Source organism: Reichenbachiella agarivorans (assembly GCF_025502585.1).
Lineage (GTDB): Bacteria > Bacteroidota > Bacteroidia > Cytophagales > Cyclobacteriaceae > Reichenbachiella > Reichenbachiella agarivorans.
Window position 1 is genome coordinate 1,825,172 of the sequence record NZ_CP106679.1, and the last position, 115,343, is coordinate 1,940,514.

The following is a 115,343-nucleotide window of genomic DNA, read 5'->3' on the forward strand; positions in this document are numbered from 1 at the left end:
TTCATAGATAGGGTAGTAGGCTTGCTTGACTTTGAAATACAACTCATTTTTAGCATCCAAAAAGGTTTGGTATCGCGCTTCTGCCATCTTCGCAGCGGCATCTTCTCTGGCGGGCAGTGTCCCAAACCATGGGAACATCTGCGTCAAGGAAATCTTGGCGCGCTGTGGCCCCAACCGTGTCTCGATCGGACTGATGAAATAACCAAAGGATAGCGTAGGATCTGGCAAAGCATGGGCTTGCGAAACCCGTTGCATCGCTGCCTCGAACTCTACATAGCTGGATTTCAAACCCGGATTATTTTCCGCAGCAGTTTGTAGATAATCGTCCAGAGATTGAGCTGTCAGACTATTCGTTATCCAGAGTAAACTTGTAGTAAGGAGGAATATTTTCCTGAGCATTGTTTTCAATTTTATAATTCTATTGGGAGATGGATTTTTGGTAACTCCTCCCCCTATCCCCCTCCAAAGGGGGAAATCTACACTTATGAGCCAAAGTAGTGTATTGTTTACACTGTTCTTCCTGAATAAAATCACGTTAGGTTTCAGTGTTTTAAAATTCTCCATGATTGTTGATTTTATGCTGCTTTAGTTTTCTTTCCTCTCTCCAGCTGTATAGCACGGGTGTAATAAAATAAGTGATCGCCGCGACCAGCATCCCACCAAATGCAGGGATCGCCATCGGGATCATGATGTCCGAGCCCCGCCCCGTGGACGTCAATACGGGCAACAAGGCAATAATCGTTGTAGCAGAGGTCATGATGGCGGGTTTAATTCGTCGGTGACCTGCTTCTCTTATAGCCACTCTGATCGCTGAAATACTGGATGGTTTGTGTTGCGTCATGCTGTAGTCGAGATAGGTTCCGATCAGCACGCCATCATCCGTGGCGATTCCGAATAAGGCGATGAACCCGACCCAAACAGCCACACTCAGGTTGATGGTATGAATCTGAAACAGATCACGCATGTTGGTTCCCATGAGGGAAAAATCCAAAAACCAGGTTTGTCCATACAACCACAGCATCAAAAATGCCCCACTAAACGCCATCGCAATCCCGGTGAAAATCATCAGAGAAGTCGAGATGGATTTGAATTGGAAATAGAGAATCAAGAAAATGATTGCTAAGACTAAAGGAACGATGATGGCGAGCCGCTTTTCTGCGCGAATCTGATTTTCATAGCTACCAGAGAACTTGTAGCTCACACCTGCAGGTACGATCAGCTCCTTTCGATCTATTTTGTTTTGGATGAAACGCTGTGCTTCCTCCACCACATCTACTTCGGCATAGCCTTGTTTCTTATCTAGCAGGACATAACCTAGCAGAAAAGTGTTTTCGCTTTTGATCATTTGCGGACCTTGGACGTACTCGATATCCACGAGTTCACCCATGGGGACTTGCACGCCCGTCGGTGTGGGAACGTAAATTTCTGCCAAGGCACTCGGGTCATCTCTGAGTTCACGAGGATAGCGTACCCGGATTGGGAATCGCTCACGTCCCTCCACCGTGGAACTGATTTGCATCCCGCCAATCGCCGTCTCTATCGTCTGTTGTACATCCTCTACGCTGAGGCCGTACCTGGCAATGGCTTGTCTGTCGATGTTGAGATGAATGTAGGGTTTGCCCACGATCCGATCCGCAAAGACCGCTTCGGATTTCACCGAAGGCACTTCTTTGAGGATGGCTTCCAATTGCAGACCGAACGCCTCGATGGTTTTCAAATCAGGACCGAAAACCTTGATCCCCATGGGTGCACGCATGCCAGTCTGCAACATCACCAAACGCGTCTCGATGGGTTGCAACTTGGGTGCGGAGGTCACTCCAGGGATTTTTGCTACAGCAATGATTTCTTGCCAGATATCATCGGGTGATTGGATGTGCGCCCGCCAATTGCGGAAATAGTCTCCATCTGCATCAGGAATCAGGTGCGAAGTGATCACATCAAAATTGAGAGGAAAATCCACCGATTCGACTGCTTGCATCCTGTCATCCAAGTGAATGGTGTCTTGATCCATCACCAACCAAGTTTTGTCTCTGGCCAGCACCCATCGCCTGATATTTTTGCTCTGCTGTTGGATCGCGGTGAGCAGGTAATCACCCTGATCATCGACGAGATATCTTTCTCGGTGACCCGATTCGCTGACTCGGTATTCTGATCGGTAATTGATCACAGTTTCGTACATGGAGATTGGCGCGGGATCGAGTGCCGTTTCTGCTCTCCCCATTTTCCCTACTGCCAGTTCTACTTCTGGGATGTTGGCAAGCAGCATGTCTAGTTGCTGCACCACTCTTTTGTTTTGGGTCATTCCTGCATGAGGCATAGATGTCGGCATCAGCAGAAAGCTCCCTTCGTCCAGCGAAGGCATGAATTCTTTCCCGATTCCGGGAAAAGTGTGATTCATCACAGACCAAACTTTGGTGGTACGGACATTGACCCCCACAGCATCTAAGCCACGGTCGACCCACCCAAAGATGCTTGAGAAACCGATCCAAGTCATAAGTCCAAGGGAAATCAAAAGCATCGGTAGCGCGAGAAAAGTCTTTTTGTGTGCCAGACACCAGTCGAGGATGACAGAGTAGTATTTTTCTAACAAAGCAAAACCGCCCAAAATTATCACCAACAGCAGGGTCACAAAAAGGAAGTTGAAAGCCGTACTTTCACTTGCCCCAAGAGGCATCCAATATTTAGCCAGCAGCCAAGTGACCGAGAACAATGCAATCAGTACCGAGGCATTTCGAATAGCCCAAGCGCGATAACTGCTGTACTCATTGACAAACCACGCCACAGCAAATGCTACCAGCGTCATACCAGCCCATAACGAAACCCATAGCGCTACAACTAGTCCGCCAACCAGCATGATTCCATTGAGCACTTTGGCAACTGCCTTTTTGTTGATTTTCATCCCAAAAAACCATCGCGCAAGCGTGGGCAAAATGATCAGCGAAACAAACAGAGCAGCCAGCAGTGCGAAGGTCTTGGTAAAAGCCAAAGGACGAAACAACTTACCCTCCGCAGCTTCCATCGTGAAGACGGGAATAAAACTGACGATGGTCGTCGCAACAGCAGTGACGATGGCAGAACTCACCTCGGCAGAGGCTTTGTAGATTGTTTCTTTGAGAGCTTGTGTTTTGGGGGCTTCTTGGATGTGATTGATCACGTTTTCGGACAGGACGATGCCTAGATCGACCATGGTTCCAATCGCAATCGCAATCCCAGACAAAGCCACAATGTTGGCATCCACGCCAAAGTAACGCATCGCGATGAAGACCATCAGCACTGCAATCGGCAACAAACTAGAGATCAACAGAGAGGCCCGAAGGTTTAACACCATCACGATCACCACCAGTATCGTAATCAGGATTTCCAGCGACAAAGCTTCCTCCAACGTACCCAAAGTCTCCTGTATCAACTGTGTCCTGTCGTAGAATGGCACGATGGTCAACTGACTCTCTACACCATTGGCGAGGGTCTTTTTGGGTAGGCCGGGAGAGATGTCTTGGATTTTGTCCTTGACCTGGTTGATCACGGCGAGAGGATTGGAGCCATAGCGGGCGACTACCACGCCACCGACGACTTCTGCGCCGTCTTTGTCCAGTAAGCCTCGACGAGTCGCTGGGCCTAAACTCACCACACCAACATCCTGCACGCGGATAGGGACATTGTCGTTGACTGTCACGACTGCCAGCGCTATGTCTTCGACGGACTTGACATACCCCAAGCCACGGACGAGGTATTCGGCTTGGTTGATTTCTATGGTTTTAGCACCGACATCTCGGTTGGATTGGCGTACCGCAGACATGACTTGTGAGAGGGTGATGTTGTAGGCTCGGAGTGCATTGGGATTGACATCCACTTGGTATTCTTGGACAAATCCTCCAATAGAAGCGACTTCAGACACACCATCTACGGCATTTAATCCATACTTGACATAGAAGTCCTGCACCGTTCGCAGTTCGTGCAGATCCCAGCCACCCGTAGGATTGCCCTCTGGATCGCGTCCCTCCAGCGTGTACCAATATACCTGACCCAGCGCTGTGGCATCAGGCCCGAGCGAGGGTTGCACACCTTCTGGCAAAAGACCAGCCTGCAAAGAATTGAGCTTCTCCAATATCCTCGACCGAGACCAGTAAAACTCTATGTCTTCGTTGAAGATAATGTAGATGCTGGATACACCAAAGATGGAGGAGCTTCGGATGGATTTCACGCCCGGGATTCCTAGCAAGGAAGTAGTGAGCGGGTAGGTGATTTGATCCTCGATATCCTGAGGTGATCGACCTTTCCACTCCGTGAATACGATCTGTTGGTTTTCGCCAATGTCTGGAATGGCATCCACGGGCACGGGATCTTTGGGCAGAAAACCAGTGTCCCAACCAAAGGGCGCTGTAACCAGTCCCCAGCCCACCAATGCGACCAGCAGCAAGCTGGTGACCAATGGATTGTCCAAAAAGTAACGGATGATTTTGTTAAGCATGTTCTTTTCTTAATGCTATGAAATAGATGAATTACGCTGTGGTAACCTTGATTTGTGATTCGCAAATCTTAACCATGGTTTGTGACGCACAAACCAAAATACTGCTACGGTGTTCTGTGACACACAGAACACGGGGCATTATTAAAATCCTAATAGGATTAACTCAGAGGAATATCAAATAAGAAAAGACTGAAACAAGACGGGAATGTCCTGATGCAGTAGTGGGGGAGAGTAATCCGAGTATGCTACGAATTGGTCTACATCAGATAAATGAAAATCAATGAAAGTGAATGCCAATACATAGACAAAATCTAGGTTGATAGAGAAACTAGATAGTGCAAGCTTGAAGTCATCTTGCAGCTCGTAAGACAGGTAGCTGTTTTCACAGCAGTTCATGGTCTTGCTCAGTTGTGTTTGTGTGCAGACTGGAGGTAGAGTCTCCATCATGCCACAGTCCAAATGCGCCTGACCTATCGCGAGCTGAGATTGCACCACCTTGCCTCCACAGTAGTGCGTGGAGACAGCTAGTCCCATGTTGCTGAGCAGCAAGAGCATGGAGAGCGATATGGCGATGATTCTTTTCACTGCTACAAATGTACGGAAATTTGCTAATTGGGATTTATAGAATTTTGATTTGCTTTTATAGCATTGAGTGGCTGCTCAAGTCAATCACCCAACCATCATGCACTAAGACCACTCCCATTAAGTGTGTTTAGTCTGTTTCTCTGATTATTATAGAAGACCTTTGATTAGAAATCCGTAAACTTGGTAAGATTTTAGATAGTAAGCTTTCGTTGAGTACAATATCTTTACATTCTAAAGCCAGATTCAAAAGGAGAAGATGAAGGGATATATGGCGTGTTCAAATAATTATATCAAAAAAATAAGCTATGAAAAATGTTAGAATATTCGGATTGTTGTTGGTTTTTGGGCTGACGGCAGTGATGTTGACGAACTGTGATAGCGCAGTTGATGCTCTAGAATCTTGTTCTCAGGAAGAAATTTGTCCCTCAAAGGATGTAACAGCTTGTTGCGACAATAAAGAATGTGTCTATAAATACGATGGGAAAGAATATCCCGAAGATGACATAGATCAGTTGGCGGATGATCTTGGATGTGGTAGTTCATCCAATGCCAGAGTGGCAAGTACAGAAGGAGCTGAACTCATAGGTAGGTTACAAGACCTGCTGGCTGAAGCCAAAGCAGGGTTAAAATAACCTGAGTAGTCAGAAGATTATAAGATCAAGGGTATAGAGCATTGGCTTTGCACCCTTTTTTTCTGAAAGCCCTAATCTATGCTGAAGCAAAGTGTGGATCACCTTAAATGATATGGGGAGAAGGTAAATTGGTTTACATGAAAATGATGTGGAGTAGTTTTATAGTCGAGTACAAAAATCGAATTATTTTAATAGCGTACAATTTGGCAGGGTAAAAAAAGAGGAGCGTTGCTCTGAAATCATAGTAGTTAAAGAGGAGTCGGAAAGACAAAGGGGCGCTAGCCCTGACACCTTAAAAAATACCTGCCTCTGCATGGTGTTTATCCCATTAGCTTTTTCTATTTTAGATGTCAGAACTAAAGTCCCTCAATCCCTCATTAATCGCACAAATTGCTACGAAGAAGGCAGGGCTACGCCCCTTACTTCTCTTCTAAATACAATCGACCCAGAATATTCTCACTTGTTTCAACCACAGAAATGCATTTGCAGAATCTTTACTACTGTTACAGTTGAAAAATCAATTCGCCTCAGTAGGAGTCCTATGGACAAGTTCCCATAATTTTTCATGTGACCCCAACGTAGTCTCAAGTGGGGCTTACAAAGATTAGTTCAGGAAAGTCTACTCGTTCATAAAGAAGAAAGTTCTTTTGCTGAATTTCCTAAGCTCTTTTTCCAAAGACTCCCCGCGGGGGTTGATGCTGATGACTTGCCCTTCTCCATCGATGAGATAGCTCTGGGGAATACTTTTGATTCCATACATTTTAGCCACTTCACCATTCCACCCCTTCAGGTCACTCACTTGATATGGCCATGTCAGATGGTCGGTAGCGATCGCCTTTTTCCATGCCGATTCTTTATGATCCAACGAGACACTGAATACAGTGAAACCATTGCCATTTTTGAATGTTTTGTCCTTGTAGGCTTCATAGGTTTTTATGATTTCTGGATTTTCTTTTCGGCAGGGTTTGCACCAAGAGGCCCAAAAGTCAATCAAAACCACCTGACCCCTCAGAGAAGATAATTTGATCTCCACTCCCTCTGTATCTTTGAGCACAATATCAGGGACTACATCGCCTATTTGAAGGTCTTGCGCAGCGACCTTCATAGAGAATACGCTTAGTAGAATCAGCAGGTATTTTTTAATTTTATGTGCTTTCATAGTCTTTTTTGCTAATCAGTGAGATGAAGACATCATATGGTTTCTTGTCCGAATCCAGGTTATTCTACCACTCCAGTGTCAAATGTGATAAACTTGGGATGAAAGATGAGGTTCAACAGTTTTTCCTGAGTCCTCACTTTGATTTTCATGCCTGTCCGGCTCTGTCTGTTATCCAGACCATTGCCATCCTTACCATTCAGGCTATATGATTTCAAGAAGATAGAATTGCGGCTACTTTCTGATGTTACATCGTCCATATCTTCTTGTTGTTTGAGTGTTTTTTTGGATTTCCCTAATAGTATTTCCCCGAGAACTACTTGTAGATGGTATTCATAATCTTCCCCGAAGCTTTGCATCCCAAAGGCGGTAATATCGAAAGCATTACTGACCACATAGGTTTTGGGTACATAGATGGCATTTTTAAAGATAAAAATGCTGCTGTTTACCGTTTTTAACTCCAATGTGTCGAGATTATTGACACCTGGCAAAGATGAAGCCATAGCCTGCACGGGCTTATATTTATAGACAGCCCCTTTCTCCAGCGTAAGGTCTCCAGAGACTCTCATGTCAGGATAGATGATGGAGTCTCCTCTCATGACCACTCGGGTAAAAAACTCTTTGGTGGAAAGAATACCATTGATGTTTTGATAGGTCATTTCGGTCTGATCAAAATTGTCCATGTCATGGAGTAGTTTTCGGATGTCCATTTTATCGATTTGGTTTTTTATATCGATTTCCATTATATCGTTCTCTTGCCTTACCACTTTAATGGACGAGTTCATCGTACCATTAAATGCCTTGAACTTGAGTTGATCAATCGTGTACACATCCTTTTTCAGGTTAAAGAGTGTCGAGATATCTTCAACCAAAGCATTATTGTACCGGACACTGTTTACATAAACCTTGCCTTTTATTTCATAATCCAGTTCATATGAAGTGCTAGATGCTTCATCCACAGGGATTGAATCATTGACCTTCGTCGTGTCCATCCAATAACCCAACATGTCGTAATTCAAATCACCCAATCTCCAGACGCCACTGATCTCCAATTTCCCTGGTTTGTTTTTTACCAAGGTAGTGACTAGGTTTTTGATGGTAGTCTTGTCTATCTCTATTTTGACATGACTGTAAACACCGCTGAAGTGATCTATGCTGATCAACTCTGGTGCTATATTGATATGACCGCTCAGTTGTTGGACGTTGAGCAAGGTGTCAGGCATTTCGAGCCAGAGGTCTTGCAGGTATATATCGAAGAGACTTTGGTCATAGACCAGATCCAAAATCTGCTCAGGAATGGAATCTAAATCAATGGTTCCTTTTGATTGAATGGTAGCACTGATTTTTCCTCTGATGTCCTTGACGACAGAGTCTGATATGAATGGTCTCATAGCGGCAAGATCCACGATGAGCGTATCATTCAGCTCGATCGACGGATGGTTGAGGTTACTTATCCTTGCTGTTCCTTTGAGGGAGCCTCCTGGCATTTCTATAGCCTGGAAGGTGAAGAGTGCTTCTAGCGAGTCTCTATGACTGATCGAACCGATGAGTTTCGCGGATAGCGAATTATTCATCAAATGGATGTTGTATTGAGGAACATTGATCGAAAAGCTGTCCATGCGCAATTCCTTCTGACGATAATGCAGCTGACCAGAGACGTGTTGCAAGGACAAGGTGGTATCCCAGTCCATATTTACATCCTGCAGCAGCAAGTGTGCCTGACTGGATGCCAGGACATCGTCCATATAATCCAAGGTGATGGAATCGGGCAGTACACCCGTGGTTTGAAAATCCAGCTCTGCCCTACCCGATAGGTGGCGTATCAAGCTGTCGGGTAGATAAGGTTTAGAAGTTGCCAGATTGAGGATTACATGGGATTTAAGCTTGTAGTGCAGTTGGTCAAGGTTGTAAACGCTACCAGTCAATGTGATCGTATTGCCAGCAGTTTTTAGTCTCATTTCATCTACATTGATAGCAGTCGTCATCGGGTTGTTTAAGCGGCCATTGGTGGCTGATCCATGGATGAAAATACTGGTTAATGCAGGGTATGCTTTTACTTTCACTCGTGCCTGTGAGAGGTCATAGGTACATTCGTAATGCGGCATGTTCTGATCCGATACAGGGCCCTGCACACGAGCACTGACATGTAACATCCCAGCTATGTCACCGAGTCCAAGGGCGGCAAGATACCCTGATGGCAGATACTTGCTGAGTAGAGCTAGGTCAAGCTCGGTAGCTGATAGAGAGAGGTCTGTATCTATCTGTTCAGCAAAGGTCAGTTTACCCAAGACACTTAGTGACGCACCCTCAGTTGTTAGTTTCATTTCCTCAATAGAAAGCGTATCCGTATGGTAGTGGATTTTCAATTGTAGATCTGTTCGTTCCATTTGGTACAGATTGGTTTGCGCATACTCACAGGCTGACAGACCTATGTTCCCATCTGCTGAGATAGCCAGTGCCTGGGGAGTTATTTTGAGCTCTCCATTGATTTGGTCAAGATGGAGTCGCGCCTTCGCTTTGATTTGGTCATCTTGATAATAGCAGATCAGGTTACTGATGGTGACTTGGTCAAGGCTAAGATGAAGTGGCTGTGCTACATCATCCTGATCATCAACGGTAGAATCTTGTTTCAGTAAAAAATCATAACAAGAAACACCCTTTTCATTGACTAGGTACTTAGCTACTCCACCATCTATGTCTATTTTGCGGATGTTAAAAATGTTGTCCAATAAAGGTCTGGACTCTACCGATACATACAGTTTGTTGAATCTCACCAAAGTGTCAAATGATTGAGCAGCCAATGAATCCTCCAATGATGGAGAAGAACCCAGCCAGATTCCTTCAAATTGCACAGTGGCCAGAGGAAAATCACGAATGAGTGAAAAAGAAACCTTTTCGACCCCCAAAGGTGCCTCAACGATCCTGCTGATTTCATCTATAGCCAATTTGGTTATTTTGTCCTGCATCAACCATGCCGTGACAGTCAGGACTATGAAAAGACCAAAAACCAGTATGATTGTGACCTTGATTAGGGTAAAAAGCTTTTTCATATTTGGATAGTACAGAGTGCCTCCATGTCAAATCTAAAAGTATTCTTACAGATCATTCTCATAAACGATCGAAATGCGACAAAAATGGCTGTGTCATGGTACGAGAACCTCATCATGACCGGGGGTAACTTCCCGTTTTAGGTCAAAAGAATCTTATGCTAAACCTTTTTAAAGAGCCATTGAAAAGATCTTGAGTTCAAAATGTTGGGGTTTAATTATTTGCCAATAATCTGGAGAACTTACGATTAATTTCAATTTTTTCGGAAAATGGTCGGGGATACTAAAACAAAAAAGGCTAACACATTGTTTTTTTTAATGTGTTAGCCTAGTGTGATTGTGCACGCGGAAGGATTCGAACCCTCAACCCCCAGAGCCGAAATCTGGTATTCTATCCAGTTGAACTACGCATGCATTTTTTATATCAATAGTATGGTTCAGAAACTCTCTGTCTGTACCTGATTTAAAATACTTTTCTCTAGCCAGAGCTTCTTCTCTTGACTTTATAACCTCGTAATAGACAAGATCTAACGGTCTATAACCTTTTGTGGATCTTGTCTTTCCAGCATTGTGCTGTTTAATTCTAGATACTAAGTTCTGTGTTTGACCAATATAATGCCAATCACTTTTTTTACTTCTAAGAATGTAAACAAAAAACATTCTACAAACATAGCACGCACAGGTAACAATTCGAACCCTCAATCTCCAGAGCCGAAATCTAGTATTCCCTGCCTGTCGGCAGACAGGTATCCAGTTGAACTACGCATGCATTATTAGATAATAGTACTGAGTATCTAGTACTTAGACCAAAAGTCTCAATACTAGATACTCAATACTCTTATATCAATTCTTTCACCTTGGCAGCAGCATCTTTCAATACGATCGCTGAGTAAACTTTCAAGCCTGACTCTTCGATGATTTTAGCACCTTCTTCTGCGTTGGTTCCTTGTAGTCTCACGATGATCGGGATGTTGATTTCTCCGATGTTTTTGTAAGCTTCCACGACACCATTGGCTACTCTGTCACATCTCACGATACCGCCGAAGATGTTGATCAAAATAGCTTTGACGTTTGGATCTTTCATGATGATACGGAAACCAGCTTCTACAGTCTGTGCATTGGCTGAGCCTCCTACATCTAGGAAGTTGGCAGGCTCTCCACCTGACAATTTGATGATGTCCATAGTCGCCATCGCTAGTCCAGCTCCGTTGACCATACAGCCGACGTTACCATCTAGCTTCACGTAGTTCAATCCAGACTTACCAGCTTCTACTTCGGCAGGATCTTCCTCTGACAAGTCTCTCAACTCCATCAAATCTCTGTGTCTGAATAGCGCATTGTCATCCAAATCTACTTTGGCGTCTACTGCCAAGATTTTGTTGTCAGATGTTTTCAATACGGGGTTGATCTCAAACATAGATGAATCAGTGCCTTCATATGCTTTGTACAAAGAGAAGATGAATTTCACCATTCCTTTAAATGCCTCACCTTCTAGACCCAAAGCAAAAGCTACTTTTCTAGCTTGGAAACCTTGCAATCCTACTGCTGGATTGATCCATTCTTTGATGATTTTCTCTGGTGTGTTTTCTGCCACTGTTTCGATATCCATACCACCTTCGGTAGATGCCATGATTACATTACATCCTTTGGCTCTATCTAGTAGGATACTTAGATAATATTCTTTTGGCTCAGACTCGCCTGGGTAGTACACATCCTGTGCGATCAATACCTTGTTTACTTTTTTGCCTTCTGGACCAGTTTGGTGCGTTACCAAAGTCCCGTTGAGGATAGCTTTTGCTTTGTCAGAAACTTCACCTAGGTTTTTAGCAAGCACGACACCATGTGATCCCGTTTCATTGATTGTACCTTTTCCTCTACCTCCAGCATGAATCTGTGCTTTGATGACAAACCATTCTGTGCCAGTTTGGGCGTTTAGTTCTTTCGCAGCTACTAGGGCAGCTTCAGGAGTATCTGCAACAATTCCTTCTTGAATTGTTACGCCATATCCTTTGAGGATTTCTTTTGATTGATATTCGTGAATGTTCATGTGCTATAATTTTTGTGCCCCGTAGGGATACCTTCGGCGCGAATCTAGTTCAATACGAGCTTATTTTCAAGAAAGCATTTTCTAAACTCACTTCAGAATAGAAACTATTGTCAGAATTGTGGGTTCTAAGTCTACCTTGTTCTATAAATGCTCCTATCTTTTCTTAGAAATATGTTCCGTCAAACAATTTTCTTGGTTCAAAAAAACAGTGAAGCATCGATGCTTTGTCGTTAGCTTGATTATCTTCTGTTAAATTTACATTACAGACCTATTCTATATTATTCAAATTAGAAATTGGAATACAAAAAACTGAACATACTGCTGCTAGAAGACTCTGTTGAGGATGCAGAGTTGGCAATTTATGAGTTGAACCGTGCGGGGCTGGACAATGATGCGGTCACGGTCAATAATTTGAAATCCTTTAGAGAAAATCTTTATGATTTTTTACCACATGTGGTGATCTCTGATTATCACCTGCCTAGCTGTACGGCATTGGATGCTTTTGATGTGTTGGGAGACATAGACATTCCTTTTATCATCGTGTCTCGATTGGTAGGAGAGGAAACGGCCGTAGAGGCATTGAAAAAGGGCGTGACAGACTACGTATCCAAAGACCACCTCTCCAGATTACCTCTGGTAATCGAGCGAGCACTTAACGAAGCAAAGGCACTGCGTCACCGCAAAACAGTAGAACATGAATTGATCCAAAGCAAGGAGCGTTTAGAATTGGCTTTGGAAGGAACCAATTTGGGAGTTTGGGATTTGGATTTTATGTCCAACACCATTGTCTATAACAGTCGTAGCTTGTCTATTTTGGGACTCCCTCCTGAGGAAGGAATACAGGCATTCAATTATTTTCAAGGATATGAAAATGTAGAAAGAGAAAGGCTCAAACAAGAAATGGATGAGCACGTGGCAGGTAGATCCGCGATCTTTGACCAAGAATTCTCCATTCGCAATGACGATGCAGAGACCGCTAAATGGGTTTTGGTGAGAGGTAAAGTCATACGCAGAGCACCAGATGGCACGCCATTGCGTGCGTCTGGTACACTCATGGATATCACCGAGAAAAAAGTGAACGAAGAGAAACTCAAAAAAAACCAAGCAATCCTCGAAAACGCAGAGGCAGTCGCACATATAGGTAGTTTTGAGTGGATGCCGCGTAGTGGACGCTTTATTTACTCAGACGGATTTGCTGAGATATTTGAGTTAAAAAACAAACCTGAACTGTCCGTACGAGAATTGTATAGAGATAGGATACATAGTCAAGACAGACCTTATCTCAGAGAAGTACTGTTCAACGGAAAGGGCTTTTATGACATTGAGCATCGGATCAAAACACCCAATGACGATGATGTAAGAATACTCCGCAATTCGGGCAACATTAAGTACAACAACAAAGGGAATATTGTTTCCATCATGGGAATCGTGCAGGATATCACCGAGCAGCGCGAAATCAGCAAGTCGATCTTCAATGCCCAACAATACGAAAGAAGCCGAATGGCTAGAGATATACATGATGGGATTGGACAAATGCTTGTAGCTACAAAATTTAAAATTTCTTCGCTCGAAACGGATCACAGTGAGATCATGGAAGCCAAAAAAGAAGAGATAGAAGATCTGATGGCCACTACACTAGAGGAGGTGAGACGTGTGTCGCGCAACATGTCCAATCGTCATTTAGAGGAATTTGGACTCAAAAAGACCATGGAGTATCTCGTAGAACAGATTCAGTATGTAGGGGACTTTGTAGTGACGCACTATATAGATATACCCGACGACTACAACATGGAGCTGTCAAATGCCATCTATAGAATAGCCCAAGAGGCCACCAACAATATCATCAAGTATGCCCATGCAAGTAATGTGTCAATAAAAGTGGAATCTACGAATCAAAATATTATCTTAGAAGTCACAGATGATGGAGTAGGCTTTGATACAGAAAATAATTGGAATGGCATTAAAAATATGAAAGAAAGAACATCTTTGCAGAACGGACATTTTGAGATTAGTTCGTCCGTGGGCAAGGGCACTGTAATCAAATCCTGGTTTCCACTCAATACTTAGACCGATAAACCTATGTCAAAAATCAATATCCTCGTTGTAGACGATCATTCATTAGTAAGAGAAGGAATTATTACCATGTTATCTATTTATGATGATTTTGAAATCATCGGTGATGCAGAGAGTGGTGAGCAAGCCCTTGTCAAGATTGCAGCACAAAAACCAGACGTGATGCTATTGGATATCAATATGCCCGGCATGAATGGTATAGAAACTGCCAAAAAGGTCATAGAGGATTATGACGGTATCAGGATTATCATTTTGTCGATGGAAGTAACCCAAGATCATATCTCAGAAGCCATCAAAGCGGGCGTTTCGGGATATCTCGCCAAAGACACCAAAAAAGAAGTACTAGCAGAGGCCATCCGAAAAGTAATGACAGGAGAGCAGTATTTTGGAGACAAAATATCTGAGGTAATCTTCAAAGGCTTCTACAAACAAAGTAAGGGTGAGCAAGTTGCGAAGGAAAACAAAGATCTCAGCAAGCGTGAAGTAGAGGTATTGCGTCAGATTGCATCGGGTCTGTCCAATCGTGAAATTGCAGACAAACTCTTTATTTCTATCCGTACTGTGGATGCACATAGGAATCATATCATGCAAAAATTGAGCATGAAGAGCACCGCACAGCTAGTCAAATACGCGATCAAGGAGAGAATCATAGACCTTGAATAGCCAACAAGACTACTCAAAACCATAAAATCCTAGGTAATTTTCTTAGTCAACTAATAGAAATTTATTCATCTTACTTAGTAGGGCATGATCACTATGTCCTTTGGACTAAATTTAATCACATGACATTACCTGTATTGTTTCAATAAATATTGGAATAGTTATATTTTTTCAATCAATAGTCTTCGCTAATCCGAATTTTCTAGCCATAATTCCTAATTTTTTTTTTACGTATATCCTCTATTTTTTCAGCTTCATTTTCCCTCTACTTTTGAATTGTAATTAAAACACAAAGTATTAATTACTTGACTCTCAGGTGAGATCTTGAGATCAGCTACAAAGAAAGAAAACTAGTCACAGCGGTGACTTTATAAGATACGGGATAATACAGGTGGATTAAAAGGGTTGTTACAAAGTGACAACTCTTTTTTAAACTTCTACACAAAGTCCAAAAAAACGGGATAATACAGGTGGATTAAAGGGGTTGTTACAAAGTGACAACTCCCTTTTTAAACTTCGCTGGTTGTCACAAAGATACGGGATAATACAGGTGGATTAAAAGGACTGTTACAGAGTGACAGTTCTTTTTTAAACGCTACTTCAAAAGTCCAAAAAAAAACGGGATAATACAGGTGGATTAAAGGGGTTGTTACAAAGTGACAACTCCCTTTTTAAACTTCACTGGTTGTCACAAAGACACGGGATAATACAGGTGGATTAAAAAGGGTTGTTCGATAGAATAGCCTTTTTTTTTGCTCAGACGCCAAAGTTCATTTTCGATACATATCTTTGTTGGCAAACGTATATTCCATGCTCCAAGCCAAAAATATTCATAAATCATACGGGAAGCTCGAAGTACTGAAAGGCATAGACCTCAGTGTAGAAAGGAGTGAAATCATCTCCATAGTAGGAGAGTCAGGAGCAGGTAAAAGTACCCTGCTGCAGATTTTAGGCACATTGGATACACCTGATGCTGGAGTTGTGGAGATCAACGGCAAAAACACAGTGGGACTGAAACCCAATGATTTGGCTAATTTTCGTAACCGTGAGATTGGTTTTATCTTCCAGTTTCACAATTTATTGCCAGAGTTTACCCTCAAAGAAAACATATGCATGCCAGCGTTCATTCAGGGGCGCAATGGTCGGGATTTGGATCAATATGCCGAATATTTGCTGGATCTATTAGGGATTGCTGAGCGGCGAGACCATAAGCCCGCTCAAGTATCTGGCGGTGAGCTACAACGTGCGGCAGTGGCGCGATCACTGATCAACAAGCCATCACTGATCTTTGCAGATGAGCCAAGTGGCAATTTGGATTCAAAAAATGCCGAAGAACTTCACAAACTCTTTTTCAAGCTGCAAAAGGAGTTTGCTCAGGCTTTTGTCATTGTGACACACAACCAGTCTCTTGCTGAGATGGCAGACAGGAAGATCACAATACAGGATGGAATGATTCTCAACGCCTAGAGAATGCAGCTATCCAAAGGAGTTCAATACATGATCATCGCAGCCTTTGTATTTTCGCTGATGAAAGTATGTATCAAGCAAGTTTCGCATATCCCAGCAGTCGAGGTTATCCTGTTTCGCTCAATCATCTCACTGGTGATCAGTGGTTATTTTTTGATGCGACAGAAGGTCTCCTTTTGGGGGAATAATCGCAAAGTTTTGATCCTCAGAGGAGCAACGGGAGCTCTATCGTTGGTGTTATTTTTTTCACTCTTGCAGCAGATTCCTCTTGCAGCTGCTGCCAGCATGCAGTACTTGTCTCCAGTTTTTTCTGCCATTTTAGGGGTGTATATCGTCAAAGAGAAAGTGAATTGGAAACAATATCTTTTCTTTGGTATATCATTTTTAGGGGTGCTGGTGATACAAGGTTTTGACACGAGGATTTCTATGTTACATCTAGCCATGGGGTTGGGAGCTTCCTTTTTTGCGGGCTTGGCTTACAATTGGGTGCGCTTGCTCAAAACCTCTGAACATCCATTGGTCATCATACTTTATTTCCCTTTGGTGACAATTCCCCTAGCGGGTATAGCAACATGTTTTGATTGGGTCACACCCGTTGGATGGGATTGGTTTTTTCTCCTTTTAGTAGGAATTTTTACCCAAATCGCACAATTCTATATGACCAAATCTTACCAATTAGAGGAGATTTCTAAAGTCTCAATCATCAATTACACGGGATTGCTTTATTCACTTGGTTTTGGCTTTTTTATCTTCGGAGAGACTTATGATTGGATGAGTTACACAGGGATGTTTCTGGTGATCCTCGGGGTGATTTTGAATGTAAGGTTTAAGAAGTGATTTCTTGATAAAGTATGATTGCTTGGAATTCAAGAATGGGCGAAATGTGATGATGTTAGCGTAAATTTTTAAGGAAATTGATGATTAGGTATTAACTTGAAACCTGAATTAGTAATCTCAGATTTATTCTACCTCTATGAACTACAAAAACCTCAGCCTAAGCATTTTATTATTTGTATTAATAACTCAAACAACGATAGCGCAAGACAAAAGTATCGAGCAGGCTGCCGATACACTTACTGCAGAGTCTCCAGCTATTTCAAAATTTGATGCTTTCAACAAGAAGGCGGAGGTGTTGTTTCAGTTCATACCCTTTCCTATTTATTCCTACTCACAAGAAACAGGTCAAGTGTATGGTTTGGTCAAATACAACCTGATCAATATCGTCAAGGGGGATACAGTCAGTGCAGCATCTAGCTTTAGTGCGTTGGCCTCCGCTTCGTCATTTGGTCAGATCAAGTTTGTATTGGGTAGTAGAGTATATCTCAATGAGGATAAAATTGTGATTCAGGGTGAGGCCAGTTATATCAACTTTCCTCAGTTTTTTCTAGGAATAGGCAATGATGTGACCAGAGATGGTCTGGAAGAGATCGCTACCAAGAGCTACAATGCAGTCAATTCGGCATTTATGGCTGTTACAGATTCAAAAACTATGTATGCGGGCGTAGCTCAGGAATACCGCAGCTATGTCGATGTAGAGTTGGATTCGAGTAGTTATTTGGATCAAAATAACGTACCAGGTTATGAAGGAGGAGCTATTTCAGGTTTAGGGCCAGCTTTTATTTTTGACACCAGAGACCATAAGTACAACAGTCGTACGGGAGCTTATATCGCTACCAGTTACAAATATTTCGGAGGGTATTTGGGAAGTGATTTTGATTATGGCTCTTTTGTGTTGGATATGCGAAAATTCATCAATCCTTGGATGAATCACGTCATAGGTGTGCAGGCATATACAGAACTCAATACAGGGACTGTGCCATTTTATGCACTGGCGCTATTGGGAGGGTCAGAGCGGATGAGAGGCTATTATCAAGGTGCAATTAGAGACAAAGCTATTGCAGATGTGCAGGTAGAATACCGTATGCCGATCTGGAAGATTTTTGGCATGGTTGCCTTTGCTGGAGCAGGGCGCGTAGCACCCGACTATGGAACTATGAATCTCAAAGATGTATGGGTCAGTGGTGGTGTGGGGTTGCGTATCATGGTAGACAGTAATAACCGAGCCAACTTGAGAATGGATTTTGGTTGGGGAGAACAAGATGCCAAGGCATTTGTTATCGGTTTTACTGAATCGTTTTAATCTTTATTTCATAGCTTCACGACTTGTATTGCAGTAATAGATGTTTTCGTGAAGAAAATTTTATTTTTACTATTCTTATTTGTCAATGTGAATACATCCCGAGCCCAACTTAGTTCGGCTAATTGGGACAGTGTGCATCAGTCAGTCAAACATGAGCTGACTGTGTTCAATAAAAAAGCAGAGTTGTTTTTTCAATTTATTCCATTTCCAATTTACTCTTATGCACAAGAAACGGGTCATGTCTATGGTTTGGTCAAGTACAATATGGTGGATTTGGTCGAAGGAGATAGTGTCAGTGCAGCATCTAATTTCACAGTCCTAGCTTCTCTGTCTAGTAAGGGACAGTCAAAAGTGATACTGAGTAGTAGGAGTTACTTCAAAGAGAATAAATGGATATGGAATGCAGAATCAGGATTTATAGATTTTCCTGAGCATTTGTTTGGGATAGGAAATGAAATCAATAGCGAGAAAGAAGAGACTGTCCAAACAACGACCGTCAACTTTGTGAATTCAATTTTGATGTCCAAAGATGATTATAAGCGGTTTTATATTGGTGTGTCTCAAGCTTTCAATGCATACTATTCGGTTAAGACTGATTCTGTTAGTTTTATTACTGAAAACCAAGTGCCAGGCTATCAAGGAGGAGCAATTTCGGGGCTTGGGCCTGCTTTGATTTGGGATACACGCGATCATCGCTATAACAGCATGAAGGGAACCTTTGTGGAAGTCGATTTTAAATACTTTACTTCTTTGATTGGGAGTGATTTTGAGTACGCTTCATTCAAAATTGACTTTAGAAAGTTCATTCGACCTTGGTATCAACATGTGATAGCATTTCAAGGAGTAACCTCAGCCAATATAGGAGAGGTTCCGTTTTATGCACTGAGCCAAATTGGGGGAATTAGTCGAATGCGGGGTTATTTCAAAGGAGCCATTCGAGACAAAGTGCTATTTGATAGCCAAGTGGAGTATCGCATTCCTGTTTGGAAAATATTTGGAGCGGTAGCTTTTGCAAGTGCAGGCAGAGTGGCGCCCAACTATGCTTCGATGGCACTATCTGACCTATGGTACGGCGGAGGATTGGGCTTGCGTGTACTCGTGGATAGTAAAAACAAGGCTAACCTGAGATTGGATTATGGCTGGGGACAGGGTAATTCTAGCGCCTTTATCATAGGTTTTACCGAGGCATTTTGATGCAGCAGCCCTAATTTGACTTTCTTGATGAACCCCAAAAAAAACCCTGACAATAGCCAGGGTTTCAATATCTATTCCTTTTTATTCAAAGAAAATCTTAGCCAATCTTAGAGATCAAGTCAGCTGCTCTGTTAGAATAGCCAGCCTCGTTATCATACCAAGAAGCAACTTTTACCATCTTACCATTTACCGAAGTAATACCCGCATCAAAGATAGAAGAGTGTGGGTCACCTACGATATCAGAAGATACGATTGGATCTTCAGTATATCTCAAGATACCTTTCATTGGGCCTTCAGCGGCAGCTTTCATTGCAGCGTTTACTTCAGCAACTGTCACCTCTCTAGAAAGAACTGCAACCAAGTCAGTGATAGACCCTGTTGGAGTAGGTACTCTCATTGAGTTACCGTCCAACTTGCCATTCAATTCTGGAAGAACCAAACCTACAGCCTTAGCAGCTCCAGTTGATGTTGGTACCATGTTGATGCCAGCAGCTCTTGATCTTCTCAAGTCAGCATGTGGAGCATCCTGCAGATTTTGATCCGCAGTGTAGGCGTGGATAGTTGTGATGAATCCTTGCTCTAGTCCGAAGCTATCATGCAATACTTTAGCGATTGGAGCTAGACAGTTAGTAGTACATGACGCATTTGACATGATTGTTTCTTTACCAGTCAAGATGTTGTCATTCACACCCAATACGACAGTTGGAATGTTTCCTTTTGCAGGAGCAGAAATCACCACTTTCTTAGCACCAGCTGTCAAGTGTTGGCTTGCGCCAGCTTCGTCTACGAATCTACCTGTTGACTCCAATACCACGTCGATTCCTAGGGCTTTCCAAGGTAGGTCAGCAGGAACTCGCTCGGCAGTGATGCCGATTTTCTTTCCGTTGACGATGATGCCATCTGCAGCAGCCTCGACAGTTCCGTCAAATTTGCCTTGAGTAGAATCATATTTCAACAAGTGCGCTAGTGTCTTAGTGTCCGTTAGGTCGTTGATCGCAACTACCTCTACATTTTCTTTTTTTAATAATGCTCTGAACGCTAACCTTCCGATACGCCCAAATCCGTTGATTGCAACTTTAATCATTGATCAATAATTTAGTGTTTGAATTTTTTTGCAAATCTAATACTATGAACCACATATTCAAAGATTAATACCTAAAGCATTCTTTATTGTTTTGTGATTCTAAACAGCAAACAAGCTCATCCATTGGATAGTTCAAAACAAATGGTATATTTTATTGAATTGAATGAAATGTTGAAGTGTATTTGTGCGACTCGTCGCTTTGATTTGCAATGCTCGTCTATCATGGGGATTTTGTATCCAAAGGTAAAAACCTTCTTTGATATCAATATTTCTGATAGGCTTCCGATCAATTACCCATCATTCATTGCTAATATTAAACTTATATTCAACTATCAGCCTTATGAAAATGAAAAAGACATGTATGATTATTGCTACCTCGCTACTGCTGCAAGGGGTGGTTTGTGCCCAAAGTATTGTAGGCAAATGGAAAACCATCGATGACGAATCAGGGAAGCCCAAGTCAGTTGTGGAGATTTTCCAAAAGGGAGATAAATATTATGGAAAGGTGATAAAACTCTACAGAACCTCAGGCGAGGAGCAAGACCCAATTTGTGTCGAATGTAGCACCAAGGATGATCGATACAAACAAAAGGTAATCGGCATGGAGATCATCCGTGATTTGATAAAAAGCGACAATGAATATGAGGATGGGACAATCTTGGATCCCGAAAATGGAAAAATATACGATTGCAAGCTATGGGTGGAAGATGGGAAGCTTCAAGTCAGAGGCTACATTTCGTTTCTATTTAGAACCCAAACTTGGCTTCCTTACCAATGAGCGAACTCCAAACGCACTATGACTTGATGTGGAAGGAGTCTTGGGAGAACCTGAAAGAAGGGAGGCTTTTCAAAGACCCATATTTGAAATCCAAGGAAGACAAAAGAATTGGTATCACACTGAGAATTAGACCCAATCAAGAAGTCTTAGACACTATATTGGCTTTTCAACGGGAGTTGAAGAAAATAGAACCTAGTCAATATTACTATCCGATTGAGACAGTGCATTGGACTGTGCTGTCCATTATTTCATGCTCTGCAGATGTGCGAACAGATCAATTGAAAGTGCTGACTGAGTACGAATATGTCATTTCGGAAGAATTGAGAAACATAGGATCTTTTGAGATACTGCTACGAGGTTTGACCTTGTCCAAGGTTGGCCCGTTGATTCAGGGATACCCACAAAGTGCCGATTTGGATCGCTTGCGTGATGGACTGAGAGAGCGATTTAGAAAGAGTGATTTGATGCACAGCATCGATACTCGTTATGCCATTCGGACTGCTCACTCTACGGTGATGCGGTATCAGGAGGATTTGGTCGATCAGAAGGCATACATGAAATTTCTCTCCCATCACAAGAATATCGACTTTGGCACTGCGCATATCAATCAATTTGAACTGGTGATCAATGATTGGTACCACCGATCAGACAAGACAGAGATCATGCGTACATTCTCTCTATGACGTCAGCTCTTAGTTGACCATGCTCGTAATCGCCAAAGCAACAGCCAACAATGCCACTATCGTGGTAAATAGTAATAGACCCTTGAGTCGTGTGTTTTCTTTGGTGATTTGCTCGATGACAGCAGAGGTCTTTTGATTGAATTCAAATTGTTTTTCGAACAATTGTTCTATTTCTGCAGAGCTCAATGCACTTTTCTTGTTACTAAGTTTTTTTAATAAGCCGAGGGCTTCTGGTAGCAAACTGATTGCTAACTGTGTGAGATGGATGCTCATGTTCGTTGTTTGTTTTCTGTTGTGTTGTTTTCCCATTTATACCCTTTTCATATAGTCATTTTACAAAATACATATAAAACATCACCCCTACTAGACTATTGAGTTGGTGATAATGTTTTGATTTTGCTTGTTTTTTTATGATGGAGAGGTGTCAATGAGCGACTTAAAAAACTTTTTTCCATCCGTAAAACAACTGAAATTTTATAGGAGATATTACCTAATTGTAAGTTGAGAAACCTTGCAATCAGGCCAATATATTGGATTTACCTATATTTTGACATAATTTAGGTCTTACACCGATTTTACCTAGCAAGGGTTACATTTTAATCTATATCAGTATCTAAACAAAAGCTGCGGCTTTTATCCGATGAAGGATCATGAAATATTGGAACGGGTAAGCAGAGGAGACGAAGCTGCCTTGGACTATCTCTACAAGAAGTACTACAAGATGATGACACGCATCGTGTTGAACAATAGTGGTACCGAAGATGAGGCCAAGGATGTGTTTCAAGATGCTTTGCTAGTCTTTTGGCAGAAAGCGATTTCTGGCAATCTGGTATTGACTTCTAAGATCAGCACATTCATTTACAGCATATGTTTGAATTTGTGGAGGAAAGAATTGGATAGAAAAAGTCGTAACTCTGGCGAGATGGTAGAGGCGTCGGTCTTTCAAGATCACGAAAGACAAGAGAAAATTAAGATCATCAACGATTGTATTGATCAACTCGGAGAGACTTGTAGAAAAATATTAACATACCACTATTTCGACGGACTGTCGATGCAGGATATAGCCGAAAAGCTAGATTTTGCCAACACAGACACCGCCAAGACTAAGAAATATAAATGCAAAAAGAAGCTTGATATGATGATTAAAAGGAATTATACATCAAGTGATTTTTTAGATTAGTATGTCGATTAGAAGTAATTATAGCGAACAGTTGGATGCCTATTTCAGTGGAGAAATGAAGGGGGCTGATAGACTTGTCTTTGAAGGCAGAGTTGAGAGTGATCCTATGCTCAAGGCAGAGTTCGAGAATCAACACGATATCATCAGCAGTCTCAAATCACGCAGAGCACTGGAGCTCAAATCGAGACTGAATAATATTGCCGTAGAAACAACCTTGGTTGGTTCTCTCATGCAGAGTTCAATTTTCAAACCTGCGGTGTATGCAGTGACAGGATTGGCAGTCAGCATCGGTTCGTATATGTATTACAACACAGAGACAGCGACTGAGTTTCATTTGCAATCGCTAGATGCTAAGTCCCAATACTCTATCAGTAGCGGTGTGGGAGCCAACATCACTCCTGATTTGAATTTCCGCTATGTACACAAAGACATCGAAGAGCCTAAAATAGAATTGGTAATCGAGGAGGTAGAGGAGTCTTCCGAGGTGGAAGCGGTAGTTGCCAATGAAATCAACTTTGAGTTGCCAGTGGTAGATGCTGGATATCAACAGGACGAATTCGAAGGAGCAGCGGTCTCATTGGAAAGTCCCCAACGCATAGAAAAGGTGCCTTCTGTATCTAAAATTGATCGAATCAACATTCAGACCATCACCTCTCGCAAGTACAATTTCCATTACAGAATGGAAGACAATAGATTGTATCTCTATGGGAGGTTCAATGAGTCGCCTTATGAAATCATCGAGATCAATACGCCGGGAGCAAAAAAATTGTTTTTCTACTATGATGGAGATTTTTTTCAGACTAGACAAAACTGCAGCACTGGTCACACCACTTTCTAAAATAGAAAACAAGAAGCTTATTGTCGAATTGGACAGTATCAAGAGCAATAATCTCTGATCATACCTTTTCCTTCGTTGAAATGTCTTAGAATTGAAAGTAATTTCATGGAATGAAACTATTTTTGATTTCGCAAAATGGCTAAGGAAAAAAAATATCGTAAGAAAAAGCTTGGAAGCTACCCTTTCGCAAGTGTCGTGTTTAGTATCACCCTGGCACTGTTCGTCATGGGACTATTCGGTCTGCTCATCATGACTACCAAGAACTTGACTCGCTTGATTCAAGAGAATGTCGAGATGCAGGTCTTCCTTCACAAAAACCTGAGTGAAAACGAGATTGTCAAAATCACTAAAATCCTGTCGAGCAAAGACTATGTGACCAAAAAGGCAGGAATGGCTCAGATAGAACACATCACCAAGGAAGCAGCAGCCAAGGCATTCGTCAAAGAGACGGGAGAAGATTTTGTAGATTTTTTAGGAGACAATCCGCTCAGGGATGTGATTATCATCAAAGTTGATCCAGATTTTCAGGCAGCTGCCAACCTCAGTGAAATCAAAAAGGAGATAGAGTTCATACGAGGAGTCTATGAAGTTACCTATATTGAAAACCTCGTACAGAGCATCAATGCCAATGTGAAGAAAATTAGCTTTGTATTGATTGGTTTTAGTGTAATCCTATTGATCGTGGTAGTTATATTGATCAACAATACCATCAAGCTTGCTTTGTTTTCGCAGCGGTTTTTGATCCGCAGTATGCAATTGGTAGGAGCTACTTCATCATTCATCCGAAAGCCTTTCTTGTCAAGAGCCTCTATCTTTGGATTGCTCTCTGGCTTTTTAGCAGTGGGACTGTTGTGGGCACTATTACATTTTGTAGAGAGACAAGTAGAAGGAATTATGGATTTGCTGAAGCCAGAGCAGTTGTTAGTATTGGCAGGAGCTATCTTGATGGTTGGGTTACTTGTGGGTTTTATGAGTACATTTGCAGCCATTAAAAAATACATGAAAATGTCGCTTGACGAATTATATTGATATGAGCAATAACAAATTAGCGTTTTCCAAAATCAACTACATCATCATGTTGATCGGTATAGCAGTTCTAGTTCTAGGATTTTTCATCATGACTTTGGATACCGAGCCTTATGGTTTTGGGTTTTTGGGACTGACATTGGGTCCTATCGTGGTAATTCTTGGGTTTGTCATTGAGTTTGTAGCCATATTGTACAAAGCGAAGCAGGATCAATGAGCATAATTGAAGCACTGATCCTTGGAATCATACAGGGATTGACAGAGTTTTTGCCAGTCAGTAGTAGTGGACACCTGGAGTTAGGTAGCTACTTTTTGGGTGTAGAGTCTGAAAACAATCTGTTATTCTCCATTTTGGTGCATGGCGCAACGGCACTGAGTACCATCGTAATATTCAGAAAAGACATCCTCCAGATCATCCTAGGTTTATTCAAGTTCCAATGGAACGAGGAGACAATTTTTGCTTCCAAAATCGTATTGTCTATGATTCCTGTGGGATTGGTAGGCTTACTATTTGAGGATCAAGTTGAAGCTTTGTTTGGCGGCAAAATATTGCTGGTAGGCTGCATGCTTGTGGTGACAGCATTGCTTCTTTCTTTTACCTACTTCAACAAAAATCATGAGGGCGAAGTGACCTTTAAAAGTGCCTTGATTATAGGGATTGCTCAAGCCATTGCGATCTTGCCAGGTATTTCTAGGTCTGGTTCTACCATTTCTACAGCGCTCTTATTGGGTGTCAACAGAGAGAGAGCAGCTAGGTTTTCCTTTCTGATGGTGCTCCCTCCGATTATGGGGGCGATGTTGCTCAAAATCAAAGACGTAGCAGAAGCTCCTAGTTTAGCATCCGATATACCCGTTTTGAGTTTGGTGGTAGGCTTTGTTGCGGCATTTGTTGCAGGGCTGTTGGCATGTCAATGGATGATATCCATTGTGAAAAAAGGTAAGCTGATTTATTTCGCAGTGTATTGTGGGGTTATCGGTATTTTGACAGTAATAGGAAGTTTGTTATTTTGAATCAGATAAATATTTCAACATTAGATTTTGATAAGGGAGAAGTATTCCTGATTGACAAACCCTATGAATGGACTTCATTTGACGTAGTGAAGAAAATACGGGGAAAACTCAAGGTCAAAAAAGTTGGTCACGCAGGTACTTTGGATCCATTGGCAACAGGCTTACTAATCGTATGTGCGGGTAAAGCCACAAAAAAAATCAATGAGTATCAAGACATGGGAAAGAGTTACTCAGGCACATTGGTACTGGGCAAGACTACACCATCGGTTGATTTAGAAACCGCGTTTGATTCGGAGACGGACTATTCCCATGTCACGAGTGATATGGTGAAGAAAGCCGCAGATCAGCTCACAGGAGATATCATGCAAATCCCTCCTATATATAGTGCCATCAAGGTAGATGGAGAGCGTGCCTACAAAATGGCAAGACGAAAGGAAGACGCAAAATTAGATCCTCGCCCAGTATCAGTGACTAAATTTGAGGTAGATACATCTGCCTTGCCAGAGGTCAGATTTGAGATTGATTGCTCCAAAGGGACTTACATCAGGAGTCTGGTGAGGGACTTGGGAGAGGCATTGTCTTGTGGTGCGTATATGTCCTCTCTTTGCAGGACAGCGATTGGACACCATAAGCTTGACGATGCATATAATCTGGAAGAGTTTATTTCCAGTCTGCATAGAGATTAGTTTTGCAAAGAAAATTTTTTGAACCCCAATTTTAATGATCGTACTCGAAGGAATTGATCAAATTCGACATATACCCAACGCCATTGTGACGAGTGGGACCTTTGATGGTGTGCATATAGGGCATCAAAAGATTCTAAAAAGGATCGTACAAGCTGCCAAAGAAGAAAACGGGCATAGTGTAGTACTCACCTTTTGGCCTCACCCAAGATTTATTTTATTTCCAGAAGATGATACACTCAAACTCTTAAGCAATTTTGAAGAGAAGGCGGCCATCATGGACGAAGTAGGCATTGACTACATCATCAAAATTGAATTTACAGCAGAATTTTCTCAATTGAGTTCAGAGCAATTCATCCAAGAGGTGTTGGTAGATAGGTTGGGAACTAAAAAGCTGATCATCGGGTATGATCATAAGTTTGGTAAGAATAGAGAGGGCAGCTTCGAATACCTCAAGGAAAACAACAAAAGGTTCAAGTTTGAGGTGGAAGAAATTCCTCGACAGGACATTGATGATGTAGGGGTGAGTTCTACCAAGATAAGAAAGGCGCTTCTACAGGGAAATGTTGATCAAGCCAGTGAATACATGGGCAGACACTATTCCTTGATAGGTACAGTGGTTTCGGGTAAAAAAATAGGTACAGGTCTAGGATTCCCTACGGCCAATATTCAACTCAAGGCGGCCTATAAAGTGGTGCCTAAAGATGGCGTGTATGCAGTCAAGGTTCACATGAAGGAAGGGACATTTGACGCCATGCTCAATATCGGCGTAAGGCCTACAGTCGATGGCGTGAATCGTGTGATCGAAGTGCATATTTTTGATTTTGACGAAGATATTTATGGACAAGAATTGAAAATTTCTTTCATCAATTACCTTCGAGATGAAATGAAGTTTGACTCACTAGAATCGTTGAAAAATCAGTTGGGAAAGGATAAGAAAGAGAGTATAAGAATATTAAGACAACAATAAGAAGATGAGAAAATCAAAAATTACAGTTGACGTCACCCTAGATGAAAACAATGTTCCGGAAAGCATCGAATGGTCAGCAGAAGACAACGTAGATGGCGCTATACAGTTATCCAAGGCCATTTCTCTCTCTTTTTGGGATGATGAAAAAAAGGACACGCTAAACTTAGATTTATGGACCAAAGACATGAATGTAGATGCCATGAAGATGTTCTATGTTAACATGTTAGGTAGTGCATCCAATACGCTACTCAATGCAACAGGCGATGAGTTTATGTCATCCGAAATAGCCAATCTTTGTGAGAAACTCGTGGAATACTTGAATCAAAAGTAGTATGCAAGCCTACTTTTTTCGCCAAATTCATTTAAATTAAAGGTGGCTGGCGAAATCATACGAGATTTCTTGCTATTATTATCAACTGGTTGTTCCGTTCTGTTTCAAAGACCGCCAGTTAGAGAACATTAAAAACACATGATATGATAAGACTATTTACAAAGCAACTTTTGCTTGTTTTTGCGTGTGCAGTATTGTTTGGTTTTGGAGCGATGGCACAAACCAATATTTCTGGGAGCGTTAAAGACGGCAAAAGCAACGAATCCTTACTGGGTGTAAGCATCTTGGTCAAGGACAAAGTCGTTGGTACGATCTCAGATACCAATGGTAATTTCAAACTGAAAGTCAATTCAGAGCCACCTCTGACCCTCGTGTTTTCCATGGTGGGATACACCACCGTAGAGGTAGCTATCAATGAAAACAATGTCGAAGGATTGACAGTTTCTCTCGAAGAGACCGCAATCATGGGGCAGGAAGTAGTCGTATCGGCATCCAGAGTAGAAGAGTCTGTGATGCAATCTCCTGTTTCGATCGAAAAAATGGATGTTTTGACGATCAAAGAGACCGCTGCAACCAATTTTTATGATGCATTGATCAACTTCAAAGGTGTAGATATGAGTGCACAAAGTATCACTTTCAAATCTATCAACACCAGAGGCTTTGGCGCAAATGGCAACAACCGATTTGTGCAACTCATCGATGGGATTGACAATGTGGCACCAGGACTCAACTTTGCAGTAGGTAATATTGTGGGGATCAATGATCTGGATTTGGAAAGTGCAGAAATGATACCTGGAGCGGCATCAGCACTATATGGCCCGAATGCATTGAATGGCGTTTTGCTCATGAAAAGTAAAAGCCCATTTGATTACCAAGGGCTAAGTGCCTATACCAAATTGGGCGTAAATCATGTCGATGGGGAAGATGATGATCCGTCCCTTTACCAAGACTATGGTATCCGCTATGCCAAAGCCTTCAATAACAAATTTGCTGTCAAAGTAACAGCCTCCTATCTCAAAGCCAATGACTTCCGTGGTGTAGATTACAGAGATCAAAGCACTACTACCAATGGTGAAGGCTCAGGGTATGTCGTAGAGTCTGAGGGGCGCAATAGACAGAATAATAGAAATTATGATGGTGTCAATACATACGGGGATTTTGGTTTCAATTTGGGTTTAATCCCAAAATTAGACCCTGCCTATCAAGCTGTAGCTGGACAACTGCCTACTGGGCCTGATGGTGCATTTTCTCCAACAGGTTATACAGAATCTTCTTTTGTGGATAATAATACAGAGAGTTTGAAGTTAGGAGCAGCTTTGCATTATAGAATTACAGATAACCTTGAAGTGTCGGGACAATTCAATTATGGATCTGGTAGTACAGTGTACACTGCCAATGATAGATTTGTTTTAGATGGCTTCTCAATTTGGACTGCCAAGTTGGAATTGAGAAACCAGAATTTTTATGTGAGAGCCTATACGACACAAGAAAATTCAGGAGACACCTATGCTGCCAATACAATTGCTTCTTTGATCAATCAAAATAAATATGTACCAGACTACACCTTAGGATTTTTGGGAGCGAGAGGTCAGGGGGCATCTATAGATCAAGCACATGCTGCAGCAAGACAATACGCAGATGGCTTGCAGACTGCATATGCACCAGGTACGGAGCAGTGGCAAGTAGGAATGGACTCGTTGAGAAAGATTTCCATTTTTGATGGAGGAGCCAAATTCAAAGATGCATCAAGTATGAATCACTTTGAGGGCAGTTATAATTTTAGTCATTTGGTCGATTTTGTAGAGATTGTCGCTGGCGCGAATTACCGTAAGTATAATTTGGATTCTGGGGGGACTTTGTTTGCCTTAGATGATGATGGTGAAGAGCAATCATATGGTGAATATGGTGCCTATGTGCAACTCTCAAAGGCATTTTTAAACAACAGGCTAAAAGTACAAGCATCAGGGAGATATGACAAGAATGAAAATTTTGATGGACAATTCTCTCCGAGAGTATCTGTCGTAGGGACAGTGGCAAGGAATCATAATTTCCGAGGATCTTTCCAGAGAGGTTTTAGAATCCCGACTACACAAGATCAATTCATAGACCTAGATGTACAAACTAGGAGATTGATTGGAAGCAATAGCTTACTGGTGGATAGGTATAAATTCAGAACCAATACAGTTTATACGACTCAAAGTTTGGCTGATGCCAGAGCAGGGATCAGAACGGATTTGGTAAGAGCAGATAAGGTAGACGAAGATTTCACAACTGAGAAAATCAGCACGTTTGAAGTAGGATACCGAGGACTGTTTTTGCAAGACAAATTGATGATTGATGGGTACTATTACCACAGCAGTTACCAAGACTTTATTGCAGAGATTTACTTTGTGCAGGCCGTTCCGAACGGACTGCAAAATGACCCTGGATATGATCCTGATACTCAGGCTGCACAAGATGCGATCATACAAGGAACAGTGCCTACACAAGAGTATGGCTTTGATGTGAATGCTGATGGATCGATCAAAACACATGGTTGGGGACTGCAAGCCGATTATTTCTTGACGAAGGGTTATAAAGTGTCAGGAAATGTAGCATTCAACCGGTTGTTGGATGACCAGGCTTTACAAGACCAAGGGTTTAGATCTCAATATAATACACCTGAGTACACCTACAACATAGGATTGAGTAATAGAGAGGTGATTGAAAATGTAGGATTCAATGTGAAATGGAGATGGCAAGAGGCCTTCCTATGGTCATCGTCTTTTGGCAATTCAGTCGTTCCTGCATTTGGTACTCTGGATGCTCAGGTGAGTTACAAATTGTCTAGTTTGAAATCTGTAGTAAAACTCGGAGGTAGTAATGTCCTCAACAAACGATATACTACGGGCATCGGTAACCCAAGGATGGGAGCTATTTACTATGTGTCTATCACATTTGATCAATTCTTGAACTAAAATCAATAGAAAGATGAAAAGCATAAATATATATATATCCCTTTTAGCATTTTCCATCCTTGCTTTTGGTTGCGATGAGGAGGATAAGCTTATTGATGAGAGATTAGAAAATACAACTGAACCCATTGTAGTGCCTGAGACAGGTACTTCAGGAAGCCTTGATTTAAGTACCTATGTGGCTATTGGGTCTTCGATCAGTGGAGGGATGATGGATGGTGCATTGTACACCCATGCTCAAAACAATTCATTCACAGTTTTATTGGCGAAGCAATTTGCAATTGATGGAGTCGGTGGAGGAGAATTTAACGTGCCAAGTATCGAGTCTGTTAATGGGTATCTAAGTACCAATGCAGATGGCAGCATCAACGGTAAGTACATTCTTGATTTGGATTCTAATAATGATGGTGTACTTGGTGACGCTGGATTAGTAGTATCTGTGGGAGAATTGCCTAGTCCTTACACAGGTGATAAAGCTAAACTGAACAATTTTGGAGTGCCGGGGATACAAACTGCTCAAATGCTAACACCTTTGACAGGAGGACCAGCAGATGGCAATCCTGCTTACAATGCTTTGTATGCCAGATTCGCATCCAATCCAGGTACTTCTACCATACTGGGAGATGCCGTGGCGCGTAATCCTACTTTTTTCACGCTTTGGGCGGGATCAAATGATGTGTTGGGCTATGCGATTAGTGGCGGCACCAATGAAGCAATTTTGACAGACCCAGCAACTTTTGATGGTTATCTCAACGCAATTGTTAATACTTTGATTTCTGGAACCACAGCCAAGGGAGTCATCTGCAATGTGCCAAATGTATTGACTTTACCACATTTTAGAGCAGTGCCTTACAATGCCATTCCTATGACAGATCAGACAACTGTAGATGCGACCAACAGCGCATATGCTAGCTACAATGGTGGTGTGCAAGCGGCTTTGACAAATGATATCATTGACGAAGATGAAGCAACATTAAGGACAATTTCTTATGTTATAGGAGGAAATGGTATTGTCATAGAAGACCCTACTTTGACAGATGTAGCGGCGCTTTCAGGTGGTCAGATACCTATTCCAAAATACAGACAATTGAAGGATGGAGAATTGGTTCTATTGCCTGCAAGCACAGTACTGGGAACCTTGGCAGATCCTGAAAACCCTGCTTCGGTGTATGGTGTTGGAGTGCCTCTTCCGGACAAATATTCTCTGCGTACAGATGAATTGACCAAAGTAGTTACAAATTTGACAGCTATCAATACATCCATCAAGACGATTGCTGACAATCAAGAAAGAATCGTTTTGTTTGATGCATATACTTTGTTGCTCAATGCGGCACTATCAGGCGGATATTCATCGTCAGAGACTGGTGGCTTCATGCTTACACCAGATTTTACTCCCAATGGGTTTTTCTCCAACGATGGGGTTCATCCTAATCCGAGAGGACAGGCCATTCTTACCAATGAGATTATAGATCTTTTGGAGGAAGAGTTTGATGCAAGTATTCCTAAATTGGATGTGATGCAGTACAGTTCATCGCCGTTCCAACAGTAAGAAACACAAAAAACAATACTATGAAACCTCGATATTTATCGAGGTTTTTTCTTTTCCTAAGGATGTCTAGTTTTGCTGGCAATGAACGACACAAAGGATTTAGTAGAAATATTGAGGCATGTATGCGCAAAGGCTGCTATTGCAACCATAGATCATATAGGTACAGCAGACAAAGACGCAGGCGATCAGGCGGCAGTCGATGCGATGAGAAAGGCCTTTGAGGGACAGAATCTGGATGCAGTCGTACGGGTCGGCGAAGGAGAAAAGGATGAGGCTCCCATGCTCTATGTAGGCGAAAAATTAGGTAATGGAGAAGGTCTAGCAATAGATATAGCAGTGGATCCTGTAGAAGGTACACGTCTGATGGCCGAAGGGAAAGCCAATGCCATTACTGTGATTGCAGCCACAGAGCGAGATGGTTTTTGGGACGCTGGCTCGGCATATTACATGGATAAATTGGTCGTGGGAGCTGCCGCCAAAGGTGTCATTGATATCAACCTCTCTACCCAAGAAAACCTGACAGCCATCGCCAACCAACTGAGAAAGGAGGTCAAGGAAATAGGAGTCTATGTACTAGACAAACCACGTCACCAAGGGCTGATTGCTGAGATCAAAGCTTGTGGAGCCAAGGTCTATGCACATGAAGAAGGAGATGTAGTTGGGTCAATTTTAGCCTTGATGCCAGATTCTGGGATTGATGTCCTGATGGGGATAGGTGGAGCACCAGAGGCGGTGATTACTGCAGCAGCGGTCAAGGCACTGGGTGGAGAGATGCAGGGAAAGCTTGTGCCACAGAAAGACGATGAAAAAATGAACCTAGAGCGACAAGGAGTCAACTTAGCACGCGTCTATCACTTGGACGATCTTGTCCATGCAGATTGGGCAATATTTGTAGCAGCAGGAGTTACAACAGGGGCTTTGCTCAACGGCGTTCACGTATGTGAAGATGGGAGAGTCCAAGCTGAATGCATTGTCATTGGCCCAGAGCAAGGAGAGATAAATAGGAGTGTTTATCAAGTTTAGGTGAAAAGGACTTCCTTTCCTTTTCAGGATAGTTGTCACTATCTGTGGATTCCAAATTTTCACTTTGAATGAAAAAAGAATAAATGCACATACTTATCACCTTTTTTTGTCTTCCATAGTCCATCTGTTACTTTTGCAGGTGCGTAAAGGAAGCATGAGCATCTTTGAATAAGAAAAGTATGGAGCAAGTGATAGACACCCCTCGAACAAGGAAAGAATATATGGAAGAAATCCTTCGACTCAAGAAGGAGAAAAATGCTGTGTTGCTGGCTCATTATTACCAGGAGGCAGATATTCAGGATCTGGCTGATTATGTAGGAGATAGCCTAGGACTTTCGCGCAAAGCAGCTGAGACTGATGCCGATATTATCGTTTTTGCAGGCGTACATTTCATGGCAGAGACGGCAAAAATCATCAATCCGACAAAGAAGGTTATTTTGCCTGATTTGAAAGCGGGGTGTTCATTGGCAGATTCTGCACAGCCTGAGCCATTCAAGGAGTTCCTGGATGCGCACCCTGACCATGTAGTGGTGACATATATCAACTGTTCTGCCGAGATCAAAGCATTGAGTGACATCATATGTACTTCGTCCAATGCGGTAGATATTATTAATTCTATTCCCAAGAACCAAAAGGTAATATGTGCACCAGATAGGAATCTGGGAGAGTACCTGATTCATCAGACGGGCAGAGATATGGTGCTGTGGGATGGTGCCTGTATGGTACACGAGGCTTTTTCGATGGACAAAATTCTGAAACTTCACAAAGAACATCCTAAAGCAAAATTTATCGCTCACCCAGAGTCAACACAAAACATTTTGAGAATCTCAGCTTTCGTAGGTTCAACAGAAAAATTATTGAATTTTGTCCAAACAGATGACTCGGAAGAATTTATTGTAGCCACTGAGGCTGGTATTCTGCACGAAATGCAAAAACGTGTGCCTCATAAAAAATTGATTGCTGCTCCTTCTAAGGAAGACAATACTTGTGCATGTAGCGAATGCCATTACATGAAAATGAATACGTTAGAAAAACTATATGCTTGCCTCAAAAATGAATCGCCAGAGGTAGATGTCCCTGAAGAGATTCGTAAAAGGGCGCTCATTCCGTTGGAACGTATGCTGCAATTGTCCAAATAAGATTACATGCCAAAGTTCGATTATTTAGTAATAGGTTCTGGTGTAGCTGGACTTACTTACGCATTGAAGGTCGCCAAGAGATTTCCCGACAAGACCTTGGCCATGGTGACCAAGTCGCACGAAACAGAATCTAATACCAAATATGCCCAAGGTGGCATGGCTGTGGTATTGGACAAAGTATCTGATTCCTATCAGCAACATATCCAGGATACATTGGTGGCTGGTGATGGTCTGTGCGACGAAGAGGTAGTTCGTTTTGTGGTGAATGAAGCTCCCGATCGGCTAAAGGAACTTATCGATTGGGGAACCAAGTTTGACAAAGGAAAACAAGGCAAATACGATCTGGGCAAAGAAGGAGGACACTCCGCACACAGAATCGTCCATCACAAGGATATCACAGGTTTTGAAATCCAAAGAGCCTTGCTAGAGCAAGTACACGAGTGTCCTAATGTCAGTGTGTTTGCCCATCATTTTGCAGTGGATTTGATCACGGAGCATCACTTGGATGTGGAGTTGGTGGATAAATCTCGTACCTGTTTTGGTGCGTATGTTTTGGATGAAAAGACAAAAAAAATAGAGACATACAAGGCCAAAATAACCATGCTAGCTAGTGGAGGAATTGGACATGTCTATCAAAACACAACCAACCCACAGATTGCAACTGGGGATGGTATCGCGATGGCCTACCGCGCACAAGCTCATGTCAAGCATATGGAATTTGTGCAATTTCATCCCACAGCACTGTATGAATCTGAGCGAAAAGGACAAAATTTTTTGATCTCAGAGGCTGTGAGAGGCTTTGGCGCATTGCTACGGGACAAGAAGGGCGAGCCTTTCATGCAGAAGTATGACGACAGAGAGGAGTTGGCTTCTAGAGACATCGTGTCACGAGCGATTGATTTTGAGATGAAGAAAAGTGGAGACGAATATGTCTATTTGGATTGCCGACATTTAGATCTTGTGGCCTTCGAAAAACATTTCCCAAATATTTTGAATAAGTGCAAGTCAATTGGGATTGATTTGTCCAAAGACATGATCCCTGTGGTGCCAGCCGCACACTATGTTTGTGGAGGGGTAGAGGTCAATATTCATGGGCAGTCTAGGGTAAAAAACTTGTTTGTCTGTGGAGAAACATCTTGTACAGGGCTGCATGGGGCCAACAGGCTAGCATCCAATTCTTTGTTGGAGGCGCTGGTGTATGCACACCGCAGTTATTTGAAGTCTGTAGAGATTTTTGATCAAATAGATGACAACCCACCTGAGCCTCCTGCTTGGAGTGAAAAGGGAACCATGCACCCCAAAGAGTTGATCTTAATCACGCACAATAGAAAGGAAGTACAAGCTATTATGTCCAATTATGTAGGAATTATTCGCTCCACTGAGCGACTGAACCGGGCAAGCAAAAGACTGAAGTTGATCATCGAAGAAACGGAGGTGTTGTACAAGAAGACAAAGATTTCACCACAGTTGTCAGAGTTGAGAAATCTTATCACAGTTGCCAACCTGATCATCCAGCAATCTTTGAATAGAGACGAAAACAAAGGAGGGTTCTATCGGACAGATTGATCTTTAGAGGTTTACGGGTTATGTTTTTTGGTGAATCCCTTGCAGGATTGCGAAAAGAGAGGGAACTTATATGACCTTACCAAAACTTGCCTATTATGAGTGTGACCTCCATTCCTTACAAGGACATTACTATTATACAGACGGATTTATCAGGAAAATCCATTGATGAAGGGATCGATGTACTGCGAGAAGCAGTCGAGGTGATCAGTAAATATCCAGCGAACAGTGTCTTGTCGCTGATCAATGTGACAGGACTGCGTTTCAATTCTACCTATCTCAATGAAATCAAGATGGTTGGTAAAAAGAATGCTCCCTTTGTCAAGGGTACGGCGGCAGTAGGTCTGACTTCTATGACCAAACTCATTGCCAAGACCATGATTCAATTCACAGGTCGCAAAGCCGAACTGTTTGATGACGAGGAGTCCGCCAAAGAGTGGCTCTATCTAGTCAGCAAGGGTGAGAGGTAGTTGAGCTCATTTATACAAACTGACACCTAATTCCTGAGCCACAGGGGTGATGGCTTTGACCGCTCGGACGCTGTTGCCTGCCTTATCTAGTCTGGGGGAAAAGGCAGCAATGCCAAATTTGCCAGGTGCTACGGCGATTACGCCTCCACCCACACCACTTTTGCCAGGGAGCCCGACATAGTAGAGCCATAGACCCGATTCTTCATACAGGTCAGCAGTTGTCATCACAGCCAAAATGTGAGGAACGAGATGGTCGTCTACTAGTTTTTCTTTGGAGATGGGTTGATTCCGCCATTGGCGAGTGTTCCACTCATGATTGCCAGATCATGGGAATTGACATTGATGGAACATTGTTTGGTATAGAGGTCGACAGTTTCCATAGGGTCGTTATAGATTCTACCATAGGAGGCCAATAATAGTGAAATGGCTTGGTTGTGTTGATTACTGGCAGCTTCAGATTCGTAGACTTCCGTGGTGATGCTGAGAGGTCTCGCAGCAAATTGACTAAAAGAGTTGATGATTTGATTCCACTTCTCATCATAACTAGTGCCTGGTAGCAGGATAGTAGTAGCGATGACGCCAGCGTTGACACAGCTATTGGAAGGGCGGTCGTGTATGTCCTCGATCGCTACGACAGAGTTGAATGCGTGTCCTGTTGCATTGACGCCTATGCTGTCGACGATTGCTTGAGACCCCAGTTTTTGGATTGCAATGGCGAGAGTGAATACTTTGCTCATCGACTGGATGGAAAATGGATAATTTGCATCACCCACATCATATACTTTGTCATCTACTGTGCAGAGAGAGATGCTGAAAAATTCTGAAGGAACTGCCGCCGGTGCAGGTATATAATCAGCATTGGTACCTTCTTGCAAATCTTTGTATTGTGCATGAGCACCCACCGTTTAGGACTTGAATTGGTTTCCAATGAATAAGCCTAGAATAGAAAAGTCCCGTCCTAGTCAGATGGGACTTTTTTTGTCATGCATCAAGTTGATCATTGGATGAACCTTTGAGTGATTTGATTTCCACTTTTTCACTGAATTTTTATAAGTTTATCTAACCAAATCAAAACCCGATGTACGAAATCAAAGCAGATATTCAGAAAAATATTCTCATCCTGAGACTGGAAGGTTATATGTCTGATGAAGAAATCAAAGCAGGAGTAGAATTGACGATCTCTGAAGCCAAAAAGCTAAAATCTGGCTATACCGTGATCAATGACATTACTAAAATGAAGCCCGCCTCTCCTCTAGGAACCGAAGAGATCAAGAGGGCACAAGCCTTTGTCGTGTCCAATGGAGCCGCCAAAATCATAAGGATTGTAGACAATCCTATTTCCAAGATGCAGTTCAATAGGACCTCAACAGCGGCAGGTTACCACGCATTGGAGGCCAAAACCGTGGAAGATGCGCTGAAATTGGTTTAGACCTTCTTGGACAATGGTAGGAGATGCGATATTACAAAATAGCCCATTTGAGAATCCTTGGAGGGTTTTTTTAAAAAAGAAACCCTGCCTTGGTTCTAGATGCTAAAATCTAACTATTTTGAAACTTCTCTGGCGTAATCAGACACGCGACTGATGATTTTGGAAGCGACTCTGCTGGCGGCACTATTTGACAAACTGGCTTCACTGATGTACTCCACCTCTGTATCACGCAAGCGAGGTATCGCTCTCTTGTCTCCAGATTTGTAAGAAAACCATGTTCCAGCCCATTTTTCTGTATGTGACACCTCATCTACTGCAATGATTCGTCCTGTGGTAATATCTACTATTTTGTAGGTCGCCGTGACTGTAGATCTGGCAATTTTGTTGTTTTCATTCATTTTGACAGTCACTTCTTCTTTGATGTCACGAGTTTTTTCTTTGCCATCTTCCATATACTTTTCTTCTCCTACTTTGACTTTGGCAGAATAACTGCGCTCGACTGGATCCAGTCTCTCTCTTTCAAAGGTTGCTTGCGTGACTTTTCCGATCATGATGGAGTTGACACCCACCAGTTCACCCAGGTCTGCTGTCGTACCCTCTGCCATCAAACCCGAAATACTTAATTTCTGTTCCGCCAATATTCTATTCAGTGCATCTCGGTCCAGTACTTCGAAAAATTCATACACGTCACCTCGACCTGAAAAGTACGACAATATATCATAAGTGATGCTCCCTGCTACATTGTTGCCGCTGTTGGCTACATTGTCAAAATCCGAAAGACCCAAACGTGTCGTACCCAATTTTCGAGAGGTTGCATACCGATCTTTTGAATCTCGGTAATTGTCCTTGTACTCGTAGGCATAGCGAAAACTTTTGGCTGCTTGTTTACTGGATTCCAAATCTTGGTTTTGTGAGAATTCACGCCCTTTGGCATAGTGCATAGCTGCAGCTGACTCGATCGCTTCGTCCAAAGCCACCTTTGCTTCAGACAAGGCTTCATCCACATTGACGATGTTGAGTGCCATGTCAGGGTCATTCTTTTTCACAGACTTAAACTTTTCAGGATTGGTTGTATTCAGGACGGTATTGTATTTTTTGATAACCATGTAATAATTGACGATCTCTGCCTTCTGGTTGACCGTCTCATCATCGACGAATATTTGGCTATTTTGTTTTAGATCCTCGATGGCAGCTATATTGCTATTAGTGATCCAGTCATAATTGGTTCGTAGCAACTCCTGCAAGTCCGAAATAGACCCCTTTCTATTGGCGATTTTGAGCCCTGTGGAGGCGTTGATCAATCCTACACTTGGCTTGAAGCGTTCGGGCACATTGGCATCCTCAAAAGTGCTTTTCCCTGAATCAAAATTGCGTTTGGCTTCTCTTTCATAATAATTCTCACCTTCATCATTTTTTATATTGAATTGATAAAGTTGGTAGGTTTTCTGAGTGAAAGCAGAAAATGACAAGGTCGTGAGGAGTAAGGTCGAAATGAGTATTTTCATTGTTGATTATTCACTAAAAAGAATACTGATCAAATATGCTTGCTAAAATATGAATTTTAGATTGATAATCTAGCAACTGCTATGAAGTCCTTCTTTGATTCTTATTATATAGAAAAAGCCACTTGTCCCTAGACAAGTGGCTTGCAGATTTAGTAGTCTGAGTTCAATTATGAATATTCCTTCAAGGGCTTTCTTTGAGGGATTCTACATTTTTTATCAAATTTTATTATTTCTATTGTGGATCAAGAATCCTTTTCGAACACCGAACTACGGATGGTCGACTTGATGCTTTTTCTTTGTTGATCATTAACTCAATCTACCATCCCCACTTCGAACTCGGTCATTTTGCCCACTGCTACCTCATCAATGAATAGTTGTGCTTTGATTGTCTGCCCTTGACTGGCGGTGATTGGCTCTACATACTCCTGTGAGGCAAGGCTTGGTTTGCTGCCATCTAGTGTATATTTCATACCAGGTTCGTTCATTTGATTGCTCAAAGTGATCTGATAATTACCCTCAGTATTTGATTCAGACTGCATCGAAACGAAATAAATACTCTTGGCATAGTTGATGTCCAGCATATCAAAACGCGCCAATTGCTTTGGTATTCTGTTTTTGAAGTCCACCCAATCCTTGTTGGCTTCTTTTGACCAAACTACTTCTGCCAGTGCACTGACTCTTGGATAAACCTGATATTCTATTTGATCTTCAGTTGGCATGTATTCAGTCCATACATTGGCCTGCACACCCATGATGTATTTTTGCTCGTCGACACTGAGTGCATCTGGCATAGGATCGTATGCATATACATTTTCCAAAGTCAGCAATCTACCGATAACAGTGGGTTCAAATTTTGGGTCTCCCTGATGATAATCCAAGTAAAGGAAGCGATCGGGGGACATGACTACATTGTGTTGGCTCTTGGCAGCAGCGATACCACCTGACTCTCCTCTCCAAGACATCACAGCCGCATTGGGTGCCAATCCTCCCTCTAGTATTTCATCCCATCCGATAATTTGTCTGCCCTTAGAATTGACAAACTTCTCGATGCGAGTGATGAAATAGCTCTGCAATTCGTGCGCATCTTTCACGCCCAGTTCTTTCATCTTTGCTTGAATCTGAGCGGATTCTTCCCATTGTACTTTCATCGCCTCATCACCACCTATATGGATGTATTGGCTAGGGAACAATTCGATGACCTCAGCGAGAACATTCTCCAAGAATAAAAAGGTAGAATCCTCTACGTTGAAAATATCAGGAAAAATACCCCAGTTGACTTCTACCTCTGGACGCTCTCCAGACGAGCCCAATTCTGGATAAGCTGCCACTGCTGCAGTTGCATGACCTGGCAACTCTATCTCTGGAATGACCGTGATGTATCTATCCGCGGCATATGCGATGATTTCTTTGATTTGCTCTTGGGTATAGTATCCTCCATAGCGTTTGCCGTCATATACTTTGGGTTGGTTGCGAGAGGTGATGGTCAGGCTTTCTTTTCTGAATCCTCCGATCTCTGTCAACTTTGGGTATTTTTTGATTTCGATTCTCCAACCTTGATCATCGGTCAAGTGCCAGTGAAATGTATTGAGTTTGTGCATCGCCATGTTGTCAATGTATTCTTTGATGAAAGCAATCGAGCTCATGTTGCGACAGACATCCAAATGCAAGCCTCTCCATTTGAATCGAGGTTGGTCACTGATCTGTACCAATGGCAGTGTCCAAACGACATCTTGCTGGAGTTCTTGGGCATAGATAGCTGTTGGCAGCAGTTGTTTCAAGGTCTGCATTCCATAAAACAAGCCCGAACCTGAGGTCGCTCTGATGATCACTCCCTTTTCGGTGGACTCCAAGATATATGCTTCCTCACCTAGATCCGTTGGTACACCGACTGTGGTGAACAAAATCTGATTTTGGTCTGGCAATTGGTCTGTATCAAGTGTTGTCACCTGAATGTCCCAACCAGTGACGCGACTCATATCAGTTGCAAATCGATTAGCCACTTTCAGCGCCTCATCATTGTCTTTTTTCGCAAAAACAACCAACCCTTCAGATAATGAAAGTTGACCAGAGGATTTTTTCATGTCCAATGGTCTTGGGATTATGCTTATTTCTTCCTGATAATCAGTCTGCTTTTGGGGAGTACAAGACATCACCAAACTGATGAGTCCTAGGATTAATATTTGATTGCGTATTTTCATTTTATTGAATAAATAGGGTTTTGGAATGGCGGTCTAACTGACTCAATACTTGTTAGTTAGACCTTGATATAAATTTTATTTTTGTCCATGAGGTATCCCATGCACCAATTGATCAGCATGAATCCAGTGGCAAACAAGAATGAAGCATGGGCTGGAGGCAAAAAAGATGTCATGGACTGATATGCTATAGCTGCTATGCTGACATTCTTGATCTTGATCAAATGAAAAAGGGTAATCAATACACCAGAAAATGCATAGATAATCAAGGGGTTTCTACCAAATACTTCAAAAAAGTAGGTGCCTCCTTTCATTTTTTTGACTTCAATCACATAGACCAAAGCTGCCAATGCCATCATATCAATACCTGAGGTCAATAGCACAAACGAACTCGTCCATATTTTTTTATTGATTGGGAAAAACAAGTCCCACCACAGACCAATTACCACCAAGGCAACACCAGCGATCATGAGCTTGGCGATGGATTCGTAGTTGTTGCCCAACGACCGCAGCAAAGACCCTGTAAAATAGCCCAAAACCACATTGACAATCGCTGGCAAGGTACTCAACATACCTTCTGGATCGAAAGGTACTCCCTCTCCAGTATAGAGATGATTCGCTCCGATGAGCGCATGATCAATAGGATTGCCCACAAACCCCATCAAACTATAAGGGTCATCTCCTCCGCAGAAATACAAAATCGCCCAATAACCTAGGAGCAAAACCACTGAGACAATCACTACTATTTGCCGACTGGCATAATGTACCAACGTCACCGTCAATGCATAACATATGGCGATCCTTTGTAGCACTCCAGGAATCCTCGTCGTGGAAAGTGAATAAAAACTACCTGATTCAAAATCATAGAAGGGAAACCAATTGAGCAAAAATCCAATCAGGAAGATCAAGAAAGTACGTTTGAGTACTTTGCGCCAAAAAGCAGCATCCCCTTGCTCTGCAAATCTGTCCATGACAAAAGCCATGGCATTGCCGACCGCAAAAAGAAAGGAAGGAAAAACCAAATCTGTCAAGGTGAACCCATGCCAAGAAGCGTGCTGCAAGGGGCCATACTGTACACCCCACTCTCCAGGTGTATTCACCACTATCATGAGGCAAACCGTCGCACCTCTGAATACATCAAGAGCTAAGTATCTCGTCTTATTAATCATTGGCTTCATTTCCATTTCGCATCACAAACCATATTCCTGAGATGTTTCTGCGAACAAGATAAAGATACCTCTTTTAATTAAAAAGCATTTTAATATAAATTGTGTGCGCACACATTGAGCGTAATGAATTAACTATCCAGATTGCTCTTTCAAAATCTGGACTTTATATCCATGCCGTTTGACTATTTTTGGAATCCAAATGACTATATAGATGAGTGACAACAAAAATATCCGAATCAAGGATATCGCCAAGATGGCAGGAGTATCAGTGGGAACGGTTGATCGTGTCATCCACAAGCGGGGAAAGGTAGCTGAGGATATTCAGAAAAAAATCGAGAAGGTACTCAAAGAAACGGGTTACAAACCCAACCTGCTTGCTCGTACCCTTGGTTCCAACAAGGCTGTCAAAATCGCCATCCTAATCCCCGACCCAGATCAAGATGAGTATTGGGCACTGTCGCAGGCTGGAATCGACCAAAGCCTACAAGAGTGGTCTCAATACAATCTAGAGTTGTCTGCGCATCATTTTGATCTCTATGATAGCTCGTCCTTTGCCTCCATCGCCCAGTCCGTACTGGATTTGCAGCCAGATGGAGTAGTCGCTGCCCCGATATTTCATCATGAGTCATTGGATTTCTTTGGGCAGCTCAAGAAGCAGAATATCCCGTTTGTACTCTTCAACACCAACCTGACCGAACTGAACCCTTTGTCATTCATTGGTCAAGATCTGTATCAGAGTGGCAAAGTCGCGGGTGAACTGCTCAGCTACTGTATCGAACCTGATGATCAGATTGCGGTCTTGCACATCTCAGAAAGCATCGAAAACTCCGTTCACCTCAAGGCCAAGGAAAGTGGATTGCGTGATTTTGTTCAAAAAGACTACCTTGTACAAAGCCATGATCTCAACAATGTAGATGATCCTAATTTTGAAACAGAGGTAGAAAGAATTCTGCGTGAACCTGAATTAGGAGGTGTGTTCGTGTCGACATCCAAAGGCACGCACATCATCGCTTCGATCCTGGAACAATGCGACCTCAGACATATCAAACTCGTAGGCTATGATCTCCTCGCCAAAAACCTCGAACATCTACAAAGAGGAAACGTCAACTTTTTGATCAACCAAAACCCAAAACGAATGACACTGGTAGGAATCAGCCATCTGACCAACTACCTACTCTTTCACAAAGACATGCCCAGCAAAGAGCTCTTCCCTCTAGAAATTATCACGCCACAAAATGTAGATTCCTACATTCAATCTAGGATTCACTGACATTCATTTCTGCAATAATCACTACAAGTAGTGATTGTACCCAACATATTTCAGGGCTAAGTTTGCGCTTGTTATTTTTAATCAGTCTTAATAAGTGTTTAAAACTTCTGCTTTTTTCCTCTCGATTTGCCTCTTGCTGTTGGCACAAACGGTTTCTGCACAAAACGGAATCGTACATGGCGTCATCGTCGATGAAAACAGTCAGCCATTACCTGGGATTAGTATTAGACTAGGAGATACGGGTACGGGAGCTGCCACAGATATTGATGGCAACTTCATGATCCGAGGATTGCATGCAGGTACTCACACCTTCCACATTAGTGGGTTAGGCTATCAAAAGCAAAGCCTGAAACATACGCTATCTGCCAACCAAAAACTGGAAATAAAAATCCAGTTGAAAGAGGATACCAAAGAGATGGACGAAGTTGTCATTCATGGCAAGTCAGAGGCAAGAGAAATCATGGAAACGGGGTTTGCTGTCAATGTGATTGAGGCAAAAGAAGCTAGTCTAAGAAACATTCAAACAAACGAATTGTTAAACACTACGGTAGGAGTGAAGATTCGTCAAAATGGAGGCTTAGGTTCTGAAGTTAGTTATAGTCTAAATGGGTTGTCAGGAAGTTCTGTACGAATTTTTATCGATGGAATTCCTATCTCCATATATGGCAATTCATTTAACCTGAATAGCATTCCGCCTTCAATGATTAAAAATATTGAAGTGTACAAAGGGGTGGTTCCAGGTCATTTGGCTGACGATGCTTTGGGTGGAGCCATCAATATTGTACTTCACAAAGAAACCAAAACCAATTTCAACGCTTCGGTTTCTTACGGGTCGTTCAACACCCTACAGGCCAGTGCCAATGGTTTGTACCGTTTTGAAAAATCAGGACTTACGGTCAAGGCATCCGCTTTTTATAATTATTCTGACAATGATTATGAAGTTTCAGGTCGAAGTGTTGTAGTAACCGGAATAGGGGGCGTGCAAACACCTATTACAGCCAAAAGATTTAACGATGCCTATAAATCTACAGGGGGAATGGTTCAAATAGGTTATACCAATGTAAAATGGGCAGATCAATTTTTCATTGGTTTTACAGGTTCCAGTGATTACAAAGAAGTTCAACATGGTGCTTTTATGACCATTACACCTTACAAGGACAGGTTTTTGGAGTCAAATGCCATGCTAGCAAACTTAACCTACCAAAAGAAAGACCTTTTTGTGAAAGGATTGGATATAAATGTGAATGGGTTGTATGGCAAACGAAATCGTGCTGTTAACGACACGGTGGCATGGGCTTATAGCTGGAATGGGGAAAGAGCTACTGATTTTAGAGGAAATGAGTACCAATATTCATGGAGATCACAACAAGAAGGTGGACCTACCTTGGCCAAAATAGATAGAAACGTAGCGTCCATTCGAACAGGCTTGTCTTATACCATTAGTAATCACCATAAAATATTGCTAAACCATGTTTACAGCAGTATTGACAGAGAAGATAGTGATGCTTTAAGATCGGTTTTGGAGAATACATTTAGAGGAACAAGAGATTTACATAAAAACATCGTTTCTGCAACTTATGAGGTCAACGCTTTTAACGAGAAACTAAAAGCCAATGTGTTTGGGAAGTACTACCAACAAAAAACCGTAAACATAGATCCTGAAATCAATGAAGTAACCAATGAGGTAGAAGATGATATTACCAGTGTCAATACAAAAGATCAAGGTTATGGATACACGGTTTCCTATGCCATTCTTCCAAACGTTATTTTGCTGACTTCTGCAGAAAAGGCCGTCAGGTTGCCAAATGAAAGTGAAGTGTTTGGTGATGACGGTGACAATGTAGTCGCCAACCCAAGTATCAGACCCGAGCTGAGCAACAACTATAACCTAGGGTTTAGGCTTGGGACATTTACAATCAAAAAGCATGACTTTACTGTCTCTACCAATTTCTTTACAAGAAATATTAAAGACAGAATTGGTCTGCCTATTGAAACATCTTTGAATGTCAACGATGAAACCATACTTTATGAAAACCAAGGCAACGGCACATCCAAAGGAGTAGAGGCACAATTGGAGTACACATACAACAACAATCTTGGATTCAATTTCAATGTTTCCCATTTCGATTTGAAGGTGGTAAACCGAGGCGTAGAAATAGACGTGCCAAACACTCCTTTTTTTACCATGAATGGTAGTTTGCGCTACTCGTTTAAGGATCTAATTCAAAAAAACGCGAGGTTAAACCTCTTCTACACCATGTACTTTACGGATGAGTTTTCATACTTGGTACCTCAAGGATCAAATACTGTAGGAGATGATTTTTTTAAAATACCTACACAATTGGCGCAAGATTTTGGGATGAGCTATGTATTCCCAAACAACCAACTTGTAGCGAGTTTTGACATCAAAAATATATTAGATAAACCCGTATATGACAACCTGTCTGTGCAAAAACCAGGTAGGGCTTTTTATCTAAAAATAAATTACAGAATCAATAAATTTTAACTTTACTAATATACCTACATATGAAACGAAGCTTTTTGAATTATAAAACGTTGAGCTCCATTGTACTACTTACAATTGGACTAACGACAGCTTGTACTACTGACGACAATGGCTTAGATCCAGTAGAACCAACCGAATCTAGATGGATTACTGTTGCCGCAGCAAGAATGGGAGACAATCCTGGTGACGGAAATGGAGGAACATTGATTTACTCACTAAGCAGTGAAGAGGCCAAAGACCCTACGGTATCCATAGCACCTTTTGACAATGGATTTATTGTACCATCTAACAGAACAGCCAGATTGCAGTCTTCTGAAGATGGCAGCACCATGTTCAACATTAGCTATGCCGGTGATACGGGTGGACAATATTCGAAATACACTGTGGAAGGCGGACAAACTTTCACTCAAGATGGTACTGGTATCAATATAGCCCCTTATGTAGGCACAGCACCAAGATGGATTAAATTGTTTGATGGGGATCAAACAGGGGCTGCTGTATATGTAAATACAGAAAGTGTTGTTGATGACAATGGCACACCAGAAGATGTAACAGACGATATTTACCATACTGAAGCTACCATGGGTGTAGTGACGATCAATTTGCAGAATTCATGGATCACGGGTTTCGAGGAAAGCTTAATTCCTTTGAGTGAAGAAGAAGAAGCTAATGGCTACTATATCTCTAGAATTGACATGCCTACTTTGAACGCCGCTGGTGATAAACTGTATATCGGTGCACGATTGAGCAAAGTAGATCCTGCTACAGGAGAATCAGATAACGATTACGATAATTTAGGATCTAAAACAATTGTATTGGACTATCCTTCACTTTCAAATCCATCTATCATTACATCTGCTGTTGGACACGGAAACACGAATGGCTATCGTAGTATCAATTCTTTCGAATACAACGGCAGTGTCTACCAGGCCAACCAAGATGATCCGAATGGTTCATACATCTTAAAGATTGATGCAAACAATCAATATGACGATTCTTATGTATTTAATTTAGATGCTGCTTTAGGTGTAGAAGAGTCCTATGTTTTGGCATGGAGACCAGCTGCCAATGGAAAAGCCGTAGTAGCCTACCGAGATGCTAGCTCTGAAGAAGGTGTCGCAGGAGCACAAGGATTTTTTGCTTTGGTAGATTTAAATGCAAAAACAGCTCAAAAAATTGATGCTATCCCATACGAGGCAGACTTTTACTTATTCCAGTACCAAGGTTTTGTAGTGGATGGAACAGAAATTTACCTTACTCAAGCTCCTGTAGGGAAAAACGGAAACATCTACGTGGTAGATACTGAAACTGGTGATGTAACCAAAGGTGCCGAGTTAGTAAACGTTGAAGGAAGTCACTACATCGGAGTATTCTAAAATTAAATAAACAAATAAGGTCAGAACATGAATAGCGATAAGAAATCCCTTTGGAAAAAAACCAGAAAATTATTCAATGACATTCATTTGTGGTTGGGTATTGGGGCGGGTCTGATCCTATTTGTGGTGTGTCTCACGGGTACTATATATACCTTTTATCATGAGATCGAAGAGACCCTCCATGCTGATATTTACAAAGTAGATGTTCCCCTCGGGGCATCTACTTTGCCTTTAAACGAATTGATCACACAGGTAGAAAGCAGTGTAAAAGAAGGAAAAGCCACAGCTATCAGCATACCAGCTGACCTACAAGAAACTTATACTGTATCTGTACAAAAGGAAGGTGAGCGACGAGGTACCAGCTACCTAATCAATCCATACACAGGTGCTGTGATGGGCAACAGCAAAACAGCCTCTAGCGAGTTTTTCATGATCGTTTTTAGACTGCATCGCTGGCTGATGCTGGATACCGAAATCGGCCGCCCCATTGTCGGCTGGGCTACAGTCATTTTTACCCTCCTGACGATCACAGGCTTGGTCATTTGGATCCCCCAAAAAGTAAAATCATGGAAACAAGGACTAAAAATCAAATGGTCTGCCAACTGGAAACGCATCAACCATGACCTGCACAATGCTCTAGGATTTTATGCAGCGTTTATCCTACTCATCATGTCTCTTACTGGACTATATTGGTCGTTTGACTGGTACAGAGACGGGCTGTATGCCACCTTTGGTGTGGAGCGACCTCAGCGAGGGCCAAAAGGTGACGATAAAAACAAAGAAGAAAAAATCATTCAAATCAGTACGCTCAAACTTGAGGACTACCTAAATGTTGCCAATACCGAACTGAACTATGCTGGCGATACTAGAATCAGTCTACCATCCGACGATAAACCCACCATCTCCATTGCCAAATCCAAAGTCGGTTTCTTTGCCGTATCAGGCAGAGATGAACTCACGCTAGACAAAATGACGGGCGAAGTGAAGAAAAAAGAGCTTTTCGCCGACGAACCGCTCAACCACAAGATCATGCATTCTATCAGATCTATCCATACAGGTGAAATCTTCGGCACATTCTCCAAGATCATCTATTTTATCTCCTGTCTGATAGCCACTTCACTCCCAGTGACAGGTACGATTATTTGGATCAACAAACTCAAGAAAAAATCTCAACGCAAGGTCAAAAAAAGAGGTTTCAAAGAGAATAGAAAGGATGTGGCCTTCGCTGAATAAGGCAAGTATTGATAGTTCACTCAACGCTTGTATTCCAGATTGTAGGTGATATCATCTGCGATTTGGCTTTTGGCTTTTTGAAACGCCTTGGCCTGCGCATCATCGTGATTGGCTCCAATCCCTTTGATGTCAAAAAAGGAATTTTTATACACTTCTTTGCCACTTTGCTTGTCTACCAAGGATACGGTTGCATCCACATATGCCAGTGTGGCGATCTCTCCAGTCTGCCCTTTGCGAGCAGCAGCCTCTATTATTAGTTCATAATCTGCTGTAGTACCATCATTGACAAACGCGTAGTGTAGCTCTGCCAAACCACTTTTGACGGCTGGTTCGATGACTTTGATGCTCAGTGGGCTGCTGATTCCTTCTTCTTTGCTTTGGATGTACACCGTAGGTGAGTTGATGATCACCTCTGTACTCGTCTCAGGGATCGTTTGATTGGCTTTGATGTCTTGAAGGAAGGAGCTTTTTGGCGATAGTGACAGATATTTTTCTAGGTTGAGATTGATTTTGACCAGGTAGCTTTGACCCGGTACAACCATGGATTTATCTAGATTAAAGGTCGCAATACCTTTGTCAGAAGTGATGAGCGAATAGTTTTTTGATTTCCCGTCTTTTTCTAGTGCCAAGTCCAATGGAACATTGTCCATTGCCGATCCATCGAGTATGCAGCTGATGAGCAATGGACGATTTACAAATTCAGATGGTTTAATCGTGAAAGTTTTAGGTGCGGAGAGGGTCATTCTAGAAATCCTCGGAATGAAATTAAAATTCGGAGGAAGCAAGGCTAAACCTTGAGTTTGGATGATTTGTGTGGCTACAGGAAAGGTAGTTGCTGAGATGATGTCGTTGTTGGGGGCTGTGATACTTGCTGTGAAGATGGTTTCTGTAGCGTTTTGGAAAAAGCTTCCTATCAATTTTCCTTTCCCATCAGGGGAGAAAGTAAGACGATTGTCGCTAGACAAAGTGTTTTTTAGTTCGTTGTAGAGCACCACACTAAATGCGCTGGATACTTCTGAACTCCCATATCCGAATTTTGAATCAGAGATAGGAGATAAATCTCCTGTAGGGAGTGTCAGTAGCAATTCGCCATGGAGACGTGTGACGATGTCTGTCATGCTCACATTTCCTTGGGTAAACAATTCTGCTAATCTTCTGCTATTTTCTGTGGCTGTGATTTGGAGACGGTTGATGTCAGCACCATGAGGCTTGGACAGTGCGTTCAGGATTCTGACTGATTTTTGGATTCCTTCTAGGAGTTGTTTGTTGCCTATTAGCAGACGAATTTGGTCTGATTTGTTTTGGATAGATGCATAGCGCTCATTGTTTTGATTGATCTGCGTTGTGTTTTTGGAGATGATGTTGCGGTTGTACTGAGTCAATTCATCAATGGAAACATAGCCGAATACATACAGGGAGTTTTTACGCTTGTCGTAATAGTTGTCTAGTTTGAGTCCAACCAAATCCACATCCGATACTGAGGTGGATCGCTGTTTCAGGCGTTCGTCGGTTGCAGTATTTTCTACGGTGACATTGAGCTCTGTTTTGCTATTGATAGAGACCAATATGGCATCAGAGAGCTGAGATTTGATCATCTGATAGAGTTTGCTTTGTGCATCAGATTGACTCTGGTTTTTGGGGATGATCTCCGTCGCAAAAGCAGTCAAAAATGCACTTTCCTGCCATTGTGAAGCTCTGGAGATTGGATCCATCCATGCTGGTTCTTGTGCCCAAGTTTGAAAAAATAGACAGATAGAAAGAAATAAAAGCGTAATCTTTTTCATGACCAGTATTTTGCAGCTAAAATACAAAACACCATGAGCAAAGACGAACGATTCTAAAATTCAATCTCGCAATTAGTTAGATAGAGGGAACAAAAATTTTACCAAGTGTAGATAGACCAAAAAGGAGGGCGGTTTGTATCATGAGTGCGAAGTAGCCACAATAATTGATCATCTTTAGGGTACGATAAAATGATATGAGTATTAGAAGTATGCGTTCTTGGAAGCGCTTGTTTTTTCCAAGTTGGGGGTTTATATCCTTGTTAGTTTTGTGGGCTTGTGAGCGGCAGCCTTCTCTGTTGCTGATTCGGGCAGATGCTACATCGGAGACTCAGGCCTTGGGTTTTGATACAGTAGCTGTCGTGACGCAGGTCTTGCCAGAGGATTTAATTGCGGCAAGTCACTTGCTGATCGAGTCGGCTCCTGCCACTTTGGACTTCAATGAGCGCAACAGTATCGAGCGATATTTGGAAGCTGGCGGTGAGGTGACTTTTGCCTGTCAGGACACGATCTACAACTGGGGACAATTGCTGCCGTTCTTCAAATCAGGTCAGGTTGTCATTGATTGCGATGAGCAAAACCTGAGCTTACGTCTGGCTGATTTGGATTACAGTTTGATCAAAACACCTGAAAAACCCGCTCCTGATCGATTGAAACGTCAGGTGCTGGTTGCTCCCTTGCGCGAACCGATGTGTATCGCAGTGACGGAGGAGTCCATGGTGTATTGGATCGAGCGAAAGGGCACCATCAATCTCTACAATCCACGTACGGATGATTATAAGGAAATCGACAGTTTGGCTGTTTATACAGGAGAAGAAGATGGACTCTTGGGATTGGTTTTAGATCCTAATTACAAACACAACCAATGGGCCTATGTCTTTTATTCTCCTCCTGGAGACGAACCCAAACAGCATGTATCTCGCTTTCGCTTGACACCAGAGGGACTAGATCATGATTCTGAAATTGTCATCATAGAGATACCCACACAGCGTGATGAGTGCTGTCACTCAGCGGGAGATTTGGAAATTGACTTAGAGGGCAATTTGTATCTCAGTACGGGTGATGATACTTTTTCTAGGGATTCAGATGGATTTACGCCCTTGGATGAGCGTCCCGGTCGTTCGGCTTGGGATTCCCAAAAATCTTCCTCGAACACGCTTGACTTACGAGGGAAAATATTAAGAATCCATCCAGAAGCTGACGGCAGCTACACGATTCCTGATGGCAATTTGTTTGCAAAGGACGGTTCAGAGGGTCGTCCAGAAATCTACGTCATGGGTGCTCGAAATCCCTTTACGCTCGGGATGAACAAAAAGAAAAATTGGTTGTTTTGGGGAGATGTCGGGCCTGATGGCAATGTCACCAGCGAAAGAGGCCCATCCGCACATGATGAGATCAACATCGCCAAAGCACCGGGCAACTACGGCTGGCCATACTTCAATGCCGACAACAAAGCTTATGCAGACTATGATTTTGAGACGGGTGTATTGGGCCCAAAATTTGATCCACAGCATCCTGTGAATACTTCCGTGAATAATACCGGAGCGAAAGATTTGCCTCCTGCTGTGCCAGCGATGCTTTACTATACTTTTGATGAGACGGAGCAGTTTCCGAGAGTGGGCAAAGGCTCACGGTCGGTTGGTGTAGGGGATGTCTATGACTACTACGAGATGAAACGCAAGGGTTTTCAATTTCCACTTTACTATCACAACAAACTCTTTGCTTTTGATTGGGCGAGGGATTGGATCATGGTGATTTCTCTCGATGAAGAAGGCAATTTTCTGTCCATTGAGCCATTTTTGGACAAGTCCGTTTTGGCATCCCCGATCAACATGACCTTTGGTCCTGATGGCGCACTCTATGTGTTGGAGTATGGGATTGGTTACTTCACGGACAACTATGACTCGAAGTTGATTCGTCTGGATTTTACGTATGGCAACCGTGCGCCAGAGGCCAATATTGAGTTATCAGCTACTAATGGCAGTGTACCGCTAGAGGTGACTTTTTCCGCCAAGGGCAGTTTGGATCTCGACGAAACGGACGAGTTGGAATACATCTGGCTCATCGAAGGCCCTCAGGAAATTAACCTGACAGGCGCAGAAGCAAAGACCACCATTGCCGAACCAGGAGAATACGAAGTACTGCTGGTCGTCAAGGACAACCACAATGCCAGTGCAACCAGTCGTGCGACCCTCATCGCTGGCAATGCCAAACCAGAGCTTACTTTCGAGTTTGCAGACAACAGCACATTCTATTGGCCAGGACGTTCTATTCAATATCAATTATCCGTGAAGGACAAAGAAGATGGCACTTTAGAGAATGGGATTGATGAAAATGAGGTAGCTATCAGTCTGACACACTATGAAGGAAGTGACAACCGAGCACCCGCCAGTTTGGCGTTGTTGGACGGGATGAGTCAAGAAGGAATCGTGCCAGGGCTGCGGTTGATACAGTTGAGTGATTGTCGTAGCTGTCACAAAATCAACGAGAAGTCGATCGGTCCGAGCTTTCACGATGTAGCAGATCGCTACGACAAAGATTACATTGCCAAAGAAGTTCTCGCGAAGAAAATCATCGGCGGAGGTGTCGGAAATTGGGGCGATGGTGCCATGCCAGCTCATCCAGATTTCACCGTCAAGGCTGCCAAGGAGATCGTAGATTTTATCTTTTCTGTCAACGATGCCCCAGCACAAGAGGCAGAAAGAATCAAAGCCAGCGGAGCAATCCCAACGGGTACTAAGAGTAAATCAAATTATCGTTTCGAGGCGAAATATACCGATCATGGTGGGGTGAAAAACACGGCCTCTTTGACGACTATTACAGAAGTGACGTTGACCTTGCCAGTCAAACAAGCTGAGTCTGCGGATAGCTACAATGGGTTTGGCGTTGAAGGTGGTGTAGAGGATGGAGATCGTAGATACTTGCTTTCAAAGGAGGCAGTGGAGGAGGGTGAAGTAATTTATTTTGCTTTTGAAGACATTGACCTTACGCATATTCGACGGTTGGAATTGACCTACTTTTTCATGGCTAAGGATGCTGACATACCCGTGAAAGTGGAGTTGCACCGAGGCAGTGCCAATGGACAACTTCTTTCCTCCTGCGAATTAAATCCTAAGGATAAGCAAGCCTATATGAGTTTGGACTCCAAAGGATCTAGCGATATCTATTTTGTATTTTCATCCCAAGACCCTAATTTCCGAATAGGAATTGATCAAATAAAATTTCACCTCAACTAAAAGCATCAACAATGAAAAACGACAGAAGAAAGTGTCAAATCGAGCATTGGAATAGTTTCTAGTTTTGTGCAATCAATCTAAATTTCAGGGATGAGAGGTTTCTAATTATTAATTTCCAACTTATTCGATTAACCTTTTACATTTACGATTCCGTTAAACGACTATGTCTCAAACCCTACACATCAAAAATATGGTTTGTCCTCGATGCATCGCATCGGTGGGGGATATTCTGGCAGAGCTGAATATCCAAATCAGTCAACTGGAACTGGGAGAGGTCAAGACTGTTGAAGACTTATCCGAGCAGCAAAGTGAAGAACTGGCGAAGTGTTTGGCAGAACGAGGTTTTGAGCTACTACAAGACCACAAATCCAAAATGATTGCACAGATCAAAGCCATCATTATCGAAACGATTCATCTATCCAAAGAGCATCTACAAGTCAATTATTCCACTTTGCTATCCGAAAAATTGCATCATGATTATGCTTCGTTGAGTAGGCTTTTTTCTTCCGTAGAGGGCTTGACTATTGAAAAATTTGTCCTCAAACAAAAAATAGAGCGAGTCAAGGAGTTGATATTTTATGACGAAATGAATCTGTCCGAAATCGCCTATGATGTGCACTACAGCAGTGTCGCTCATCTGTCTACTCAATTCAAGAAAGAGACGGGCATGACTCCCTCACAATTCAAGAAACTTAAACAGCCCGGTCACAGTTCGCGTGAGCAAGTCGGGTCATAATTCCATAAGGCATACTCAAAATCATGTAAGGCTATTCCAGTCAAAAGGGATCAACTTTGGTTCATGAAAAAGGAATATACGGTATCAGGGATGACATGTACTGGATGTCAGTCTCACGTACAGCAGGCATTGCAAGACCTAGCTGGAGTCCAACATGTCACAGTTGATTTAGCGAATAAGAAAGCAGCTATTGAGATGGAAGATGAAGTTCCATTCCAAGAGTTGCAAGCTGCTTTGCAAGATTCAAAATACAAAATACACGAGGGAGAATACAAAGAAGAGTTGGCTCCTTTGCCTGCTATTCGCAAAAAGAAGGACAACAAAAAAGGTACATTCTACTGCCCGATGCACTGTGAGGGAGAGAAGACTTACGACCAAGCAGGTGATTGTCCTGTCTGTGGGATGGACTTGGTTGAGGAAGCAAGCAATAGCACTGCAAAAGACACGCAATACACTTGTCCGATGCATCCAGAGGTGATCAAAGACGAGCCAGGCTCATGCCCCAAGTGTGGAATGGATTTGGTGCCCAAAGACGTCGACGAATCTGCAGAGGACAAGACTTATCATAAGCTACTTAAGAAATTTTGGATCTCCTGTGTATTTACGATTCCCATCTTTTTGATTGCCATGTCGGACATGATTCCTAACAATCCAGTACTAGACTTGCTACCTATGAAGGTCTGGAACTGGATTCAATTTGGACTGTCATTGCCTGTGGTGTTTTATGCGACTTGGATGTTTTTCGAGCGGGCTTATCGCTCTATCGTTACTTGGCATCTCAACATGTTTACTTTGGTTGGGATTGGCTCTGGAGTGGCTTGGTTCTTTAGTTTGGTGGGCTTGTTGATCCCAGATGTGTTTCCAGCGCAATTCAAAACTGAGTCAGGTGCTGTGCACATGTATTTTGAGGCAGCTACCGTGATTCTGACCTTGGTACTGTTGGGACAACTGCTAGAAGCGAGAGCCCATAGCAAGACCAATTCTGCGGTGAAAGAACTACTGAAACTGGCGCCCAACAAAGCGATCATCATCAAAGATGGCGAAGAGAGAGAAATAGCTATTGATGAGATTCAGGTAGGAGACATGCTACGAGTTAAACCTGGAGACAAAATCCCTGTGGATGGCGTGATCACAGAGGGCAAAAGTACCATCGACGAATCTATGATTTCGGGTGAACCGATCCCTGTAGACAAAGCGGTAGATGACAAAGTAAGCTCTGGTACCATCAACGGCAAGGAATCATTTGTGATGAAGGCTGAAAAAGTAGGCTCAGACACCCTGCTGTCCCAAATCATCGACATGGTCAATAGTGCCAGTCGCAGCAAAGCTCCTATTCAGCAATTGGCGGATAAAATTTCGAGTTATTTTGTACCTGTGGTGATTGGAATCTCGGTATTGACTTTTATCGCCTGGATGATTTTTGGTCCTGAGCCCAGATTGGTTTATGCCTTTGTCAATGCGATTGCGGTCTTGATTATTGCCTGTCCATGTGCTTTGGGTTTGGCGACTCCCATGTCCGTGATGGTGGGTGTAGGCAAAGGCGCAGAATTGGGCGTATTGATCAAAAATGCTGAAGCACTGCAAAAAATGAATCAAATCGACACTTTGATCATTGACAAAACAGGTACGGTCACTGAGGGGAAGCCTTCAGTAGAGCAGGTGTTTGGTTCCGAATCATTTTCCGACAAGGAAATCATCCAAATCGTAGCATCCGTGAATCAGCAGAGTGAACATCCGTTGGCGGAGGCCACTGTTCGATATGCCAAAGATCAAGGAGTCAAAACTGCTGCTATCGATGGGTTTGAGTCCGTGACAGGGATGGGCGTCAAGGCTACCCTAGACGGAAAGAAAGTATGGGTGGGCAATGACAAACTGATGGAGACAGAAGCGATCGACTGCCCAGAAGCATTGCTTGCAAAAGCCACTGAGCAGCAAGCCAAAGGCAAAACAGTGCCCTTTGTGGCGGTGGATGGTCTTTTGGTGGGCTTTGTTGTGATAGCAGATGCGATCAAATCCACGAGCAAACAGGCGATTGCTGATCTGCAAGCTTTGGGGATGGAAGTGATCATGATGACGGGCGACAATCAGCACACTGCCAAAGCGGTGGCGGACGAACTGCATTTGGATGGTTATCATGCGGATTGCCTGCCGCAAGACAAACAGGACAAAGTCAAGGAACTGCAAGCAGCTGGTAAAATTGTAGCCATGGCAGGAGATGGCATCAATGACGCACCAGCACTGGCATTGGCGGATATTGGTATTGCGATGGGGACAGGTACTGACGTAGCTATACAAAGTGCAGCGATCACACTGGTCAAAGGGGATTTGCATGGAATCGTCAAAGCGAAGCACCTGAGTCAGGCAGTCATGTCCAACATCAAACAGAATTTGTTCTTCGCTTTGGGTTACAATACACTCGGTGTGCCTATTGCAGCTGGAGTTTTGTATCCTGTGTTTGGCGTTTTGTTGTCACCGATGATAGCAGCGGTTGCGATGAGTTTTAGTTCGGTGTCTGTGATCGGAAATGCCTTGAGGTTGAGAACAAAAAGGGTGGGGAAATGAAGTTTTTTTGATATAGCCAAATGCACTATCCTGACGCACCCGTCTGTTTTATGAAGCAGGAAAAAGAAATTGCAAGAAAAATTTCCAATTTAGGATCACTTTGGTGTTTTTGATTTGGAAAAACAAAAAGGAAAATTATCTTTGCACTCCATTACGAAATGGTCCGTTCGTCTAGGGGTTAGGACGCCAGGTTTTCATCCTGGTAACAGGGGTTCGATTCCCCTACGGACTACTTCAAAAAGCCACTCTGTTGAGTGGCTTTTTTGTTTTTTAGGTTCCTGAGTCGGATCAATCGTGTCATAGCTGCTGGATCGCAATTGCATTGCGGCTGCAATCTTCCTGAGACATTTGCAATGCCGATACAATCAAATTATCTTTCCTTATGGTCAACTTACATCCACAACAATCCAGTTGCGCAACGATTGTAAGCCAACCAGAGGATTATGTCTATAGTAGTGCTAGGAACTATTGTGGGGAAATGGGTGTAATGAATGTGGGTTTATTGTAATATTTACGGCATTACAAATGCCCAAAAGATTAAGTCGCAATGCAATTGCGACCTAGCGGAAAAATTGTCAAAATAACCATAGATATCAATAGATAATGAAGAAATTATTCATTCCAATTTTGTCCATTTTTATTACTTTTCAAGCCCTCTCTCAAGCTGGGGTAAATAATAGTATCAATGTTGATATTGATTTTGGAAATGGTAGTGATGCAATTAAAGCCTCTATTAAAGAAGATTTGTATAACCTAAACCTCTACGAGTATGCACATTCATTGCCAGAGCTTTACGATCTGTTCGATAATGACCAGCTAACATTTGAGGCTTGGAAAGAGCATATTGATTCATTGTCACATAGAGTTGCTATCAATCGATACGATTCGATAAAGCCTTATTATGTTGTTGATTATGTGGGTTTTATCCCATTACAGGCTAAGTTTTTTGTTCAATCTCTCGAATTAAGTGAAGATCTAAAGGAACGCTTTCCCAGCATTTATGAGACTCTCATTACTTTAACAGAATCTCTTACAAGGAACGGATACAAAAGGGATGAGTATGACTCGATTTTTGCCTATTACGGATCACAAGTTGGAGGTAACAATATTTGGTACTTTTTGCAGGTTGAAGACTGCTATTTTATCGAATATATTTTAGAGCACGAACTGCTTCCTAAGTTAACTTTAGATTATGTAATAGACGACTATGAAATTAGTAGTCATCGTAAATTGCCAATATATTTGCAAAAAAGAAAGTGGCAGAGTATTGCCCGACGTCTAAAAGAAAGTTCTAATCCCACCTGTCAGAAATATGGAGAAATCATGCTGGAAACTATTGATTATGCCCTTTTTGATAACGACAATAATTTTTATAGGAAATACGAACTTGAGGGGATGAATTGGTTTGAATTCAAAGAATTTTAAGAATGCTTTACCCCCTGGTTGTAGAGTCCGCTAAGACCTAAAATGTAGAAGGGCGTCCGCCCGTTGTTGATGTTTTGCAGGATGTGATTATCTTGTAGTTATGGGTAGAAAATATGCCCTGTCTGCCGACAGGCAGGGATACGAGATCAGCTGTTCCGCTGGGTCGCAAATGATTTGCGACTGAAACCTTAATAGGCATTTGCAATGCCAGTACAATCAAATTATCTTTCCTTATGGTCAACCGATACAAAATCAGGGATAAGGAAGGATTGTATTTTGTGACTTTCCCCCGCTGGCCCCCGCTGGCGCGAGCTTGTAGCTCGTGCATCTTCTCAAGAAAGACTGAATATCATGATATTTGTATGAAGCTATAAATCGAAGATAAAAAGTAGTTTATTTTTAGATGATGAACCCTGTTGAATCAGGTTTTGTATTAGAGCCAGAGCATTGGAAATATAGCAGTGCGATAGATTATGCAGGAGGAAAAGGGTTATTGGATATCGACTATATTTGACTGTGGCATGACCAAGGTACGAGCTGCAAGCTCGCACCAGCAGGGGGGGTAGAGCAACGAATGCACCTTAATTTTTACTACTTATGAAGATAAAAGACACGTTTGAAAGTATTTCAGAAAATCAGCTTGTTGATTTAGAAAATCAGCTTGGAAAACCATTACCTAATGACTATAAATCATTTTTATTAAAGAATAATGGAGGAAGACCTGAACCAAATTTTTTTAGGACTTTGAGTGGTGATTATGAAACAGATATTCAATTTTTCTATGGAATAACAAAAGGTATCTATAGTATTCAAGATAATTTATTTCAATTAAAATCAAGGCTTCCCAAAGGAAAAGTGGCTATAGCAAATGATAGTGGAGGGAATTATATTTTATTAGATATAAATACTAATCAAATATTCTTTTTTGATCACGAGATAGAAGAAGTTTTTTTTGTTTCAGAAAGCTTTACTGATTTTGTTAATAGCTTGTTTAATGTTGATCAAGGAGAAAGTGAGCTTGATAGAGCTATAGAATCTCAGAATATCGAGTTTTTTAAATCTATCCTTAGCTCAGGTACTGATATAAACAATATTACAAATGAGTTTGATCAGTCGGCGTTTATAGCTATTTGTTTGCGAGGTAAGTTAAAATTGGCTCGTTTTTTTGTGGAAAATGGAGTGAGTATTGGTGGAGGTCTTTTTGCTTCAAGCTCAAATGGGCATGTTAATTTAGTAGAATATTTGCTTCAAAAGGGAGCTAATCCAAATGAGAGAGATGCAACTCAGAATAATGATACAGCATTGATTCAAGCAAGTATGGGTGGGTATTTAAAAGTGGTAAAACAGCTTATATCTAAAGGGGCTGATATAAATGCTACTGATGATCATGGTCAAACAGCCTTGAATAAATCTTATTGGTCAGACAATCAAGAGTTAATAGATTATCTTGAAAAAGAGGTTTATTAACCCCTACGACCCCCATCTGGTCGTAGGTGTGCCCCATCTGAGCGTAGAATAGAAAATCACTAGGCGTAGTATTCACTACGCCTTCTTATCATTGGGAGGCAGAAAGTAGCATTTTACAAATGCGTTTTTGATCAAAGGTACTTGCATGATGAGTTATACTTAGAGCGCCGTACATTACGATTAATGCGTGGTTAGTTATACCTAGAGCACCGTACACTACGATTATTGCATGGTGACTTATACTTAGAGCACCGTACACTACGATTATTGCATGGTGACTTATACTTAGAGCATGGTTCATTACTATTATTACATGGTGAGGTAGAACCCCCAATCGTCCTCGTCTGTGACGAGGATGTCATGGTAGAGCATTTGTCTGCGATAAGAAGCACAAGTAAGAATACCTGCATTTTTCATTAACTTTCCTAGATGTCTGGAGATAGATATTTAATAGCAGATCAACAAGCCACTTACTTTCTGACATTCACGGTGGTTGATTGCCTGCCTGACGGTAGACAGGGGTTGATGTTTTTACCAGAAAGGAACATAGACTGAAAATAGCAGAAAGTCTATCCTACTGCCAATCACCCCCGCTGGCGCGAGCTTGTAGCTCGTGCATCTTCTCAAGAAAGACTGAATATCATGATATTTGTATGAAGCTATAAATCGAAGATAAAAAGTAGTTTATTTTTAGATGATGAACCCTCCACTGGTCGTAGAATAGAAAAGCACTAGGCATAGTATTCACTACGCCTTCTTATCATTGGGGGCAGAAAGTAGGGTTCTCACCTTGTCATTCTGAGGTTCCCTCCTTGTCACGCTGAGGTTCTCGAAGAGTGGACAAGCAGTACCGAAGCATCAGCACTACCTGCCTATGGTTCGAGTTTACCCGCCGAGGCGTGTACTCACCATGACAGGGGGAGACTAGAGGAAAAGGGTACAGAACTGCAGCTCCACTGAGCATAGAATAAAAATCACTAGACGTAGTATTCACTACACCTTTCTTATCATTGGGGGCAGAAAGTAGGGTTCTCACCTTGTCACGCTGAGGTTCTCTCCTTGTCACTCTGAGGTTCTCGAAGAGTAAACAAGCAGTACCGAAGCATCAGTACTACCTGCCTATGGTTCGAGTTTAACCGCCGAGGCGGTTACCTCACTATGACAGGGAGAGACTAGAGGAAGAGGGCACAGAACTGCAGCTCCACTGGTCGTAGAATAAAAATCACTAGGCGTAGTATTCACTACGCCTTCTTATCATTGGGGCAGAAAGTAGCATTTTGCAAATGCGTTTTTCATCAAAGGGACTATCTTGTGATGCAGCATCAAAACCTTAGCGACATGGGATCAGCCTATCCAATCAGAGATCAGGAAGCTGAGGATTATTATGCCCTCCACTGGTCGTAGAATAGAAAATCACTAGGCGTAGTATTCACTACGCCTTCTTATCATTGGGGGCAGAAGGTAGGGTTCTCACCTTGTGTCACTCTGAGGTTCTCTCCTTGTCACTCTGAGGTTCTCGAAGAGTAGACAAGCAGTACCGAAGCATCAGCACTACCTGCCTATGGTTCGAGTTTACTCGCCGAGGCGTGTACCTCACCATGACAGGGAGAGACTAGAGGAAGAGGGTAAACAACAACCCCACCCAGACAAAATGTCTTCCTTTTTAACTCCCATAGCAGATAGATCACGAACTAGATATGAGCACCTGAGGGTTTGCGCTGTGTCGTGCCTAGTCTCTCCTAAAAATGCCGTTTGCACGACCTGGATAGGGTTTTTGTCGTTCCTTTTTAAACACAGGTGTTTGATCGATCAAACACCTGTGTTCCGAGCTCCAAACACCTGTGTTTCGACGGCCGAACACACGTGTTTGTTTTGACGATCACTTGTGATCCTTTCATGCCCTACTTTATGAGGCTCAATATGGCTCAATTGATGGATCTAAAACTGTACTTCTTGCTTGCGTATGGACTGCAGTCTGCCAGATTGTCTGTGATCATATTCTGATCTTAGCGAAGTATTCTGGATCGATTGCATGTAGAGAGTAAGGGGCATAGCCCTGTAATCTTCGTAGCAATTTGTGAGATGAATGAATGATGGAGGGACGTTAATCCTGACATCTTTGATATTTTTAAGATCCCAGGACTAACGTCCCTTTTGTATTTCTGACGCTTTTATATCTGCGATGATTCTTCTAGTGGATGGGTCTTAGCTGACGTACGACCAGCGGGGTGGAAAATGAGAGAAGCAAAAAAGCCCACATACCAACTGAGTACGTGCGTAAGATATTTGAAGCCGTTAAGAACTAAGTCAGTCTTAAAAAATGTAGCAACCGAAACAATCATAGCCCTGATATCATAAGTACGTAAATTATCTGCAAAGGAGAGAAAGGAGATTAGAGACACCTTGAACCAGGTAATTGAGAAGTAGCCTAAAGGAGTAGAAAGAAGTAAACAACGAGAGACATTGCAGTGTGGTGATGTTTGCAGCGATGGATCACGTAGGTTCTACTCTCAAGACAAGTGACCCTATGCCAGCTCTGAGATTACTGTGAATGCGCAGGAAAGATGTAACAGGACACTGGGTAAAAGGATACATTGTTACCATCAATGTATCATACAACAGGTAATTATGGATAATTTAACTGTTCTCTTGCATGTGCATATGAAGCAAGTTTGTACAAAACAAAATTGTCAACCATATTTTACCATCCAGGTGGATTGGTTACAGGAAGGTAAAATTACAAAGCAAGATTATGAGGAAAACATATTTACTATTGGCTGTGATAGTATCACATATTTTTATGCCTTTGATGGGTTATGCGCAGGTGCTTAATCCTACGGCAGATAGTTACGTACGAGGAGGAAGTTTCTCAAGCCAAAACTTCGGTACGGACGTACTATTAGATTGTAAGCTAGGTGCTACATCTGATGAATGGACACGACATTCGTATTTGAAGTTTGATTTATCTTCGGTGACAGAACCAGTTGTTGTCAGTGCTACACTTCGTTTGAAAGTGGCTCAGGGCAGTGGAAATGTGGATATACATACTTCTCATTTTGTAACTGACGATAGTTGGACTGAGTCCAATATCAATTGGGACAACAAGCCTGCTTATTCTACAACTTTGGGATCAGTGTTGAGTCCATCCAAGGATGCGTGGATAGAAATGGATCTAACTGACATAGTCACATCAGAATATGGGGGAGATCAGGTCATTTCTATCGTGCTTACTTCTAATGGTGGGTCCGTGGCAGCATATCATTCCAATGATGCCAGTTCAGCACTGGATCATCCGCAGCTAGTGCTAGTGATGAGCAATGATCAAGTTGCACCTGCAACACCTACAGGCCTGACCGCTACTTCACAAAGTGACAGCCAAATCGACTTGGCATGGGATGACAATGCAGAAGAAGATTTGTCACACTACAATATCAGCCGTTCTACGGACAATGGTGCCAATTACACGCTATTAGTCGAAGATGTCGAGGACAATGCATACAGTGATTTGGATTTGTCACCATCCACGACCTATTATTATCAAATATCCGCTGTGGATGAATCACACAATGAATCTGTATCTAGTGCAGCGGTATCTGCCACCACAGATGTCCCTCCTGCAGTGCCAACTGCACCGTCGGGATTGGCCATTGTCAGTCAGACTGCCTATCATGCCGAGCTGTCATGGGATGACAATTCTGGTACGGAGCGGGGTTTTTCGATAGAGAGAAAAACAACGGGTGAATTTGTAGAGATTCATGTTTTGGATGAAAATGTAGCAACCTATACAGATGAGCCATTGAATCCGTCTACTACATACATCTACCGTGTACGGGCATTCAATTCGGGAGGGAATTCGGCGTACTCCAATGAAATTTCACTGACCACAGATGCTCCAGACAGTTATTATATAGATGCTGTAGCTGGCAATGATGCCAATGCTGGTACGAGTGCATCTGCTCCTTGGAAAACCTTGCAGAAGGTCAGTACTCATACGTTTAATCCTGGAGAAAAAGTATTGTTCAAAGCAGGGTCAGTCTGGAACGAAAGGTTGTCTTTGCATGGATCAGGGATCGAGGGAAGTCCTATAGTAGTAGACATGTATGGTACGGGAAACAAGCCAGTCTTCAATGGAGGAGGAGGTAGTGGTGGCAATCCTACAGTGTTGCTAGAGAATGAAGAGTATTGGGAAATCAATAACCTTGAAATTACTAATTCTGACGGAACCGCAACCTATCAGAGCGATTTGTGGGGTATTAGGGTAGATGTCACCGAGGCTGGTGAGTTCAATCATATCTATATCAGGGACTGTTATATTCACATGATCAATGGAGAGGTTCCTCTCCTCGATGCTCCCAATGAAGGCAAAGAAACAGGAGGAATCTATGTCACGGTCAGCAGTAGCTCATCCAAGCCTGCCTGGTACAGGGATCTAAAAATCCAGAACAATAGAATCGGAGGAGAAGTAGGGGGAGATTTGGTAAGTGGTCTAGGAATTGCCACAGAATCAACTCATGGTAGGATTCAACTAGGAGAAGAACGTAAATTGTTTCAGGAAGTAGTGGTAAGTGAAAATGTCGTCGGTCCCACTGGTCGCAACAACTGTGTAGTGAGAGTAAGTGAGAATGCACTTGTAGAGCACAATCTATTCAAAGATGCGGGGCAGTTTATGACAGGACACAGTGTCTACAATTTCAATACATACAATTTTGTGATCCAATACAATGAAGCATATGGCAATGTAGGTCCATCTACTGACAAGGATCGTGGAGGGTATGACGCTGATTATCAAGCTCAAAATACTTACATCCAGTACAATTATAGTCATGACAACAATTGGACATTGGGCATCATGAAAAGAGAGACAAATGAAAATGTGGTATTTAGATACAATATTGCTCAGAATGATAAAATGTCCATTTTTCGCTATGGTTTCAATACTGACAGAGGGTTGACTGATGCCCATGTGTACAACAATACTTTCTATGTTTCGGCTGATTACAATATCGAGGTGTTTGGAATTAGGACTGCACTCAATACAGAATTCTACAACAACATTTTTTACTTTGAGAATGAAGCTACATGGGGGACTAGTTCACAGGGACTTCCAATCAATTGTACTTTCGAAAACAACAGTTTTTACAACTTGGCTCCCAAGGGAAGTAACTATATAACAACAAATCCACAATTGGTTGATCCTGGCACTGGAGGGTCAGATATTGATTGGAATGATTATCCCAACATTTTATTGGGTTACAAGCTGATGGCCACATCTCCGTGTATTGATGCTGGGAAAGTCATTGAAAATAATGGTGGGCGTGATTTCTGGGGCAATACATTGTATAACGGAGCTCCAGATATAGGTGCTCATGAGTTTCAGGAAGAAAAGGTAGTACTAAATTCAGATGAGTTATCCACTCCCTTCTTGGTTTATCCCAATCCATTTACTGGCATGACCAACTTTAATCTTCCACATGATACGGAAAGCGTTGTGATTTATGACATGTTGGGTCAAGTGGTGGAAAAAATAAGCCCAGATGCAAGTAGCAAAACATTGATATGGAGTCCTACAGTAAATGCTGCGACTGGCACATTGATTTACCACATCCATCGCAAAAATGGTGAAGTAATAGTGGGCAAGTTGATTCATCTATCAGAATGAAATCCCCACAGATTTCATATAAACATAAAATGGTATCATACCTCCGACTGTTATTGATCGGAGGTATGATGTCATTCTTTATATCCTTGAGATCCTTTGCTCTTTCGGTTGATTCATATGTAGTTGAGATCAATTCAATGCGAGTCACGGATTCAGAATTCAGAATACACCTCAACCGCAACATAGCTGGCACATACAATTATTATTATCAGCAGTGGGGTGTACATCCTCATGCGGCTTTTTGGGAGACTCAGTATGGGGAGAAGACCCCCCAATCCTACATCCTAGAGAAAACCCTGTCACAGCTCGTTGATATCAAATTGAAACAGCAATTGGCTACTCAAATGGGATTAATAGTAGAGTTTACATTTGATTCATTACAAGGCTGGTGGGTGCAGGACAATAAGGACAGGAAACTAAAAAAATCACAGGGAGGAGTAGTGTATGGACCCGTAGAGAGAACTTTTGCTGATTTCTATGATTATTTTTATGACCGTCTGTTTATTAAACTACAAGAAGAGGTGAATCAAAATCTACTCTCTGCTAGTACATCACAACTGGAAGCATATTATGAATTGAACAAGGAGAGATGGTTTCAGTATAGTCCTGATGCAGAAGTAGAGTATATCGAGTTTCAATATGACGGATCATCCGACAGGGATCAAGTAGCTCATCTCGTAGAGCTAACCTATGACAAACTCTCGAAAGGAATGGAGATGAGTACGCTATTGTCAGCATTTCCTCAATACAGCTATCGTCATCAAACATACGTCAAAACGGACGATGTCTTGGGAGAAGAAGATGTGGAGGGTCAGCTTATAGCCTGGGCATTGGAGCTCGATGTTGACGAGTTGAAAATTTTTAATGGGAGATCGTCCATGTATATCATGCATTGTATAAAAAAATCACCCAAACAAACATACTCCTATGACGAGATCAAAAGAGATGTACAGTGGTATTATCAAAAGTATCGTTACCAAGAATTGTTGGACACATTGAAACAAAATGCCAAGATTAATGTCAACGATGAAGTTCTCGACAACATAGAGATTCAATAGCGGAGTAACTATCAGTCAAATATTATTGCTCCACATTTTTCTTGTTGTATTCCGAAGGAGTCATTCCATATTCTTTTTTGAAACAAGATCTAAAATAATCTGAATCATTGAATCCTACCATGTGTCGGATTTGATCAATATTTACCTTCTTCTGTGAGAGCAATTGACCTGCCTTCCTAATACGATAGGATCTAATAAACTCATTTGGGGACATGTTCATCAGTGATTTGATTTTTCGATAAAAATGCACCCTACTGATTCCGATTTCTTTGCTCAATCGATCTACGGACAGGTTGGTGTCTGAGATATTGTCATCGATGTATTTAATGGCATCTTTAATCAAATTTTCTTCATGAGATGAAATCTGCTCCGGCATCAACAATGATTTTTTCTCAAACTGTTTGCGTAGGTTTTCTCGACGTGAAATCAGCGTATCTACTCTGGTTTTAATCGTTTCCAGGCTTTTGCTTATAATCAGATACTCCTCTGCATTGAGGTCATTGTGAAAACTATCATCCATCTTTTCTTTCATAAGGAAAATGATAGGGATATTCAAGGTACGCTCGTCAGATTTTATCTTTTGACATAGTTCGAGTCCATCAATCACATCCAATTCTTCATTGATGATGATGAGTCTAGGGACAAGATCCAAGGCCACTTTCCAACCTTCCATGCCATCTGTGGCAGAATAGATATGGTAATAATCCTGCAATTGATTTCGCAAAATCTCAGTGATGCTTTCGTCTTGTTGTATGATGAGAATGTTATGATGGATTGCGACTTCATTGGTGATTTCCAACTTGTCTTTAGGATTGTAATTTTCTTTTGATACGATGGTATCCTCATATATTTTGTAGGTTTCGTCTACAATGTCTGACGCATCAAAGTGTGCGTGTCCAGTCTTCAAGGTCACGCATATTTTTGTCAATCCAGCTTGCTTTTCATTGCCTTGGATACTCTCTACGTGAACTGAGCCATGATGCTGACCAATTATTTTTTTGGAATGATCCAAACCAATACCGTCACTCATCGAAATACGGCTTCCGTTGTTTGATAGGTGATAGAATCTATCAAACATATGAGGAATATCTTCAGGTGAATATCCTTTGCCGTTGTCTTCAATGATCAAGTCAATGAGCTCATCCGACAATGAACCATTTTCGTTCACATGTTTTCTGATGTAGAGATTAAGAACACCGTTCTCATTGCTGTGTTTAAAGGCGTTTGACACAAGATTATTGATCACAAAGACAAACTTGTCAGGATCGATCCACACGGGGAATTCTTCTTCCTCTGATATAATGTTGAAATCTATGTTCTTAATTTTTGATAATTCATAAAAATCAACAGCAGTATGGTGAGCAAATGATACAAGGTCAATATGCTGCACACGTAGGATGCTGTTTCCCGTTTCTAACCTCCTCACGTCGACGATTTGATTGATTAGACTCAATATACTTTCCGCATTTCTTTTCGCAATTTTGAGTCTTTTCTTTATTGCTGGTTCTACTTTTTGCGCCAGTATATCTTCTATGGGAGATAGAATCAGTGTCAATGGGAGCTTAAATTCATGTGAGATATTGATGAAAAACTGTGACTTGAGTTGTGACAACTCTGCTTCTTTATTCTTCTCAAGCTCCTCTACCTTTAGTTTGTTTTTCATGGCTTGCCAAGACGCTGAAAAATGGTAGAACAAATACATGAGAACTAATATTACAATCGTGTAAATGAGAAAGGCAATGGTAGACTTATAAAACGGAGGGTTGACCCTTATTTCAATAGAAGTATATTGATCATCCCAGATTTGATTAGAACTACTAGCTTTTAGTTTGAGGGTGTAATTACCTGATGGTAAATAATTTAGATTCAATGTGTTTTCGTCCAGGAGTTGCCATTCGGGAGACAAGTCTTCAAGAAGGTATGAATAATAGATATGATTCTGTTGGCTATAATTAATCGCTGAAAGGAATAATTTAATGATCGTTTCATCATGATCAAACTCGATGGTTTGTAGGTACTGTACATTGCCATATTTGACCAATAGCTCGGGGTTTTTCATGATGCTTTGTTGATTGATCGTTATGTCATTTACCCATATTTTAGGAAAGACATTTTTGGAGGTGATTTTGGATGGCTGGAACTTGATCAGTCCATTTCTAGTTCCAAAATACATTTCCTTACCCTGAGCATTTAATGAAGACCGAGGGAGGAATAATGGTTCAATACCGATGTTGTTCATCGTAAAATCCATGATGTTGAATTGCAACGATTGCATGTTGTCGGATTGGTAAGTCTCTATTTTTGACATCCCTTCAAAGGTTGTCGCCCAGAGATTTTGATTTTCATCAATCTCCATTGCTTTGATCCTGTTGCTATACAAGCCTTCATCTTTAGTCAATATCCGGTACTCATTGGTAGTTGGGTCATAATAGATCAATCCTGAGTTTTCAGTGCCTAGCCATAGCCTGCCTGATTTGTCTTGTTTGATGACTCGTATGTTGTGGGATTCAAAATTTAGGCTTTGACCATTGACAGATCGGGTTAGATGAGTTTTTGAATCAAATGCCGACAATCCAGCATTTGACCCCATCCATATCGTATTGTCATCAGTAGCATAGAGCGCAAAGATGAAATTGGAGGATCTATTGAAGTGGTTGTAATACTGCGTGTATTTTTCTTCGTCAGGGTCGAACCCAAAAAGGCCACTACCATTGGTTCCAATCCAGATTTGATTGTTTGCATATACGATGTTATTAATTTCTTTGAGGCTACTGTCCAAATTGAAATCCAAGGGGTAATCTTCGATTTGATTAGTAGTTTTGTTGTATTTGATGATCCCATCGCTCGTACCTATCCATATGTTGTTTTTCCCATCATAGACCATACACCGCGCTCTGATGTCGTTTGCTTTCAGTACAGAGGTGACTTGTTCACTGTCATCTGAGTCGGGGTAAAGGGATAAATAATACAGTCCCTGATTGGTACCAAACCAAATCTTTTTGTCTTCTGTCTGTACCATCGCTGTGATCACATGGCTAGGATCGTAGTAGCTTTTTCTAGTAGCCGTTGTAGATTTATTGATCAACTCAAAGGTGCTACCATGACTCACAAACCGGTAGACCCCTCCATGATAAGTAGCGACCCAAAAATTCCCGTCTTCGGATATGAATATGTCTTTGATTGATCTATTCAATAATAGCGTTTCTGTGGATTCCGTCTTCGTATTGAACATGAATAGGCCATTGCGTGTGCCTATTAATATTTCGTCTTTTTGGTAGGGTTGAATGACCCTAATCGAATTTGAGTTGACTTTGTCTGTCAATCTGAATTTGTCCTTTGTACCAGCTTTGATATCATATTTGGTAAGACCCTTGTATTCATTCTGTGTACCTATCCAAATCACACTGTCTTCTTTGTTGAGAGACAGAGATCTAGGGTTTTCCTTCTTCGTGTTTATCAACAACTGATCGGGGTATGGGCTGTTTGAATAGACGCCACCATTATACGAGATAATAGAAAAACCAAACTGTGACAAAACAATCAGGTTGCCATCATAATAATCTATGATGTCTTTTACATCTAATTCTTGCTTGTCGTTGAAATTATAGTTCCATTGAAACCTGCTAAACTTTCTACTGGCAATAGATCCCATGTACAATCCATTGTTGGTGCAGATCCAAAGGTTGTGATTTTGATCTTCATAGATTTTTCTTACCAAGGTGTACCTTTCCTCATTGTTGTCATTTAGGAGCGGAATATGTAGGAATGAATTGTTTTCTTTCGACCAAATATTGAGCCCACGACTGGTACCAATCCATAGGTTGTTCTGACTATCGTTGAACAGGGACCATATCCAATTTGAAGTTAATGAGGTTGAGTCTTGATTTTCTGAAATGAAAGTTTCGGAGTATGAACCGTCGTATTTTATGAGCCCATATTGAGTGCCGAACCACATAAACCCATCCTTGTCCTGTGTGATCGCATATACAGGATTGTCGAGAGACTCTACATGTGCATCAATAATGGGCAAAGCCTGATCTGCCGATATTGCTGAGAAAGTATAAAAGTAAAGTATAAAAAGAAGTATTGGTAATTTGCCGTAGATATTGGAAGATAGGCGCCTACAAAGTATTCTTAGACTTATTACTAAGTTTTTTTCTTTTATAATCATGCTGCTGCTAGTATCAATAGTTTCAATAATCAATGCTTTCGAGTCAATATGAATCAACTAAAAAGTAGGTGACCTAGGAGTCTATGAAAAACATGATCTGACCAATTGGCCATTGGATCAATATCTATGTTTCATCACGTACAACTACGCCGTTTTAATATTTGGTTGGTTGGGTTTTTGATTACTTTGATAGTAAAAGAGTGCTTTAGGCATTTAGTCTTCATGAGCCTATCTTTTACCAGCTCGCTGTAATCTTAGTATTTAATTCAACTCTATTCATGGCCAATTTGTGAGAAAAACTGGTTTAGTATTTAGGAATGGTGTTGAACGAAGGAGTTAAAAATACCACGCTGTAGCGAACGGTAAGTTTATTCCTTAAAATCAAAAAAATCAATATTTGATTCTTAAAAGTTTTTTCGTCTAAGATACCAGAAATAATCAAACAAGGGGGGTTGATGTAACATCTCTCTAGTATAAATGTAACCCCAAATGGGCAGAAGTATCCTCATATGGGCAAATATGATCAATATGTCGGTTGTTGGTTTTTAGACATGGGTCTAATATAGCGTTACGAATATGTTTAATATGGTTAGTAGATATCATTCACGCCGTTCAATCATCAACGTTCGAATCGAATATCCTAACCAGGAGCAAAACCATTGATAAATGAAATTCCCCAAACGAATAATATTGACAGGAGTACTTTTAGTATCAGGCATACTATTAATCATTCATCTGTTTTTGTGAAGAATTTATTCATCAAATTGAAAACTGTATAATTATGAAAGCAAAACAATTACTTTATTCAACTATTACGCTATTGGTACTGACGATCTCGTCATGTGAAGTTGACGATTCGGCAGGTAGGATGTTTCCAGGGGATCCAGCCATCAATTCTGGAGTAGAGACTGTGGACTTTGGAGAAGTTGTAGCAGGGCAGACAGCTACTATATCTACCTATGTGATAGGCACTGGTATTGATGATGGACTGACACTCACTGTCGAAGGAGAGGGCTATCAGGTGAGTCGAGACAAATTTCGAATAGTGACAGATACCAGCTTTGTAAACATCATATTTGCTCCTGATATCGAAGCAGCCTTAGGCGCCACCAATGGGACAGTGACTCTTTCGGCAGGAGATATTACTAGTACCATTCAATTGTCATCAGTAGTACTCACCCCATCTATCATCACCGCAAGTGAAGAGGTAGTTAACATAGGGGATGTGGTGGTAGGTGCCAGTGATTCTAAGACCATTTCTGTGGAAGGTCAATTTATCCCTGGTGCAGTACAAATATCCGCTACGAGTGGATTTAGTGTCAATCCGACATCATTTGACGTAGGAAATGGAGAACATCAATTGACCGTGACCTATACAGCAGATGCTGCGGCATCAGAGGGGGCAGTTTCTGGAGAGGTGACATTTAGTTATGGTTCAGGATTGAGTTCTACTTTGCCTGTCACTGCCAATATTGTATTGACACCACCCTCAGCATTGCCTGATGGTACAGTTATTTATCAAAACGAGTTGGATTTCCCAAATAGCCCAGCTGATGATACTGAATTTGTATTGGCAGATTTGCAGGGACTATCTACTACCTTATATAGTGGTGTATCAGCGACTTATGATCTAGCGATAGGAGTAGGTGGAGCAACAGGAATGGAAGTACAGCATGCTATGTGTGTAGATGCCATCAATGGAAGTACAGCAGGCAAGAGTGATGCATGTAACACTTCGGCAACTTTGAAACAACTAGGGACTAAGGTCACTGTATCTCTGACGGGACTTCCAAAATTGGTAGCTGATTATACTGTGACTTTTTGGGCTAGACCCGCAGCAACTTCTGAGAGAGAATTGATTGTCAATTTTGGAGGGACGCTATTCACACATATTTTTAATGGAGCAAGTAGCAATTCCTATTACAAATTTGAGGTTGAGGGCTCGTCTGACAAAGACGGCAATATTGTATTCGATTTTGGAAATAATACAGACAATACATTTAGAGGAATCGACTTTGATCATATCGAAATCGTAGCTGGAGGGATCTAAGCTCAGGTTTTTGTACCAATGATATAAATATTGAGATGACTGTCTTCCTATCGGGAGGCAGTCATTTTTTTACCATGTCAAGAAAATTGAAGAGGTTCTAATACATTTTAAACACATAATAACATGAGACAGATAAAGAATATTTTCATTTTGTTCCTCACTTTAAGGGCACTTGCGGTGAGTGCTGGTGATGCTCAGGATTTGTTGCAAAACGCATCCAATCGTGTACATCAATCTTTGGATGGTACATGGCAAATCATCGTCGACCCAATGGAGACTGGTTATTATAACCATGGCTGGAAGCCTAAAAAGAATGGCTATTTTATGGACGAAAAACCAAAGAGTGTTTCGGATCGAGTCGAATATGATTTTGACACTAGCGACGAATTGTATGTACCTGGTGACTGGAACATGCAAGCTGATCGGCTCTACTACTACGAGGGTACAGTTTGGTACCGAAGAAAATTCCTAATTACAAAAGAGAGCGAAAAGAAATATCATTTGTATTTTGGAGCGGTCAATTACCGGTCAATCGTTTATTTAAATGGAGAACTTGTAGGCGAGCATATTGGAGGCTTTACTTCATTCAACTTTGATGTAACTGATTTGCTACAGGAGGGGCAAAATACCCTAATCGTAAAAGTAGACAATACCAGAGACAAGGACGGTGTACCTACGATCAACACAGATTGGTGGAACTATGGTGGAATCACACGATCAGTGCTACTGGTAGAAACACCGCAGGTTTTTGTCCAAGATTATTCTATCCAACTCAGCAAAAACAACACAGTCGAAGGCTGGGTAAAACTCAACAACAATAATGCTGGAAAGGTAGAAATAGCAATTGAGGGAATAGGAAAACAGGTAGTACAAGTCAAAGCAGGGAAGGCCTCATTCGAGTTTGACAAGTCCCCCAAGCATTGGTCCTTGGATGATCCATACCTGTATCAGGTTACCTTGAGTTGCAATGGAGAAAATATCAAAGATGAAATTGGGTTTAAGTCCATTGCCGTACAGGGTCAGGATATAATGCTCAATGGAGAGTCTGTCTTTTTGAAAGGAATCAGTATTCATGAGGAAGCACCCTTTGGGACTGGACGGGTGACCACCCGTGAGCAGTGCAAAATCTTACTGGACTGGGCCAAGGAGTTGGGGTGTAATTATATCCGACTGGCACATTATCCTCACAGTGAGACAATGGTACGCATGGCAGAAAAAATGGGGTTCTTGATTTGGTCAGAAATCCCCGTGTATTGGACGATCAATTATGACAACCCATCAACCTATAGCAATGCTGAAAATCAACTGGTAGAAATGATAACTAGAGATAAAAACAGAGTCGGGATTGGTCTCTGGTCGGTAGCCAACGAAACACCCGTCATCGATTCAAGGAATGAATTTTTGAACAAACTGATCAAAAAGACGCGTGATTTGGATCCTACGAGACTGATTTGTGCTGCATTGAATACCCAAAAGTCAAAGAATGGAAAGAACTTGATTGATGACCCATTGGGAGAATATGTGGACGTGATTGGTATCAACAGCTACTGTGGATGGTATGGCGGGACACCCGAATCATGCTCCTCATGGGAATGGGCTACCAAATTTAAGAAGCCGATGATTATGAGTGAAGTAGGTGCAGGTGCGCTACAAGGCTATCATGGTGAAGAAAATGTCAGATGGACTGAAGAATATCAATCGGCAGTATTTCATAGCAATATTGAAATGTTGAAGAATATTGACTTCCTAAGAGGAGTATCACCATGGATACTGATGGATTTTAGATCACCGAGAAGGTCTCTTAAGAACATTCAAAATGATTTTAATAGAAAAGGATTGATTTCAGAACAAGGACTTAAAAAGGAATCCTTTTTTATACTTCAGAATTATTATAATTCATTGCCAAACCAAATGAAAAATACCGCAAAATAAACCATGTTCCGTGCGGTGTAGTCGCGACCACAGTTGTTGGTTATAGAAAAGCAGGCTAACGAATGACCAGAGCAAATGAGTGTAGCTAAGTGAGAATTGGATGCTGTTACACCAATTTGGCTAACAATTGTAACGTGTACCCTGTTTTTCTGTAACTAACAATCAATTAATGTTACTTCTAGCCGGCTTAATAGCAACAATCAGTAGGCTGTTTTTGAGCAGACACGGACGATTATTACAACTTAAATATTGAAATGTGAAATGAAAATATTAAAGTTCATTTGAATTTAGTCGAGTCGAATAGAACATTGATATTGTCGGTTTGATAAACAGTCTAACGATTATTCAGGTTCATGTTTTTTTATTTTAACGTGATTTCTTACTAAAATAAATGATTATGAAAAAGCTATTACTAGTTATTAAACTTGGCTTGATATTACCCGGGCTGCTGCTGGCATTTCAGCTGCAAGCTCAACATACTGTGAGTGGGAAAGTAACAGGTCAAGAAGATGGAATGGGATTGCCGGGGGTGAGTGTATTGATCAAAGGATCAACGACTGGTACAGTTACCAACGTCGATGGAGCATTCAAAATAAGTGCAAAACCAGAAGAGGTATTGGTTTTCAGTTTTATTGGATACATCAGTCAGGAAGTTGTTGTAAGCAACAGCACTGAAATGAATGTAGCGCTGGAAATTGATGTAGAGCAGCTAGATGAAGTTGTCGTCGTAGGATATGGAACTCAAAAGAAATCCGATGTGACGGGTGCTGTAGCTACTATGTCACAGGATCGCTTGGAAATGGTACCCAATACCAACGTAGCACAAGCACTGCAGGGGTCAGTAGCTGGGGTGTCGGTGGTTACAGCATCTGGAGGTGCAGAAGGGAATGACGCCAATATCATGATTAGAGGTAGAAACTCTATCAAGGCAAGTAACACTCCATTGATCGTACTGGATGGTATGCCTTATAGTGGTAGTCTCTCAGAGATCAACCCTACTGATATTGCGTCTGTCAATGTTCTGAAAGATGCATCATCTACTGCTATCTATGGATCAAGAGGGGCCAATGGTGTCATCCTTATTACTTCTAAAAAGGGAGTTAAAGGTGCAGCCAGAATTAGCTATGCGGGATTCTATGGTATTCAGCAAATGACGAATGTCCCTGACTTATTGACTTCAGAAGAATTCTATCAGTTTAAAAAGACAAGGAAAGCATCTGCAATTACTGCCTCCGAGGAAGATTTTTACCAAGACGGCAAAACGACCGATTGGATAGATATAGCTACTCAACAAGGAAACAAGCAACAGCATACTTTGACAGTGTCTGGAGGAAGTGACAATATAAAGTATTATGTATCTGGTAGTTATCTTGATGTAGAGGGGATTGCTGTCAATGACCTGTTTAAGAGATACAGCATGCGAATCAACCTAGAAGCTAAGATTACCAATTGGCTGACGTTTGGTACCAATACACAATTGTCTTTATCAGATAGAAGTGGACAGGATGCCAGCTGGAGTGGGGCTCAAGATGGAGCATACTATATGAATCCATTGACCGAACCATATGACGCTGATGGTAATCAGTTGGTTTACCCTTGGAAAGAATCTATTTATTGGGGCAATCCATTGTCTGGCTTGCTAGAAGAGGATAGTGACAAAAATTACAAGATAGTTACAAACAACTATTTGCAAGTAGATCTGCCATTCGTGCCAGGCTTATCTTACAAGTTGAACACAGGTATCGAGTATGATCATAGATATAGACAAAACTATGCCGGTAGAGATACAAAGTCAGGATTTGAGAACAGAGGCGTATCAGATACACGTACAGATTTAGATACCAACTTTCTGATTGAAAACATTCTGAACTATAAAAAGTCATTTGGCAACCACAACTTCTTTTTGACTGCACTTTACAGTTATCAAAATGATGTTGAAAACATGGAAGGCCTTGATAGCAATGGTTTCCCCAACGACGTATTGACTACCTATCAGGGTTATTTAGCTGCGTTGAATGTACCTAAGTATGCTTACCAAGAATTTGTATTGTTGTCTACTATGTTGAGATTCAACTACAACTACAACGACAAATACTATGTGACATTTACAGGAAGAAGAGATTCTTACTCTGGTTTTGGTGCCAACACCAAGCACGGTATATTTCCTTCAGTAGCGTTGGGATGGAGCATACACAATGAGTCATTTATGTCTGCCATACCTACGATCAGCACGTTGAAACTACGAGCGAGCTACGGTATCAACGGTAACCAAGCTGTAGACCCATACAGTTCGCTATCTAGATTAAATGACCGTTCATATTTGGATGGATCCACGCAGGCAGCAGGATATTACCCGAGCAAACTAGGTACGCCAGATCTGGGTTGGGAACAATCTGCTTCTGTCAATATTGGACTTGATTTTGGCGTGTTTCGTGACAGAATACAGGGCAGCCTAGAGTTGTATGAGACACATACCACAGATCTGCTGCTGGACAGGGAGATATCACCAGTACATGGTATCACTACTGTGACACAAAACTTGGGAGAAACTAAGAATAGCGGGATAGAACTGTCATTGAATGCCAATGTGGTGACAGCCGGAGATTTTTCATGGGATGTCTCTGCCAATGGCGCATTTATGAAAAATGAAATCGTAGACCTATACGGAAACGGAGTAGATGATGTGCTAAACCAATGGTTTATAGGAGAAGCAATCAATGTAAACTATGGTTATCAATTTGACGGGGTGTACCAAGAGTCAGATTTTGAGGATCCTGCTTATGAGCCTGCTATTCCAGGTGCACAGCCAGGATGGGCTAAAATAGTTGATCAAAATGGAGATACACTTATTAGCACAGACAGCGATAGAGTGATCCAAGGACAGACAGATCCCAAGTTTATCACTGGTTTGCAGATGAATTTCCGGTACAAAAACTTCGGGTTGTCTATTTTCTCTAGAAGTGCTCACGGTATGACAAGAAATAATACACTACTCAACGATGATGTTTGGGGAGATGTAGAAAGAAATACCACAATGAAGAACTGGTGGACGCCTGAAAATCCTACCAATGAATATTGGGCAAACGATGAGAACGCTAACACAAGAGGGGTAAACATCTATGAGGATGCCAGCTTCTGGAGATTGCAGGATGTTACTTTTTCTTATGACTTGCCTAAGAGCTTGCTAGAACGAGTGAGAATCAACAATGTCAAATTGTATGTGACGGGTCGTAATTTGATCACGGTGACCAATTTTGGCGGGTTGGATCCTGAGCTGAGTAGCTCAAGAGAAATACCACTACAGAGAGAGTTTGTTTTTGGTCTTAATGTTGGATTGTAATTCAATTCCAGACCTTTTTAAAACTAAAAATACAGAACAATGAAATATCTAAAATATAGCTTAATGATCAGCCTTTTTGCAAGCCTATTCTTGGCCTGCTCAGAGGACGTATTGATAGAAACTCCTCCACATACCATCGCAGCAGACAACCTGTATGTGGATTTGGCGGGGTTTGAATATGGACTGAATGGACTTTATGCCCAATTCAGAAGAGAACGCGGAGGGGAGACTTTTGGAGGACCAAATGACCTCATGATCGACCCTGCTGTTGCGGGTGTGGACAATTGCTATGGCAACCACGACAATGGCTGGAATTTGGTAGGCAATGATTTTTCTAGAAATGTGCCTAGTGAAACACACAATAGAAATTTTTTCGAATGGATTTACCAAACTATTAATTCTGCAAATACTATCATAGATAGGGCGGAGAATCCAGATATAGAATGGTCTGATGCAGAGAAAAATGGCGTATTGGCTGAGGCTCGTTTATTCAGAGCTTGGGCATATAGACACGCCACTTATATGTGGGGAGATGTGCCTCTAGCGCTTCACGAATCTACCGGTACCAATATCAAGACTGATTGGGTGCGATCACCTATAGAAGAGGTTAGAGTTCAAATGGAAGAGGATCTATTGTTCGCTGAAGAGCACATGAGAACACCTTCCAATGATGGTAAAGTTTCTAAATATGTAGCGTCACATTACCTAGCTGAGCTCTACTTGGCCATGGGAGAGAATGAAAAAGCAAGAGACAAAGCATTGGCAGTAATGGCTGGTCCATATAGTTTGATCACCAGCAGATATGGAAAAACGGCCAATGAAGGAGGAACTCCTTTCACTGACATGTTTATCCACGGAAATTCTAACCCATCAGAAGGAAATACTGAAGCCCTATGGGTGATGCAGCACGAGGTAGATGTCAATGGTGGTGGTGACAATATCATGAGGAGATGGCACAGAAACTCAGCTGAAGGTGTAAGAGTCGATGGTACTTCAGGAGCTATTAAGGTGGATATCGAAAATGGAGGAAGAGGTTTAGGTCGAGTAGGCCCTACTAGGTATGCACTGGAGCTATATGGCCCTACCGATGATCGGGGTGGTTATTATGCCTGGAGAAGCTATGAAATACTGAATAATCCTAATGTGATTCCAGTAGGCACCAACCCAGATACAGGCGAGGCTTGGGCGCTAGGTGATACCGTAAAATTTGATTGGCAAGGCCAAAATGAAAAAACTGAAAATGCTTACTGGCCGAGTACACGCAAGTGGGATTATGCCAATCCACTAGATACTGCTGGCTCAAGAAGCTACAACGATCAGGTGTATTTGAGGTTGGCTGAAACCAAGTTAATATTAGCAGAAGCACAATTTTTATTAGGTGATGCACCTGCAGCAGCAGCCACTATCAATGAACTGAGAAATCGTGCCAATGCTACGCCTATTACAGCTGGAGATGTCTCTCTTGATTTCATATTGGATGAGCGTTCTAGGGAGCTTTATTCAGAGGAGCACCGTCGCTACACCCTTGTCCGAATGGACAAGTGGATGGACAGAACAATCCAATACAATCTCGTAGGAGGCCCGACTGTAACGGAAAAGGATAAATTATTACCGATTCCACAATCAGTGATTGACGCCAATTTGACCCTGCCTATGGCACAAAATCCAGGGTACTCAGGCGCTGAATAATATCAACCACAACAACAAGAGCTTCCCACCAAGTGTGGTGGTGAAGCTCTTTTTTCTACTGCTCTACCCACTCTGTTTCGAATCTTCATTCTCATCAAACTCTACAAAATGAAAAAGAGTCTTTTTGCAATTTTAATCACCTTACTTTCTGGGTGTTCTGGCATCACTGATAAAAAAACAGATATACAACAGCCTTATATCTATGTAGATGCTAAAGTCAAGGTCTATCATGCTGATGGTACGCGCAGCTACAAAGAGTACCAGCCTTTCGAGACACGTACTGTGCAATTACTTAAGGATTACAAAACGCCACATGAAAAACCTGCCCTAAGCAAATATGGAGGTGTTTTGACAGGAAAAACTGAAGCCACAGGCTTCTATTATGTAAAAAGGATGGATGATCGGTGGTGGGGAGTAGATCCACTAGGTTACCGTCATTTTAGTATTGCACTCAATGGGGTGAAAAGAAATAGGTCAGAGCGCAATAAGAAGGCCCTGGTCGAAAAATTTGGTACTCATGAAAATTGGCTCAAAGAAACGATCGCTTTGTTGCAGAACAATGGATTCAACGGTACTGGCTCGTGGTCTGACCATGAAGCCATAGTCGAACTAAACAAAACTTTGGATCAACCTATCGCTTACACGATCAATTGGGATTTTATGGGTGGATATGGTTCAAAACGAGGAGGGACCCATCAGCAATCAGGTCATAGAGGATACCCTAACAATGCCATTTTTGTGTTTGATCCAGAGTTTGAATCATTTTGTGATGAGCATGCCCAAAAATTGGAAAAATTCAAAGATGACCCCAATTTATACGGTCATTTTTCTGACAATGAAATGCCTTTCAAATTCACGGCCATTGACAACTACCTCGCTCTACCAGAGACAGATTATGGCTACCTCGCGGCACGTGCTTGGTTGGACGACATGGGGATCACTCAAGAGCAAATAACAGACGAACACCGTCATTTATTTATGTCCTATGTCGCAGACAAGTATTTCTCGATAGTATCTAAGGCTATCAAAAAATATGATCCCAACCATCTGTATATCGGTTCGAGATTCTATAGTAGAGAAAAGGACAATAAGATGTTTATGGAAACAGTAGGGAAGTACTTGGATGCTATCTCAATTAATTATTATAATTATTGGACTCCTGATTCTACGCAAATGTCCAATTGGGCCAAATGGTCTGGGAGACCCTTTATCGTGACGGAATACTATACCAAAGGCGAGGACTCGGGGATGGGAAACAAGAGTGGTGCGGGTTGGATAGTTCGCACACAAGAAGATAGAGGGCTTTTTTATCAAAACTTTAATTTGGCTCTTTTGGAATCCAAAAATTGCGTCGGGTGGCATTATTTCAAATATCAGGACAATGATCCCGAAGACAAAACCGTGGATCCTTCGAATGTGGATGCCAATAAGGGTGTCGTAACTAGTGAATATAAGGTATGGGAACCCATGCTAAAAAAGATGAATGAATTGAATCAACAGGTGTACCCTGTGATAGAATATTTTGATCATCAACAATCGAATATTTAAGGCTGAGTTTAATCTATTACTCACTCGATTATTGATTGGTCGAGATATTCAATCTCAAGAAATAACAGGCTGCAATATTGCAGCCTGTTTTGTAAACACCTCATTATAAAAAACATACACCTATGAACAAAATATGCACTATGCTATTGTTGTCAGCTGTGGCGAGTAGCTGCATGCCGACGAGCCAAACAAATGAGGTGGTTTCACCTAATGTACTTTTTATATCCATAGATGATCTCAACGATTGGGAGGGATCAATGATGGGACACACGCAGGCCATCACACCCAACATGGATAGACTTTTTGAAAGCGGGGTGTTGTTTACCAACGCGCACTGCTCGCAAGCGGTCTGCACCGCTTCTCGAAACTCAGTCCTCAGTGGTATCCATCCTTCGTCTTCAGGCTGGTACACCAATGGAGCTGCCATGAAAAAGAACTATGATGAGGTGATGGCTGATCACAAAATGTTGCCAGAGTACTTCAAAGATCAAGGCTACCATACCTATGCCACAGGGAAAGTCTTTCACAATGGAGAGTCCGACTTTTCTGATAGGACGGGGGATTTCTGGACGGAATATGCTCCGCGTTTTTGGAATGATATGGATGAAAAAATAGAGAAGACAGGCTATGGCTATCGTGGCAAAATGTTCTTCCCTTTTCCAAAAGATGGAGGTCAGATGGTGCAGCTGTATGGCGAGGATACAATCAATAATTTCTATAGACAAAACAACCGATTTTATTCTTTGGCAGGTGGGCCATTGAGCGATGATGAAATACCTGAGAATGGCATGTACGATGAACAAATAGCTGACTGGGCCATTGAAAAAATCAGCAAAAAACAAGATAAGCCATTTTTTATGGCAGTAGGATTCATTCGACCACATGTGCCCTATACTGCACCTCAAAAATACTTTGACTTATATAACATCGACTCGGTACATGTCCCAGTCGTACCAGACAATGAATTTGAAGACATTCCTATCATGGGAAAAGCTATCGCCTATGGATATACACCACGAGGAGGCTGGGGTGATGTGTCTCAAAGACAGGAAATATTGCCAGAATTGGTACATGCTTATTTGGCATGTGTTTCATTTGTCGATGACCAGGTGGGGAGAGTACTCGAAGCATTGGAAAATAGCCCTAATGCAGATAATACAATCATAGTACTGTGGTCTGATCACGGTCAGCATTTGGGTGAAAAGCGCCATTTTAGAAAGCAAGCACTTTGGGAAGAGGCTACTAGAGTTCCTCTGTTTTTTCGTGTGCCTGGCAATCAACATGTGGGTCATCAAAGCAAACAGGTAGTGAGCTTGCTAGATATCTATCCGACTTTGGCCGAACTGTGTGGATTACCAGTACCTAAAAAACTAGAGGGAGAAAGCTTGGTTTCGTTGTTAGACAACCCAAAGCTGAATAAAGACAAGCCTGTTTTGACTACTTGGCTGTATAAAAATCATGCAGTGAGAAGTAATGATTGGCGATACATCTTGTACCGAGATGGAGGTGAGGAGCTGTATCATCATGGGACAGACCCTGGTGAGCACACCAATCTAGCTTTTGATCCTCAGTATGCGCAGGTAATCGCTGAGCATAAGAAATGGCTCCCAGCCCACGATGCGTTGCCCGCTGGTGAAACAGAATGGAAGGGGGATAATTTGGATAGGTTAGTAGAAGAATGGACAGTCAATGATACCATGCCTGATTGGTTGAAGTAATGACGTATTAGGTCAGTTTTGTTCATAAAAAAGGGGTACTCACATGCTGAGTACCCCTTTTTTTATAATTATTTTATCTTACTAGTAACTTGCTGTAATTCACAGTTTGTCCAGATGTTACATGAACAATGTAGGTTGAGTTTCTTTGTAGATGATGCATATCCAATTCAATGGTGCTTTGGTTTTGAATAGTCGTTTTGTACATCATCTGACCTGTTAGATCACTGATCATTATTTCAACTTGATTCACATCGGTGTAGCCTTTTAGATCAATGGTCAATACCCCATGACTGAGTGGGTTGGGGTAGATATTTAGTTGATTTGCATGAGCGACTACTTCGTCAACTGCTACTTTGAACAGACGAGCGGATGGATTGTCATATTCAAAAGCACCTATGTCAGTATAGCTGTCAGACAAAGTATTGCCCCAAAAATCAAAGCCACCATTTCCCGTGATATTTGCCCCTGCATTGATCGCTGGCGAGCCTGACTGTAATTGATACCCATCCAAGGTACCGAAACCAAAGCCACCTGTGCCAGGATTGACAAACAAAGGATTTGCGGTGATCTTATTGGCATCTGTAGGCTCTGTGCTGTCATGGTTACCATAGAAAATATTGTGATCGAAGAAATTGTTGGTACTTAGTTCAAAATCATAAACAGAGTTGGATCCTTCTATATAGAATATGTTGTTGCTATAGAAAGTACTGTCCGAATAGCCGCCCCAGTTTTTGTGCCACAGCACTTCCATGCCGTCTAAGTCTTCCCCTACATAGAATACATTGTTGTAAACGTGAGAGTTTGTAGGCGTACCTGATACTCTGATCATGTGATGCCCATCGTTTTCGAAGACGTTGTATCGCACGATGGTGCCGACATTAAAATTTCGAGCAGATTCTCCTCTGGATGTAATCAAAAGACTGCCGTAATCATTGTCATGACTGTAGTTGTATTGGATGATGGTGTTTTTACAGTAGTAATCACTATCAAATCCACTTGCGTCAGCATCACCTTCATTGTACACCGTGTGGCTTGCTTCGTTGTATTGCCACAGGGCATTGTCGCAATTGAACGGGTAGGAAGCATTGCCAGTCGTGTATAGTCCGCACATGTAGAAGGTATTGTATTCTACGAGTGGGCCATCAGCGACACGCAGCACCATGCCATTGCCGCCCGTTCTTTCAAAGCGGTTGTTTCGTACTTCGATGTTGTAGCTAGGATACCAATCATTGGTAGATCCATCCAACGTAGTTTGTCCAAAGCTGGTGAACTGATCTCGTGTATCCCATCTCGAATCGGTGAATACACCACAGTTGGATACATCATGAATGTAGCAGTTTTCAATCTTGACACCATCAAAATTGGTCGGAACTGGCGTGCCATCGGTTCCTCTAATGAGGTAGGCAATTCCGCCGTTTGTTCTGGTGTCGAGTTTTCCATTTACTTCACTCACCTCTATGTTGCTAATGTTGATATCATGCAGGGTGCCAGCGTTGTTGCCTGTGATGGCAATGGCATTTTTCAACAGAGGGGATTCACCTTCGTGTGCTGCATAGTTTTTTACATGCACATTGGTGATTTCCCAATATTCCTGATTGTAAAGGATAAGAGAAGCTGAAGACGAAAATCCTGATAGTATCGCACCCTGAGCATCTATAATAGGCAGCGGGCCTACACCGTAGCTGGTCAGTACAATCGGGTTGCCAGACGTACCTGATCCCTTAGGGTAGAAAGGTTCGAACCAAGTATTGCCTGCTTTGAGCAGAATGGTGTCGTTGGCAGCAAAAGTAGTGGCATTCACATTCGTGAATGTTTTCCATGCTGTAGCTTCTGTCAACCCATCGTTCGCATCATTTCCATTGATGCCATCTACGAAATAACCCGTGATCCCCGAAGGATCTGCTGTGGTAGTGAACGTTTCGATAACCAACTCTGGCCTGTTAGTAGCTGCATCGTTGCTGTTGAAGTTGACGATCTTGTTGGTTGCACTTGCATCCCATAAGCTGACAGACACCACACCGTCACCTGAGATTTGCGATTGCACGTAGGCAGTTACGTCAAATTCGTAGTAGACATTTTCCGTGGATAGGGCCTCAGATGTAATGCTGCTTCCGTCAGAAGGTGCGCTATTCCACGTCACGGTATGCTCTGACCAAGCGTCGCTCAATTCGAAAGCAGTGATGGTCGTAGCGCTGACACTATTGGCATAGACTCGAACTGTGGCCTGACTGACTGTAGTCAAACCTTGGTTGCTCAAGTCGAATTTTAGGAAACTCTTACGGAAAAAATTAGCTGTGCTACCTTGTTTTACTTCAAGGTTTGAATCGCTCCCATAATTGGTATCTGCATTGGTACCACCTTTTACGAAGGCATCTTCTGAAACATCATAGGTATAGGTGATGGGCGTACCAAGCGTAGTTTCGTTGGCTTCATTCGAGTAGGACGAGCCTCCCACATTATACGCCGAGACGCGGTAGGTATAATAGGTAAGACTAGACAATCCAGCATCGCTATACGAAGTGCTATTGGCTCCTAAACTGGCGATTTCGGCAAATGCTCCTGCACCAGCTTTTCTCTCTACCTTATAGCCTGTTTCGTTGTCTGCGTTGTCTGACCAGCTCAAATCAATGGCACTAGAAGAAGCTACTGTTGCCGTCAGTGATGTGGGGTCAACAGGAGGTGAACAGTAGACAATCAATTTGGGGGCATTGGCACCTTCTTTACTACTAAACTCAACAGTAGTATTGCTCGCAGAAGCATCATAAAATGCAAAACTGATGGTGGAGCCCAAATTGTCCTGAATGTAGGCAGAGACGTCCCAGTCATAGTACTGATTGGTAGATCCGATTACTGTAGTGGCGATGGCTGTGCCTAGTGCGGGTGCATTATCCCACGTAACTGTTGATTCATCCCAAGAATTGGAAGTTTTGTACACTACAATAGGTACTGATCCAGAAGAGTTGGTATATAGCCTGACCACAGCGCTATCTGCAGTCGTCAAACTACTTAAATCAAATTTTACATACGATTTTCTGTAGTAGTTGGCAATTGAGCCTTGTTTGATTTCTAAAATAGATGCCGAACCGTAGTTGGTACTTGAATTGGCTCCTCCTTTGACATACGCATCGTCTATGGCAGTCAGAGAGACAGGATTTGAAATGTCTAATACAGCTCTTGTCATAAGATTGGCTGTACTCATGTAGGTAGTTGGTTCTGTTGCATATCCAGGTCGGATGACTAGAAATATCAAAGCAATTAGAACCTTTGCTTGAAAAATTGGTTTCATTTTGTATAAGTTTTAAATAGTAATTTATTTATGCTGTTGTGTGAATAAGACTGAATAATCCGGATTAGATTTTAAGTCTCTGCTGTAAGGTTTTTGATCAAGGTGTTGCATATATCGTAGCACCTTATGGGAGAGTAAAGAATGGTATGTGGAGAACGAGTCGTTCTCCACATACCAGATAGCTAATTCTGATGAGTTAGATTAGCGCACAATCAGTTTTGATATGGTTGTAGCCTTTTGCGTTTTGATTCCAATCACGTATAACCCCTTGGTCAACCACAGGTTTGTATCAATTTTGATCAAACCGATATTTTGTGTTTGATTTTGATAGATTACTTTGCCTTGCATATCAGTGATGGAGATATCTATTTTTGAGCCATCATGGTTGGGTAAATCTATATAGAGAATACCATCATGAATAGGGTTGGGATAGATGTTGATTTCTTGGGTGCCAGGTTCTACCTCCAGAAGGATGTCATTGATCTCATCATCATCTTCTTCATCATCATCATTTTCCTCATCTTCGTCATCGCCAGGTATGATAACAAGCTGTGGATGGTTTCCGAGAGCATCTTTACTGGTAAAGGTGATGTGAGAGTTGTCTGCTGATGGATCGTAGAATCCAAAACTGACCATGCTTCCTGCATTGTCATGAACATATGAAGTAACATCCCATTCGTAGTATTGCTTGATGTTGCCGATCTGTTGGGTAGATATCTCATTACCCAATGCTGGTGCATTGTTCCACGTTATGGTTGTTTCATCCCAGTTATTATCAGTTTCGTAGAGCGTAACTGGAGCGGCCTTGGTAGTGGTGGTGTGTACTTTTAGAATGGCGCTAGACACACTGGTGAAATCTCTCACGTCAAAGGTAAGGAAGGTTTTTCGATAAAAATCTGGATTTCCTCCTTGCTTGACATCCAGATCAGCTTCTAATCCAAAATTGGTATCAGCGTATTCTCCACCTCGAATATACGCATCATGTGAGGGGACGAGTGCCGATTCGTCTGTGAACCCAACTACTATACTGTATGTATTGGTAGAATTGGTGTCTTCGGAGACCACCACCACTGTGGTTGTTCGCGCTTGTTCATCTCCACTGAGATCAGTTGGAGGAGTAATAGTGACTGTCGAAGCTGAATTCATAGGGAAAGCTTCTACCGTGATAGTCTCTACTGGGTTGATGAATATACTGTAGTTTTTGAGACCGGGAGAAAAGCTCGTAATAGACTGGCCATTGAGCTTGATGTTGTCGAGTTCTGCACTCGCTTCGAGCTCTGCTACGTAACTGTCTACGTCAAAATCATCTCCAGTTTCTGCAACCCAGTCCTTTAGTTTTTGGCGCATATCTGCTATGTCCGTTTGGTATGCAGGATCATCTGTGACTGGAGTGAGCTCGCCTGGATCGGTAGTGAGATCGTAGAGCTGCTCTCTGTTTACCCCTTTGTCGAATAGCATATATTTGAATTCGTTGGTTACGACCATTCGGCCGTTGAACTTTCCACCTGTACTGCCTGTGTAGACACTTTGTACATTTTCAGAAACCACATAGTCCCTCGGAGTAATGGTGCCAGTAGGGGTCGTCAAAGCAGCTGGTGATAGGTCTATGCCATGGAGCGATGCAGGGATGTCGATGCCTGCAAACTGGAGAATCGTAGGGTACAGATCCAAACCACTGGACACCAATGTAGTATTGTCAATTACACCAGCCTGTGTTTTTCCTTTCCATGAGATGATGAAAGGGACATTGACTGATTCTTCATAGAATGACTTTTTTTGATTCCATTTGTGAGCAGCACGCCCGTCACCATGATCAGAGGTATAGATGATCACTGTATTTTCTAGCAAGCCTCTACTATCCAGATCATCGACTAAGTCTTCTATTCGCTTGTCAACTTTTTCAAGGAGGCGGTCATACCCATACAAATATTGTCTCCACTCTGTATCTGTCCAAGTTTTAGTTGGATGGGAGCTGTAATGTTGGTCATCGGGATCTTGATCTCTTCTAGAGTAGTGTCCTTCGGCTTCATTGAGTGGGATCTCATAGTTAAAAGGTAGCGGAGGGCATGAAGCCAGATCCATGGCTTCATCTACTTCGCCATCGTGATACTTGTCATTGCCTCCCGAGATATTACGTGCCAGTTCGCAGGCATCATGGGGGTTGTTGTATGACGTAATCATAAAGAATGGTGAGCTACGTGGTTGATCCAAGAAGGCTTTGCTCTCTTTGTATATGGTACTGTCATAGTAGTTTTCGTAGTAGGAGTCAAATCCATGCCAATCTTCGATTTCATCTAGTTTGGTGGTGCCTACGTGCCATTTGCCAAAGTAGCCAGTATCATACCCAGCATCTTTTAGCGTTTTGCCTACAGAAGTGGCAACAGTTACATCATCGAGTTTGTGTGGCATTACACCTGTGATCATGGACTTGCGTGAAAATGTACATACCGGATAGGTGACATAACTTTTCGTAAAGAGGGTACCTTCGGCGGCAAGTTTGTCTATCCCTGGAGTGGAAATATGATTGTATCCACGCTGGGTCATGATTTTTCCAGTGTGCTGATCCGTGATGATTACGATGATATTGGGTAGTGGGTCTTGGGCTCTACTCTGTCGGTAGACAAAGCACAGCAGAAATAATAAAAGACTTGTTTTTAAGAATACTTTCATAATGTTAAATATTTATTTGTTAATCAGTTGATTATCTCAGTTATATGGATGTGGAGGACGTTTTGTCCTCCACATTTTTATCAAACCAATATTGAAGAATTTATTATTGCACGATTAGTTTAGATCTTGTTGCGAAATCACTGCTTGTGACAGTTACTACATACATTCCCTTGGTCAGCCATGTGTTCGTGTTGAGCTGTAGGCTGCCTTGGTTTTGTGTCTGGTTTTGATAGATCATTTTGCCCTGCAAATCAGTAATGGCAATGTCAACCATGCCACTAGATAGTGGCATGTCAATTGTCAAGACGCTTTTGTTCAATGGATTAGGATAGATGGATACTGTATGCAGATTTGTATCACCGATGGTTGTGACTACCCCTTCACCTTCACCTTCGCTATCATTATCTTCTTCGTCGACGCTAGGCACAATTATCAGCTCTGGAGTGTTATTCTCAGCTTCTTTGCTGTTGAACTCGATGGTTTCGTTGCTCGCGTCCAAGTCCCAAAAACCAATCGAAACGATTCGGTCTCCTGCCAATTGCGCTGCTACATAGTCGGTAACATCCAATTCGTAGTATGTTTCCTCTGCATCTAGTGCGATATGAGTAATGTAGGACCCATCTGATGGCGCATTGTTCCAGGTAACCATAGACTCTGTCCAAGTATCGTCCATTTCATAGGCTGTCAAGTTCATAGGCCCTGCTTTGATAGCATATAACCTAAGAGAAGCAGATGTTATATCGTTGAGGTCTTCACCACTCAAATCAAATTTGACTAAGACCTTGCGATAAAAATCTTCATTGGCGCCCTGCTTTAATTGCAGATCAGCATCAGCACCGTAGTTGATATCAGCATTTACACCTCCTCTGATGTAGGTATCTTCGGTAGGATTGAAAGAAAGCCTAACAATGACTGCTAGTGTAGTGACAGTTAGCTCGTTGGAGTAGTCAGAGCTTCCAGTACTATTGTAAGCCACTATTCTGTAAGTATAAGTGGTTTCGCTGCTTAGGCCTGAATCCGTGTAAGCAGAGGCATCAGCAGGCAGGTCGGCGATTTCAGTGAACTCTCCTTCACCTTCTTTTCTTTCTACTTTATAACCTATTTCATTGCTGGCATGATCTATCCAGGCCAATTCTATTTCATTGTCTATGACAATAGGTGCACTGAGTGTGCTAGGAGCTATTGGCGCAGACATCATAGTAACTGCACTACTAGTGTTGGAATAGTTGGAGCTTCCAGTACTGTTGTACGCTATTACTCTGTAGGTATAGGTAGTTTCGCTGGTAAGCCCCGAATCCGTGTATGCAGATGCATCAGCAGGCACATTGGCGATTTCAGTGAACTCTCCTTCACCTTCTTTTCTTTCTATTTTGTAGCCGTTTTCATCACTTGCGTTGTCTGTCCAAGTCAGTGCAATTTCAGTGTCACTTGCTACTACAGCACTGAGTGTTGTGGGGGCTACAGGCACTGAAGCACCACTGGTCAATGTAGTGGCAGCAATCTCATGTGAGTAGTTGGAATTACCAATCATATTGTAGGCGATGACTCGGTAAGTGTACGCTGTGCTACTGGTCAGCGATAGGTCACTGTACTGGGTTGTATTGGGATCTAAATCAGCTAGTTCTACAAATGATCCACTTCCTTCTTTTCTTTCTATTTTGTAACCCAACTCGTTGTTGGTATTGTCATTCCAACTCAATTGTATCTCAGTATCAGATGCTACGTGTGCGCTGAGTGCTGTAGGGTCAGCGGGTACTAATGGATCACCAGGAATAAGGATTAGTTCTGGATGAAATTCTGCAGCTTCTTTGCTATTGACTCCCATAGTTGCGTTCGAGGCAGCTAGATCCCAAAATCCAATCGAAATCAAACTGTCTAGACCTAATTGATCCATAACATAATCGGTAACGTCTACTTCGTAGTACACAAATCTGCCAGCGAGTGAAATTACGTTGATGAGATCACCTTCTGCTGGTCCGTTGTTCCAGGTGACGGTCGTCTCGTCCCAATTGTCTTGAGTACCATAGAACGAAAGATCCATAGATGCTGAATTGAGCACATATAACCTCAAAGTGGCCTTTTCTATATTGTTGCCTAAGTCTTCTCCGGTCAAATCAAATTTTACTAAGCCCTTGCGAAAAAAGTCTACATTGCCTCCTTGCTTTATTTCTATGAGATCTTCAGTACCATAGTTTACATCACTGTTGCCACCATGAATGTATGCGTCATCAGTAGGCGCATAAGTGAAGCTAATCACAGTTTCCAAAGTACTAGCTGTTACCTCGCTTGAGTAGCTAGAGTTGCCAGTCGCATTGTAAGCGATTATTCTGTACGTATAGGTAGTTTCACTCGGTAGACCAGTGTCATGGTAGTGAGACACATTGGCTCCTAGGTCTGCAATCTCTACAAATGCACCCGCACCTTCTTTTCTTTCTACTTTGTAGCCAGTTTCGTGGGTTGCATTGTCTGTCCAGCTCAGCTGGATGGCCTCATCCGAAGTAGCATAGGCACTCAATTGACTTGGGTCTGCAGGTACAGCTGCTGTAGTAGTGACCAATTCCAGCTGTGGTGCATTGACTCCTTCTTTACTACTCAATTTGAGTGTAATGCCATCTTCGGCAGGTAGATATATCACAAGACTGATTTCACCACCAACTTTACTTTTTGCATACTCTGAAATATTCCAGGAATAATAGGCATTGGCTTCACCTACTTGGGTAGTCGTGATGGCTTCACCTACAACTGGCGCAGTATTCCAGGTGATGGTGTTTTCGTTCCAGCTGTTGTCAGTGACATATGCAGTGACGGGCAGTGATTTGGTGGAGTTGGTGTATAACTTGACCGCCGCATGCTCTATTGCAGCTACGCTAGTCAAATCGAATTTTAAGTAAACTTTTCTCAGATTGCTTGTGACACTTGGAGTGTTTTTTACTTCCATTTCTGCTTCTGCTCCATAATTGGTGTCGGCATTGTTTCCAGCTCTTACATGGGCATCCATCGTAGCGACCACTGTCTGATTGGGTACTGGGGTTTCGTACAGTCGAGCGATACCGAGGGCATCTTCTCCCTCTCCAGCATAGACTATATATACTTTGCCATCCGTGTCCTCGAATATATCCGGATCGCGCAATTGGTTTACATCTTCTGGCGCATCCGAAGTTTCGGAGTTGAGTTTTTCGTGCTCTCCCCCTTCCCATCCAGGATTTGATACCATGATTTCGAAGGGAGGATATGAAGTGTCCCATGTGGTCCAGTCACCTGCACTCATGTCTACGGTCGACATTTGTACTCGTTCATTGATCTCTCCTCTTCGGGTGTAAAAAACTTGTAGTTCATCACCTACTACTCTCACTCCTGTGTGTCTTACGCGCAGTACATCTGAACCTAATCCATCAATATTTAGAATATCATCCTGAAAAGGGTGATCAGATCGTTTGTCCCAAAGACTATTGGTATAATCCCAGCCATCTGGAGCAGTCCAAGGGTCAGCCGGATCCAGTGCTTGGTAAAACTTAGCACCATTGTCTAGGGCATACATTTCTCCCCCATACTCAAATACTCTGAAATATGAGCTACCTAGGAATACTGGCTGTATGTTGTCATAAAACTCCAAACCATAGGGGGAGTAAGAGACATAGGTCACTTGGTCGTTTAGTTCTACTCCATTTACAAACGTGGAGGAACCAGTGTGGAAATACATGATGATGCGCTGGTTGACATCATCTACATGCACATCTGGTGAGGCCAAGTGATTGTCTTCGATGGAGATACCATTGTCTAGATTGATGAATTTGCCTCCATGATCTAGTACCCCTCGGTCTCCTACTGGTACCCCTATCCCTGTCTGGTACAAGTGGTATGGGCCCTCGATATTAGCAGCCCAGGCCATACGAATATAGTCGTCAGAGTGATGCGCAAAATAGACATAGTATTGGGCGCTCGGGTGTGCACGATTGGCAGGGTCTATCCAGTCCGGTACATGGATAATAGATGGGCCATTGATGTTTTCACCCTCAGTGGCGGCACCTAGATCAGCAAACATCTGCTGTGTGATGATAGGTTGGTTGCTGTTCAACCTGACGACCTCATACGGGGAGCCAGATTGAGACATTGCAAAAGTGAATGATGCCATTAGCATCACAATCATAGTAATTGTTTTCATGTTCATGCGTTTTAGAGTTTGTAATTATTGTGTTTTCATGGTCTTTGTCTATAAAGTACCTTCGTGTTGCTATCCGCTTTCGGAAAAACATATTTCATTGAATAAGAGGTGTTTAGTGCCTGAAATGGCAGCTTGATTCGATGTGTTTGTTATGATTTTCATTTCCATATTTGTATGTTAATAAGAGATAGTCTAACAGAAAGTAGGCTCATGTTGTATATATGCCACACTGTCGATACAAGGTGCAGTTACATGTATCAATATGACCTGAGGGATGTTACTTCTAATCAATTCAAATCGATCAAATTTTAATGTGCAGCCAACTTTATATGTGTTTGGCGTATGTGCCACCACATATAATCCTGTGCTCAACCATGCCTTGTTTTCACAAAAGGGTTTTGATTGGAGACATGATATTGATAGATCAATTGTCGTTGTATTATGTGGTGGAATTATCGATTCAACATTGAAGGTGAAATGACGGAGGTTATGAATTTTGCTGTGAGCGTATGCGGTGATAGTCTATCTGTAACATGGCCTGAGATTATTCATATTCTAGATAGAAAGGAAGTAATTCTAAGTCATGTGAAGATGCTGGTAAACGACCAACCGAGATTCTTAAACACTGCCACTTACTCTCGTAGCGTCTAGTTCATAATCACCCATAAAGTCTTTTGGATATTATAATTGTAACATGAGCACGGTATAAGTGTTACTTCATTTTGTTCTATGCAACTTGGCACGGGTGAGCTTGCAACTTATCTATGGGATTTCTATTAGGAGAATGTGAGATATTTATGCCACAAAAGAATGTTGTCCAATAGAAACAGATTCTAAATTTAACTGGGTCAACAAAAGTAGATGTAGGGAATCAAATATGATGAAGACGAAATTACAAATAGCAATAATACCCATGCTTTTGATGGGTTTTGGTTGGGCAAATGTTCATTCACAGGCTAAGTATACAGCCATACGCCAAGAGGCTAGTCAGCCCCTAATCACACAGCAGATGTTTGCCGAAGTAGGTGTGGAAGGAGAAGGGGAAAATATCAATGGCCCAAGTGTGATCAGAGTTCCTGATTGGATTCGAAAGAAGGATCGTGTCAACCCTAAGGCACAATACTATATGTATTTTGCACATCATGCGGGAGATTATATTCGTATGGCATGGGCTGCTAATATCGAGGGGCCATGGCATTTGTATCAAATCGGAGATCAGGTAGCGATGGGGGATCGTGGTGTTTTAGATTTGGGTGATACGGTTATCAGTCTAAACAATGGTGTGGTGATTCCCAACAATCATTTGGCCTCTCCAGATGTGCATGTAGATGATGTCAACCAGCGCATCATCATGTATTTTCATAGTGGTGCCTCTACCTACGTCAATGGTACCAGAGTGAAAAAACAGCTCACTTATGTCTCTTACTCCCCCTATGGTTTGGAGTTTTATGACAACATCCAACCAGTGTTTTTTGGGCCATCTTATTTTAGAGTATTTTCATACAAAGACAAAATATATGCTCTTGATAACGGAGCTACTCCTTATCGTGCCTTGGATGCAGATGATCCATGGACAGCCCCAGATGGGTTTGATTATACGAACAACTTGTGGGAGAAACATCCAGACAATCCATTTCAATTAGACATTTCAGAGCAAGAAGGAAAATCCTTCAACGAATTGAGAATCCGTCATACTGCTGTAAGATTGGTAGGAGATGAATTGCATGTGTTCTATTCTAGGCGTGGTGAAATGCAGGAAAGAATACTCATGTCTACCATTGACTTGGGTGTAGGTGATTGGACTCAATGGGATGCGTCATACCCTCCCGTGGAGATTTTAGCGCCGAGTCCAGGCTGGGAGGGCGGTGACTTGGAACAAGTCCGTTCAAAAACCAGCTCCGCGCCAGAAAATGTCAATCAGCTCCGTGATCCTTATGTGTTCGAGGATCGAGACGGATCACTCTACCTGTTTTACTCGGGTAGAGGAGAGGATGCCATAGGTATGGTTGAGATGAAATACACGGAATGAGGTTTTGATGTTCGGTGAATTGAGATTTAAACGATTTAAAAGAAGAAAATGAAAAATACAGTTGTAGGCTTATGGGTGTTGTGTTCGATTTTAGCCAATGACGTTTGCTTAGCGCAAAAACAACAGCCTCAGAAAAATGTTTTGTTTATATCCATAGATGACCTCAATGATTGGGAAGGGGCAATGGGGGGCAACTCTCTAGCCATCACACCCAATATGGATAAGTTATTTGCATCAGGAGTCTTGTTTGCCAACGCACACGCTTCTCAGGCCGTCTGTACTGCTTCGCGCAATTCTCTTTTGAGTGGGATACACCCATCTTCATCTGGCTGGTATAGTGGGACTGCTGATATGAGAAAAACGTATGATCAAGTGATGAAAAATCATACCATGTTGCCTCAATATTTTAGAGAAAACGGATATAAAACGCTAGCCGCTGGTAAGGTCTTTCACAATGGGGTTAGTGATTACAAAGATAAAACTGATCTGTTTTGGGATGTGATAGCTCCAGGATACCACGTGCCCCAAGAATTGAAAGAAAGAGGGGATGGCTATGGCGGATCACATTTTTATCCTTTTCCTAAAGAAGGGAGTCAAATCCTAAACCATTATGGAGAAGAATATAGAGACGGACATTCATTGTGCTATGGCAAACTGGAGCCCGAAGATATTCCTGGCGGTAAGATGTTTGATGAGCAAATCGCTGAATGGGCAGTAGGACAATTGGAAAAAGATCATGAAAAACCATTCTTTATGGCGGTAGGTTTTGTCAGACCTCATGTACCCTTTACAGCGCCCAAAAAGTATTTTGATTTATATGATTTCGATGACATTAGCTTGCCGGAGATGCCCGAAGACGAGATGTTCGATATTCCCAATCTAGGCAAATCTATGGCCTATGGTACAATCAAAACGGGAGATCATTATGCAGTAGTCAACCTTAGCGATACTTATTGGAAGGAATTAATTTATGGTTATCTGGCCTGTGTTTCATTTGTGGATGATCAGGTAGGAAAGGTGATCGAAGCATTGGACAACAGTAAATATGCAGACAATACAATCGTCGTATTGTGGTCAGATCACGGACAGCACCTCGGAGAGAAAAAGACTTGGAGAAAACAAGATCTGTGGGAAGAGGCTACCAGAGTGCCTTTGTTTTTCAAGGTGCCTGGAATGACCCAGCCTGGGCAAAAAAGCTTACAAGCTGTGAGCCTGCTAGATATATACCCTACCCTGGTAGAGTTGTGCGAAACCCCGACTGTACCTCAGCTCGAAGGCGAAAGTTTGGTCCCCATGCTACTCGATGTAGCTACTGAAAGAGAACAACCTGTGTTGACTACATGGAGGTACAAAAATCACGCAGTAAGAAGCAATGACTGGCGCTACATCCGATACAGAGACGGATCAGAAGAACTCTATGATCATAAAAATGACCCCAGAGAGCACACCAATCTGGCATCAGATCCTCGCTATGCAGAGGTCATCGCTGCGCACAAAAAATGGCTCCCAAAAAATGACGCATTACCTGCAGGAGAGACACAGTGGAAGCCTGACGCCTTGGACAAAAGAGTAGAAGAGTGGTTGTCCAATGACGCCATCCCAGATTGGTTGGAATAACCGCATGAAAACAACCAGGTTGTTACATCTGTCATGTTTATCTGTTACTCATTAGGGTTATATGCAACATGCTTCAGGTGAAAATGCAACTTGCCAGAGGCTCATATATGGCTGGTAATAGCGAGAATTGTTAGGAAGTATAAAATGAATGAAGGATCAAAATGATATTAATAAATAAATGTGAACGTATTAAGCGCATGATGACCCTATGGTTTTTCGTGCTTCTATCTGTGCCATCTGTGCTATTGTTGACTAGTTTGTCATCTCAAGTAGTAGAGGAAAGAGAGGCAGCCACTTACTACATCGACAACACCTCTGGCAATGATGCCAATAGTGGATTAGCCACAAATGCAGCGTGGCAAAACCTATCAAAAATTAATCAATTACAACTCCAACCTGGAGATTCAGTTCTATTCAAGAGAGGAAACAAATGGGCAGGTACACTCAGACCACAGGGCAGCGGTGCATTGAGTGCTCCTATCGTAATCGGTGCCTATGGTGAAGGAGAAATGCCCATCATCGATGGCGAAGGCAAAATGGCAGCAGATGACTTTATGTCGGCTGGTTTAGTACTTTACAATCAGGAATATTTCGAGATCCGAGATTTAGAAATTAGAAATTTTGAATCTGGAAATCCAGAAAAACTTTCTAAAAAGGCAGGGATTTTGGTTTTGGCTAAGGACATCGGTACGCTGCATGGTTTCAAGTTTGAGAACCTGAAGATTGCAGAGGTAAATGGCTCTTTGAAAACAAGAGAAAATGGAGGAGTATTCTTTAGTGTGATCGCAGATGATGATCCTGAAAAGAGAGTTCCGACCAATTTTGACGGCATCCATATGACTGGTTGCTATATCTACAACGTAGACAGAGGGGGTTTTCTGAATCAGTCGTTTTGGAAAAACCGAGATCTCGACTCCCGTTTTGGAGAAATCACAGAGAATGGCAAAGAGGACAACTGGTTCCCAACGCTCAATTTGCTGATAGAAAACTGCAAGTTTGAGAACATAGGAGGCAATGGCTTGGTCACACGTGTGGTTGCAGCTCCTGTGGTACAAAACAATTTATTCATAAGAAACAGTACCAAGACAACAGGCAATGCTTCCTATCCATACAACTGTGATGATGCCCTATGGCAGTACAATGAAGCCTGCTACACTGTGTACAACGAAGGCGATGTAGACGCGAGCGGTTTTGATAGCGATTATTTATGCAAAAACACCATCATCCAGTACAACTACAGCCATCACAATGACTGGGGAGGTTTATTGGTCTGTTCGTGGGGGCAGGTCGACAATGCATTCAATGATGGTACCATTGTGAAGAACAATGTTTTTCAGGATGAGAAGCACCACATGATTCGTTTTTCGGGCAACATCACCAATACACAGATATCTGACAATCTATTCGTGACCACTGCTGACATCAATGATGTCATGTTTTGGTACAAGGAGTGGGGGCAAATATGGCCAGACAAGACTGTGGTGACGAACAATATTTTCTACAACGAAGGCACCAAACAACTCTTGAAATTGGGAGAGACTACCAATAATTCTATCCAAGGCAATGTACTAGTCGGAAGTGCTTTCGACGATTCTACTCAGTTTGAATCTTTGGGAAAGAAGAAAGAGAAAAGTGAACTAAAATCATCTGTACAGCAAATCAGAGCAATAGGGGAGAGAAGGGATATCCAAACCTCTCAAGCATTTGAGGTTATCAAAATCATGTGGCCTGAGCAGGCAGAAATGAACCAGTAGAACTTTATGTCTAAATATTTAATCCTTTGGTTGTTGAGTTTTGGGCATGTAGTAGCTCAGGCAAATGAGCTGTGGTACACTCAGGGTAATTTTAAACCAGAGATTCGCATCGAATTTACCATCACAAATAGTCTGGATTTTGATCGAGACAACTGCCCTGTTACCATTACCAGGGAGCAGTTTCCGATGATTGATCTGCATGAAATGTGGGTAACTGTAGTAGATCCAGACATGCCTCCGTTCGATGGACCCTCTGAAGACTTGTTGAGACTGCAGGGTGGTCATCAACTACGTGCTGAGACCAATGGACATGCCATCTATCATCAAATGGATGATCTAGACAAAGATGGGATTTGGGACGAATTATTCTTTCAGGTAGACATCCCTGCAAACTCCAAAAAGCGCATTTTTATTTATTTAGGTGAAAATATTCGTGGATGGAACAAGCACTATACTCATGCCAACATAGGAAACTATTGCAGACATCAGATGCCATTTTGGGAGAGCGAAAATATAGGCTGGAAAATCTGGTTTGCCAACAGCATAGATGTGTACGCCAAAAGAAAACCAGTATTGATGTCCAATCAGTTGTATATGGAAAACCTAGATGGTTATGCTGTATCGGCACATAATCATGATTGGGGTTCGGACATCCAAAGTGTCGCCAATTCGTTCGGAGGAGGAGCCAACTGCCTGTTTGAATTCCCAGATCATCCAGACTCTGTGTCTATGCCTCGCTATACACCGACTAAACTCGCGACAGTTGCCAAGTCATACTGGAACGCTGGTCAGGTCAGTGATACCAGGTATGCATACGAAGTAGTCGTCAACGGTCCCATTCGATCCATCATTAAGATAAAGGCTTTTAACTGGGATACGGGAAACGGTTTTTATGAATATGAACAATCCTACACGGTATATGCCAAGCAGAGCTATTGTACTTCGACAATCGTGTACAATACTTTGTTGCCACATGCTACTGAAGTCAAAATGGGATATGGGTTTAGAAAGAAAAAGGAAGAAGAGCTTTTTGTGCAAAAAGGAGGTATGGTGCTATCTGGAGGACCAGAGACGATCAAAGACCCAGAGAATATTGATGACAGAAAGGAGTACAAAGTTGATTTTGTAGGTACAGGACTCATCGTGAGAGACGAGTACAAGCCTGAGTACCAATATGTAGAGGATTATAAGGGCAATCATACTTTCAGGATTAAGAATTCTATCAACAATTCATTTGAATTGTTGTTGGCTTCTGCATGGAGCGAAGGAGTGGTGTACAACAATGCAGTAGATTTTGTGAAATACATGGAAAAGACAAAATTGGAATACAACAATCCACTGCATGTCAGATTTGATCAAGTCAACGAAAAGTGAAATAGGAATAAATATGAAATACACAACAGATACATTGATAAAGAGCTCTGAACAAGAGTGGGAAGAGGTCGGACCTGGCATCAGGCGCAAAATTACTGGATACAATGATGACCTTATGATGGTATTGGTTCAGTTTGAGGAAGGAGGGATAGGAGAGGCTCACAGCCACGTGCATAGTCAATCGACTTATGTGGCGAGTGGTGTATTTGAGGTGACTATAGATGGAAAAATGAAATTGCTACAGCAGGGGGATTGTTTTCTTGCACCTCCTAATCAGGTACATGGCGTTGTGTGTAAAGCTGCTGGCTTATTGATCGATGTGTTCAACCCAATTCGTGAAGATTTTCTTTAAAGTATAAAATAAGTGAATATGAAAGTATTAAGATTATTATTGATAGTAGCAGTCTTGGCCAATGTAGGCACAGTCCAAGCACAAGATGTTCAGCCTGAGGAAGTAAAGCAGGTAATGAAAAAAGTAGCCGATTGGCAAATCGCACACTTTAGAGACACCTTTAGTGGGCGCAAAAATCCCCACCATCCACTTGACTGGACTAATGGCGCCTTTTATGTAGGATTGACCAAATGGGCTGGCATGGCTGATGACGATAGGTATTACAACTGGCTCAAGAATATTGGTACTGAGTACGAATGGGAGCTTTTTAAACGCATATACCACGCTGATGATCATATTGTAGGTCAGATGTACATTGATTTGTATCGCAAATACAATGATGAGAATATGATTAAACCTACAATCGATCAATTTGATTTTATCATGTACCACCCAGCTCAGACCAAGTTTGAATGGAAGAGTCCTTTTCATCAAAGTAGATGGAATTGGTGCGACGCATTGTTTATGTCTCCACCTGTATGGGCAAAAATTTACAATATCACAGGAGAACAGAAGTATTTAGATTTTATGATGACGGAATTCAAAGCATCAACCGACTTCCTGTTTGACAAAAATGAGAGCTTGTACTATCGTGATGAGAGATACATGTCCAAAGTAGACAACGGGACAAAGGTATTTTGGAGCCGAGGCAATGGATGGGTATTTGCTGGTCTTGTCAATGTCATGAATGAACTCAACCCAGAGAGCAAGGAATACAAATATTTTCTGAAAATCTATAAAGCAATGGCCGAACGCCTACTTCAACTCCAAACCCCACAAGGACACTGGGCCATGAGTCTTTTGGGTCAGGAATTTTACCCAACACCAGAAACAAGTGGATCTTCATTTTACATATATGGTTTTGCATGGGGTATAAACAATGGAATCCTTGATAAATCTACTTATGGTCCAGCCGTAGAAAAAGGATGGAATGCTATGGTGGGATATGTCACTGACGAGGGCATGCTAGGATACGTGCAGCCAATAGGTGCCGCGCCAGGAAATGCCTCACCAGATAAAACCGAAGTATATGGTGCAGGTGCTTTCTTGAGTGCAGGAGCTGAAGTGTTCAAATTGTACGGAGGCAAAGTAGAGTAAGAATAATAACAGGTTATGAATAATCGAACAGGTGTACAGAGATGTATGCTTGTTTTAAGAGGAGAATTTTACGATCTCCTTATCTACAATGAAACATAGTGGTTAGTTGTGGGGTGGTTGGGTTTTCGAACTCAACCACACTTATTCGATCCGAGCATACCCTATTTCAAAAATATTATACACATGAAAAATTACCCAGTAGTAATAATTGCCGCTTTCTATTTGGTGGGATGTTCACCTACCGCTTTGGTCAAAAAGATCACTGTGTCAAACAACCAACCTTTTGATAGGTCTGGTGAAGTAATCTCTTTACCAGTTTCGTCCCTGAATGTACCAGCTGATCAAGCCTTGAGCGACTATGGTATAGCCAATCAAAATGATGAATTAGAACTCATTCAATATGTGGACGAAGACATGGATGGAATAGTTGATCTCGTACTGTTCCAACCTTTAGTCCCTGCTCAGTCATCAGTGGACTATGCTTTTAGAAAACTAAAAACAGATGAGTCACTACCGACCAGCGAAAACGAGTGTTATTCAAGGTTTGTGCCTGAGCGCACGGATGACTATGCCTGGGAAAATGACAAGGTTGCTTTCCGGACTTATGGACCGACAGCACAGCAAATGGTAGAGGACAGCGTGAAAGGAGGAACATTGACCAGCGGCATAGATTGCTGGCTCAAAAAAGTAGAATACCCAGTTATCAACAAATGGTATAAAAAGTACACCGAAAAGACAGGAACCTATCACCGAGATACTGGCGAGGGCTTGGACAACTTTCACGTAGGCGTCAGTCGGGGCTGTGGAGGTATCGCCATCAAGAATGGAGACGAGTACAAAACGTCAAAAAATTTCATCTCTTACCAAACAATCAGCACGGGACCATTGTCCACCGCATTTGTGCTGGATTATGCTCCTTGGGAAATAGGGGAGAATAAAATGGTCAAAACTTCCAAACTTATCTCGTTGGACAAAGGCAGCAACCTCAGTAGAGTAGAGGTAAGTATAGAAGGTAGTGACGTACTCAGTGCAGGACTTACACTACACGAAAACGATGGAGAAGTAAAAGTAGATTCTGTGGGAGGCTGGTTGACCTACTGGCAACCACATGGCAAGGGGAGTCACTTGGCTACCGCCATTGTAGCAAGTCCAGGGACATTTTTGGGTTATGACAAAGTAGAAACTGAGGTCAAGGATCTGAGTAATGTTTACGCACAGCTGGCAGTAAAGGAAGGCAAGGCGACTTATTATACTGGGTTTTACTGGGAAAAGAGCAATCAATTCGAAAATGTAGATCAATGGTATGAATACTTGAGTCAATATGCACAACAGTTGGCCAATCCATTGACTGTATCGATCAATTGAAGTAAACAAATAGTGGTAGAGAAGGCTACTGCTTTTGAGAAAATAATCAAATACGCAACAACAGAAAGAGTTGAGCATCAAGACCTGTATGGTTTTGATGCCATCTTTTAATACCTCTATGACCAATACTGTGCTAAAAATAAGATATCATCATGCTACCGAGAATCCGAAGGTTTAGAAATGTAACACTCTTGTTATTTGCTTCTACGGCATTAATCTCCACCAATGGTATCAATCCAAAAGCAGATCAAGGGTATCCATTGTATGACAATGAACAAGAGTGGAAAGCCAATTTTCCTAAAAAAATTGATTACTGCGAGCAATTACCTAGTCCCGATAGTCTCTACATATTCTTGATGGCAGGTCAATCCAATATGGCAGGTAGAGGTTTTGTGGAGCCTGAGGATACCATCCCAAACAAAAGGATATTGACCATAGATCAATCCATGAATTGGATTTATGCCAAAGAGCCGTTGCATTTTTATGAGCCCAAAATGACAGGTTTGGACTGTGGACTTTCCTTTGCTAGGGCATTGCTCGACTCTCTACCAGAGGGTATTTCTGTAGCGATGATTCCTTGTGCTGTAGGAGGAAGCTCTATCGAAAAATGGCTGTACAACCGAAATCACAGAGGGGTAGACTTGCTTGAGAATTATAAAAGTAAGGTAGCCTTTGCTCAAAAATATGGAAGGGTAAAAGGAATCCTCTGGCATCAAGGAGAAAGCAATGCCAAGATAGATCAAATACCTGCCTATGGACAGAAATTGGACTCATTAATAGCAATATTCAGAGCAACCGTTGCTAACGATACCTTGCCTGTTTTTGTGGGGGAGCTGGGCCAATATACTCAGCCAGTAGATAAACAACAACGGTGGGATGCTCTCAATGAGACTATTCGTGAGGTGGCTAATGGTGATTCAAATATCTACATAGTAGAGACTCAAGGATTGACACACAAAGGAGACTACACACATTTGGATTCTGAATCACTGCGAGAACTCGGCATACGATATGCGCAACGCTACCTTGGGATGAATGAGTCTCTCCAGTAATGGATACAACCCAATGTTGTAGTTGGTATCAAATGCCGATTCTCCCATCTGAGCGTGGAATAAAAAATCACTAGTTATGGTATTTACTGCGCCTTCTTATCATTAGGGAGCAGGAAGCAACATTTAGTAAATGCCGTATTGATCAAAGACAGTAACCCCTTGTCGTACCATTAGCTAAGATCCAAAATGCAGAAGGGTGTCCGCCCGTTGTTGACATTTTACAGAGTGCATGGATCTTGTATTGTTTAGATCAGGGTCACTGTATTGCGCAAGAAAACTTCTTTGCTATTGCCCAAAAGATTAAGTCGCAATGCAATTGCGATCCAGCAGCTATGACACGATTGATCCGACTCAGGGGTAGCAGAATCAGTAACACTAGAAAACAAAAAAGCCACCCCCGCTGGCGCAAGCTTGTAGCTTGTGCTTACGTTCCACAAATCACCTGCTGCCTTTTAATCCAGTTACTTATCTTTAGGAGATGAGTAGGAAATACAAGTTTCAAAACACCCTGTTGAATCAGGTTTTGTATTAGAGCCAGAGCATTGGAAATATAGTAGTGCTATAGATTATGCAGGAGGAAAAGGGTTATTGGATATCGACTATATTTGACTGTGGCATGACCAAGGTACGAGCTGCAAGCTCGCACCAGCAGGGGGATATTAAGGTCAAGAATCTTTTTGAAAAGTTTGACGAAGATGTTGTAAAGGCTGGTTTCGATGCTGAGACGGATGTTTTAGAAAAGTTCTTAAAAAGTGATGATACTTGGTTTAATACTATATTTAATAGCTCGTTTTGAAAGAAATAAGTACAATATCGACAGTTTTTGGTATAATACCAACCAGAGAAAATCTTGTGGCATTTGCTTCAGATGAGGAAAGCGGCTTACGACATGAAGCTTTTTTTGTAAATGTCAAAGACTTTTATACAGCTAAATCCTCAGACGAATGTGTAATATTTCAAACTAGCGAATCGGGAGCAGTTTCTTTATTAACTTCAGATTTGCAAACCATGAAATTTGAAGGTGATTATAGTATTTTAAAAGCTTTCAAGTTCATAAATGGTTTTATAATAATAGATAGAAAAAGTAAGTCTTATAATTATATTGAACCTCAAGTAGCATCCAGTACAGATCTTGGTTTTTACTTTAAAAAGTCCGGGAATTTGGATGAGAGATACTTATTTAAAAGGCTGGGCGATGAAATCACATTATTCTCGTTATCGAAGAAAGAAGAAATAAGAATCTTTAACATTCCAAGAGATTTTGGCATTGATGCAAGTCCTGCAGAAGGTGTTTTTCATCTAGAGCCAACAATTTATATTCCCCTTTCCAATGGTCAACTCCTAGCCTTCGATATCTCTACAGACGAATTAAAATGGAAGCAAGAGCGTGTAGGCAGGACTGCTATTTTTGAAGACAAGATTTACTGTATAGCGGATTACACCATTAAGGAACTGGATGCAAACACAGGAGAGATTCTGAGACAGGAAAGCATGCAGGGTTTAATAGACACTTACGGCTTTAGACCCACTGGAGCACACAAAGTTTATGACGAATACATTTTCATAATGACTTCCGGCAAACCGGGAATGGTTGCTATTTATGATAGGAGAACCTTGAAGTTCCAGGAAATGCTCAAACTAGATGAGATGATTCCTTTAGGAACAGACCACCTTCACTGGCATAATGGTAAACTTTATATTCTAGATTTTGGGAAGACCCTCCATGTTTATGAATGAGATTCCTCCTCCACTGGTCGTAGAATAGAAATCACTAGGCGTAGTATTCACTACGTCTTCTTATCATTGGGGCAGAAGGTAGGGTTCTCACCTTGTCACTCTGAGGTTCTCGAAGAGTGGACAAGCCGTGCCGAAGCATCAGCACTACCTGCCTATGGTTCGAGTTTACCCGCCGAGGCGTGTACCTCACCATGACAGGGAGAGACTAGAGGAAAAGGGTACAGAACAGCAGCTCCACTGGTCGTAGAATAGAAAATCACTAGGTGTAGTATTCACTACGCCTTCTCATCATTGAGAGGCAGGAAGCAACATTTAGTAAATGCCGTATTGATCAAAGACAGTAACCCCTTGTCGTACCATTAGCTAAGATACAAAATGCAGAAAGGTGTCCGCCCGTTGTTGACATTTTACAGAGTGCATGGATCTTGTATTGTTTAGATCAGGGTCACTGTATTGCGCAAGAAAACTTCTTTGCTATTGCCCAAAAGATTAAGTCGCAATGCAATTGCGATCCAGCAGCTATGACACGATTGATCCGACTCAGGGGTAGCAGAATCAGTAACACTAGAAAACAAAAAAGCCACCCCCGCTGGCGCAAGCTTGTAGCTTGTGCTGTACATTCCACAAATCATCTGCTGCCTTTTAATCCAGTTACTTATCTTTAGGAGATGAGTAGGAAATACAAGTTTCAAAACGCCCTGTTGAATCAGGTTTTGTATTAGAGCCAGAGCATTGGAAATATAGTAGTGCGATAGATTATGCAGGAGGAAAAGGGCTACTAGAGATAGACTATATTTGACTGTGGCATGACCAAGGTACGAGCTGCAAGCTCGCACCAGCGGGGGGTGCTATGGATGTTTGAGCGAGCTGGAAAGAAAAATATAAGGAATGGAGCTTTTCAGTTGTGGCAACAACACAATCATCCAGTAGAATTATCCACCAATGAAATAATAGATCAGCGGTTGGACTATGTGCACAACAATCCAGTAGAGGCAGGGTTTGTATATAAGCCAGAAGACTGGGTATGGAGTAGTGCCAGACAGTATGCAGGTGAAATCGGCGAACTAGATATCAGTTATGTGTAATCGAGCGGACGCTCTTCCGATAGATAGGGTATGGTGGACGAGAGGGTTTATACTAGACACAATAAACATTCGAACGAGAATAGTTAAAATCTGTAACATCTCGTTGACCAAATCAAACGTATACACGATTTTCTCTTTTACTAAGAAAATTTATTTCTATAACTCAAAGCAGAAATATACTAATCCAATTAAATATTATAGAACCTTAAAAGGGTAAAACAAATGCGAAAATTATCACTCTTTATTGCAACAAGTTTAGACGGATACATAGCAAAACCAAATGATGACCTCAGCTTCTTAAAATTAGTAGAAAAAGAAGGTGAAGATTATGGGTATGCAAAATTCACAGACACAATAGATACCTTAATTATCGGTAGGAAAACATATGATTATGTAGTCCGCGAAATCGGATCATCTCACTATGACAATGGAGAAAGAGATGTGTATATAATAACAAGAACTAAAAAACCAAATGCTGGTAAGACAAAGTTCTTCACAGGAAATTTATCTGAGTTGGTGCTTCAACTAAAAAGCGAAAGCGGAAAAAATATCTATTGTGATGGAGGTGCAGAAATCGTCAACGAATTATTGAAGAATGATTTGATTGATGAAATGATTATTTCAATTATCCCGATATTATTGGGTAATGGTACAAGACTTTTTAAAGATGGAAGGCCTGAACAAATGCTTGAATTTGTTACTTCGAAAACATTTGATACAGGATTGGTACAATTACAATACAAACGAAAAAGTTAAACAGCACATCCTGCCCCACTCGGGGTAGGATGCTCAAAAGCAATGACTAGGCGAGGTTTGTAACTTCACCTAGTCACTGAGCATAGAGTAAAAAATCACTAGGCGTAGTATTCACTACGCCTTCTTATCATTGAGAGGCAGGAAGCAACATTTAGTAAATGCGGTATTGATCAAAGACAGTAACCCCTTGTCGTACCATTAGCTAAGATCCAAAATGTAGAAGGGTGTCCGCCCGTTGTTGACATTTTACAGAGTGCATGGATCTTGTGTTGTTTAGATCAGGGTCACTGTATTGCGCAAGAAAACTTCTTTGCTATTGCCCAAAAGATTAAGTCGCAATGCAATTGCGATCCAGCAGCTATGACACGATTGATCCGACTCAGGGGTAGCAGAATCAGTAACACTAGAAAACAAAAAAGCCACTCTATTGAGTGGCTTTTTGAAGTAGTCCGTAGGGGAATCGAACCCCTGTTACCAGGATGAAAACCTGGCGTCCTAACCCCTAGACGAACGGACCATTTCGTAATGGAGTGCAAAGATAATTTTCCTTTTTTCTTTTCCAAATATTGACCTCTTCTTTTTTTAATTTCTCTGGAAAATATTTTCTAAAATCATTACGTCGGTGATATTTTTTGATCCAAATCCAATTATGTTTATAGCATGGAAAACACACGTTTGAAATTTCTGGCGTCACTGAAATCATATCTCAATGAGTTGTTTGATCTCAAGCAAGACTCTGAAAGAGAGAGTACCACTGTTTCGGAGATTCGCAAGGGAATCGTCTTTAGAGGAGCCAATCTCTGGATTTTGATATTTGCCATTCTGATCGCTTCTATTGGGTTGAATGTCAACTCCACAGCGGTCATCATTGGTGCCATGTTGATCTCTCCACTCATGGGGCCTATTATGGGGATTGGTTTGGGAGCTGGAATCAATGATTTCGAGCTAATCAAACGAGCGTTTATGAACCTCAGCGTGGCAGTGCTGATCAGTGTGTCTACTTCTGCCTTGTATTTTGCCATTACGCCGCTGCACGAGGCACAGTCCGAATTGCTCGCACGTACGACACCTACACTTTGGGATGTGTTGATTGCCTTGTTTGGTGGACTGGCAGGTATCATTGCTGGCTCTCGCAAAGAGAAATCCAATGCGATCCCAGGTGTGGCTATCGCCACGGCACTCATGCCTCCCTTGTGCACTGCAGGATATGGTTTGGCCAATGGCAACTGGTACTATTTTATTGGGGCTTTTTATTTGTTCTTTATCAATTCGGTTTTTATCAGTGTGTCTACTTTTTTGATCGTTCGTTTTCTCAAGTTTAGAAAGAACCAGTTTGAGTCTCCTGCGATCGAAAAGCGAGTGAAAACCTCCATTTTGGTATTTGTGATTGTGACCATTATTCCTAGTGTGTACTTGGCGTACAATGTGGTGAGAGGGACGATTTTTGAACAGAATGCGAAGAATTTTATCAGCAGTAGTTTTAACATGGAGCAGACTCAGGTGATCAGTCAGAGGTATTTTCTCGATCAGGACAAGGAAGTGATCGAGGTGACCCTCTATGGTAAACCTCTCGATCAAACTGCCATCCAATACATCCGTGAAAAAATGCCGCTGCACGGACTGCACAATGGAGACCTCCGAATCAAACAAGGCTATCAGGAGGATCTGCAAGAAAAGACCATGAAAGAATTTGAAAAAATGGGTGAAAACCTCAAATTCAAAATCATAGAGGATATGTATGCCAAAAGTGAGGAGGTAATCAAGACGAAAGATGAGAGGATTGCCTTCTTAGAAAACCAAGTAGCCAAAATGCACCTGCATACTTATCCGATTCAGGACATCGAAAAAGAGTTGTCGGTACAATATCCCGCATTGAAATCACTCGCTTTGGGTGAGTTGATCAATCACAACATGGATACGATCTGTTACGCTTTTGTAGACTACAAAACCAAACTCTATCGATCAGACCGACAGAAAATAGAGAAATGGTTGCAAGTGCGAACCAAAGCTGATAGCCTCATCGTGGTGATACAATAGAGTCAGATAGTGTCTGTTTGAATATGTACAGGGTGAATTCTCCCATGATTTTCTATTCCCCTCAGATTTGCCCTACCAAAATATGGATGGAACCGCTTTTTTGAGATAGGTTTGAATCATGAAATTGATAGAAGTCATCTCTGCTGCCCAAAAGAAAGAATTTGTTCAAATGCCTGTCCGGTTGTACCGAGATGAAAAGCATTGGATTCGTCCGTTGGACAAGGACGTCAATTGGGTTTTTGATCCAGAGTTGAACAAAACCTACAACCACGGGACTTGTGTGAGGTGGTTGCTGGTCGATGGTGCCGAGACAATCGGCCGAATAGCGGCTTTTGTCAATGAAAAAACAGCAAGCAAAGACAATGATCAACCAACAGGGGGGCTAGGTTTTTTTGAGTGTATCAATGACCAAAGGGCAGCCAATTTGCTTTTTGACCGAGCCAAAGACTGGTTAATAGAGCAGGGCATGGAAGCCATGGATGGCCCTATCAATTTCGGCGATCGTGACAAATGGTGGGGGCTCCTTGTAGATGGGTTTGACATTGATCCCAATTACCAGTGCAATTATCACTTTCCCTATTACCAGACTCTCTTCGAAAACTATGGGTTCGAAGTTTACTTCAAGCAATTTACCTTCATTCGCTCTACCTTCGATCCTTTCCATCCCAGAATCCAACACAAGGCGGAAGTATTGAACCAAGATCCTAATTACACCTTTGAGCACATGAAACTCAAGCAGCTGGATAAATATGCAGAGGACTTTAGGTTGGTGTATAATCAGGCTTGGGCACATCATGATGGCGTGGTAGAAATGACCAAAGAGCAGTCCACTGCTATCATGAAGCAGATGAAACCGATTTTGGATGAAAAGATTATTTGGTTTGCATATTACAAAGGAGAGCCGGTGGCATTTTATGTCAATTTGCCTGAAGTGAATCAGATTTTTAAGCACGTCAATGGCAAATTGGATTTGATTGGCAAGTTGAAGTTCGTCTGGCACAAATGGAGAAAGACGAATAAGAAAATGCTAGGCTTGGTTTTTGGAGTGGTGCCAGCGCATCAAGGCAAGGGACTAGACGGTGCACTCGTGATGGCCACAGCCCAAATGGTACAACAAGACTACAAGCGATACCCTATTCTAGAGATGAATTGGATCGGGGACTTTAACAGAAAGATGATTTTGGTTGTCAAACAAATAGGTGGAGAAATAGGCAAAACTCATCATACATACAGGTATCTTTTTGACAGGAACAAACCTTTTCAGCGCATGCCTATCAAGTGATTTTGTTTCATTTGTAATAAGATGACCATTTTTGCGACTAACCACCCGAACCCAAAAATTGAATGAAGTCGGATTTCCAATTTTTCTTGAATGAACATCATCGGATCATCGCCAAAGTCTGTAGGATTTATACAGATACGGCTGAGGATTTCAATGATTATTATCAGGAATGTGTGATTCAACTTTGGCGCTCATTCGATACGTTCAGAGGAGCTTCCAAGCTGTCTACATGGGTTTATCGGGTTTGTTTGAATGTGTGTTTGTCTCAGCTCAGGAGCAAAAAGAAGAACCTGACAGTGGCACGGGAAAATCTACCCGATACCATTGATGATAATGATGGGATAGAAGAGGAACAGTTGACGATGCTATATACGGCCATCAAGGCTCTCAAAGAGTCCGATCGAGCAATCATACTGTTGTATTTGGAAGAGCGTAGTTACAAAGAAATGGCAGATATCTTGGGTATCACCGTGACCAATGTGGGAGCAAAGGTCAACCGTGTGAAAATCCAATTAAAGAAAATTATAGATGGAAGAACTGGATATTAAGCAGATTTGGAAGCAGGGAGGAAAGGAGCAATCTTTTAGCTATTCGGATGAGGCAATCGAACGGATTGTCCGTCAGCAGCCGCAAAACATCGTTTCTCGTTTTGTGAGTGTACTCAGAAAGGAACGCTGGGCCAATTTGATCGTACTGTCTGCTCTGGCTATTTATTTATTGCTTGCTTCTTATTGGGGCTTTGCTGCACTGGTGATTTTGATGGATGCAGCTTTCTTTTTCTATTATTATTTTTTGATTCAAAAACTGGACAGAGAATTTATTGACAACAATGTGGTCCAATATCTCAAGGATGTCCATCAGAGCATCTGTAGATTCAATCGGCATTTCAAGATCACCTTAGTTGTCATTGGTGCTGCTTCTGTAGGCTTCTGGTTTTACCTTGGCTATGGTAAGTATGACGATGTTTCCATCATGATGGAGCAAATATCCTGGGCACGCTGGAGTATGGCACTGGTGGTCACGTTGGGGTGCATCGTACTGGCTTTTTATATGTTTGGTCAGATGTATGGCAAAAAGGCCAAAATGATCAAAAGTATGGTTGAATCCCTCGACCAAGAAGAAACAGACAGCTAAGCTGTCTGTAAATCATTGGCTATTTTTAAGATTTCATTGTAAGAGATGCCCATGTGCGAGTTGTCATAGATGGCTTTGCCATCGGACAAGATCAGTACCTGAGGTGACTGGTGCTCCACGCCGAGATCAGCAGCGATTTGATTAGAAACCTCACGGTAGGCAATCAAATCCAAATAATAGGGCTTTAGGGGATTGATTTCGTCTTGGTTCCAAGACCTCTCTAGTCGGTTGAGTGCCATGCTGCTGATGCTGCACCTGGTACTGTGTTTGAAAATCATCACGGGATGATCTGTTGACTCTGCGATGATGGCTTTAAGTTGGTTGGTGGTTGATAATGTTTCCCAATTCATAATTAATTATTCCAAATGTCTTTTTCGTCTTTGTCAAACTTTGCTTTGTTGACTTTTTCCTTAACTGCTTTGGGCTGGGTTTGGTTCCCGTACATTCTTACCCAAGCGACATTTACTTTTCTTTTGGTGTCTCTGACGGTACGGTTGTCATCATATTTGGCAGAGAGGTAGCTGGCACTTGGATGCATGTCTTTCTTTTTGCTCATCTTTTTGGTTTTGACCAAGAAGGTGGAGCTCTGATAACTAGGGGAGTTTTTTAGCGTCTTGTTGCTAGTGTATCGTTTGTATTGCTTGATGCTTTTGTTGTGTCCAGCAAAATCATGAGGTTCCAGAGTAGTAGCCTTTACCTTTGGTCCCACAAAAGTTCTTTCTTTGCCTAGGTCGTACTTGGATTTGTCTATCGCTAGGTTGATGGTAGGGAGGAATCCTTTTCGTTGGTTGCTGGCTGGGAATTTTACATAGGATGGAGGTGTAGAGTATCGGGGTCTTGTAACGACGACTTTGTTGTGGTTGTTCCATCTGGTGTATCTCGGAGAGATCTTTTTGTGACCATAGTCACCCGCATGTTCTTGTGTGTAGCGTGGAGCAATATTCCATTTTTTGCTGTACTCTCCTGCCTTGTCCTGGGTGAAACGAGGATTGACTTTCACTCCCACACCAGACAAGCCTGCATTTGCTTGAGAGAATCGTGGGTTGATATTCCATTTTTTGCTGTACTCTCCTGCCTTGTCCTGGGTGAAACGAGGGTTAACTTTCACTCCCACACCAGACAAGCCTGCATTTGCTTGAGAGAATCGTGGGTTGATATTCCATTTTTTGCTGTACTCTCCTGCTTTGTCCTGGGTGAAACGAGGGTTGACTTTCACTCCTACACCAGACAGACCTGCATTGTTTTGTGAGAAGCGGGGAGATACATTGTGCTTCTGTCCTGCATATCCAGCGTTGCTTTTGGAGAATCTTGGATTGACTTTCACCCCCTTGCCAGATTGTCCAGCATTATTTTGTGAGAAGCGTGGAGAAACATTGTATTTCTGACCAGCATATCCTGCATTGTTCTGCGAAAATCGAGGGTTAACTTTTACTCCATTGCCGGATTGTCCAGCGTTGTGTTGCGAGAAACGTGGAGAAACATTGTGTTTTCTTCCTGATTGTCCCGCGTTATTTTGGGAGAATCTGGGGCTTACTTTTATTCCATGTCCCGATTGTCCTGCATTGTCACGACTAAATCTGGGGCTTACACTGTGTTTTTTACTGAACTGTCCAGCATTGTCTTGAGAGTAGCGGGGAGATACAGTGAATCGCTTGCCTGATTGTCCTGCATTTTCTTGGCTATACCGTGGTCTGGCTGCATATTTTGATTGTGCTTTTGGACTTTTGCTATATCGGATGTCAGATTTTCTTAGGGATTTGCTAGAGCCAGCTACTGATTGGCTGTAGCGAGGGCTTCTAGCACGTTCTACTGATGGCTTTCCTTGTCCCTTGGATTTTTTTACGTTTTTGTTATTTGGGAAAAATCCTTTTCTCTCTCTTTGGGCAGTTTTGAGCTTGTTTCGGTCTTGAAGTAATTGGGCATAACTCTCCTGCGTTGATAGCAATATGACTATCAATCCCATGATTATAAAGAGGAAATTCCGTTTGTTCATTTATTCTAACACACCCTGATAACAGAACGGAAAGTTAGTAAATAAATTTAACCGAGGCAGTGAAAAGTACGAAACCAGTCGATCATTTCGGCCTTTTGTCGGTTGATCGTCAACCTATTGGGTGTGAGGTTTTATAAGAACCCGTCTGTGTTGTTGCTTGAAGTGTGGTGATGTTACACGTGTTTTCGGTATCAATTTATCACTAATAGGCTTGTAGTTCCTTCAAACGTTGCTTGAATCGTTCTTTGGGCAGGAAGTTGTCTTCTAGCGTTTTTGCGAAAGGTACTGGGGTGTCCAAGCTTGCCACCCGCATCACAGGAGCATCTAGGTATTGGAAACAATGCTCGCTGATCCAAGCGGCGATTTCTGCTCCTATCCCTCCAGTCAGGCTGTCTTCATGGAGTATGATGACTTTGTTGGTTTTTTTGACAGACGCTTCAACAGTCTCTTTATCCCAGGGGAGCAGTGTCCGCAGATCTATCAATTCTGCATCGAGGGAGCCCAATTCTTGGATGGCTTCTATCGCCCAATGTACGCCCATGCCATAGGTGATGATGGTCAGGTCGTCACCTTTATGTACATACTTGGCCTTGCCAACCTCGATGGTGTAATAATCCTGAGGCACGTTTTGACTCTGTGACCTGTAAAGTGCCTTGTGCTCAAAATACAAATAGGGATTCGGGTCTTCAATGGCCGAATTGAGGAGCCCTTTGGC

The 115,343-nt window shown here is 42.1% G+C and carries 76 protein-coding genes, 3 tRNA genes and 2 pseudogenes (2 of these 81 running past the window's edge); 58 read left to right on the plus strand and 23 right to left on the minus strand.

The features are described 5' to 3' along the window. The 3 genes from N6H18_RS07685 to N6H18_RS07695 form a co-directional block, all read right to left on the minus strand. Positions 1–399: the start of a TolC family protein gene (locus N6H18_RS07685; RefSeq protein WP_262311254.1), read on the minus strand. It extends 837 nt beyond the left edge of the window; only the first 399 of its 1,236 coding nucleotides appear in the window; its start codon is at positions 397–399; the stop codon falls past the left edge of the window. A 151-nt stretch (positions 400–550) separates the two neighbouring features. After that, entirely contained in the window at positions 551–4,468 is a 3,918-nt protein-coding gene (locus N6H18_RS07690) for an efflux RND transporter permease subunit (RefSeq protein ID WP_262311255.1), read from the minus strand. Between the two features lie 174 nt (positions 4,469–4,642). Next, positions 4,643–5,053, minus strand: coding sequence for an HYC_CC_PP family protein (locus N6H18_RS07695; RefSeq protein ID WP_262311256.1), 411 nt, complete (start codon positions 5,051–5,053; stop codon positions 4,643–4,645). 305 nt (positions 5,054–5,358) lie between these two features. On the opposite strand from N6H18_RS07695, the gene N6H18_RS07700 reads away from it, so the two are divergent. Next, the gene (locus N6H18_RS07700; RefSeq protein WP_262311257.1) at positions 5,359–5,685 is read left to right on the plus strand and encodes a hypothetical protein; all 327 of its coding nucleotides are present in this window, start codon (positions 5,359–5,361) and stop codon (positions 5,683–5,685) included. Between the two features lie 619 nt (positions 5,686–6,304). Here N6H18_RS07700 and N6H18_RS07705 read toward each other — a convergent pair. The 5 genes and pseudogenes from N6H18_RS07705 to sucC form a co-directional block, all read right to left on the minus strand. Further along, positions 6,305–6,844: a peroxiredoxin family protein gene (locus tag N6H18_RS07705; protein WP_262311258.1), complete on the minus strand. Its 540-nt coding sequence runs from the start codon at positions 6,842–6,844 to the stop codon at positions 6,305–6,307. A 59-nt stretch (positions 6,845–6,903) separates the two neighbouring features. After that, positions 6,904–9,891, minus strand: a complete 2,988-nt coding sequence (locus N6H18_RS07710; RefSeq protein WP_262311259.1) for an AsmA-like C-terminal region-containing protein — start codon at positions 9,889–9,891, stop codon at positions 6,904–6,906. 337 nt (positions 9,892–10,228) lie between these two features. After that, a tRNA-Arg gene (locus N6H18_RS07715) sits at positions 10,229–10,302 on the minus strand. Between the two features lie 51 nt (positions 10,303–10,353). Beyond that, a pseudogene (locus N6H18_RS18740) lies at positions 10,354–10,548 on the minus strand (GIY-YIG nuclease family protein); the annotation flags it as partial. 178 nt (positions 10,549–10,726) lie between these two features. Beyond that, complete coding sequence (gene sucC, locus N6H18_RS07725; RefSeq protein WP_262311260.1) at positions 10,727–11,935, minus strand: ADP-forming succinate--CoA ligase subunit beta; 1,209 nt, start codon at positions 11,933–11,935, stop codon at positions 10,727–10,729. 294 nt (positions 11,936–12,229) lie between these two features. Here sucC and N6H18_RS07730 point away from each other — a divergent pair, with 294 nt between their 5' ends. The 6 genes from N6H18_RS07730 (at position 12,230) to N6H18_RS07755 (ending at position 19,469) form a co-directional block, all read left to right on the plus strand. After that, the gene (locus N6H18_RS07730; protein ID WP_262311261.1) at positions 12,230–14,002 is read left to right on the plus strand and encodes a hybrid sensor histidine kinase/response regulator; all 1,773 of its coding nucleotides are present in this window, start codon (positions 12,230–12,232) and stop codon (positions 14,000–14,002) included. A 12-nt stretch (positions 14,003–14,014) separates the two neighbouring features. Continuing rightward, a complete protein-coding gene (locus N6H18_RS07735; protein WP_262311262.1) occupies positions 14,015–14,671 on the plus strand; it encodes a response regulator in 657 nt (218 codons plus the stop codon). A gap of 807 nt (positions 14,672–15,478) precedes the next feature. Beyond that, positions 15,479–16,135 carry an ABC transporter ATP-binding protein gene (locus tag N6H18_RS07740; RefSeq protein ID WP_262311594.1) on the plus strand — a complete coding sequence of 219 codons (657 nt, stop codon included), beginning with the start codon at positions 15,479–15,481 and terminating at the stop codon, positions 16,133–16,135. Positions 16,136–16,138: 3 nt separating this feature from the next. Next, a complete protein-coding gene (locus N6H18_RS07745) occupies positions 16,139–16,972 on the plus strand; it encodes a DMT family transporter (protein WP_262311263.1) in 834 nt (277 codons plus the stop codon). A 136-nt stretch (positions 16,973–17,108) separates the two neighbouring features. Continuing rightward, positions 17,109–18,275, plus strand: coding sequence for an outer membrane protein assembly factor (locus tag N6H18_RS07750; protein ID WP_262311264.1), 1,167 nt, complete (start codon positions 17,109–17,111; stop codon positions 18,273–18,275). An 87-nt stretch (positions 18,276–18,362) separates the two neighbouring features. Then, the gene (locus tag N6H18_RS07755; RefSeq protein ID WP_262311265.1) at positions 18,363–19,469 is read left to right on the plus strand and encodes an outer membrane protein assembly factor; all 1,107 of its coding nucleotides are present in this window, start codon (positions 18,363–18,365) and stop codon (positions 19,467–19,469) included. A 97-nt stretch (positions 19,470–19,566) separates the two neighbouring features. Here the strand turns inward: N6H18_RS07755 and gap are convergent, their stop codons facing one another. Then, entirely contained in the window at positions 19,567–20,553 is a 987-nt protein-coding gene (gene gap, locus N6H18_RS07760) for a type I glyceraldehyde-3-phosphate dehydrogenase (RefSeq protein ID WP_262311266.1), read from the minus strand. Between the two features lie 346 nt (positions 20,554–20,899). Here gap and N6H18_RS07765 point away from each other — a divergent pair, with 346 nt between their 5' ends. Together N6H18_RS07765 and N6H18_RS07770 are read left to right on the plus strand one after the other, a co-directional pair. Next, positions 20,900–21,331 carry a DUF2147 domain-containing protein gene (locus N6H18_RS07765; RefSeq protein WP_262311267.1) on the plus strand — a complete coding sequence of 144 codons (432 nt, stop codon included), beginning with the start codon at positions 20,900–20,902 and terminating at the stop codon, positions 21,329–21,331. Then, positions 21,328–22,014 (plus strand): mutarotase, encoded by a 687-nt coding sequence (locus N6H18_RS07770; protein WP_262311268.1) that lies wholly within the window; start codon positions 21,328–21,330, stop codon positions 22,012–22,014. Before N6H18_RS07765 ends, N6H18_RS07770 begins: the two co-directional genes overlap by 4 nt. A 9-nt stretch (positions 22,015–22,023) precedes the next feature. Here the strand turns inward: N6H18_RS07770 and N6H18_RS07775 are convergent, their stop codons facing one another. Continuing rightward, positions 22,024–22,323, minus strand: coding sequence for a hypothetical protein (locus tag N6H18_RS07775; protein ID WP_262311269.1), 300 nt, complete (start codon positions 22,321–22,323; stop codon positions 22,024–22,026). Positions 22,324–22,654: 331 nt separating this feature from the next. Between N6H18_RS07775 and N6H18_RS07780 the strand changes: the two genes are divergently transcribed. From N6H18_RS07780 to N6H18_RS07845, 14 genes are all read left to right on the plus strand, one after another. After that, a complete protein-coding gene (locus tag N6H18_RS07780) occupies positions 22,655–23,194 on the plus strand; it encodes an RNA polymerase sigma factor (protein WP_262311270.1) in 540 nt (179 codons plus the stop codon). Position 23,195: 1 nt separating this feature from the next. Beyond that, complete coding sequence (locus N6H18_RS07785) at positions 23,196–24,032, plus strand: hypothetical protein (RefSeq protein WP_262311271.1); 837 nt, start codon at positions 23,196–23,198, stop codon at positions 24,030–24,032. A gap of 135 nt (positions 24,033–24,167) precedes the next feature. Then, positions 24,168–25,061, plus strand: coding sequence for a cell division protein FtsX (locus N6H18_RS07790; RefSeq protein ID WP_262311272.1), 894 nt, complete (start codon positions 24,168–24,170; stop codon positions 25,059–25,061). Between the two features lies 1 nt (position 25,062). After that, complete coding sequence (locus tag N6H18_RS07795; protein ID WP_262311273.1) at positions 25,063–25,275, plus strand: DUF3098 domain-containing protein; 213 nt, start codon at positions 25,063–25,065, stop codon at positions 25,273–25,275. Further along, positions 25,272–26,069, plus strand: coding sequence for an undecaprenyl-diphosphate phosphatase (locus tag N6H18_RS07800; protein ID WP_262311274.1), 798 nt, complete (start codon positions 25,272–25,274; stop codon positions 26,067–26,069). Before N6H18_RS07795 ends, N6H18_RS07800 begins: the two co-directional genes overlap by 4 nt. Continuing rightward, complete coding sequence (gene truB, locus N6H18_RS07805; protein ID WP_262311595.1) at positions 26,063–26,755, plus strand: tRNA pseudouridine(55) synthase TruB; 693 nt, start codon at positions 26,063–26,065, stop codon at positions 26,753–26,755. Before N6H18_RS07800 ends, truB begins: the two co-directional genes overlap by 7 nt. 34 nt (positions 26,756–26,789) lie before the next feature. Next, complete coding sequence (locus N6H18_RS07810) at positions 26,790–27,722, plus strand: bifunctional riboflavin kinase/FAD synthetase (protein ID WP_262311275.1); 933 nt, start codon at positions 26,790–26,792, stop codon at positions 27,720–27,722. A gap of 4 nt (positions 27,723–27,726) precedes the next feature. After that, positions 27,727–28,053 carry a gliding motility protein GldC gene (gldC, locus tag N6H18_RS07815; protein WP_262311276.1) on the plus strand — a complete coding sequence of 109 codons (327 nt, stop codon included), beginning with the start codon at positions 27,727–27,729 and terminating at the stop codon, positions 28,051–28,053. A gap of 143 nt (positions 28,054–28,196) precedes the next feature. Further along, entirely contained in the window at positions 28,197–31,010 is a 2,814-nt protein-coding gene (locus N6H18_RS07820) for a TonB-dependent receptor (protein ID WP_262311277.1), read from the plus strand. Positions 31,011–31,023: 13 nt separating this feature from the next. Continuing rightward, positions 31,024–32,556 carry an SGNH/GDSL hydrolase family protein gene (locus N6H18_RS07825; RefSeq protein ID WP_262311278.1) on the plus strand — a complete coding sequence of 511 codons (1,533 nt, stop codon included), beginning with the start codon at positions 31,024–31,026 and terminating at the stop codon, positions 32,554–32,556. 81 nt (positions 32,557–32,637) lie between these two features. After that, a complete protein-coding gene (glpX, locus tag N6H18_RS07830; protein ID WP_262311279.1) occupies positions 32,638–33,579 on the plus strand; it encodes a class II fructose-bisphosphatase in 942 nt (313 codons plus the stop codon). Positions 33,580–33,758: 179 nt separating this feature from the next. Continuing rightward, complete coding sequence (gene nadA / locus N6H18_RS07835; RefSeq protein ID WP_262311280.1) at positions 33,759–34,718, plus strand: quinolinate synthase NadA; 960 nt, start codon at positions 33,759–33,761, stop codon at positions 34,716–34,718. Positions 34,719–34,724: 6 nt separating this feature from the next. After that, entirely contained in the window at positions 34,725–36,284 is a 1,560-nt protein-coding gene (gene nadB, locus N6H18_RS07840) for an L-aspartate oxidase (RefSeq protein ID WP_262311281.1), read from the plus strand. A 95-nt stretch (positions 36,285–36,379) separates the two neighbouring features. Continuing rightward, complete coding sequence (locus N6H18_RS07845) at positions 36,380–36,751, plus strand: hypothetical protein (protein WP_262311282.1); 372 nt, start codon at positions 36,380–36,382, stop codon at positions 36,749–36,751. A gap of 6 nt (positions 36,752–36,757) precedes the next feature. On the opposite strand, the pseudogene glsA reads toward N6H18_RS07845, so the two are convergent. Beyond that, positions 36,758–37,653 (minus strand): annotated as a pseudogene (gene glsA, locus N6H18_RS07855) (glutaminase A). A gap of 176 nt (positions 37,654–37,829) precedes the next feature. On the opposite strand from glsA, the gene N6H18_RS07860 reads away from it, so the two are divergent. Beyond that, entirely contained in the window at positions 37,830–38,180 is a 351-nt protein-coding gene (locus N6H18_RS07860; RefSeq protein WP_262311285.1) for a hypothetical protein, read from the plus strand. 113 nt (positions 38,181–38,293) lie between these two features. Here the strand turns inward: N6H18_RS07860 and N6H18_RS07865 are convergent, their stop codons facing one another. The 3 genes from N6H18_RS07865 to N6H18_RS07875 all read right to left on the minus strand — a co-directional run bounded on the left by N6H18_RS07865 (position 38,294) and on the right by N6H18_RS07875 (position 43,049). Further along, entirely contained in the window at positions 38,294–39,685 is a 1,392-nt protein-coding gene (locus N6H18_RS07865) for a CsgG/HfaB family protein (protein WP_262311286.1), read from the minus strand. A 311-nt stretch (positions 39,686–39,996) separates the two neighbouring features. Beyond that, entirely contained in the window at positions 39,997–41,883 is a 1,887-nt protein-coding gene (locus N6H18_RS07870; RefSeq protein ID WP_262311287.1) for a beta-N-acetylhexosaminidase, read from the minus strand. A 56-nt stretch (positions 41,884–41,939) separates the two neighbouring features. Continuing rightward, positions 41,940–43,049: an acyltransferase family protein gene (locus tag N6H18_RS07875; RefSeq protein ID WP_262311288.1), complete on the minus strand. Its 1,110-nt coding sequence runs from the start codon at positions 43,047–43,049 to the stop codon at positions 41,940–41,942. 211 nt (positions 43,050–43,260) lie between these two features. Between N6H18_RS07875 and N6H18_RS07880 the strand changes: the two genes are divergently transcribed. The 4 genes from N6H18_RS07880 (at position 43,261) to N6H18_RS07895 (ending at position 49,434) form a co-directional block, all read left to right on the plus strand. Next, on the plus strand, positions 43,261–44,319 hold the full coding sequence (locus N6H18_RS07880; protein ID WP_262311289.1) for a LacI family DNA-binding transcriptional regulator: 1,059 nt from the start codon (positions 43,261–43,263) through the stop codon (positions 44,317–44,319). A gap of 94 nt (positions 44,320–44,413) precedes the next feature. Further along, a complete protein-coding gene (locus tag N6H18_RS07885; RefSeq protein WP_262311290.1) occupies positions 44,414–46,825 on the plus strand; it encodes a TonB-dependent receptor in 2,412 nt (803 codons plus the stop codon). Positions 46,826–46,845: 20 nt separating this feature from the next. Then, positions 46,846–48,201: a hypothetical protein gene (locus N6H18_RS07890; RefSeq protein ID WP_262311291.1), complete on the plus strand. Its 1,356-nt coding sequence runs from the start codon at positions 46,846–46,848 to the stop codon at positions 48,199–48,201. Between the two features lie 27 nt (positions 48,202–48,228). Then, complete coding sequence (locus N6H18_RS07895) at positions 48,229–49,434, plus strand: PepSY-associated TM helix domain-containing protein (protein ID WP_262311292.1); 1,206 nt, start codon at positions 48,229–48,231, stop codon at positions 49,432–49,434. Between the two features lie 20 nt (positions 49,435–49,454). On the opposite strand, the gene N6H18_RS07900 is transcribed toward N6H18_RS07895, so the two are convergent. Beyond that, on the minus strand, positions 49,455–51,218 hold the full coding sequence (locus N6H18_RS07900; protein WP_262311293.1) for a hypothetical protein: 1,764 nt from the start codon (positions 51,216–51,218) through the stop codon (positions 49,455–49,457). Positions 51,219–51,412: 194 nt separating this feature from the next. Between N6H18_RS07900 and N6H18_RS07905 the strand changes: the two genes are divergently transcribed. The 8 genes from N6H18_RS07905 (at position 51,413) to N6H18_RS07940 (ending at position 67,358) form a co-directional block, all read left to right on the plus strand. Then, positions 51,413–54,451 carry a PQQ-dependent sugar dehydrogenase gene (locus tag N6H18_RS07905; RefSeq protein WP_262311294.1) on the plus strand — a complete coding sequence of 1,013 codons (3,039 nt, stop codon included), beginning with the start codon at positions 51,413–51,415 and terminating at the stop codon, positions 54,449–54,451. A gap of 163 nt (positions 54,452–54,614) precedes the next feature. After that, entirely contained in the window at positions 54,615–55,187 is a 573-nt protein-coding gene (locus N6H18_RS07910) for a helix-turn-helix domain-containing protein (RefSeq protein WP_262311295.1), read from the plus strand. 63 nt (positions 55,188–55,250) lie between these two features. Beyond that, positions 55,251–57,749: a heavy metal translocating P-type ATPase gene (locus tag N6H18_RS07915; RefSeq protein WP_262311296.1), complete on the plus strand. Its 2,499-nt coding sequence runs from the start codon at positions 55,251–55,253 to the stop codon at positions 57,747–57,749. Between the two features lie 160 nt (positions 57,750–57,909). Then, positions 57,910–57,981, plus strand: a tRNA-Glu gene (locus tag N6H18_RS07920). A gap of 371 nt (positions 57,982–58,352) precedes the next feature. Next, the gene (locus tag N6H18_RS07925; RefSeq protein ID WP_262311297.1) at positions 58,353–59,174 is read left to right on the plus strand and encodes a hypothetical protein; all 822 of its coding nucleotides are present in this window, start codon (positions 58,353–58,355) and stop codon (positions 59,172–59,174) included. A 597-nt stretch (positions 59,175–59,771) separates the two neighbouring features. Further along, positions 59,772–60,641, plus strand: a complete 870-nt coding sequence (locus N6H18_RS07930; RefSeq protein WP_262311298.1) for an ankyrin repeat domain-containing protein — start codon at positions 59,772–59,774, stop codon at positions 60,639–60,641. 2,752 nt (positions 60,642–63,393) lie between these two features. Then, the gene (locus N6H18_RS07935) at positions 63,394–66,300 is read left to right on the plus strand and encodes a CBM96 family carbohydrate-binding protein (protein WP_262311299.1); all 2,907 of its coding nucleotides are present in this window, start codon (positions 63,394–63,396) and stop codon (positions 66,298–66,300) included. A gap of 29 nt (positions 66,301–66,329) precedes the next feature. Then, entirely contained in the window at positions 66,330–67,358 is a 1,029-nt protein-coding gene (locus N6H18_RS07940; RefSeq protein ID WP_262311300.1) for a peptidylprolyl isomerase, read from the plus strand. A 22-nt stretch (positions 67,359–67,380) separates the two neighbouring features. On the opposite strand, the gene N6H18_RS07945 is transcribed toward N6H18_RS07940, so the two are convergent. Next, the gene (locus N6H18_RS07945; RefSeq protein WP_262311301.1) at positions 67,381–71,529 is read right to left on the minus strand and encodes a two-component regulator propeller domain-containing protein; all 4,149 of its coding nucleotides are present in this window, start codon (positions 71,527–71,529) and stop codon (positions 67,381–67,383) included. A gap of 781 nt (positions 71,530–72,310) precedes the next feature. Between N6H18_RS07945 and N6H18_RS07950 the strand changes: the two genes are divergently transcribed. The 6 genes from N6H18_RS07950 to N6H18_RS07975 all read left to right on the plus strand — a co-directional run bounded on the left by N6H18_RS07950 (position 72,311) and on the right by N6H18_RS07975 (position 83,806). Beyond that, a complete protein-coding gene (locus N6H18_RS07950; protein ID WP_262311302.1) occupies positions 72,311–73,579 on the plus strand; it encodes a hypothetical protein in 1,269 nt (422 codons plus the stop codon). Between the two features lie 123 nt (positions 73,580–73,702). Continuing rightward, complete coding sequence (locus N6H18_RS07955; RefSeq protein ID WP_262311303.1) at positions 73,703–75,511, plus strand: glycoside hydrolase family 2 protein; 1,809 nt, start codon at positions 73,703–73,705, stop codon at positions 75,509–75,511. A gap of 397 nt (positions 75,512–75,908) precedes the next feature. After that, complete coding sequence (locus N6H18_RS07960; protein WP_262311304.1) at positions 75,909–78,851, plus strand: SusC/RagA family TonB-linked outer membrane protein; 2,943 nt, start codon at positions 75,909–75,911, stop codon at positions 78,849–78,851. Between the two features lie 39 nt (positions 78,852–78,890). Further along, the gene (locus N6H18_RS07965; RefSeq protein WP_262311305.1) at positions 78,891–80,540 is read left to right on the plus strand and encodes a RagB/SusD family nutrient uptake outer membrane protein; all 1,650 of its coding nucleotides are present in this window, start codon (positions 78,891–78,893) and stop codon (positions 80,538–80,540) included. Positions 80,541–80,648: 108 nt separating this feature from the next. Next, complete coding sequence (locus tag N6H18_RS07970; RefSeq protein WP_262311306.1) at positions 80,649–82,088, plus strand: hypothetical protein; 1,440 nt, start codon at positions 80,649–80,651, stop codon at positions 82,086–82,088. 122 nt (positions 82,089–82,210) lie between these two features. Next, entirely contained in the window at positions 82,211–83,806 is a 1,596-nt protein-coding gene (locus N6H18_RS07975) for a sulfatase (RefSeq protein ID WP_262311307.1), read from the plus strand. Between the two features lie 73 nt (positions 83,807–83,879). Here the strand turns inward: N6H18_RS07975 and N6H18_RS07980 are convergent, their stop codons facing one another. From N6H18_RS07980 to N6H18_RS07990, 3 genes are all read right to left on the minus strand, one after another. Continuing rightward, positions 83,880–87,092, minus strand: a complete 3,213-nt coding sequence (locus N6H18_RS07980; protein ID WP_262311308.1) for a CBM96 family carbohydrate-binding protein — start codon at positions 87,090–87,092, stop codon at positions 83,880–83,882. A 201-nt stretch (positions 87,093–87,293) separates the two neighbouring features. Further along, entirely contained in the window at positions 87,294–89,762 is a 2,469-nt protein-coding gene (locus N6H18_RS07985; RefSeq protein ID WP_262311309.1) for a sulfatase-like hydrolase/transferase, read from the minus strand. A 103-nt stretch (positions 89,763–89,865) separates the two neighbouring features. Next, positions 89,866–93,924 carry a CBM96 family carbohydrate-binding protein gene (locus N6H18_RS07990; RefSeq protein ID WP_262311310.1) on the minus strand — a complete coding sequence of 1,353 codons (4,059 nt, stop codon included), beginning with the start codon at positions 93,922–93,924 and terminating at the stop codon, positions 89,866–89,868. An 877-nt stretch (positions 93,925–94,801) separates the two neighbouring features. Between N6H18_RS07990 and N6H18_RS07995 the strand changes: the two genes are divergently transcribed. From N6H18_RS07995 to N6H18_RS08050, 12 genes are all read left to right on the plus strand, one after another. Then, positions 94,802–95,953 carry a glycoside hydrolase family protein gene (locus N6H18_RS07995; RefSeq protein WP_262311311.1) on the plus strand — a complete coding sequence of 384 codons (1,152 nt, stop codon included), beginning with the start codon at positions 94,802–94,804 and terminating at the stop codon, positions 95,951–95,953. A gap of 48 nt (positions 95,954–96,001) precedes the next feature. Next, positions 96,002–97,570 (plus strand): sulfatase, encoded by a 1,569-nt coding sequence (locus tag N6H18_RS08000; protein ID WP_262311312.1) that lies wholly within the window; start codon positions 96,002–96,004, stop codon positions 97,568–97,570. Positions 97,571–97,767: 197 nt separating this feature from the next. Beyond that, entirely contained in the window at positions 97,768–99,324 is a 1,557-nt protein-coding gene (locus tag N6H18_RS08005) for a hypothetical protein (protein ID WP_262311313.1), read from the plus strand. 6 nt (positions 99,325–99,330) lie between these two features. Continuing rightward, positions 99,331–100,698: a DUF4861 domain-containing protein gene (locus tag N6H18_RS08010; protein ID WP_262311314.1), complete on the plus strand. Its 1,368-nt coding sequence runs from the start codon at positions 99,331–99,333 to the stop codon at positions 100,696–100,698. A 13-nt stretch (positions 100,699–100,711) separates the two neighbouring features. Continuing rightward, positions 100,712–101,050 (plus strand): cupin domain-containing protein, encoded by a 339-nt coding sequence (locus tag N6H18_RS08015; protein WP_262311315.1) that lies wholly within the window; start codon positions 100,712–100,714, stop codon positions 101,048–101,050. Between the two features lie 18 nt (positions 101,051–101,068). Continuing rightward, positions 101,069–102,187 (plus strand): glycoside hydrolase family 88/105 protein, encoded by a 1,119-nt coding sequence (locus tag N6H18_RS08020; protein ID WP_262311316.1) that lies wholly within the window; start codon positions 101,069–101,071, stop codon positions 102,185–102,187. Positions 102,188–102,370: 183 nt separating this feature from the next. Then, entirely contained in the window at positions 102,371–103,552 is a 1,182-nt protein-coding gene (locus N6H18_RS08025) for a DUF4861 domain-containing protein (RefSeq protein WP_262311317.1), read from the plus strand. A 152-nt stretch (positions 103,553–103,704) separates the two neighbouring features. Next, positions 103,705–104,604 carry a sialate O-acetylesterase gene (locus N6H18_RS08030; protein ID WP_262311318.1) on the plus strand — a complete coding sequence of 300 codons (900 nt, stop codon included), beginning with the start codon at positions 103,705–103,707 and terminating at the stop codon, positions 104,602–104,604. A 616-nt stretch (positions 104,605–105,220) separates the two neighbouring features. Next, a complete protein-coding gene (locus N6H18_RS08035) occupies positions 105,221–105,400 on the plus strand; it encodes a hypothetical protein (protein ID WP_262311319.1) in 180 nt (59 codons plus the stop codon). Next, on the plus strand, positions 105,397–106,341 hold the full coding sequence (locus N6H18_RS08040) for a PQQ-like beta-propeller repeat protein (protein WP_262311320.1): 945 nt from the start codon (positions 105,397–105,399) through the stop codon (positions 106,339–106,341). The genes N6H18_RS08035 and N6H18_RS08040 overlap by 4 nt, the downstream gene beginning before the upstream one ends. 806 nt (positions 106,342–107,147) lie before the next feature. Further along, positions 107,148–107,426, plus strand: a complete 279-nt coding sequence (locus N6H18_RS08045) for a hypothetical protein (RefSeq protein WP_262311321.1) — start codon at positions 107,148–107,150, stop codon at positions 107,424–107,426. 222 nt (positions 107,427–107,648) lie between these two features. Continuing rightward, positions 107,649–108,182: a dihydrofolate reductase family protein gene (locus N6H18_RS08050; RefSeq protein ID WP_262311322.1), complete on the plus strand. Its 534-nt coding sequence runs from the start codon at positions 107,649–107,651 to the stop codon at positions 108,180–108,182. Positions 108,183–108,627: 445 nt separating this feature from the next. On the opposite strand, the gene N6H18_RS08055 is transcribed toward N6H18_RS08050, so the two are convergent. Further along, positions 108,628–108,699, minus strand: a tRNA-Glu gene (locus N6H18_RS08055). 143 nt (positions 108,700–108,842) lie between these two features. Between N6H18_RS08055 and N6H18_RS08060 the strand changes: the two genes are divergently transcribed. The 4 genes from N6H18_RS08060 (at position 108,843) to N6H18_RS08075 (ending at position 112,635) form a co-directional block, all read left to right on the plus strand. After that, positions 108,843–110,219, plus strand: a complete 1,377-nt coding sequence (locus N6H18_RS08060; RefSeq protein ID WP_262311323.1) for a DUF389 domain-containing protein — start codon at positions 108,843–108,845, stop codon at positions 110,217–110,219. Between the two features lie 118 nt (positions 110,220–110,337). Continuing rightward, positions 110,338–111,501: a hypothetical protein gene (locus N6H18_RS08065; protein ID WP_262311324.1), complete on the plus strand. Its 1,164-nt coding sequence runs from the start codon at positions 110,338–110,340 to the stop codon at positions 111,499–111,501. Between the two features lie 62 nt (positions 111,502–111,563). Continuing rightward, positions 111,564–112,049: an RNA polymerase sigma factor gene (locus N6H18_RS08070; RefSeq protein WP_262311325.1), complete on the plus strand. Its 486-nt coding sequence runs from the start codon at positions 111,564–111,566 to the stop codon at positions 112,047–112,049. Then, the gene (locus N6H18_RS08075) at positions 112,030–112,635 is read left to right on the plus strand and encodes a hypothetical protein (RefSeq protein ID WP_262311326.1); all 606 of its coding nucleotides are present in this window, start codon (positions 112,030–112,032) and stop codon (positions 112,633–112,635) included. The genes N6H18_RS08070 and N6H18_RS08075 overlap by 20 nt, the downstream gene beginning before the upstream one ends. Here the strand turns inward: N6H18_RS08075 and ytxJ are convergent. The 3 genes from ytxJ to N6H18_RS08090 all read right to left on the minus strand — a co-directional run. Continuing rightward, entirely contained in the window at positions 112,632–112,985 is a 354-nt protein-coding gene (gene ytxJ, locus N6H18_RS08080) for a bacillithiol system redox-active protein YtxJ (protein ID WP_262311327.1), read from the minus strand. The genes N6H18_RS08075 and ytxJ overlap by 4 nt on opposite strands. Before the next feature lie 2 nt (positions 112,986–112,987). Continuing rightward, positions 112,988–114,628, minus strand: coding sequence for a hypothetical protein (locus N6H18_RS08085; protein WP_262311328.1), 1,641 nt, complete (start codon positions 114,626–114,628; stop codon positions 112,988–112,990). Positions 114,629–114,830: 202 nt separating this feature from the next. Beyond that, positions 114,831–115,343, minus strand: partial view of an alpha-ketoacid dehydrogenase subunit alpha/beta gene (locus N6H18_RS08090; protein WP_262311329.1) — the final stretch only. It continues 1,467 nt past the right edge of the window; only the last 513 of its 1,980 coding nucleotides appear in the window; its start codon lies off the right edge, out of view; its stop codon occupies positions 114,831–114,833.

Excerpts from the sequence above, each read along its gene's own strand:
- N6H18_RS07690 (WP_262311255.1), bottom strand. The coding sequence starts at position 4,468 with ATGCTTAACAAAATCATCCGTTACTTTTTGGACAATCCATTGGTCACC.
- N6H18_RS07700 (WP_262311257.1), top strand. The coding sequence starts at position 5,359 with ATGAAAAATGTTAGAATATTCGGATTGTTGTTGGTTTTTGGGCTGACG.
- N6H18_RS07705 (WP_262311258.1), bottom strand. The coding sequence starts at position 6,844 with ATGAAAGCACATAAAATTAAAAAATACCTGCTGATTCTACTAAGCGTA.
- N6H18_RS07710 (WP_262311259.1), bottom strand. The coding sequence starts at position 9,891 with ATGAAAAAGCTTTTTACCCTAATCAAGGTCACAATCATACTGGTTTTT.
- sucC (WP_262311260.1), bottom strand. The coding sequence starts at position 11,935 with ATGAACATTCACGAATATCAATCAAAAGAAATCCTCAAAGGATATGGC.
- N6H18_RS07735 (WP_262311262.1), top strand. The coding sequence starts at position 14,015 with ATGTCAAAAATCAATATCCTCGTTGTAGACGATCATTCATTAGTAAGA.
- N6H18_RS07740 (WP_262311594.1), top strand. The coding sequence starts at position 15,479 with ATGCTCCAAGCCAAAAATATTCATAAATCATACGGGAAGCTCGAAGTA.
- N6H18_RS07745 (WP_262311263.1), top strand. The coding sequence starts at position 16,139 with ATGCAGCTATCCAAAGGAGTTCAATACATGATCATCGCAGCCTTTGTA.
- N6H18_RS07750 (WP_262311264.1), top strand. The coding sequence starts at position 17,109 with ATGAACTACAAAAACCTCAGCCTAAGCATTTTATTATTTGTATTAATA.
- gap (WP_262311266.1), bottom strand. The coding sequence starts at position 20,553 with ATGATTAAAGTTGCAATCAACGGATTTGGGCGTATCGGAAGGTTAGCG.
- N6H18_RS07765 (WP_262311267.1), top strand. The coding sequence starts at position 20,900 with ATGAAAAAGACATGTATGATTATTGCTACCTCGCTACTGCTGCAAGGG.
- N6H18_RS07770 (WP_262311268.1), top strand. The coding sequence starts at position 21,328 with ATGAGCGAACTCCAAACGCACTATGACTTGATGTGGAAGGAGTCTTGG.
- N6H18_RS07775 (WP_262311269.1), bottom strand. The coding sequence starts at position 22,323 with ATGGGAAAACAACACAACAGAAAACAAACAACGAACATGAGCATCCAT.
- N6H18_RS07780 (WP_262311270.1), top strand. The coding sequence starts at position 22,655 with ATGAAGGATCATGAAATATTGGAACGGGTAAGCAGAGGAGACGAAGCT.
- N6H18_RS07785 (WP_262311271.1), top strand. The coding sequence starts at position 23,196 with ATGTCGATTAGAAGTAATTATAGCGAACAGTTGGATGCCTATTTCAGT.
- N6H18_RS07790 (WP_262311272.1), top strand. The coding sequence starts at position 24,168 with ATGGCTAAGGAAAAAAAATATCGTAAGAAAAAGCTTGGAAGCTACCCT.
- N6H18_RS07795 (WP_262311273.1), top strand. The coding sequence starts at position 25,063 with ATGAGCAATAACAAATTAGCGTTTTCCAAAATCAACTACATCATCATG.
- N6H18_RS07800 (WP_262311274.1), top strand. The coding sequence starts at position 25,272 with ATGAGCATAATTGAAGCACTGATCCTTGGAATCATACAGGGATTGACA.
- N6H18_RS07810 (WP_262311275.1), top strand. The coding sequence starts at position 26,790 with ATGATCGTACTCGAAGGAATTGATCAAATTCGACATATACCCAACGCC.
- gldC (WP_262311276.1), top strand. The coding sequence starts at position 27,727 with ATGAGAAAATCAAAAATTACAGTTGACGTCACCCTAGATGAAAACAAT.
- N6H18_RS07820 (WP_262311277.1), top strand. The coding sequence starts at position 28,197 with ATGATAAGACTATTTACAAAGCAACTTTTGCTTGTTTTTGCGTGTGCA.
- N6H18_RS07825 (WP_262311278.1), top strand. The coding sequence starts at position 31,024 with ATGAAAAGCATAAATATATATATATCCCTTTTAGCATTTTCCATCCTT.
- glpX (WP_262311279.1), top strand. The coding sequence starts at position 32,638 with ATGAACGACACAAAGGATTTAGTAGAAATATTGAGGCATGTATGCGCA.
- nadA (WP_262311280.1), top strand. The coding sequence starts at position 33,759 with ATGGAGCAAGTGATAGACACCCCTCGAACAAGGAAAGAATATATGGAA.
- nadB (WP_262311281.1), top strand. The coding sequence starts at position 34,725 with ATGCCAAAGTTCGATTATTTAGTAATAGGTTCTGGTGTAGCTGGACTT.
- N6H18_RS07845 (WP_262311282.1), top strand. The coding sequence starts at position 36,380 with ATGAGTGTGACCTCCATTCCTTACAAGGACATTACTATTATACAGACG.
- N6H18_RS07860 (WP_262311285.1), top strand. The coding sequence starts at position 37,830 with ATGTACGAAATCAAAGCAGATATTCAGAAAAATATTCTCATCCTGAGA.
- N6H18_RS07865 (WP_262311286.1), bottom strand. The coding sequence starts at position 39,685 with ATGAAAATACTCATTTCGACCTTACTCCTCACGACCTTGTCATTTTCT.
- N6H18_RS07870 (WP_262311287.1), bottom strand. The coding sequence starts at position 41,883 with ATGAAAATACGCAATCAAATATTAATCCTAGGACTCATCAGTTTGGTG.
- N6H18_RS07875 (WP_262311288.1), bottom strand. The coding sequence starts at position 43,049 with ATGATTAATAAGACGAGATACTTAGCTCTTGATGTATTCAGAGGTGCG.
- N6H18_RS07880 (WP_262311289.1), top strand. The coding sequence starts at position 43,261 with ATGAGTGACAACAAAAATATCCGAATCAAGGATATCGCCAAGATGGCA.
- N6H18_RS07890 (WP_262311291.1), top strand. The coding sequence starts at position 46,846 with ATGAAACGAAGCTTTTTGAATTATAAAACGTTGAGCTCCATTGTACTA.
- N6H18_RS07895 (WP_262311292.1), top strand. The coding sequence starts at position 48,229 with ATGAATAGCGATAAGAAATCCCTTTGGAAAAAAACCAGAAAATTATTC.
- N6H18_RS07900 (WP_262311293.1), bottom strand. The coding sequence starts at position 51,218 with ATGAAAAAGATTACGCTTTTATTTCTTTCTATCTGTCTATTTTTTCAA.
- N6H18_RS07905 (WP_262311294.1), top strand. The coding sequence starts at position 51,413 with ATGAGTATTAGAAGTATGCGTTCTTGGAAGCGCTTGTTTTTTCCAAGT.
- N6H18_RS07910 (WP_262311295.1), top strand. The coding sequence starts at position 54,615 with ATGTCTCAAACCCTACACATCAAAAATATGGTTTGTCCTCGATGCATC.
- N6H18_RS07915 (WP_262311296.1), top strand. The coding sequence starts at position 55,251 with ATGAAAAAGGAATATACGGTATCAGGGATGACATGTACTGGATGTCAG.
- N6H18_RS07925 (WP_262311297.1), top strand. The coding sequence starts at position 58,353 with ATGAAGAAATTATTCATTCCAATTTTGTCCATTTTTATTACTTTTCAA.
- N6H18_RS07930 (WP_262311298.1), top strand. The coding sequence starts at position 59,772 with ATGAAGATAAAAGACACGTTTGAAAGTATTTCAGAAAATCAGCTTGTT.
- N6H18_RS07935 (WP_262311299.1), top strand. The coding sequence starts at position 63,394 with ATGAGGAAAACATATTTACTATTGGCTGTGATAGTATCACATATTTTT.
- N6H18_RS07940 (WP_262311300.1), top strand. The coding sequence starts at position 66,330 with ATGGTATCATACCTCCGACTGTTATTGATCGGAGGTATGATGTCATTC.
- N6H18_RS07945 (WP_262311301.1), bottom strand. The coding sequence starts at position 71,529 with ATGATTATAAAAGAAAAAAACTTAGTAATAAGTCTAAGAATACTTTGT.
- N6H18_RS07950 (WP_262311302.1), top strand. The coding sequence starts at position 72,311 with ATGAAAGCAAAACAATTACTTTATTCAACTATTACGCTATTGGTACTG.
- N6H18_RS07955 (WP_262311303.1), top strand. The coding sequence starts at position 73,703 with ATGAGACAGATAAAGAATATTTTCATTTTGTTCCTCACTTTAAGGGCA.
- N6H18_RS07960 (WP_262311304.1), top strand. The coding sequence starts at position 75,909 with ATGAAAAAGCTATTACTAGTTATTAAACTTGGCTTGATATTACCCGGG.
- N6H18_RS07965 (WP_262311305.1), top strand. The coding sequence starts at position 78,891 with ATGAAATATCTAAAATATAGCTTAATGATCAGCCTTTTTGCAAGCCTA.
- N6H18_RS07970 (WP_262311306.1), top strand. The coding sequence starts at position 80,649 with ATGAAAAAGAGTCTTTTTGCAATTTTAATCACCTTACTTTCTGGGTGT.
- N6H18_RS07975 (WP_262311307.1), top strand. The coding sequence starts at position 82,211 with ATGAACAAAATATGCACTATGCTATTGTTGTCAGCTGTGGCGAGTAGC.
- N6H18_RS07980 (WP_262311308.1), bottom strand. The coding sequence starts at position 87,092 with ATGAAACCAATTTTTCAAGCAAAGGTTCTAATTGCTTTGATATTTCTA.
- N6H18_RS07985 (WP_262311309.1), bottom strand. The coding sequence starts at position 89,762 with ATGAAAGTATTCTTAAAAACAAGTCTTTTATTATTTCTGCTGTGCTTT.
- N6H18_RS07990 (WP_262311310.1), bottom strand. The coding sequence starts at position 93,924 with ATGAAAACAATTACTATGATTGTGATGCTAATGGCATCATTCACTTTT.
- N6H18_RS07995 (WP_262311311.1), top strand. The coding sequence starts at position 94,802 with ATGATGAAGACGAAATTACAAATAGCAATAATACCCATGCTTTTGATG.
- N6H18_RS08000 (WP_262311312.1), top strand. The coding sequence starts at position 96,002 with ATGAAAAATACAGTTGTAGGCTTATGGGTGTTGTGTTCGATTTTAGCC.
- N6H18_RS08005 (WP_262311313.1), top strand. The coding sequence starts at position 97,768 with ATGATGACCCTATGGTTTTTCGTGCTTCTATCTGTGCCATCTGTGCTA.
- N6H18_RS08010 (WP_262311314.1), top strand. The coding sequence starts at position 99,331 with ATGTCTAAATATTTAATCCTTTGGTTGTTGAGTTTTGGGCATGTAGTA.
- N6H18_RS08015 (WP_262311315.1), top strand. The coding sequence starts at position 100,712 with ATGAAATACACAACAGATACATTGATAAAGAGCTCTGAACAAGAGTGG.
- N6H18_RS08020 (WP_262311316.1), top strand. The coding sequence starts at position 101,069 with ATGAAAGTATTAAGATTATTATTGATAGTAGCAGTCTTGGCCAATGTA.
- N6H18_RS08025 (WP_262311317.1), top strand. The coding sequence starts at position 102,371 with ATGAAAAATTACCCAGTAGTAATAATTGCCGCTTTCTATTTGGTGGGA.
- N6H18_RS08030 (WP_262311318.1), top strand. The coding sequence starts at position 103,705 with ATGCTACCGAGAATCCGAAGGTTTAGAAATGTAACACTCTTGTTATTT.
- N6H18_RS08035 (WP_262311319.1), top strand. The coding sequence starts at position 105,221 with ATGACCAAGGTACGAGCTGCAAGCTCGCACCAGCAGGGGGATATTAAG.
- N6H18_RS08045 (WP_262311321.1), top strand. The coding sequence starts at position 107,148 with ATGACCAAGGTACGAGCTGCAAGCTCGCACCAGCGGGGGGTGCTATGG.
- N6H18_RS08050 (WP_262311322.1), top strand. The coding sequence starts at position 107,649 with ATGCGAAAATTATCACTCTTTATTGCAACAAGTTTAGACGGATACATA.
- N6H18_RS08060 (WP_262311323.1), top strand. The coding sequence starts at position 108,843 with ATGGAAAACACACGTTTGAAATTTCTGGCGTCACTGAAATCATATCTC.
- N6H18_RS08065 (WP_262311324.1), top strand. The coding sequence starts at position 110,338 with ATGAAATTGATAGAAGTCATCTCTGCTGCCCAAAAGAAAGAATTTGTT.
- N6H18_RS08070 (WP_262311325.1), top strand. The coding sequence starts at position 111,564 with ATGAAGTCGGATTTCCAATTTTTCTTGAATGAACATCATCGGATCATC.
- N6H18_RS08075 (WP_262311326.1), top strand. The coding sequence starts at position 112,030 with ATGGAAGAACTGGATATTAAGCAGATTTGGAAGCAGGGAGGAAAGGAG.
- ytxJ (WP_262311327.1), bottom strand. The coding sequence starts at position 112,985 with ATGAATTGGGAAACATTATCAACCACCAACCAACTTAAAGCCATCATC.
- N6H18_RS08085 (WP_262311328.1), bottom strand. The coding sequence starts at position 114,628 with ATGAACAAACGGAATTTCCTCTTTATAATCATGGGATTGATAGTCATA.